Source organism: Kitasatospora sp. NPDC048407 (genome assembly GCF_043200475.1).
In the GTDB taxonomy this organism is placed as follows: Bacteria; Actinomycetota; Actinomycetes; order Streptomycetales; family Streptomycetaceae; genus Kitasatospora.
The window spans coordinates 419,908-528,203 of record NZ_JBICXW010000002.1; the positions used below are offsets into that span (position 1 = coordinate 419,908).

The window sequence follows — 108,296 nt, forward strand, 5'->3', positions numbered from 1 at the left end:
GCGCATGGAGCCTCCAGGGCGAATGATCGCGATCAGACGGATCCGAGGAGGCTACTGCTCGGTACACCCCCAGGAACAGGGGTGTGCACGTACGTGATCTTCCGGGGCAAGGGGGTTCAGCCCGGGAACGCGTAGACCGTGGTGGCGTGCGCGACCGGGTCGTCCGGGGCGTCCGGCGTGGTGAGGGTGATCTCGGCGAACGCGATCCGGCGGCCCAGCTTGGTCAGCCGCGCCGTGACCAGCAGATCGGTGTCACGCGCCGCACGCTGGAAGGTGATCGACTGCTGGACGGTGGTCATCGGAGCGAACCCGCCCAGCGCCGAGGACACGGCGACGACCGTCGCCGTGTCGGCCGCCGCCATCATCGCCTGCCCCGACAGCCCGCCGCCGTCCCGGGCCAACTGGTCGGACCACGGCAGCCGCAGCACCGCGTGCCGCGTCCCCGTCTCCACCACGGAGAGCCCCAGGGCCCGCACCCACGGTGCGAATCGCTCGGCGAGGATCAGGTCGCCCTCGGCGGGCTCCAAGGGGTTCTTACCGGCTTCGGCAGCCTTCGGCGGGGTCGTCATGGCGTGATCGTAGGAGCTGCCGGTGACGCGGCGCCATACCCCGGACGCGGAGTGTCCACCGGTCGTGGGCAACCCCGCGGCGAGGCATGGTGGTGGGGTGGGAGTGCGGCGGAGTCTGGCGGAACTGCGGAGCGAGTGGCGCGCCGAACACCTGCTGGTGCTGCTGCCGATCAGCCTGATCGTGCTGATCTCCGTCATCGACATCTCGATCTCCCCGAACATCCACCTCGGCCCGCTGCTGGTGGTCGCCCCCGCCATCACCGCCTCGTTCGCCGGCACCCGGATGACCGCCCTGATCGGCGCGCTCGCACTGATCGCCCTGATCCTCATCGCCGCCTTGCACGGCGGCCTGTTCACCGCCAACCACCAGGCCCAGATCGGCGCGCTCGCCCTGGTCACCGTCGTCGTCGTCGCCTTCCGCCGGGCCCGCGAACGCCACGGACGCGAACTCACCCGGGTCCGTACCGTCTCCGACGCCGTCCAGCGCGTCCTGATGCGCCCGCTGCCCGAACAGGCCGGACCGCTGCGGATCGCCACCCGGTACCTCGCCGCCGACGACGAAGCGAACGTCGGCGGCGACCTGTACGCGGCCGTCCGCACCCCGCACGCCACCCGCCTGCTGATCGGCGACGTCCGCGGCAAGGGACTCGACGCCGTCGGCGACGCCGCCGCACTGCTCGGCGCCTTCCGCGAGCTCGCTCACCTGCACCAGGACCCGGCACAGCTGGCCGACGCGCTGGAGACCTCCTACCAGCGCCACCTCGCCGAGGTCGCCGACGCCGGCCACGACGTCCGGGAGAACTTCGCCACCGCGCTCGTGCTCGACCTGCCCGACGACCGCCCCGTGATCCGGCTCGCCGACTGCGGACACCCGCCGCCCCTGCTGCTCACCCCCGGCCACGCCCACCTGCTCCCGCTGCACCGGAGCGGCCCCCCGCTGGGCATGGGCGACCTCGCCCCCGCCGACCGCCGCACCGAGGAGTTCGCCTTCCCGCCCGGCAGCACCCTGCTGCTCTACACCGACGGCGTCACCGAGGCCCGCAACCACGAGGCCGTCTTCTACCCCCTGCCCGCCCGCGCCGCCCACCTCGCCCCGGAACCCATCACACCCACGGACTTCCTCGACCGCCTCCGCCGTGACCTGCTGGCCTACGTCGGGGGACGGCTGATGGACGACGCGGCGATGGTGGCGGTCGGGCGGGAGGGCTGACGGGGGCTACTCGTTCTGCCGGGTCTGCTCGAGCGCGCGGAGCAGGACTTCGGCGAGGTGCAACGGCCGGGCGGACGGCTCCAGTTGGGTGAGCTGGGTGCGGCAGCTGAGGCCGTCCGCGAGCAGCAGCGTGCCCGGCTCGGCGGCGCGGACGGCGGGCAGCAGGGCGCGTTCGGCGGCGGCCACCGACACCTCGTAGTGGCCGCGCTCGAAACCGAAAGCCCCGGCCAATCCGCAGCAGCCGGCGTCGAGTTGACGGTTTGTGAGACCGAGCATGGCGGTGAGGCGCTGGTCGGCGTCGGTGCCCAGGACGGCGTGCTGGTGGCAGTGCACCTGGGTCATCGCCGTGCCGCCCAGCCGCGGCAGGGCGACCTCGTTCTCGTCCAGGAATTCGGCCAAGGTGCGGACCCGGGAGGGGAGTTCGGGGCCATCGAGGAGTTTCGGCCAGTCGCCGCGCAGGGTGGCGGTGCAGGACGGCTCCAGGCCCACCACCGGGAGGCCGGGCGGCAGTTGGCGCTGGGAGTGGCGGATCACCCGGCGCGCCGCGCGGAGTTGGCCGCTGGCGATCAGCGTGAGCCCGCAGCACACCGGCCCGGCCGGCAGCTGCACCCGGAAGCCGAGCCGCTCCAGCACCTGCACGGCGGCCATCGCCGGTGCGGGGGCCAGGAGTTCGGACATCGAGTCGGGCCACAGCAGCACCGCAGGTGCGGCCGGGTCGGCCGGGTGGGCGGCGCGGTAGCTGCGGAACCAGGAGGAGAAACGGCGCTCCGGGAGGGCGGGGAGCGAGCGCCGGGGGTCGATGCCGCCGAGGCGCTTGAGCAGGGCGCCGCTGAACCGGCCGCGCAGGGCGGCGTTCGCGGCGCGCGGCGCGAGATGGGCCAGGCGGAGCCACAGCGGCAGCAGGCCGAACGAGTAGTGGGCGGCCGGACGGGGCCTGAACCGGTAGTGGTGGTACAGGAATTCGGACCGGTAGGTGGCCATGTCCACCTGCACCGGGCAGTCGCTCGCGCAGCCCTTGCAGCCCAGGCAGAGATCGAGCGCCTCCCGGACCTCCGGCGAGCGCCAGCCGTCGGTGACCAGTTCGCCGCGCAGCATCTCGCCGAGCAGCCGGGCCCGGCCCCGGGTGGAGTGCCGTTCCTCTCCCGTCACCATGTAACTCGGGCACATCACCCCGCTGTTGGTGTCCACGCACTTTCCGACGCCGACGCAGCGGTGGACGGCGTTCAGCAGACTGCCGGCGTCCTGCGGGTAGGCCAGGGTGAGTGGCAACTCCCTTCCGGGGAAGCGCAGATCGGCGTCCAGCGGGCGCGGGTCGACCAGCAGGCCGGGGTTGAGCAGGCCGTCCGGGTCCCAGATCTGCTTGAACCGGGCGAACAGGTCGATCACCTGCGGCGGGAACATCCGAGGCAGCAGCTCGGCCCGGGCCTGCCCGTCGCCGTGCTCGCCGGAGAGTGAACCACCGTGCGCCACCACCAGATCCGCCGCCTCGGTGAGGAACTCCCGCATCACCTGCGGCCGTTCACGCACCGGGAAGTCCAGGCGCAGGTGCACGCAGCCCTCGCCGAAATGCCCGTACGGCACCCCGCGCAGCCCGTGACGCTTCAGCAGGGCCCGCAACTGTCGCAGGTAGGAGCCGAGTTGCTCGACCGGGACGGCCGAATCCTCCCAGCCAGGCCACGCCGCCCCACCCGGTCGGCCGTCCGGCCCCGGAGGCAGCCGGGTGACGATGCCGGCGCCGGCCTCCCGGATCGACCACAGTGCACGCTGCTCGGCCGGGTCGGTGACCAGCGCGACCGTCGCGGTGCGCTCCCGCCGTACGGCGTCGGCGAGTTGACGCGCCCGGTCGGTGGCCTCGGCGGCCGTGGCGCCGCCCGTCTCCAGGAACAGCCAGCACGCACCGTCGGGCAGCCGGTCCAGCACCGGCGGGCGCGGCCCCGCCGCGAGCAGCGCGGCGACCAGGTCGGCGGCCATGCCCTCGCAGGTCAACGGTTCGAGCGGCAGCAGCGCGGGCACCGCGTCGGCGGCGGCCGTCTCGTCCCGGTAACCCGCCACCACCAGTGCGCGGTAAGGCGGTTCGGGCACCAGCCGGACGGTGGCGCCGAGCAGCAGGGCGCACGTCCCCTCGGTGCCGGTGACGGCCCGCACCAGGTCGAAGCCGCGCTCCGGGAGCAGCGCGTCCAGCGGATAGCCCGAACCGCGACGCGGCAGCACTGGCATGGCGCGGCGCAGCAGCGCCAGATTGTCGGCGGCCAGGGCCTGCAACTCCCGGTGCAGACGGCCGAGTCGGCCCGGCGCGGCGGCCAGGGCGGCCCGTGCGGCCGGTGGCAGCGGGCCGGTGACGGTCAGTTCGGTGCCGTCGGCGAGCAGCAGGTCCAGGCTGTGCAGGTTGTCGGAGGTGCGGCCCCAGGCCAGCGAGTGCGAGCCACAGGCGTCGTTGCCGATCATCCCGCCCAGCGTGCACCGGCTGTGGGTGGACGGATCCGGCCCGAACCGCAGCCCGAACGGCCTTGCTGCGCGCTGGAGTTCGTCCAGTACCGTGCCCGGTTCGACCCGCGCGGTGCGGGCCTCCGGATCGACCGCCAAAACCTTGCCGAGATGCCGCCGAAAGTCCAGCACCACCGCGCCGGGCCCGATCGCCTGCCCCCCGATACTCGTCCCCGACCCGCGCGCCACCACCGGCACCCCGAACTCCCGGCACACCGCGAGCGCCGCCCGCACATCGTCCGCATCGGCCGGCTTCACCACCCCACGCGGCACCTGCCGGTAGTTGGACGCGTCCTGCCCGTACACGGCCCGCTCCGCAGCGTCGAAGCGGACCTCACCACGGACGGCGGCAGCGAGAGCACGGGCGAGATCGGAGACCATCCGCCGATCATCCCAGCCGGGGGCGTCCGGCCCCGGTCGCGGGCCCGCGACCGGCGGGTCGGAGCTCGACGGGCAGTCGCGGTTCCGTGCTGTGTCCGGCCGACGGCTACCTTGGCGGGCATGGAAACCGAACATCCCCTGGTCCGTGACGTCTTCCCCGAACTCGTGGACGAACTCGCGGCGCTGCTGGAGCAGGACGGCGAACCCGAACTGGCCGCCGGCGCACGGGAACTGCGCCTGGTCGCACTGTGCGAGTGCGAGGACACCTCCTGCCAGAGCTTCCGCACCGCCCTGCACCCGGCCGGACAGCCGTACGGCCCGGGCCACCGCTGCCTCGAACTGCCCGCCGAGGAGGGCATGGCCGTCCTGGACGTGGTGGACGACCGGATCATGTACGTCGAGCTGATCGACCACCCCCCGCTGCGGGACGCGCGTACGCACCACGCCACGCGAGCATGAAGATCGGATCATCACGAGTCGCGAACCGGACCCGGCCGCCCTCTCGCTTGAGCCGGTGAACGGTCAACTACCGGTGGTTTGCGCCGATTCGGAGACCGGGCTTGCCTGCTTGGGGATGGTGGCCACGACCGGTTCGGTGGGCTGCGGCCCGGATGCGGCGGGTGTGGTCGGTGGAGTCGAGGCCGTAGGCGAAGTCGGGGCGGTGGGCTGGATCTTGTCGTCGCGTTCGTCGTCGCCGGCGCCGTCGCGGGTGGTGAGGACGGTGTCGAAGATCTCGCGGAGCTTGTCGGTGGCCTGCTTGGAGAACAGGCCGCACAGGCCGGCGATGCCGGCGAAGCCGTACGGGTTGGTGGCGGTGCCGTCGGTGCCGTTGGCGAACAGGCCGCCGCGCAGCAGGAAGTAGACCAGCAGGGCGAGTGCGCCGCCGATCGCGGTGCGCAGCAGGTACCAGGGCAGCCAGCTGGGCAGGAGTTGGCGGTTGCCCGCGTAGGTGGCGAAGGACGTCGCGGCGTGCACGAAGCTGCCGAGCCCGCTGGCGGCCAGGACGGCGATCAGCATCGCGGTGTTGGACGTCAGGTGCCAGGGGCCGAGGCCGAGCACCGCCCAGGTCGCGGGGACCTCGGACGGGGCGCGTTCGGCGGTCAGGGTGGTGAGCGGCGTCCAGACGCTGATCAGGGCGGCCACGCAGACGAATGCCTCGGCCAGCAGCAGTACGCCGAGCAGCAGCACGGCCCAGCCGGCCATCTGCTGCTGGGGCGGGAGTTGGCCGACCGGCCCCGGAGTGGGGCCGCCGTCGGCGGCGGAGAACGGGTCCGCGGTGGGATCGGCCGACGGGGAGACAGGGGAGGTCATCGAGAGTTCGCCTTCCGGTCCGGTGATGCACGGAGGTGCACGGGGTGCACGGGGTGCACGGAGGTGGCGCGGCAGAGGTTGGCGCGGGGAGGGACTCTACCGTCCGCCCGGGGCCGACGGTTCGTCAGGACCGCTTGGTCCAGGCCAACCGCGTGCTCGTCAGGAGGTTGCCCGACGGATCGTCAGGGCACGCGGCCCGGGCGGAAGATTTCCGAAATCCCTGCCGCGAGCCGACGTACGCCGTCCCCACTCCCGGCGCGTGTTCGCGCGAGGGCGCGCTCAGCGGCGCACGCCCCTGGGGCCTGCGGGGGCGCGCTCAGCGGCGCACGTGCCTCGGGCCTGCGAGGGCGCGCTCAGCGACGCACGCCCGCCAGGCGGGAGAACTTGGCGACCTCGAAGGTGGCGTACGAATTCGACGCCAGCAGCGAGAACTTGATGCCCTCGCGGCCGTCCGGGCGCTTGTAGCCGTCCGGGAGGAAGCGCTTGTAGTGCTCGGCGGCGCGCTGGAAGAACTGCGGGCGCTCGGTGCGGGTCAGGGCCCCCGGCAGGTCGAAGACGAACAGGTAGTGGCGGATCATCCGGGTGAACAGGTGGGTGCGCACCTCGGGGTTGACCGGCGGGGCCTCCTCGGGCTGCGCGTCCAGCAGCTCGAAGGTGCCCTCGTAGCGGTCGAACAGGTCGAAGTGGCTTGCTCCTTCGCCGCCCGCCGGGTGCAGGGTGTGGCGGCGGCGGATGGTGACGCACTCGCGGTTGAGCACCGCGATCCGGGAGGCGGCCAGCAGCGTGCGGTGCACCGCCGGGACCTCCTCGTAGAACCCGTCGGGGAAGGTCGGGGCGGTGGCGGTGCGCACCAGCCGGTCCCAGATCAGCGGTGGGGCGCCGAAGAATTCGGGGTGCTCGGCGGGGGTGAACACGTCGGGGCCGGCGGCGTCCAGCAGTTCGGCCGCGTTGCCCGGCCACACCTTGCCCCGGTACTCGCGGTTGTGGCCGAACAGCAGCAGATCGACCTCACCGGTCTCGGTGAGCCGGGCGTCCATCGCCTCGAACGCGTCCGCCGGCAGCAGGTGGTCGGCGTCCAGGAACAGCAGGTAGTCGCCGCGCGCGTGTGCCGCGCCCGCCATCCGGGCCCGTCCGATGCCGGGCTCCGTGTCCAGCCGCAGCACCCGAACCCGGGCGTCGCGCAGCTCGTACGCCTCCAGCAGCCGCTCCTCCGGGCAGTGCGGGGAGGGCGTCTGGACCACGATGATCTCGAACTCGCGGAAGGACTGTGCGAGCAGGGAGTCGAGGCACTCCTTCAGTTGTTCCTGCTCGTCGTAAGCGGGGAGCACGACGGTGATCAGTGGTGGGGCCATGGGCGGGAGGCTAGGGGCGGGGACAGCCTCAGGCAAAGGTCGGAAGCCGCTCTAAAGCGGCTATTCCGGACAGCAGTCATGGGAAGTTCGCTGAATCTTCACCAAACGAACACGAGCGTGCGATGAAATGTCCGGATAGAGGGCGGAACGCCGTGACTTGCTGACGTATCGTCAGATGTACGCATGGTGGTGGAGCTGCGCACACACCGTGCCGAATGTCCCTCCGGGGCAAGGACCAACGGCCCTCAGTACCAGTTGTGAGCCTGCCAGAACGCCCACGCCGCACACGGGCTGCCATAGGTCTGGTTCATGTACTGCAGGCCCCACTTGATCTGGGTCGCCGGGTTGTCCCGCCAGTCCGCGCCCGCCGACGCCATCTTCGAACCCGGCAGCGCCTGCATCAGCCCGTACGCACCCGAGGACGGGTTGGTCGCGTGCACGTTCCAGCCGCTCTCGCGCTCCACGATGTTGTTGAAGCACTGCAACTGCCCCGCCGGCACGAGTTGCGCCGCGATCTGCTGCGGCGTCCCGCTCAGCGCCTTGGCGACGGCCGACGCGGACACCGGCGCGGACGCGGACGCGGACGCCGATGCCGACGCCGACGGGGTGGCGGACGGCTTGCTGCTCGCCAGCGCCTGGCGCTGCTGTGACCGGGACGCCGCCTCGGCGTCCGCCCTGGCCTTCGCCTCGGCGCTCGCACTGGCACTCGCACTGGCCTCCGCTTCCGCCTTGGCCTTCGCGTCCGCCTCGGCCTGCGCGGACGCACTGGCGCTCGCGCTCGCCTCCGCCTCGGCCCGCGCCTGCGTGGACGCGGCGTCCGGCGAGGGGAGGGCGTCCGTCGCGAGCTGCTCGACGCTCGCCGGCCGGGCCGCCGCGTCGGCCGGGGCCGAGTGCTGCGGCAGGGCGATCGCCAGGGCGGCGGCACCCGCGACCGCGATGGTCGCCACACCCGCCACCATCGAGTGGCGGTTGCGACGGAGCGTCCGCGAAAGGCGGGACGGGCGGCGGTGCGGGCGGCGGTGCGGCATGGCGATCTCTTCTTGTACGGGCCGGACGGCCGGTGGGACACGGCGGCCCGCCGACCGGCACGCACGGCACCGGCCCCGCACCGTGGAACACGGCGCGGCGCGGCAATCGGACGAACGTGGCAGCGGGATGGTGGCCGGAGCGGCCGGGCTGCCCGGCGGACGGGGGACATTCTTGGCAGATCACGCAGAGTGGCTCAAAAGCCCCGGCAACTATGCCTCGTAGTAGCGGATCGGTCGGAGGGGAGGTGGTCGGGCGGGCTTCGGCGGCTCCGGGTCGGGCTTGGTCCGCACCATCGGCCGGTGGCCACCGGAATGCCTCTGACCTGCGAAATTGCGGTAAGCTTCGGCGGGTGGACGGGAAGGCGATGTGGCCGTCCGCGAGGCTGGTTCGCGCACCGACTATTGAGAGTCGTAGAAGCCCGCCACGATGTGGGAGGGCTCACAGGAACCGAACGCGCACCGGCACGCCCCGCACCCGGACGAACACGCCCGGTCGAACGGAACGGCACCCCGGTCACAGCCCGCGATCACCGAGCCCCGATACTTGCCCGCATGGTGATCGCGGTGGTGGGGCTGGTGGCAGTGCTCGGCCTGTTCGGGGCGGCGCACTGGTACGTGTGGCGACGACTGGTTCGCGACGTCTCCCGCCCCGGCAGCCGCTACCGGCGCGCAGGCACCGTGCTCGCCGTCCTGCTGCCCGTGCTCTCCCTGCTGGCCCTGGTCGGCGGCCGGGCCTTCCCGCTTGCCGTGGAACGCTGGTTCGCCTGGCCCGGCTACCTCTGGATGGCCGTTCTCCTCTACCTCCTGCTCGCCCTGGGGGCCGGCGAACTGCTGCGCCCCCTGCTGCTCCGGCTTCCGCGTCGCCGCGAGAGTGAGCCGGCGGTGGCTGTCGAGCCCGTGGCGGTCTCTGCCGCGGCGGTGACGGTTTCTGCGGAGGCGGCGGGGCCCGCAGGGCCTGCTGCTGGGCCGGCGGAGCCCGAAGAGTCCGCGGCGGGGCCTGCTGGGGCGGGGAAGGCGGTGGAGCCCTCGCGGCGGCTGTTCGTGTCCCGGGTGGTGGCCGGGGCGGCCGCCGGAGTCGCCGTCGGCGTGGTGGGCAACGGCGCGTACGGGGTGCTGCGCGGGCCGCAGGTGAAGCGCGTGACGGTGCCGCTGGCGAAACTGCCGCGCGCCGCGCACGGCTACCGGATCGCCGTGGTCAGCGACATCCACCTCGGCCCGATCCTCGGCCGCGCACACACCCGGCGGATCGTCGACACCATCAACGCCACCCAGCCCGACCTGATCACCGTGGTCGGCGACCTGGTCGACGGCACCGTCCCCGAACTCGGCCCCGCCGCCCGCCCGTTGGCCGACCTGCGGGCCAAGGGCGGCGCGTACTTCGTCACCGGCAACCACGAGTACTTCTCGGGCGCCGCGCCCTGGGTCGACTTCGTCCGCGAACTCGGCGTCCACCCGCTGGAGAACGCCCGCGTCGAGCTGCCCTGGTTCGACCTCGCCGGGGTCAACGACATCGCCGGCACCTCACAGGGCCAAGGCCCGGACTACGCACGGGCGTTGGGCGACCGCGACCGCGGCCGGGCGGCCGTCCTGATGGCCCACCAGCCGGTGACCGTCCACGACAGCGTCCGCCACGGCGTCGACCTCCAGCTCTCCGGCCACACCCACGGCGGCCAGCTCTGGCCCGGCAACTACCTTGCCGAACTGGCCAATCCGACCGTGGCCGGCCTGGAACGGTACGGCGACACCCAGCTCTACGTCACCCGCGGCGCGGGCGCCTGGGGCCCGCCGGTCCGGGTCGGCGCACCGTCCGACATCACGGTGGTCACACTCGCCTCGCTCCAGGCCTGAGGCCGCTCCAACTGACCCGACCCCGCCGGGACATGGCGCGAGGCGGCCGGGTGTAGGCAGCCCGACGCCGCACCCGGCCGCCGACGCAGGCTACCTGGCCTCGAAGTCGGGCCAGGCCACCGCCGTTTCGACATCGACGCCGTAGTCCACACCGGGGACGTCCCAGCCGTACAGCGCGCGGAACTGGCCGTAGAACCACGCCGCGCCGCCCGGCTCCCCGGCCAGCGCGGCGGCCGGATCGGCCCACAGCTCGCGCACCCGCTCCTGCACCTTCTCGTCCAACTCCCAGCCGTCCAGCCGGATCCGGCCCCGCTCGTCCAGCACCAGCGGCTTCTCGCCGGTCAGCTGCGACCACAGGTCGACGGCCTGGTCGGCGGTGCTGCGCCAACCGTCCGCACCGAGAACGTTGCGCAGCAGCGAGGTGTACAGGGCGATGGACGGAATCGCCGTGGACGCCTGCGTGACGGCGGCACCGGCGACCACGGTGAACGCCCGGCCCGCGCCATCGGCGAGAACACCGTCGGCCAGGGTGCGCGCGGTCGCCTCCAGGTGCTCCTTGGCGGCGCCGATGGTGCCCCGCCGATAGACGGGGGCAGTGATGTCGGAGCCGACGTAGGACAGCGCCACCGTGGTGAACCCGCTGCCGAGCAGCCGACGTTCGGCCAGCGCCTCGACCCACAGCCGCCAGTCCTCGCCGCCCATCACCTGCACCGTGGCACGCTGCTCCTCCTCACTCGCCGCGGTGAGCTGCACGCTGCCGACCGTCGCCACCTCGTCCGGGAACACCAGGGACGCGGCCTCGTACGCTTCGCCGATCGGCTTGATGACGGAGTGGTGCACCTCGCCCGTCACCGGATCGGTGCGACGCGGTGCGGCAAGGCTGTAGACCAGATGGTCGACCGGGCCGAACCGCTCCGCGATCAGATCGAGCGCCCGCTCCTTGGCGGCCGCGGAGAACGCGTCGGCGTTGACGAAGACGAAATCCGCGTCGGCGCCCAACTCCGCGGTGGCCGCCGTGCGGTACCAACCGGCCGTCGCCGTACGGCGCTCGGTCGGCGCGCCCTCGAAGGCGACGCCGACACCGCGGATGCCGTGACGCCGCAGGCCCGCCAGCAGAATCGACATGCCGTACCCGGCGCTCGAGCCGAGCAGCAGCACCACCGGGGCGCGGCCCTCGGGAGTGCGCGCCGGGATCGACTCCCAGGTGCGCTTCACGACCTCGGCGCAACCCGCCGGGTGGGAGTTGACGATCAGATAGCCGCGCTGCTTCGGGGTGATCTGCTGGAGGGTCACTCGGGGGTCCGTTCCGGTGGGGTGGCCGATCTCCTGGTCCGGGACGGCCACGGTCAGCTGCTGCGCCAGGTGCACGACGGGCCCGTGCAGCGCGAGACTGCCGAGGTCGTACGCCTCCGTTTCCGGGGAGCGTATCGGGGCCGCTGCCCGCCGCCCGTGCGAGCGTGCCACGGAGGATCGGTGCGGCGCTTGTGGGTGCCGCTATTGCGAGGACGCGCCTTCGTGAGCTATCGGACGGATACCGGGGTCGGGTGGCGCCAGAGGTCCGCCCCGACCGCCGCTGCTCACGGGTGCATGCGCGCGCCCTTGAGCACCTTGTCCACGGCGTTGCGCGGCCCGTGCAGCGCCAGCCCCACCAGATCGAGCGCCCCCGTCGGCACCGCTCGCACCGCCGCCCGGTTGTCCCGGTCGTTGCCGGTGCCGAACAGCTCCGCCGTGAACACCGCCACCGGCAACGAGCGTCGACGGCCACCCCCGACCACCGTGGCCACCACCCTCGGCTTCCACGACCAGCTCCACCTCACCCGCCACTTCCGCCGCATCCTCGGGACCACTCCTGGTCGGTATGTGCGTCGGGGGTGGTAGGGGGGAGGTGGTTGCGCTGCGCGCGGCTGTGTGGGGGGAGTTGGGTGGGTGCCACCGCGGGCTGGTTCGTGGGGCGCTCGGCCGGCCGTCAGTGGGCGTGGCGGGCGACCAGGGATCGCATGGAGGTCAGGAAGCCTTCCACGGCGGCGAGTTCGGCGGGGGAGAGGCCGTCGACCAGGGCGACGGTGTCGGCGATCAACGGGCCGAAGAAGGTCTCGCCGAGGGTGACGGCCTGCTCGGTGACTTCGAGGAGGACGCGGCGGCGGTCGTGGGGGTCACGGGTGCGGCGGAGGTGGCCGTGGCGTTCGAGGCGGTCGAGGACGGCGGTGGTGCCGGCCGAGTTGAGGCGGAGTTCGCGGCCGAGCAGGCCGGGCGTCGCGGGGGTGCCGGCGCGGGCGGCGTCGAGGAGGGCGATCAGGGCGCGCAGGTCGGTGGGGTGGAGGTTGTTGCGCTGGGCGAAGGCGGCGGCTAGCAGGTCCAGTTCGACGGTGAGGGCGCGGAGTTGATGCACCGTCCGGAGTCCGTGCTGGTCGGTCATGGGGTGCGGCCTTTCGGCGGGGGTGGGTTCCTGGGTGGAGATGCGGGTGCATAGTATCTCGCCGAGCGAGACACTTGCTCAGCGAGACAACTCTGCCCGTGGAGGCTGCCGCCATGGCGTTCGACCGTTCCGCCTTCCTGTCCGCGTACGACACCCTGCTGGGCCGCTGGCCCGTCCCGGTCGAGACGATCGACGTCGAGACGCCGTACGGCATCACCCGGGTCAACGCCGCCGGACCGGCCGGCGGTCCGCCGCTGGTGCTGCTCCACGGGGGTGGTGCCACGGCGGCGAGCTGGTGGGCCAACGTCGGCGAACTCGCCCGCACGGCAATGGTGTTCGCGGTGGACCGGATCGGCGACGCGGGCCGCTCCGCGAGCAGCGGGCGGCAGCCGGTGCGCCGCGTCGAGGACCTGCACGGCTGGCTGGACGCGGTGCTGGACGGGCTCGGGCTGGACCACGTCGACCTGTGCGGGCACTCCTACGGCGGGTGGATCGCGCTGAGCCACGCGCTGCGCCGTCCCGAACGGGTCGACCGCCTCGCGCTGCTCGACCCCACCGGCTACTCGCTCCGCTATCTCCTGCACGCGGCGCCCATGCTGGCCCGGCCCGGCGAAGCCCGCGCCCGGACGTTTCTGGCCTGGGAGACCGGCGGCGTCCCGCTCGACCCGGACTGGGCCCGCCTCTACGGCCTCGCCGCGACCTTCCCCGCCGCCCGCCCCGTCACCGGCCGCCGCCCCACCCCGGAAACGCTCAGGACCCTCCGCGCCCGCTGCCTGCTGCTGGTCGCCGCGAACAGCCGCTGCCACGACCCGCGCACCCTCACCGCCCGGGCCGGACGGCTGCTCCCGCAGGCCGAGATCCGCACCCTCGACGGTGTCTCCCACCACGCCCTGCCGTACACCCGGGCGGAGCGGGTGAACGCCGAGCTGACGCGTTTTCTGCGGCGGTGAGGGTCACCAGCCGGTGCGCAGGCGGTAGGACGGGGTGAGGTCGCGGACCTCGGCGGAGCGGACCACCTCGCGGCCGAGGACGGGCCGCAGGTGCTTGTCGAGCAGGCGCAGCACCTCCTCGGACAGCCGCGCCTTCAGCCCCTCCGGCCGTCCCGGCAGCAGTCCGATGGCGATGTGCACGAAGGCGGTCAACTGGCCGTCCGCGTCGCCCACCCAGGTCTCGGCGGCCTGACGGAAGAAGGTCTTGCACACGCCCCGGGAGGACACCCGGTCGCGGACCAGGGGGTGCAGCTCGCGGACGAATCCGGGGCGGTCGAAGGAGTCGGCCAGCTGTGGTGAGTAGTCGACGGTGATGTGGGGCATTGGCGGACCTTCTTCGCGCAGATGCTGATGCTTGGCTTCTACATCTGCCATCTAAGCCCCGCCCCGCTCGGGTCCCGCGTCCGGGTCCCACATGCTGGACAGGCGGCGTCGAAAAAGATCAGTCGGCGGCGGGAGGCGTGTCGCGGACGCCGAGGCGCAGGTGTTCCACGTGGTAGAGCGCCTGGTCGAGCAGTTCGGCGACGTGGTTGTCGTACAGCGCGTAGACGATCGAGCGGCCGTGGCGCTCGCCGGTGACCAGCCCGAGGTTGCGCAGCAGTCGCAGTTGGTGCGAGCAGGCGGAGGCCTCCAGGCCGACCGCTTCGGCGAGGTCGCCCACCGAGCAGGGGCCTTCCTGGAGGCGGGCCAGGATGTGCAGGCGGGAGGGGGTGGCCAGGGCCTGGAGGGTGGCCGCGACATCGGCCGTTCCGACGGCGTCCAGGCGTTCGCGGGTGGTGGCGCTGCTGGCGGTGTCGATTCCGTGGCCCATGACGTCATCATACCGGTGACACCTGAAGACCTGTTCAGGTGTTCCGGTATGGTGGAGGAGTCCTCCCCGCCCCGCGAAGGGTTGCCCCGCCATGTCTTCCGTCCTGGACCGGCGGCCCGCGCCGCCCACCGCCGAACCCCGCCCGGCCCCGCCGAAACGGCGCACCCGCGTCCTCGCGCTGCCCGAGGCCCGGTGGGCGCTCGCCGCACTGCTGCTGTTCCTGGTCGCTCTCCCGCTGGACCTGGCCGGCGCCCCCGCCTGGACGTGGGGCCCGCTGTACGCCCTCGCGTACGCCACCGGCGGCTGGGAGCCCGGCTGGGCAGGGCTTCAGGCGCTGAAGGAGAAGACACTCGACGTCGACCTGCTGATGATCGTCGCGGCGCTCGGCGCGGCAGCGGTCGGACAGGTGCTGGACGGCGCGCTGCTGATCGTCATCTTCGCCACCTCCGGCGCGCTCGAGGCGATCGCCACCGCCCGCACCGCCGACTCGGTGCGCGGCCTGCTCGACCTGGCCCCCGCCACCGCCACCCGCCTCACCGGCGCCGGCGAGGAGACCGTCCGGGTCGAGCAACTGGCCGTCGGCGACACCGTGTTGATCCGGCCCGGCGAACGGATCGGCGCGGACGGCCGGGTCCTGGACGGCACCAGCGAGGTCGACCAGGCCACCATCACCGGCGAGCCACTGCCGGTCGCCAAGCGCAGCGGCGACGAGGTGTTCGCCGGCACCCTGAACGGCACCGGCGCAGTGCGGGTACGCGTCGAACGCGACGCCGCCGACACCGTGATCGCCCGGATCGTCGCCATGGTCGAGGAAGCCTCCGAGACCAAGGCCCCCACCCAACTGTTCATCGAGAAGGTCGAACAGCGGTACTCGCTCGGCATGGTGGCCGCCACCCTGGCCGTGTTCGCCGTCCCGCTCGCCCTCGGCTCCGCGTTCACCGACGCACTGCTGCGCGCCATGACCTTCATGATCGTCGCCTCGCCGTGCGCGGTGGTCCTCGCCACCATGCCGCCCCTGCTGTCCGCGATCGCCAACTCCGGTCGCCACGGCGTCCTGGTCAAGTCCGCCGTCGTGATGGAACGCCTCGGCCAGATCGACACCGTCGCCCTCGACAAGACCGGCACCCTCACCGAAGGCACCCCCCGCGTCACCGACATCCGCCCGCAGGCCGACTCCGGCCTGACCGAGAACCAACTGCTCGCCCTCGCCGCCGCCGCCGAACACCCCAGCGAACACCCGCTCGCCCGCGCCGTCGTCGACGCCGCCCGCAGCCGCCGGCTCACCCCGGCCACCGCCGCGGACTTCAGCTCCACGCCCGGCGTCGGCGTCACCGCCACCGTCGACGGACACACCGTCACCGTCCACGCCCCCGACCACGACTGCCCGGCCACCGGCGCAGCCGTCGCCGAACTCGAGGACGCCGGGCGCACCGCCGTCGTGGTCGCCACCGACGGCACCCCCGTCGGCGTCCTCGGCATCGCCGACCGGCTGCGCCCCGACGCCGCCGCCACCGTCCGCGCCCTGACGGCGCTGACCGGCACCACCCCCGCGCTGCTCACCGGCGACAACCCGCGCGCCGCCCGGCAGTTGGCCGCGGAGGCCGGCCTCGGCGAAGTCCGGGCCCGCCTGCTGCCGCAGGACAAGGCCGCCGCCGTCAAGGAGTGGGAGACGGCCGGGCGGAAGGTGCTCGTGGTCGGCGACGGCGTGAACGACGCGCCCGCGCTGGCCGCCGCGCACACCGGCATCGCGATGGGCCGGGCCGGATCCGACCTCGCCCTGGAGACCGCCGACGCGGTGATCGTCCGCGACGAACTCGCCACCGTCCCGGCCGTGGTGGCGCTCTCCCGCCGGGCCCGCGCGCTGGTGGTGCAGAACCTCGCCATCGCGGCGACGTTCATCACCGTCCTGGTGGTGTGGGACCTGGTCGCCACCCTCCCGCTGCCGCTCGGCGTCCTCGGCCACGAAGGCTCCACCGTCCTGGTCGGCCTCAACGGCCTGCGCCTGCTGCGCGAATCCGCCTGGACCGAGGCCCGACGGGCGGGGAGCACCGCATGAGCCGCCGCACCGAGACCGAGTCCCGCTGCACCGTCACGGTCTGCCGCGGCTGCTGCTGCGGCACCACCGCGAAAGTCCCCCGCCTGGACCACGAGGCCCAGCTCGTCGACCTGCGCACCTCGCTGGCCGGCATCGCCATGATCCGGCGCACCGACTGCCTCGACGCCTGCGAGCGGGCCAACGTCATCGTCGTCCAGCCCTCCGCCGAGGGCCGCCGGGCGGGCGGACGCCCGGTCTGGCTCGGCCAGGTCAACGACCGCGACGCCGCCGCCGACATCACCGCCTGGGTCGCCGCCGGAGGCCCCGGCCTGGCCGAACCGCCGGACATCCTCGACCTGTACGCCTTCCAGCCCTCCCGCCGAGTGCGCGCCGAACTGGAAGGCAAGTAGTCCTACGGCCGCGACAAGGGCCAGTCAAAGGCGCAGCACATCAGCGCGCGAAATCCGGGTGCTGCCATTGGCCCGGTCGGAGCGGGGAGTGTAGGAATGGGCGTATGACCCGGTTTCGGGCAGCACCCGGCGGACAGCGCGCGGCGGGCCGGACCTCCGCGCGCCGGACGTCCACGAGCCCCCGCTCCGGCCCGCCGGCCCCGGTGACCATCGCGCAGACCGGACGGCACGGATGACCGACGACACGCCCCGGCACGCGGACCCCGGACCGGCCGTCGTCCGCGAAGGCCTGCTGCTGATCGACGCCGACCGGCGCCTGCTGTACGCCAACGACGAGGCCCGCCGGCTGCTCGACCTGCCCACCGACTGCGAGAGCCGCCCCCTGCGCACCCTCGGCCTGCAGGACGAACTGATCGCCCTGCTGGACGGCGGAGCCGACCTCACCGACACGCCGATCACCGCGCACGGCCGCACCCTCGCCCTCGACCTGCGCCACACCGATCGGGCCGGCGGCCCGGCCTGCCTGCTCGCCACCCTGCGCGACACCACCGTCGCCGACCCCGACACCGCCCGCCGCCGCCTCGAACTGCTCTACCGGGCCGGCGGCTCCATCGGCACCACACTCGACATCACCCGCACCTGCCAGGAACTCGCCGCCGCACTCGTCCCCGCCTTCGCCGACTACGCCTGCGTCGACCTCTGCGAAGGCGTCCTCGACGGCGGCGAACCCCGCCCCGGCCGGCGCGGGGCGATGCACCGGGTCGCACTCACCGGAATCACCGCCCGGCCCCCGCTGCTCCCCCCGGGCTCGTCCGTGCCCGTCGTCCCCGACACCCCGCGCGCCCGCGCCGTCGCCACCGCCCGCTCGGTGGTCGAACCCGACCTGTCCGCGGCGCTCGACGTCTGGGACGAAGTCCGCCCCGGCGCCGTCGACGCCATGCGCGACGAGCAGGTGCACACCCTGATCGCGGCGCCGCTCAACGTCGGCGACACCATGCTCGGCGTCGCCACCTTCTGGCGCGCCCGCCCCCGCCCCGCCTTCGACGAGGAGGACGGCACCCTCGCCGAGGAGCTCACCGCCCGCGCCGCCGTCCTGGTCGACAACGCCCGCCGCTACACCCGCGAACACACCATGGCCGTCGCACTCCAGCACAGCCTGCTCCCCGCCGAACTGCCCGAACAGCAGGCCCTGGAAGTCGCCTCCCGCTACCTGCCCGCACAGGCCGGCGTCGGCGGCGACTGGTTCGACGTGATCCCGCTGTCCGGAGCCCGGGTCGCCCTGGTGGTCGGCGACGTGGTCGGCCACGGCGTGCACGCCGCCGCCACCATGGGACGGCTGCGCACCGCCGTGCACACCTTCTCCTCGCTCGACCTGGCCCCCGAGGAACTGCTCGGCCACCTCGACGCCCTGGTCAACCGCCTCGACCAGGAGAACCCCCGCCCCGACGGCGGCGAACGCCCGATCACCGGCGCGACCTGCCTGTACGCCGTCTACGACCCCGTCACCCGACGCTGCACCTTCGCCCGCGCCGGACACCTGCCGCCCGCGGTGGTGCTCCCCGACGGGCACGTGGACATCCCCGACCTGCCCGGCGGGCCCCCGCTCGGCATCGGCGGACTGCCCTACGAGACCGCCGAGTTGGAACTCCCCGAAGGCAGCCGGCTGGTGCTGTACACCGACGGCCTGGTGGAATCCCGCGCGCACGACCTCGACCACGGCATGAAACTGCTCCGTGCCGCGCTCGCCCACCCCGGCCGCGGCCCCCGGGAGACCTGCGACGACCTGCTCGACGCGCTGCTGCCCGCCAACCCGGCCGACGACATCGCCCTGCTGGTGGCCCGCACCCGGGCGCTCCCCGCCGACCACGTCGCCGACTGGGACGTCCCCGCCGACCCGGCCGCCGTCGCCCGGGTACGGGCCGCCGTCACCCGACGGCTCGACGACTGGGGCCTGACCGAGCAGGCGTTCGCCGCCGAACTCGTGCTCAGCGAACTGATCACCAACGCGATCCGGCACGCCAGCGGGCCGATCCGGGTCCGGCTGCTGCGCGACCGCGCCCTGATCTGCGAGGTCTGGGACGGCTCCGCGACCTCCCCGCACCTGCGGCACGCCACCGACACCGACGAGGGCGGGCGCGGCCTGTTCCTGGTCGCCCAGCTCGCCGAGCGCTGGGGCACCCGCTACCCCGCCAGCGGCAAGGTCATCTGGGCCGAACTGCCGATCGGCACGCCGCCCGGCGGGGCACCGGACGGTACGTTCGGCGGGGTGGAGCCGTCGTTCACTCCTCGCACAGCTGCTTGAACAGCTCCAGATCTGTCCGCACCGCCTCCTCCACCGCCTTGCTCTGCGCGAACCCGCGCGGACCACCGACGGCGTCCTTCAGCTCCTCCGGGTCGTACTCAAGGCGCACCTGCACCTGGGTGTGCGCGGCGTCCAGCGGGCGCAGCGCGAAGGTGCCGCGCAGCGGCGGGCCGTCCACGGTCTCCCAGCTCATCACCCGGCCCCGGCCGTGGTCGGTCAGCTCCGCGTCCACATGGTGCCGCTCGCCGCCGATCTCCACCTCCAGATCCGCGTGCCGCCGCCCCCGCGCGCTGGCGTGCACCACTCCGCCGACGAACTCCGGATACTCCGCCACCCGGTGCAACTGCGACCACGCCGTCCCCACCGGGGCGGTCACCTCGATCTGCTCCTCCAACGTCCGCATCGCGCGCACCTCCGCATCCTCGACGCTCCCCTCCAGACTGACAGGGGACAGGGACGCCTGCCGAGCGCGGACAGCACACCGCCCCCGGCGGGCGGGAACCCGTCGGGGGCGGTGCGCTCTCGTCAGTCCTGCGGGAAGGTGCCCTCGAACGCGGCGGCCAGGCGCAGGTACGGCACCGCTTCGGCGTGGCGGCCCTGGCGCTCCAGGACGCGGCCGAGGACGAGGTGCGCGTAGTGCTCCACCGGGTCCAGCTCGATCACCTTGCGCAGCTGCTCCTCCGCGCGGCGCAGCTGGGCCGAGTGGTAGTACGACCGGGCCAGCAGCAGGCGCGGGCCGACCTGCTCCGGGGCCTCCTCGACCAGCTCGGCGAGGATCCGCGCGGCGTCCGCGTACGCCTTGGAGTCGAAGAACAGCTGGGCGCGCACCCAGCGCTCGGCGACCGTCCCCTCGTGGAGCGCCGCCTGCCCGGTGGACAGGCCCGTGGTCTGCTGGCGGAAGTCGGTGGTCATTGCCGTGCTCCTTGCCGTTCCGGTTCCTCTGCCGGGCCTCCGTGGCCCGACGGGTGGTTGAACGTTCACCTATCGGCCCCTATTCCAGGAGCGACTCAGGCGTTTTCCGCCAGGTCCAGCAGCCCCAGCATGAACGACACCGGCAGCGCCGGATTCGCCGCAGCCGCGGCCGGGTGCGCATCCGCCTCCAGCAGCGCCAGCAGCGCGTCCAGCGGCAGCCGCGGATCGCCCGCCGCCGCCCGCGCCACCGTCAGGTCCGGATCCTCCGCCAGCCGCGCCAGCACCTCCGGCGCCAGCTCCGGATCGCGCAGCGCCGCCAGCCGCAGCGCCGGCTCCGGCCGCTCCGCCCACCGCGCGAGCCCCGGCGCCGCGAACCGCTCCAGGGCCGGCAGCGAGGACGGGCCCAGCAGCTCCGCGTACACCGACCGCAGCAACTCGCCCGGCGCGTCCGCGCAGTGCTCCGCCAGCGCGAGCCGCACCGCCGGCTCCGGGTCCTGTGCCAGCAGCGCGACCACCTCGCCCGGAAGACGCTCCAGCGCCGCCACCGCGCGCCGCACCAGCGGATGCCCCGAGCGGGCCAGCCGCAGCAACTCCGCCGGATCGTCGGCCCTTTCGGCCACCCAGGGCAGCTCGGGCGGCGCCGCGTCCGGCACCTGGTAGTCCACCGCGGAGCGCTGCTGCTCCGTCAGGTCCGAACGCAGCGACACCGTGAGGCGCACCGCCGTGTCCGGGTCGGCCGCCAGGGTCAGCGCCAGGTCCGTCGGCAGCTGCGGATTGCCCGCCGCCGCCCGGCGGATCCGCGGGTTGTCGTCCAGCACCAGCCACTCGCCGAGCGCGCGTTCCAGGGCGGCCCCCGCCGCCGTCCGCTCCCGGCGCACCGGGTCGCTCTCCGCGATGTACCCCGCCAGCGTCACCGGCAGCGGCCGGTCCACCCGCAGCGCGCGCTGCACCGCCGCCCGCACCGCCGGATCGCGGTCCGCGCGCAGCGCCGTCCGTACCCGGGCCGGCAGTTGGGCCCAGCTGTCCGCCGCCACCGCCGCGGCCCGCACCAGTGACGAACCGTCCTGCGCGAGGCGCACCAGCAGCTCCTCCGGCAGGCCCGCGCAGCCCGGCACCCGGCGGCGGGTGTCCGGATCGCGGTCGGCCGCCAGCGCCACCAGCGTCCGCTCCGGCAGTGGCACCGAGTGCGCCGCCGACGTCGCGGCCCGGCGCACCCGGCGCTCGCCGTCCCCGGCCAGCGCCGCCAGCACCACCGGCGACAGCCCCGGACGCTCCGCCAGCGCCGCCCGGACCCGCCAGTGCGGGTGCCGCAGCGCCGCCTCCACCACGCGGTCGGGCAACTCCGGCCGGCGGGCCGGCCAGGTCGAGTCGCCGCCGTCGGCGATGTCGTCCAGCAGCCGGACCAGCACCTCGGCCGGGGCCGCCGGATTGGCCGCCAGACCGGCGCGCCACTCCCTTCCCGGCGGTGGGCCGGACAACGGTCGCCAGACGGTGGCCGGCTGATGGGCGCTCAGATCGAGCACGTGTAGTACCTCCCCCGGAACGGCAAACGTCACCGACCCTACCCGCGTGGTGGCGCTCCGTGCACGGGATCGGGCCACGCCCACACCCTCGGATCGCGGGGTGTGGGAAGTGTGTGCGCCCTGCGGACCGTCGGGGTGGGGGTGCCCCGTGCGGCCGGGTTTGGTGGCACTCGGTGCCAGGAGTGGCGTGGAGCTGGCGGTTCGTCAGGTGCGGGGGACCAGGCGGAAGGTGAGCACCCGGCCGCCCTCCTCGCTGGTCACCAGCTGCACCCGGGCCCCGATCGGCACCGCGCCCGGCAGCCCGCCGAGCACCGAGGCCTGCACGGTGAAGCCCTCGTCCAGCACGATCAGGTACGGGCGCCCCAGGTGCGGGCCGCGGCGGATCGGACGCAGCAGGCGCTGCACCGTCCCCTGCCCGGACGCCACCGCCGGCTCCAGGTCCGCCGACCCGCACACCGGGCACAGCAGGCAGGTCACCGCACTGGCCGAGTGGCACCAGCGGCAGCGGCGGTAGCGCAACTCGGTCTCGGCGACCGGGAGTTCGGGCTGTGGCCGGAAGGCGGACGGGGCGAAGTCCGGGTCGAACAGGTCTGGGGTGGGGGTGGTCGTCGCGGTCGGGGCCGTCGTCGGCGCGGCCGGGGCGAGAGTGAGGGTCATCATGGCCGTCTCCTTGCTGAGCCGGTGTGCGCCGCCGTACCGCCACCCGGGCGTGCGGGCGTGCGGTCGGGGCGGTCTGCCAGAAGGAAGGTATGGCACTCAGTGCCCCGTGTAAAGGTACCGAGTGCCAGGCGGGTAATCGGATCATCCGCGTGGCGAATGGGGCCTGTGAGGACGGCCGGGGGAGTGGCCGCCGGGCCCGGTCACGGCTCCAGGGCCGCCTCGACGCCCTGCACCACCCGCCACATCGGGGTACCCCGGCGGGCCACCATGACGACCACCTCCTCATCCTGCGACTCCGCCCGCCCCTCGGCCGCGCCGTCGCCCCAGGTGTCGATCACCAACTGCAGCGCCTCGTCCACCGCCGCGCCCACATCGCCCTCGCCGCCCGAACGCAGCCAGGCCCGCAGCGCATAGTTGTGCGCCGCCACCACCGCCGCCGCGATCACGTCCGCGCGCAGCGCGCCGTCCGCGCGGGCCGCGTACCGGGTGCGCAGATGGCCCGCCAGGGTGCGCTCGTAGCGCCACACCACGGAGAGCTCGTGGGTGCGCAAGTTCGGGACCTTCTTGGTCAGTTGGTAGCGCCCCACGGAGAACGCCGGGTTCCCCGCGTACATCCGCAGCACCAGCCGGGCCGCGTCGCAGACCTGCTCCACCGGGTCGCCCGAAGGATCCGCCTGCTCGAGGAACGCCGTCATGTCCGCCAGGCAGCCGTCGTGGTCCGGGAAGACCACCGCCTCCTTCGACGGGAAGTACCGGAAGAACGACCGCCGGCCGACCCCCGCGAGCGAGACGATGTCGTCGACCGTGGTCTGCTCGAAGCCCCGCTCCGAGAACAGCTCGAACGCCGCCTCCACCAGGGCGTCCCGCATCGTCGGCCGGGTCGCCGTGGTTCCGCCCTGCTCATGCACCTCGCTCATACCCCGGACGGTAGCACCGACCCGGAGGAGAAGGCTGGGCGAGGCGATACTCAGTGTGCATAATCGGGGGTACTGAGTGCCATCACCGAGGAGACTGCCATGACCCAGGACTTCGACCTCTACCGGCTGAGCGAGGAGCACGACATGCTCCGCGAGGCGGTGCGTTCGCTGGCGGAGGCGAAGATCGCCCCGTTCGCGGCGGCGGTGGACGAGGAGGGGCGGTTCCCTTCGGAGGCCCTCGAGGCGCTGCAGGCGAACGATCTGCACGCGGTGCACGTGCCGGAGGAGTACGGCGGCGCGGGTGCGGACGCGCTGGCGACGGTGATCGTGATCGAGGAGGTGGCGCGGGTGTGTGCCTCTTCGTCGCTGATTCCGGCGGTGAACAAGCTGGGTTCGCTGCCGGTGCAGCTGTCCGGTTCGGAGGAGCTGAAGGCGAAGTACCTGGGGGCGCTGGCCCGCGGTGAGGGCATGTTCTCGTACTGCCTGTCGGAGCCGGAGGCGGGTTCGGACGCGGCCGGCATGAAGACCCGGGCGGTGCGGGACGGTGACTTCTGGGTGCTCAACGGTGTGAAGCGGTGGATCACCAACGCGGGTGTGTCGGAGTTCTACACGGTGATGGCCGTGACCGACCCCTCGCTGCGGTCGAAGGGCATCTCGGCGTTCGTGGTGGAGAAGGGCGACGAGGGTGTGTCGTTCGGCGCGCCGGAGAAGAAGCTTGGCATCAAGGGTTCGCCGACGCGTGAGGTGTACTTCGACAACGTGCGGATCCCGGCGGACCGGATGATCGGCGCGGAGGGCACGGGTTTCGCGACGGCGATGCGGACGCTGGACCACACCCGGGTGACGATCGCCGCGCAGGCGCTGGGCATCGCGCAGGGCGCGCTGGACTACGCGAAGGGCTACGTGAAGGAGCGCAAGCAGTTCGGGAAGGCGATCGCGGAGTTCCAGGGCGTCCAGTTCATGCTGGCGGACATGGCGATGAAGCTGGAGGCGGCGCGGCAGCTGACGTACGCGGCGGCGGCGAAGTCGCAGCGCGGTGACGGCGATCTGACGTTCTTCGGGGCGTCGGCGAAGTGCTTCGCTTCGGACGTGGCGATGGAGGTCACGACGGACGCGGTGCAGCTGCTGGGCGGGTACGGGTACACGCGGGACTACCCGGTGGAGCGGATGATGCGCGACGCGAAGATCACCCAGATCTACGAGGGCACCAACCAGGTCCAGCGCATCGTCATGGCCCGCAACCTGCCGTAACGGCAGCCCCGGCCCCCTCAGGCGCCCGTCCACCGGGTCGCTTCCACGTGCAGCTCACCTGCCCGTGGCGCGACCCGGCCGGCGGGCGCCTTCTGTTTTGCTCCAGGCCGGGGTGGTTCGTCGGCGTTGACGGGTTCGGGTCTGACGTCGGGTCATGGGGTGTGGTGGGGGTGGGCGGGGCTCTCTCGGGTGGGGTTTCGCGGCCGGCAGGGTGAACGCGTCCGGCTAGTGGGTCAGTAAAGGTATTTGACAGATTTTCAGACGAGATGCCCGATTGTATGGTCGCGGTGAGTAGCCACTCGTGTGTGTTGCGTGCGTGAATCGCGGGCTTGCCGCCCAGGTCGCCACCCTCACCGTTACCCCGTGTGACACCGGACCGCCCGATCGGAAGGATTCGTCATGAGACGCCGTCGACCTCCCTGCGAACGCCCGCCCGGACGCTATGGGCCGGCGGCGATCCGCGGCCGCGCCGTGAGGGCCTTGCTGCCCCTCGTCGTCGCGCTCGCCATGGCGCCGGCATCCTTCGCCTGGCCCGCCGCGGCGCACTCGCCGGTGGCCGTGCACACCGTCGCCGGTGACGACCGGGCGGTCGAGGCCCCGGTGCCGGTGACGCTGAGCAAGACCGGAACCGACGTCGCCACCGGGAGCACGACCCAGACCGAGCACGGCGGCACCGTCCGCTGGGTGGTCTCCAAGACCAATCCGGCCGGCGTCCCGGTCGACGCCACGATCACCGACGTGATCCAGGGCGGACCGGGCACCGTCCCGCAGCAGCAGACCTACGTACCCGGCTCGCTCCAGGTGCCGCCCGGCTACAGCAGGCAGTGGTCCACCGACGGCGGCGCGAGCTTCGCCGCCACCGACCAGGGCACCGCGACCAACGTCGTCCAGGCCCACAACCCCGATCTCGCGTCGCCCGCGACCGGCGTGGTGGTGCAGATCCCGCCGCCGTTCACCCCGGTCAACACGGCCACCGGCGGCGACGGCTTCACGCCCATCCTGTACACCGCCACGATCAACGGTGTCTCCACACCCGAGATCTGGAACATCTACCACCACGGCTTCGCCAATCCGGAAAGCGTGGTCTGTACCGACCTGCTCACCAACGGCCCCTGTCCGGCCCCGGACGGATCCCCCGCCAGCTGGCCCCAGGCACTGAATTCCTCGCAGCCCGGAGCGACCACCGGTGACCTCGGCAGCACCCGCACCCCGACCTACGTGCAGATCGGCTCCAAGCTTTACTACGCAGCGATCAGCCGGGAAACGTCCGCACTGATCGGCGTCGGCTGCATCGACCTCCAGGCGCAGGCCAGTTGCCGCTTCACGCCGCTGCAGACCGGCGAAGGGCTGGTGATCGGCGGTGTCGTCCAGGCACCGAACCAGCACCTCTACGCGGTCTCCGGCACCGGCGAGATCCTCTGCTACGACGCCACCGCCAACGCCCCCTGCGGAACCTTCGACATCGGCCTGCCTCCCAACGAGGGCCAGGTCTCCTTCAGCGGCGACTACGCCGGCATCATGCGGACCATCGAAGGAAAGATCTACGTCACCGACAACCAACTGGCCCCGCTGCCAACGGTGATGTCCTGCTTCGACCCGTCCACGAACGCCGCGTGCGCCGGCTGGCCCACCCCCAAGGTCGTGGCCACCCCGACCACCGACGAACCCGCCCGGGCCGACAACGTCTTCGAGATGTACGACGCGGCGGGCACCGTCACCGGCGTCTGCACGATCGTCGGCGGCTTCTACCAGGCAGTCAACCCGCCCGTCGGCACCGTCGAGTGCTTCGACCTGACCGGCAACCCCATCGCCGCGCCCCCCGGCCTCAGCGCCCTGGTCAGTACCAACCTCGCACTGGGCGAGGCCAACTTCCAGGTGCCGCTCACCATCACCGCCCCCAACGGGCACCTGGAGACCGAGTTCCCGTTCTGGATCTACCGGGGCATCACGCCGACCCTCAACAGCACCTCGTACTGCTACGACTGGAACATCCAGGGCCCCTGCGCCCAGTACGGTGCCGACGGCGTCCTCGACGGCCCGCCCAACGTCAACGGCGGCAACACCAGCCCGTACGGCTACGCCTACGACGGCCAGTGCAAGTACGGACTCGGTGACACCGGCTACCTGTTCTCGCTCGACCCCGTCACCGGCGCCTCGCCCTGCCAGAAGACCAGGGCGCAGAGCACCATCAACCCCGCCGACTTCTACTGCGACGGGGCCTCCGGGCATGTCCAGTCCTACGGGACGGTCAAGCTCTTCGGCATCGATCCGAGCGTCATCGACTTCACCCAGTCCTCGGTGACCGTACTGGCGGCGGACGGCAGCACCGTCGGCACCTTCCCGTTCAACCCCGCGACCGAAACAGCGGACATTTCCTCCGTCCCGGTCGCCGACTCACCGATCCAGGTTATCGCCAACCTCACCCTGAACGGCGGCGAGACCTTCCCCGCCAACGTGCGGATGGAGGTCACCTTCGTCGGCGACGCGCCCCAGATCTGCTTCGAGACCACCGTGGCGAAGGACTGCACCGTCACCTCCGTCTCCAACCAGGCCAGCGCCGTCACCAACGGCCAGCCGCCCACCTTCTCCAACACCGTCACCCTCCAGGTGCCCGCCGGTCCCGAGTGCACCGCGGACCTGACCGTCCTCAAGGAGGTCTGCACCGCCAACAACGCCACCGACTGCGGCCCGGGCGGCCCAGGCCCATGGGCCAGTACCACCACCCTTCCCCCCGGAGGCACCGCCTACTGGCGCATCACCGCCACCAACGTGGGCCCCACCGACATCACCGGCATCACCCTCGATGACCCCGTGACCCCCTCCTGTGCCGCGAACGCCGGCACCTTCGACCTACCCGTCGGCACCAGCCATCAGATCTTCTGCAACCTCCCCGGCATCACCCAACCCACCACCAACACCGTCACCGCCAGCTTCACCGGCCCCGACGGCAGCACGTTCATCACACCGCCCTCGGAGGCGACCGCCGATGTGGCGGGTGTCGGGGCGCTGGAGATCCAGAAGACGCCCGACGCTTCGGGCCCGTTCCGCCTGGATGACAAGATCCCCTACACGTACACCGTGACGAACACGGGTACGGCGCTCGTCCACGACATCACGGTGACGGACAACCTGATCGCGCCGGTGATCTGTGACCTGACGACACTGAACCCGGGCCAGAGCACGCTCTGCCACGGTTCGTACGTCGTCACGGCGGCGGACGTGCAGGCCGGGCACGTGACGAACACCGCTCAGGCGAACGGCACGGATGCGAATGGCGTGGACGTGCACAGCCCGCCGGTCGATGTGACCGTTCCGGTGGTGGGCACCGCGGAACTGGCCATCCAGAAGACGGCGGACTCCGCCGGCCCGTTCCACGTGGGCGACACCGTCACCTACACGTACACCATCACCAACCTGGGCACTGCGACGGTGCACAACCTGGCTGTCACGGACGACCACGTCGCCTCGGTGACCTGTAACACGACGGTGCTGAGTCCCGGTGAGAGCACGCTCTGCCACGGTTCGTATGTCGTGACGGCGGCGGATGTGTCGGTCGGTCATGTGACGAACACGGCTCACGCCGAGGGTAGGGATCCTGAGGGTCAGCCGGTGGTGAGTCCTCCTGGTGAGGCGACTGTTCCGGTGGTGGGTATCGCGGAGCTGGCCATTGAGAAGGTGGCGGACTCTGCTGGCCCGTTCCATGTGGGTGAGACGGTTTCCTACACGTACACGGTGACCAACACCGGTACGGCGACGGTGCACAACCTGACCGTTACGGACGACCACGTCGCTGTGGTGACCTGTGGCACGACGACGCTGAACCCCGGTCAGAGCACGCTGTGCCACGGTTCGTATGTCGTGACGGCGGCGGATGTGTCGGCCGGGCATGTGACGAACACGGCTCACGCCGAGGGTACGGACCCTGAGGGCGGGACGGTGCTGAGCCCGCCCGCCGAGGTGACTGTCCCCGTTCTGGGTGAGGCGCTGCTGACGATTCAGAAGGCTGCGGACAGTGCCGGCCCGTTCCACGTGGGCGACACCGTCGAGTACACGTACACGGTGACCAACACCGGTACGGCGACGGTGCACAACCTGACTGTGACGGACGACCACATCGCGGACGTGGACTGTGACACGACGACGCTGAACCCCGGTGAGAGCACGTTCTGCCACGGTTCGTACGTGATCACGGCGGCGGATGTTCTGGCCGGGCATGTGACCAACACGGCTGTCGCGCACGGCACGGACCCCGAGGGCCAGCCGGTGCAGAGTCCTCCCGGTGAGGCCACGATCAACATCGCGGGTGACGCGGTGCTGACGATCCAGAAGGTGGCGGACAGCGCCGGCCCGTTCCACGTCGGTGACACGGTCAAATACACGTACACCGTCACCAACGCGGGCACCGCTCCCGTGCACGACCTGGACGTGAGTGACGATCGCATCTCGCCGGTGACGTGCGACAGGAACACGCTGCCCGCCGGTGACAGCACCCTCTGCCACGGTAGTTACGTCATCACGGCGGCGGACGTGCAGGCCGGGCACGTGACCAACACGGCGGTCGCGAGCGGCCTCGACCCGGAGAACGAGCCGGTGGTGAGCCCGCCTGCCGAGGCGACTGTTCCGGTGGTGGGCGAGGCCGAGTTGGTCATTGAGAAGGTGGCTGATTCGGCTGGTCCGTTCCATGTGGGTGAGACCGTCAACTACACGTACACGGTGACCAACATTGGTACGGCGGTGGTGCACAACCTGACTGTCGCGGACGACCACGTCGCTGTGGTGACGTGTGGCGCGACGACGTTGAACCCGGGTGCGAGCACGCTCTGCCACGGTTCGTACGTCGTTACGGCGGCGGATGTTGCGGCTGGTCATGTGACGAACACTGCTCACGCGGAAGGCACCGACCCCGAGGGTCAGACGGTGCTGAGCCCGCCTGCCGAGGCGACTGTTCCGGCGGTGGGCGAGGCCGAGTTGGCCATTGAGAAGGTGGCTGATTCGGCTGGTCCGTTCCATGTGGGTGAGACCGTCAATTACACGTACACGGTGACCAACACTGGTACGGCGGCGGTGCACAACCTGACTGTCGCGGACGACCACGTCGCTGTGGTGACGTGTGGCGCGACGATGTTGAACCCGGGTGCGAGCACGCTCTGCCACGGTTCGTACGTCGTTACGGCGGCGGATGTTGCGGCTGGTCATGTGACGAACACGGCTCACGCGAACGGTACCGATCCCGAGGGTGAGCCGGTGGTGAGTCCCCCTGGTGAGGCAACGGTGACGGTGGTGGGCGAGGCGGTGCTGTCGATCGAGAAGACGGCGGACAGCGCCGGCCCGTTCCATGTGGGTGACACGGTGCAGTACACGTACACCGTGACCAACACGGGTACGGCGGTCGTGCACAACGTGACGGTCGTGGACGACCGCGTCGCCTCGGTGACGTGTGATGCGACGACGTTGAACCCTGGTCAGAGCACGCTGTGCCACGGCAGTTACGTGATCACTGCCGCGGATGTTGCGGCTGGTCATGTGACGAACACGGCTCACGCGAACGGTACCGATCCCGAGGGTGAGCCGGTGGTGAGTCCCCCTGGTGAGGCAACGGTGACGGTGGTGGGCGAGGCGGTGCTGTCGATCGAGAAGACGGCGGACAGCGCCGGCCCGTTCCACGTCGGTGACACGGTGCACTACACCTACACCGTGACCAACACGGGTACGGCGGTTGTTCACAATGTCACGGTCGCGGACGACCACGTCGCCTCGGTGACGTGTGATGCGACGACGTTGAACCCTGGTCAGAGCACGCTGTGCCACGGCAGTTACGTGATCACCGCCGCGGATGCTGAGGCGGGCCACGTGACCAACACGGCTCACGCGAACGGCACCGACCCCGAGGGCCGGCCGGTGGTGAGCCCGCCCGGGGAGGCTACGGTCACGGTGGTGGGCGAGGCGCAGATGTCGATCGTGAAGAAGTCCGACAGCGCCGGCCCGTTCCATGTGGGTGACACGGTGCACTACACCTACACCGTCACCAACACGGGCACGGTCGTCCTGCACAACGTGACCGTCTCGGACGACCATGTCGCGTCGGTGGCGTGTGACGCGACGACGTTGAACCCTGGTGCGAGCACGCTGTGCCACGGCACGTATGTGATCACCGCGGCGGATGCGGCGGCGGGTCATGTGATGAATGTGGCGCATGCGAGTGGCATCGACCCCAGTGGTGACTCGGTGGAGTCTCCGCCGGGTGAGGTGGATGTTCCGGTGGTGGGCGAGGCCCGGTTGTCCATCGTGAAGAAGGCCGATGGTGCTGGTCCGTTCCGTGCCGGCGACGTGGTGCAGTACACGTACACGGTGACGAACACGGGTGCCGTGGCTGTGCATGATGTCGCGGTGTCGGATGACCATGTCGCATCGGTGACCTGCGATGCGACCACGCTGAACCCGGGTCAGAGCACGGTGTGCCATGGCTCGTACACGATTACCGAGGAGGACGTCGAGGCGGGACATGTGACGAACAAGGCGACCGCGAACGGTACGGATCCGGAGGGGCATCCGGTGGTGAGTCCGCCGGGTGAGGCGACGGTGGAGACCGTTTCGGGTGCGTCGTCGCTGTCGATCGTGAAGGAGTCCGACGTGTCGGGGTCCGCGAAGGTGGGTGACACGATCACGTACACGTACACGGTGACGAACACCGGGTCGACGGTGCTGACGGACGTCTCCGTCAGCGACGACCGGGTGTCCCCGGTGGTGTGCGAGTCGACCACGCTGGAGCCGGGCCAGAGCACGACCTGCCGCGGCACCTACGTGGTGACCGGCGAGGACGCGAAGGCCGGTCATGTCACGAACATCGCGACGGCTTCGGCCCGCGACCCGCAGGGGCAGCTGGTGGAGTCCCGGCCGGTGTCGTTGTGCGTGACGGTGTCGGAGTGCCCGGAGAAGGAGAAGGGCGAGGGCTGTGTGAAGGTGCCGCGTCCGGGTGGTCCTTCGAAGCCGCCGCACGCCGGCGGGGGTCACCTGCCGGACACGGGTTCGCCCGCGGGTCTCGCGGCTGCGGGTCTGGCCGGTGGCGGGCTGCTGACGCTGGGCGGTGTGCTGCTGTACCGGGCACGTCGTCGTTCGGACGCGGACCGGTTCGTGGGGTAGTACCCGCGCCTTCGCCGCTCGTCCGGTGAAGGTGAAGGGGACCGCCTCCGGGGCTTTCGGGCTTCGGGGGCGGTCCCCTGCTGTTACCGGCGGACCGTAAGGGGGCGGTGGCTTCCCGGGGCCGGGTTCAGGCCCAACCGGCCGGGAGCGCCGGAGGGTTGACCGGATTGCGGCGGTCAGTGACCGAACGGCCCGCGTCGCGTCGTGGACGGTTCGCCGCCGGCACCCGCTGAACAACTGGGTTCCCGGCCTGGGCAGTTGTCGGCCGGACCGGGAGTGCGGGCGCTCAGGCGGGGACGGGCTCCGGCGTCCGGTCGTGGGTCCGGGGTGTCCGTTCGTCGCGGGTGGTTGCTGCGGCCACCGCGCAGGCCACCAGGGCGAGTGCTGCCGCCGCGAGCGGGAACCAGCGTCCGCCCAGCAGGCCGATGGCTGCCGAGCCGGCCACGCCGCCGGCTGCCGTGCCCAGGTACAGGGCGCTGCTGTTGAGCGAGATCAGCAGCGGCGCGCTGTTCGGGTCGATCGAGGCCAGGCGGTGCGGCAGAGCCACCGAGACCGCCCATCCCGCGAGCGGCACCACCAGGGCGTACCCGAGCGCCCCCGGCATCGAGCGCCCCAGCCACGGGAGCGCCGAGAACGCTGCCGCCGCTGCCGCCGAGCCGGTCAGCAGCACCCGGCGCACTCCGACGCGGTCCACCAGGCGGCCGCCCAGCCAGCTGCCGGCCACCGACATGACGCCGCAGGTCAGCAGGATCACGCTCAGCCGGGCGCCGTCGCCGCCGGTGGCGCCCGAGACGGCGGTGGCGAGGTAGATGTAGACGCTCTGGAAGGCGAGGAAGAACACCAGCGTGGTGGCCGCGGCGCCGAGCACCCGGGGTCGGCCCAGCGGCGCGAGGCGTGCCCGCAGGGTGGGGGCGGCGAGGGGGGAGGGCAGGTCGCGCAGCAGGAGGGCCAGGCCCGCGAGCGCGGCCAGGCCCAGGGCGGTGACCAGCCACATCGTCAGCCGCCAGTCGGCGCGTCCGACCCAGGTGCCGAGCGGCACGCCCAGCGCGGTGGCCACTGTCATCCCGCCGAGCACGGTGGCCAGCGCCCGTCCGCGCCGCTCGGGGGCGACCAGGGTGGTGGCCACCGCGTTGGCGGTCGGCGTGTAGAGGGCGGCGCCGGCCGCAGCCAGCACCCGGGTGGCCAGCAGCAGCCCGTACGTGGGTGCGAGCGCGCTGAGTGCGTTGGCCGCGCTGAAGATCGCGAGCGCAGTCAGCAGCAGGCGCCGGCGCGGCCAGCGGGCGGTGAGGGTGGCCAGCACCGGGGCCAGCAGCGCGTAGCCGAGCGCGAAGACGGTGACCAGTTGGCCGGCGGCCGGCACCGAGACCTTCAGGTCGGCGGAGACCGGGCCGAGGATGCCGGCCACCACCATCGAGTCGGTACCCACGGCGAAGGTGCCGAGGGCGAGCAGGAGCAGACGTATGGGCACAGGAAAGCCCCCCGGGGCGCAGGAAACGGTTCGTCGTAAAACGGGTCGTCGTACGGGCGGCAGGGCTGTCGCAGCTCTGTTGGATGAGGATGCAACAGTTTGACGCTCGCCAAACATTCGAGGATGGGTGGATGATTGTCAAACTGTCCCGATCCCGCCCCGCCCCGGCCTCGGCCCCGAGGAGCACGTGCCACCATGAGCGACACCGAGCGGCTTCCCCAGCCCGCCCTCGCCGACATCGACCTCGTCACCGTGCTGCATGCCCTCGGCGACCCCGTCCGCATGACCCTGCTGCTCAGCTACGCGGACGGCGCCGAACACTCCTGCGACCCGCGCGGTCTCGGCCTGGAGCACCTGCACAAGTCGACCGTCTCCCATCACATGCGCGTCCTGCGCGAAGCCGGCGTCACCACCACCCGGGTGGCCGGCCGCAACCGGTTCGTCAGCCTGCGCCGCGCCGACCTCGACTTCCGTTTCCCTGGCCTGCTCGACGCGCTCCTCGCGGCTGCGGCTGCCTAGGGTCTGTCCGTTTTGCCGGAGTTGACGGAGGGTCTGAGCGTGGCCCCAGTCACATCCGAGGGGGGTGGGGCAGGCTTGCTGGGGGTGAACTGGCTTGGCGGGTGGGGAGGTTGGCCGAAAGGTGCAGGGTGGTGGGGTGGGGCGGGGTGAGGGGGATCTCGACCCCGGGTGATGGGCGACATAAGGTATGCCTTAGCTTACTGAGCGGCGCCGGGGTTCAGGCCTCGGGAGCCGCAGAGTCCGCCGTACCCTCGTCCTTGGAGTGAGCATGCCCGCCCGCCGTACGACTGCCGCGACTTTCCTCGTTCTCGCTGTGGCGGGTGCCGCGTTGGTGGGGTGTTCGAAGAAGGACGACGGGAAGGTTTCGGCGGACGGCAGCGGGCCGGTGCAGGTGACGGCGACGGACAGCAAGTGCGAGCTGTCGAAGACGACGTTTCCGGCGGGGCACGTCGAGCTGGCGGTGGCGAACAAGGGGAGCAAGACCACCGAGGTGTACGTGTACGCCGAGGGGGACAAGATCGTCACCGAGCGGGAGAACATCGGCCCGGGCACCAAGGTGAACATCAACGCCGAGATCAAGGCCGGTACCTACGAGGTGGCGTGCAAGCCGGGTATGGCCGGTGACGGTATTCGGCAGAAGATCACCGTGACGGCGGCCGGCGGGGCTCCGGTGAAGACGGACGACCGGCTGACGCAGGCGGTCGCGGACTACCGGAAGTACGCGCAGGAGCAGGCGGACGCGACCATCCCGGTGGTGGAGCAGTTCGCGGCGGCGATCACCGCGGGCGATGTGGAGAAGGCGAAGTCGCTGTACGCGCCGTCGCGGGTGGGCTGGGAGCGGACCGAGCCGGTGGCGGAGAGCTTCGGTGACATCGACCCGAAGACCGACGTCCGGGAGGACGCGCTGGCGGACGGCGCGCAGTGGACCGGTTGGCACCGCCTGGAGAAGGCGCTGTGGGTGGACGGCAAGATCGGCGACGAGGAGAAGACCCTCGCCACCCAGCTGGTCACCGACCTGAAGGACTGGCAGAAGCGCGTCCCGAGCGCGGAGATCACCCCGACCGGCATGGCGAACGGAGCCAAGGAGCTGCTGGACGAGGTGTCCAAGAACAAGATCACCGGCGAGGAGGAGCGCTACAGCCACACCGACCTGTCGGACTTCGTCGCCAACGTCGAGGGTGCCCGCCAGGCCTATGAGCTGCTGAAGCCGGTCGCCGCCGAGAACGACCCGAGCCTGTCGAAGACCCTGGACGCCGAGTTCGAGAAGATCGCCGACCTGCTGGCCAAGTACCGCCAGGCCGACGGCACTTACACCTCGTACGACAAGGTGACGGAGGGCGAGCGCAAGACCTTCACCGACGCGGTGAACGCGCTGAGCGAGCCGCTGTCGAAGCTGGCCGCCGCTGTCGTGGTCAAGTAGCCGACGCGGCCGGCGTCGGCGAAGTAAGGGCAGCGTAAGCTAAGTCCCTGTCAGTGGATCGGCCGGTCGGTGGACCAGCAGGTCAGCAGGGCTTTCGAGCAGGTCACGTGCGAGAGGGAACGTCAGAGATGGACGCCGAGAACGAGCAGCAGGCGGCTCCCGCCGAGGCCGGTGGGGCACAGCAGGGTGCCGGGCTCAGCCGACGGGCCGTCATCGGCTGGGCCGGTGCGGGTGTCGCGATCGGCGCGGCGGGGGTGGGCACGGTGGCCGCCGCCACGCGGAGTGCCGACAGCCCGGCCGCCGCGCCGCAGAACCAGGACGTGCCGTTCTGGGGCGAGCACCAGTCGGGGATCTCGACCCCCGTGCAGGACCGGCTGCACTTCGCCGCGTTCGACGTGATCACCGAGGACCGTGACGCGCTGGTCAAGATGCTCAAGGAGTGGACGAAGGCGGCCGCCTCGATCACCGGTGGCCGCGAGGTCGGCGGCGGTGCGGTCGGCGTGGTGCCGCAGTCGCCGCCGGACGACACCGGTGAGGCGCTCGGCCTGCCGGCGTCCCGGCTGACGCTGACCATCGGTTTCGGGTCGACGCTGTTCGAGAAGGACGGCCAGGACCGGTTCGGCCTGAAGGCGAAGCGGCCCGAGGCGCTGGTGGAGCTGCCGAAGTTCAAGGGCGACCGGCTGGAGGCGAACCGCAGCGGCGGTGACATCTGCATCCAGGCGTGCGCGGACGACCCGCAGGTCGCGGTGCACGCGATCCGCAACCTGGCCCGGATAGGCATGGGCGTGGTGAACGTCCGGTGGTCGCAGCTCGGCTTCGGCAAGACCTCGTCGACCACGCCCGACAGCCAGACCCCGCGCAACCTGATGGGCTTCAAGGACGGCACCCACAACGTCGCCGGGACGGACGCGGACTCGCTCGCCAAGCACGTGTGGGTGGCGCCCGGCGACGGCCAGGACTGGATGACCGGCGGCTCGTACCTGGTGGCCCGGCGGATCCGGATGACCATCGAGACCTGGGACCGCGCCTCGCTGCAGGACCAGGAGGACACCTTCGGCCGCACCAAGATCGAAGGCGCCCCGTACGGCAAGCAGAAGGAACGCGACGCGCCCGACCTGTCCGCGATGCCCGCCACCTCGCACGTGCGGCTCGCCCACCCGGACAGCAACGACGGGCTGATGATCCTGCGCCGGGGCTACTCGTTCACGGACGGCACCGACGGTCTCGGCCGCCTCGACGCCGGCCTGTTCTTCCTGGCGTACCAGCGCGACACCCGCAAGGCGTTCGTGCCGCTGCAGACCAAGCTGGCGGCCAGCGACAAGCTGAACGAGTACATCACGCACGTCGGATCCGCCCACTTCGCCTGCCCGCCCGGGGTCCGCAAGCCCGGCGAGTGGTGGGGCCAGACCCTGTTCGGCTGACCCCCGCCCCCTTCACCCTCACTCCCCACACGAGGAGAACCGCCGTGTTCGCCAACTACCTGATCGGCCTTCGAGAAGGCCTCGAAGCCAGCCTGGTGGTCTGCATCCTGATCGCCTACCTGGTCAAGACCGGCCGCAAGGACCGGCTCGGCCCGGTCTGGATGGGCGTCGGCAGTGCCGTCGCGCTGTCCATGGCCTTCGGTGCGGTGCTGCAGTTCGGCTCCGACCAGCTGTCCTTCAAGGCGCAGGAGGCGCTCGGCGGCAGCCTGTCGATCCTCGCCGTCGGTCTGGTCACCTGGATGGTGTTCTGGATGAAGCGCACCGCCCGGCACCTGAAGAGCGAGCTGCACGGCAAGCTGGACGCCGCGCTCGCGATGGGCACCGTCGCCCTGGTCGTCACCTCCTTCCTGGCCGTCGGCCGGGAGGGCCTGGAGACCGCGCTGTTCATCTGGACCGCCGTCCAGTCCACCGGCGACGGCTGGAGCCCGCTGGCCGGCGCGATCCTCGGCCTGCTCACCTCGGCCTTGCTGGGCTGGTTCTTCTACCGCGGCGCGCTCAAGATCAACCTGGCGAAGTTCTTCACCTGGACCGGCGGCATGCTGGTCGTGGTCGCGGCGGGCGTCCTCGCCTACGGCGTGCACGACCTGCAGGAGGCCGGCTGGATCCCCGGCCTGCACGAGCTGGCGTTCGACATCTCTTCGACGATTCCGGCCGACAGCTGGTACGGCACCCTGCTGAAGGGTGTGTTCAACTTCCAGCCGGACCCGACGGTGATCCAGGTCGTGATCTGGCTGATGTACCTGGTGCCGACGCTGTACTTCTTCTTCCGCAAGCCGAAGGCGAGCGCTTCCGCGCCGAAGCCCGCCGCGCCGGTGGGGGCGAAGACCGCCTGACGGAGGATCTCAGCAACGAACCGCCCGGGTGCCGCAGTTGATGCGGCAGCCGGGCGGTTCGGCGTTGCAGGGGGTGTTAGTAGCTGGAGAAGATCGACGCCCAGTTCTGGCTGGTCGAGCTCGCGTTGGCGGTGTTGGCGGTGACCGCCTGGCCGGCGGTGGCGTTGCCGTCCAGGGAGAAGCCGGTGGCCGGGTTGATCAGGGTGTAGGTGCCGGAGGAGTTCTGGGTGACCGTCCAACGCTGGCTGGCGCCACCGAGGTTGAGGGCCGTCAGGGAGATCTGGCCGCCGGCGGTGGTCGGCGCGGTCAGGTACAGCGGGATCGGGCAGCTGTCGAAGATCTGCACGGTGCCGTCGCCGTTGGAGACGAACTTCCAGCGCTGCGAGGCCATGCTGTTGTTCGCTGTGGCGAACACGGCCACCGTCGGGAGGACGTTGGTGCAGGTGCCGTTGCGCTGGAGGGCGACGCCGCCGCCGTTGGTGAGCTGGTGGTAGCCGTTGTCACCGACGATGGTGGGGCCGTAGTTGATGGAACTGGCGTCCAGTGCGGTCAGCGCCGAGCCGGTGGTGGAGAGCGGCGGCGCGGCTGTCGGGCGGACGTTCCTGAAGTAGTCGGAGAACGTCGCGGGGGTGTGCGAGCTCAGCGTGGCGATGGTGCGGTCCCAGCTGCCGTCCACCGTGTTCCACAGCTGGAGCAGCGCGGCGTCCACGTTGCCCTGCACCTGGTCGCCGGTCTGCCAGCCGGCGGCGGCGGTGAACGGGTAGGACGAGCCGTTCGACCAGACGTAGCGGTTGTCGCCCTCGAGGTAGGCGGCCAGCGAGTCGGCGAAGGCCTCGGTCCAGGAGCAGGTGGCGGAGGACGTGAGCTGGATGTAGTGCGGGTTGCAGTTGGTGACGGCCGGGAAGTTGCCGTTGTACAGGCGCTGCTGGAAGAAGTGCCCCGTCTCGTGCAGCACGGTGTGCTCGGAGTCCGGGTCGGCGTCGGCCAGGTGCAGGGTGTTCGACAGGTCGTACCACGCGCCGTCGGTGGAGCCCGTGTACCACTGCTCCGTCAGCATGGTGCAGGTGGCGGCGTTGGTCTCGGCGGCGGTCCAGCACGGGGAGGTGGAGTTGACCCGGCGCGACCAGAGCATGTTGACGGTGTCGAAGGCGTGCCAGGCGCGCTGCGCGGTGGTCGGCTTGACGGTGCCGAGGGCGACGCCGGCCGATATGTTCGACTGGGTCGGGGTGTTGAAGGTGTAGACCGTGCCGGTGTTGTCGGCGGTCCGCCACACGTGGTTGTTCTGGGTGGCGAAGTGCACGTACAGGTGGTCCATCGCGGTCGTGGTGACCGGGGTGTAGCAGAGGTTGAACGAGCCGTCGGCGGCACCGGTCAGCTGGGTGTCGGTGTTCAGCTTGTGGTCGGTGTCGGTCGACTTCTCCCGGCCCCACAGCTCGACCGAGGCGTTGCGGGCGGCCTTGGTCAGGGTCGGCTTGGACGTGCCCGCCTCGGCGGACTGGTAGTCGTACTGGAGGTTGCCGCTCATGCAGATCGGCGACGCGGCGGAGGCGGCGGTCGCGGTGAGCGGGACGATGGCGCCCGCCGCGAGCAGGGCCGGCACCAGGAGGCGGAGCGCGGTGGTGGTGCGCTGAGACATGGACGTCCTTCCAGACGATGCCCGGAGCGCGGGAGGGCGGTCCGGGTGCAGCGGGGCCGGGGGAGAACCCGGCCCGGCGAGGGACGTCTCGTAGCGTGACGAGGCGTCAGCAGGCCGTGAGCCATCGTCGTGTCCGTGACACGCTGCCCACCAGGGGCGCGCGGAATCATATATTCCGTTTGTTTACCTGATGCGTGCGCGGGGCACAGTGTGGTTATCGCATGCGCCCTCTGCTTGGGTTGACGCGCCGTCAGGCCGAGGGCCAGGTGCTCAGCGCGAAGTCGACGAGGCGGTCCAACTGTTCGGCCGGGGTGCCGTCGGCGGCGCGGACCGCGAGGCCGTGGGTGAGGGTGGTCAGGTAGTCGGCGAGCACGGCCGGATCGGTGCCGGGTGCGAACTCGCCGGCCTCGGCGGCCAGTTCGAGGCGCGCGCAGAGCGCGGCGCGCGCCCCCGCGCGGCGGGCGACGGTGTCGGCGCGGACGGCGGCGGAGCCCTCGCCGGTGGCCAGTGCGCCGTGCACCAGCAGGCAGCCCGGGCCCTCCTCGCGAGTCACCACCGCGACGGTGCCGCGCAGCAGGTGCTCGGCGACGGCCCGGCCGGTGGGCTCGTCGAGGGCCTCGCGTACGTGCCGGGCCGGGCCGCGGTGGTAGTGGTCGAGGCACTGGCGGAACAGCGCCTCCTTGTTGCCGTACGCGGCGTACAGGCTCGGGCGGTTGATGCCCATGGCGGCCGTCAGGTCGGACAGCGCGGTGCCCTCGTAGCCGTGCCGCCAGAACACCCGCATGGCGCGCTCCAGCCGGTCCTCGATGTCGAAGGTGCGCGGACGGCCCGTCATGTCGGCCTGCCTTTCGTCGAGTTCGGTCCGAGTTCTGTACCGATCGATATGGTAGCGTCCTGGATCTGTACCGAACGGTACGGATTATCGGAGGGGAATCCACCATGACTCTCACCACTGCCACCTTCGCGCCCGACGTGCTGGCCGGCCGCACCGCGCTGGTCACCGGCGGCTCGCGCGGCATCGGCGCCGCCACCGCGCTGGCGCTGGCCGCCGCCGGGGCGGACGTGGCGATCAGCCACAGCGGTTCGGCGCCGCGCGCGGAGGCCGTGGTCCGGGAGATCGAGGCGCTCGGGCGGCGGGCCGCCGCGTACAAGGCCGACCAGGCCGACCCGGCGCAGGTCGCCGAGCTGGTCGGCGCCGTCGCGGCGGACTTCGGGCGGCTGGACATCCTGGTCAACAACGCGGGCGTGATCGCCACCGGCCGGGTCGACGAGCCGGTCGACGAGGAGGCGCTGGCCCGGCAGTACGCGATCAACGTGGGCGGGGTCGCGGCCGCGATCCGGGCTGCCGCGCCGGTGCTGGGCGAGGGCGGACGGATCATCACCATCGGCTCCTACCTGGCGATTCGCCCGACCCGGCCCGGCATCGCCGACTACGCGGCCGGCAAGGCCGCCGTCACCGCGTACAACCGGGCCGCGGCGTTGGAGCTGGCCCCGCGCGGGATCACCGTCAACGTGGTGCAGTCCGGCTCCGTGAACACCGAGATGAACCCGGCGGACGGCCCGAGCGCCGACGCCCAGCGCGCGCTGAACGCGCTCGGTCGCTACGGCCGGCCCGAGGAGCTCGCCGCCACCGTGGTGTTCCTGGCCACCCCGGCCGCCGCGTTCATCACCGGCAGCGTGCTGGCCGTGGACGGCGGATTCTTCGCCTGACGTGGGGAGTTGACGGCCTGCGGGGGGAGGGGGGGAGGGCGACTGCGCCGGATCGTCCCGGCCCGAGGGCATCCCGGCGGGGAGCGGGCGGATTTCGGGCGGCCTCGGGTCGTTCCGCTTTCGGGGTCAAGTGGGCTCGGGGCGAGGGTGGTTGGCTGGGCGGGGGAGGGGGCTTTCCCGGCGGGGGCGGTGGGCGGTTTCCGGGTGGGGCGGGGTGGGAGTGGGTCCTCGGGTCGTTCCGCCTTCGGGGTCAAGTGGGCTCGGGGCGAGGGTGGTTGGCCGGGCGGGGGAGGGGGCTTCCCCGGCGGGGGCGGTGGGCGGTTCCCGGGTGGGGCGGGGTGGGAGTGGGTCCTCGGGTCGTTCCGCCTTCGGGGTCAAGTGGGCTCGGTGTGAGGGTGGTTGGGAGGGGTTTTCCCGGCGGCGGGTATCGGGTGGATTCCGGGGTGGCGCGGGGCGGGGTGGGAGTGGGCCCTCGGGGCGTTCCGCCTTCGGCGTCAAGTGGGCTCGGGGCGAGGGTGGTTGGGAGGGGTTTTCCCGGCGGCGGGTATCGGGTGGATTCCGGGGTGGCGCGGGAAGAGGGCCCGGGGCGTTCCGCCCTTGGCGTCAACGAGGGTGGAGCGTCAGGGGAGTTGGCCCGGGGGGAGGGTGTTGATGCCGGCGGTCAGGAAGGACATGGCGGCGTCGAGGTGGGCCTCGGTGGGGCGGAGGTAGAGCTCGCAGACGACGGCGGCGGCGGTGGCGGCGACCATGCGGGGGCCGAAGTCGTCGGGGGCGTCGCCGCGTTCGGCGGCGAAGATCCGGGCGCCCTCCTGGATGGCCTCGGTCAGGCGGCTGTTGGCGACGGCGCGCAGTTGGGGGTTGCGGTCGAGCATCGCTTCCCAGAGTGCGTCGAGTTCGCTGTCGGCGGGGTTCTCGGCGAGGTCGGTGCGCAGCCAGTGCTCGAGTGCTTCCAGCGTGGTGGTGCCGGGTTCGCGGTGGTTGAGGGTGTGGCTGAGGCGGTCGGTGAACTCGGCGATGTGGGAGGTGGCCAGGTCGAGCTTGGTCGGGAAGTAGAGGGTGACGGTCCGTGCGGACACCTCGGCCCGGTCGGCGATGTCGGCGATGGTGGTCGCCTCGAAGCCGCGTTCCGCGAACAGTTGGTAGGCCGCTCGCAGGATCGCCTCCCGGCGGCGGGCCTTGCCGCGTTCCCTCGCACCCTCGGTCATGCGGGCCATGCTAACCCAGTCTTTACCAGTGGCGGTAATTTTGCAGTCGGATGCAAAGTTACCTTAGGGTGCAAAAATCCACTGGTTCTGAGCACGAGGGGGCGCGATGGCGTCGGTCCTGTACACCTGGGGACGATGGGCGGTACGCCGCCGAGGCCGGGTGATCGGCCTGTGGCTGCTGCTGCTCGCGACCATCGGCGCCCTCGGCACCACCTTCGCCGGGCCCGTCAGCAACGAGTTCACCGTTCCCGGCATCGAGTCCCAGCAGGCCCAGGACCTGCTGGAACGTCAACTGCCGGAGTCCGCCGGCGGCACCGCCCGCCTGGTCGTCGCCGCGCCCGCCGGGCAGAGCCTGGACACGCCCGCCGCCAAGGCCGCACTTCAGGAGGGTCTGCACCGGGCGGCCGGGATACCCGGTGTGGTGCACGTCGCCGACCCGTTCGAGAGCCGCACCGTCTCGCCGGACCTGCGGATCGCGTTCGCCGACGTGCAGTTCGCGCAGTCCGCGAGCAGCGTTCCGCAGAGTGCCAAGGACGCGCTGAACGACGTCGCCGTGCCGCTGCGCGAGGCCGGGCTCCAGGCCGAGTTCGGCGGCACCGTGATGGCGCCGGACATCGAGGTCGGCGGCCCGGCCGAGGCGATCGGCGTGCTGGTCGCGTTCGTGGTGCTCGCCGTCGCGCTCGGTTCGCTGGTCGCCGCCGGACTCCCGCTGCTGACCGCCCTGGTCGGCGTCGGCATCGGTGTGTTGGGGGCTCAAATCCTGGCCAACGTGGTCGAGATGACCAACACCGCGACCGTGCTCGCGCTGATGATCGGCCTCGCCGTCGGCATCGACTACGCGCTGTTCATCATCGCCCGGCACCGCGAGCAACTCGCCGATCCCGACAGCGAGATCGAGGAGTCGGCGGCCCGCGCCACCGCCACCGCCGGCAGCGCCGTGGTGTTCGCCGGCGCCACCGTGATCATCGCGCTGGCCGCGCTCGCCGTCACCGGCATCCCGTTCCTGACCGTGATGGGCCTGGCCGCCGCCGCCACCGTGCTGCTCGCCGTGCTGGTCGCCGTCACTCTGGTGCCGGCGCTGCTCGGCCTGCTCGGCGAGCGTCTGCGGCCCCGGGGGAAGGTGAAGGCCGCTCCGCAGGGAGGCACTTGGTCGGCGGCGTGGGCGCGCATCGTCACCCGCAAGCCGCTGCTGGTGCTGCTGGCCGGCGTGGTCGGGCTGCTCGCCCTCGCGCTGCCCGCCCGCGACCTGCGGCTCGGCCTGCCCGGCAACGCCTCGCAGCCCGCCGCCAGCACCCAGCACAAGAGCTACGACCTGCTCAGCGAGGGCTTCGGCCCCGGCTTCAACGCCACCCTGGCCGCCGTGGTCGACGCCACCGGCATCCCCGCCGAGCGCCGCGAAGCCGCGCTCGCCGAGCTGCACGCCACGCTCTCCGCGGACCCGGGTGTCGCCGCCGTCGGCATGCCGGTGGCGAGCGCGGACGGCAGCACCGTCGCCGTGCCCGTCGTCCCCCGCACCGGGCCGGACGACCAGGCCACCAGCGACCTGGTGGACCGGCTGCGCGCCCACAAGGCCGAGGTCGCCGCGACCGGCGGCACGCTGTACATCGCCGGCGCGACCGCCGCCGCGATCGACGTGTCCGGCAAACTCGCCGACGCGCTGCCGCTGTTCGTCGGCCTGATCGTGATCCTCGCGCTGGCTCTGCTGACCGTCGCGTTCCGCTCGGTGCTGGTGCCGCTCAAGGCGGTGCTCGGGTTCCTGCTGTCGGTGGGCGCCGCGCTCGGCATCACCGTGTGGGTGTTCCAGGACGGCCACCTGAACGGCCTGCTCGACATCCCGTCCGCCGCGCCCGTCACGAGCTTCCTGCCGGTGCTGCTCATCGGCGTGCTGTTCGGGCTCGCGATGGACTACGAGGTGTTCCTGGTCAGCCGGATGCGCGAGCACCACCAGCACACCGGCGACGCCGCCGGGGCCGTCACGCAGGGCGTCGCCAGCAGCGGGCGGGTGGTCACCGCCGCCGCGCTGATCATGGTCGCGGTGTTCGGCGGGTTCGTGTTCAACCACGACCCGATCATCAAGTCGATCGGATTCGCGCTCGCCGTCGGTGTGTTCATCGACGCGTTCGTGGTCCGGATGACCCTGGTGCCCGCCGTGATGGCCCTGCTCGGCCGTCGAGCCTGGCAGTTGCCGCGCTGGCTCGACCGGATCACCCCGGACGTGGACCTGGAGGGGGCGAGCCTGCCCGCCGCCCCGGAGCGGTCGGAGCGCGTCGCCGAGCGGGTCTGACGGGACGGAACGCGGGCCGGGCCCGGGAGTTGCTCGCGACTCCCGGGCCCGGTTCATGGCTGCTCGGGGTCAGCAGGGGACCACGGCGTTGACGGTGACCGGGGACGGGCCCCAGCCGAACTTGCTGACGCCGAAGGTGCCGCTGACGGTGGAACCGCACGCGACGGTGGCGGTCGGGCCGTTGACGGTGACCGTGCTCGCGAGGAAGTTCACGTTCTGCGCGATGGAGCCGAGCGAGGCGCCGCCGACGACCTGGCCGGAGAGCGTGGTGGAGAGCGTCTGGGGCTGCGGCGGGAAGTCGGGGGTGGGCGGGCCGGCCAGGGCGACACGGCCGAGGAACTGGACGCTGTCACCGGTGATCGCGGCGCAGACCTGGGTCATCAGCCCGGACTGGAGCGACCACGGGCTGCAGGTCTCCGTGGTCGTGGTCACGGCGGTGGTGGCGGCCTGGGCGGGAGCGGTCATCAGGGCGCCGGCGGTGGCCACGCCTGCGGCGAGCAGGGTCAGCCCCTTCATCGAAGGTCGGTTCATCGCGAGTTCTCCTCCATGTGGTGGTGCCCAGCTGGGGGCACGTGTTAATGACCTGTCACATGTGAAATGTCACAGGCGCAGGACTTAAGTTGCCACAGGTTCGAATGCCCGACGAGGCTTTTGGGGAGGAAATGAGGTGCTCGGCCGGAAAATGACCATGGATGGCTAGATTGCATGGTGATTGCCGACGATTGGTGAAGTCTTGGTGCAGCTTCCCCCGGGAACCTTGCCGACCGTTCGGACAAGGTTCCCGGGGGATGGCAGAGCCGGCCGCTCTCCGCTACGCCGGGCCGTACACGACGTGCACGGTGCCGCGGGCGAACGCCGTGCTGGAGAGCAGCTTCAGCTCGATCGGCTCGGCGATCCCGTCGAACAGGCGCATGCCGTTGCCGCGGGCCACCGGGTGGATGAACAGGTGCAGTTCGTCGATCAGGCCGGCCGCCAGCAGCCGGCGGACCACGGAGACCGAGCCGGACATGCCGATCGTCCCGCCCTCCTCCTGCTTGAGCGCGCGGACGCCCTCGATCAGGTCGCCCTTCAACTGCTCGGAGTTGCGCCAGGTGAGGTCGAGGTCCTGGTGCGAGACCACGACCTTGCGCATGTCGCCCAGCGACTTCGCGAAGCCCGCGTCCTCACCGCCCGCCGCCTCCCGCTCCGGCCAGGCGCCCGCGAAGATGTCGTAGGTGGTGCGGCCCAGCAGCAGGGTCTCGGACCCCCCGACCTGTGCGCCGACCGCCGCGCCCACCTCGTCGTCGAAGTACGGCAGGTGCCACTGCTCCGGGCTGCCCACCACGCCGTCGGCGGAGATGAACAGGCCTGCGGTGATCTTCCTCATGGTTCGGTGCTCCTTGCTCGGTAGGGAGGGTGGGTCATTCGGCGGCGGACGCCGGGCCGTACACGACGTGCATGGTGCCGCCGGCGAACGCCGTGCTGGAGAGCAGCTTCAGCTCGATCGGGTCGGCGCTTTCGTCGAACAGGCGCATGCCGTTGCCTCGGGCCACCGGGTGGATGAACAGGTGGAGTTCGTCCAGCAGGCCGGCCGCCAGCAGCCGGCGGACCACGGAGACCGAGCCGGACATGCCGATCGGGCCGCCCTCCTCCTGCTTCAGCGCCCGGACGCCCTCGATCAGGTCGCCCTTCAGCTGCTCGGAGTTGCGCCAGGTGAAGGAGAGGTCCTGGTGCGAGACCACGATCTTGCGGGTGTCGCCGATCGCCTTCGCCATCTCGGCCTCGTCGCCGCCCGCCTCCTCGACGGCCGGCCACGTGCCCGCGAACACGTCGTAGGTGGTGCGGCCCATCAGCACGGTGTCCGACGCGCCCAGCAGCGCGCCGACCGCCGCGCCCAACTCGGCGTCGAAGTACTTGAAGTGCCACTGCTCGGGGCTCTCCACGACGCCGTCGGCGGAGATGAACAGACCGGCGGTGATCTTCCTCATGGGGTGGTGCTCCTTGCTCGTTCCTGGTGTGCGTTGCTCGCTTACAACCGGTCAGACGGAGCCCGCGCACCGGACTCATCGGTCCCGGCGAGAAAATCTGAAGAACTTTTTTTGATTCGAGGGCTCGCCCCACCGATGAGTCCGCGGCCGCCGACCGGTCAGCACCGGCATGAGCCTTGATGACACCGTCGAGTTCGACGTACCACCCCACCACGCCGCCCACCCCGCACTGGAGGAGCAGTACACCGCGCTGCTGGACGCCCACCAACCGCCCGTACTGGTCGCCCTGCTGGTCGGAAACGTACTGCGGCCCGCCCCCGGCGACCTCCAACGCCTCTGCAGGCTCGGAGTACTCGCACGGCGGGCGGGCCACCAGGTGGTACTGCGCGGGGTCGGCCCCCGGTTGAGAATCGTGCTCGACCTCACCGGGCTGGCCGACACCCTCCACGAGGGCTGACGGGATGTCAGCCGCGCGGGTCCTCCGTCAACCGCATCGGCAGACCCCACAGCGGGAACAGCCGATCCACGTCCATGTAATTGGTCATCATGGCGATCCGGCCGTCCACGATCTCCAACACCATGATGCCCCACGGCGTCCAGCCGTTGCCGTCCTCCGCCACCCGGTACTGCGCGAAGGCCGGCGAACCGTTCGCCTCCACCGGCAGCATCCGCGAGTTCACGCAACCGCGGCCCGGGCCCTGCCACCACACCTCGAGCTCCGCGAGGCCCTGCAGCCACATCCGGAACGGCGGCATGTTCAGCACCGCGTCCTCGTGCAGCAGCCGCTTCAACCCCTCGATGTCGAAGGACTCGAACGCCTGCACATAGCGGGCCAGCAGCGCACGCTGCGCCTCGTCCAGCGGCTTGAACGTCTCACCCGCAGACCCCGCGCCGTCCGCCAGCGTCGCCCGGGCCCGCTGCAGCGCGCTGTTCACCGACGCCACCGACGTCTCCAGCAACTCCGCCGTCTCCGCCGCCGACCAGGCCAGCACCTCGCGCAGGATCAGCACCGCCCGCTGCCGGGCCGGCAGCTTCTGCAAGGCCGAGACAAACGCCAACCGGATCGACTCCCGGCCCAGCGCCACCTCCGCCGGATCACCCGCCAGCACCCGGCCGTCCGGCACCGGACCCACCCAGATGTTCTCCTCCAACTGCGTCAGATCCGGCGCCCCCGCCGAACACGGCGACGTCAGATCCATCGGACGCGCCCGCCGCTGCGCCGCCGGACCCATGTCCAGGCACACATTGGTGGCGATCCGGTACAGCCACGTCCGCAGCGCCGCCCGGCCCTCGAACCCGGCGAACTTCGACCAGGCGCGGACCATCGTCTCCTGCACCGCGTCCTCGGCCTCGAAGGCCGACCCCAGCATGCGGTAGCAGTACGCCGTCAACTCGCGGCGGAACGGCTCCAGCTGCTCCGCAACCCCATCACGATCCATGATCATTGACACGCCGGACACCCTAGTACGAGGCTCCGACAATCGAGCCGCTGCGGGACCATGCCCGGGTGGAACTCGAGGCGAACAGAGGCGAACTGACGGGCTGTTGCCACCGGAGGACCGGCTCCTTCCAGGACGCCGAGGACCTCGTCCAGGACACCCTCGAGCAGGTCGGGCCGATGCTCTATGCCCGCTACCGGCGCGGCTGACGAGCGATGGGGGAGTGGGCCGGGTGTGGTGCGAAACCGCACCCGGCCCGGCGGGACGGCAGGTACAGTCCGAGGCGCTCACGCGTTTGATCAAACTCAGTACAACTGACCTGCCGGAGGCCGATCCTGATGGACACTCAGCGCTGCCCGTACCGTCTCGACACCGTCGGAACCGACCTGCCCGCCGAAGCCGTCGCCCTGCGCGCCCTCGGGCCCGCCACCCCCGTCGAACTCCCCGGCGGCATCCCCGCCTGGTCCGTCACCGACCCCGCCCTGATCAAGCGCCTGCTCACCGACCCGCGGGTCTCCAAGGACGCCCAACAGCACTGGCCCGCCTACATCGACGGCGAGATAGCCGAGGACTGGCCGCTGCGGATGTGGATCGACGTCCGCAACGCGCTCACCGCCTACGGACCCGAACACGGCCGGCTGCGCCGCCTGATCAGCCCCGCGTTCACCGCGCGGCGGATCCGCGTCCTCACCCCCGAGATCGAACGCATCACCGCCGAACTCCTCGACCGCCTCGCCGACCGGCCGCAGGACCAGATCGTCGACCTGCGGGGCGAATTCACCTGGGTGCTGCCGCTGATGGTGGTCAACACCCTGCTCGGCGTCCCCGAAGACCTGCACGATGCATTCCGCGCCTGCATCGGCCGCATCTTCGACACCGACGCCACCCCCGAGGAAGCCGTCCGCAACGGCGAGGCCGTCTACCTCCAACTCGCCAACCTGGTCGAGGCCAAGCGACGCACCCCCGGCGAGGACGTCACCAGCGCGCTCATCCAGGCCCACGACGAGGAGACCGGCACCGGCCTCACCGAACGCGAACTCCTCGACAGCCTGCTGCTGTTGATCGGCGCAGGCCACGAGACCACCGTCAACCTGCTCGGCAGCGCGATCGTCGCGCTCGCCGCTGATGCCGAACAGCTCGACGCCGTCCGAAAGGACCCGGCCCGCTGGGCCGACGTGGTGGAGGAGACGCTGCGCCTGCGGCCGCCGGTCTCCAGCATCCTGCCGCGGTTCGCCGTCGAGGAGCTGCACGACGAGGCGACGGGCATCACCTTCGCGCGCGGCGACATGCTGGTCATCAACTTCACCGCCGGCGGCCGCGACGCTGCTCTGCACGGCCCTGACGCCGACGGTTTCGACCACACCCGGGAATCGCGCCGCGAACACCTCTCCTTCGGACACGGCACCCACTACTGCCTCGGCGCCGAACTCGCCCGCCTGGAGGCCCGGATCGCGCTTGCCGCGCTCTTCGACCGGTTCCCGCAGTTGGCTCTCGCCACGGCGGAGGTCAAGCCGCTGGAGTCGTTCATCTCCGACGGGCCGCGCGAGCTGCCGGTCCGGCTGCACGGCTGACCCCGCTGACCCCGCTGACCCCCGTCCTGTCGACCTGCGGGGGTGAGGGGTCTGCCGAACTGCGGGGGTGGGGAGTCCGTGGCAGCCTGGCAACTGCCCGAATCCCCTACTGATCGCAGGGAGTAACCATGGGTATGAGCGACAAGTTCAAGGACAAGGCCCAGCAGGCTGCGGAGCAGGCCAAGCAGCGGATGAGTCAGAAGCCCCAGCAGGGCGACGACCAGCAGAAGGCCGCCGACCAGCCGCAGGACCAGCAGAACATGGACGACCGGCAGGACGACCAGCAGCAGTGACGGCTCGTGCATCAACTCCCGGCGCGGCTTCCGTGCCGGGAGTTGTGCTGTCGCCGGCCGGGGTCTGGCCGGTGGCATCGGTCCGGAGTAATTTAGTTCACATCAGCTAATTATCATCTGGCTTCCAGGGGTGGGGCAGGAGATGGCCGACGTGACCGAGGGAACGGGCAGGCTGGGCCGGATCGGCGTTGAGCACCCGCGGTACAAGTGGATCGCGCTGTCGAACACCACGCTCGGGATGCTGATCGCCACCATCAACTCCTCGATCGTGCTGATCTCGCTGCCCGCGATCTTCAACGGCATCCACCTGGACCCGCTCCAGCCCGGAAACGTCAGCTACCTGCTGTGGATGCTGATGGGCTACATGCTGGTCACCGCCGTGCTGGTGGTGACGCTCGGGCGGCTCGGGGACATCTGGGGGAGGGTGCGGATCTACAACGCGGGATTCCTGATCTTCACCTTGACCTCCGTGGTGCTCTCGCTCGACCCGATGAACGGCGGCGGCGGTGCGCTCTGGCTGATCGGCTGGCGGGTGGTCCAGGCCGTCGGCGGCGCGATGCTGATGGCCAACTCGGCGGCGATCATCACGGACGCGTTCCCCGCCCGGCAGCGCGGCATGGCGCTGGGCGTCAACATGGTGGCCGCGATCGCCGGTTCGTTCGTCGGACTGGTGCTGGGCGGCCTGCTCGCCGAGTGGAACTGGCGGTCGATCTTCTGGGTCAACGTCCCGATCGGCATCATCGGCACCGTCTGGGCCTACCGCTCCCTGCACGAGACCGGAATCCGCCGACCCGGCCGGATCGACTGGTGGGGAAACATCACCTTCGCCGTCGGCCTGACCGCGCTGCTCGCCGCGATCACCTACGGCATCCAACCGTACGGCGGCCACACCATGGGCTGGACCAACCCGTGGGTGCTCGCCGGGCTGATCGGCGGAACGGCCACGCTGGTCGCGTTCTGCGTGATCGAGACCAAGGCCGCCGAACCGATGTTCCCGCTGCGCCTGTTCCGCGACCCGGTGTTCGCCGGCGGCAACCTGGCCACCCTGCTCGGCTCCATCGCCCGCGGCGGCCTCCAATTCATGCTGATCGTCTGGCTCCAGGGCATCTGGCTGCCGCTGCACGGCTACGACTACGCCGACACCCCGCTCTGGGCCGGCATCTACCTCGTCCCGCTGACCATCGGATTTCTCGCCGCCGGCCCGATCGCCGGCCACCTCTCCGACCGTTTCGGCGCCCGCCTGTTCGCCGCCGGGGGGTTGGTGGTGATGGCCGCCTCGTTCGCCGGACTGCTGCTCCTGCCCACCGACTTCGGATACCTCTGGTTCGCGCTCCTGGTGTTCCTGAACGGGCTCGGCGGCGGCCTCTTCGCTGCTCCCAACACCGCGCTGGTGATGTCCAGCGTCCCCGCCGCCGACCGGGGCGCCGCCTCCGGCATGCGGGCCACCTTCCAGAACGCCGGCATGGTGCTGTCCATCGGCGTGTTCTTCTCGCTGATGGTGGCCGGCCTGGCCGGCTCCCTGCCCGGAACCCTGGCCAACGGTCTCACCGCCCAGGGCGTCTCCCCGGCGGACGCCCACGCGGTGGCCGGACTGCCGCCCGTCGGCACGCTGTTCGCGGCGTTCCTCGGCTACAACCCGATCCGCGAACTGCTCGGCCCGCACGTGCTGTCCACGCTTCCGGCCTCCAACGCGCAGACCCTGACCGGACGCGAGTTCTTCCCGCACCTGATCTCCGGGCCGTTCCACGACGGGCTGATGGTGGTGTTCTCGCTGGCCATCGCGATGTCGCTGGTCGCCGCCGTCGCCTCGCTGCTGCGGGAGCGGGTCGCGGTCGTCGACCCGGCGGTCGATCCGGCGGCCGATTCGGCCGTGGCGCCGGATGTTTCGCCGTGAACTCCGGGGTAGAGTACGGGAGTTCGGCGGAGGGCGGGAGTTCGGCAGTGGAGAGCGGGCTCGACCCGGCGGACCTGGTGCGGCTGCGGCTCGTCGTCGCCCGGCTGCACCGGCAGCTCGCGCAGGCGTCCGGACGGCAGGACTTCACGTTCGCACAACTCTCCGCGCTGGCCCGGATCGAGGCGCACGGCCCGATCCGGCTCGGCGAACTCGCCACCCGCGAACGCGTCGCCGCCCCCTCGATGACCCGCACCGTCGCCCCCCTGGTCGCCTCCGGCCTGGTCACCCGTCTCCCCGACCCGGACGACCGCCGCTCCGCGCTGGTCGAACTCTCCACCGAGGGCGTCGAGTTGCTCGCCGAGATCCGCCAACGCCGCTCCGAGCTGCTGGCCCGCCGCACCGCCGAACTCGACGCGAGGGAGCGCGCCGTGCTGCTGGAGGCGCTGCCGGTGCTGGAGCGGCTGGTGGCGTTCGAGGACTGACTCTGTTTGGGGGCTCCGGGCTTTCGGGGCCCGGGGCGTGCGGGGGTTGACGATCCGTCAGTAGCGCCGGACCGGTTGGGGCACGAAGCGGTGCAGGAGCAACGTCGGGCCGAATCGCCAGTGGCGCACCAGCAGGCCCAGGATCGCGGTCATCACCATCACGCCCAGCCAGGCCAGGAAGGCGTGGATCCGCCAGATGTGGTCGTCGTTCGGCCGGTACACCGTCCCGCGGAGGTCCTCGCCGGCCGTCCGCTCGCCGAGGCGATGCACCCCCAGATCGTCGTCCGCGACCTGGAGGTAGGCCAGTTCCTGCCCGGTGTCGTCCGGGACGAAATAACCGACGACGTCGCACGGGTTGCCCCGGGCGCCGCAATTGTGCGGCGCCTCCTTCGTCACCGTGAAGAACCCCGGTCGGCCGGCCCCGGTCGCCACCTGCCAACCCGTTCGGCCCTGGACGGTCTCCACCACCGTGAAGGCGGCCGTGACCAGCAGCGCGCACAGCAGGAACCCCGAAACCCGACGCACCCACCACGCCTTCACGCCCGCTCTGAAGGTCTCGCCGACCATGCTGCGCCCCCAACTCCACGTTGTCGGAGGGTCATGGTGGCACGGCGTACGGGCGGTCGGAGAGGGGGGTTGGGTGCGGTGCGGTTCGGTCGACTTGAGCCGCATGTCCGTGGCGGGATTCTCTGATGACCGGTCTGGGAGGCTGCGTTGCCGATAGCCTCGCTGCCGTGGTCAAGAGCGAAGGCGCAGAGCTGGTCGGCGGCGATCTCGAGGAGCAGGGCTGGGCCTTCACCAGGTCCTGGGTGGAGCGGAGACTCGCCGCCGGGGAACGGATCGAAGCTGTCGCGCGCCTGCGTGGCGGCTGGACCTCGGAGATGCGCCGACTGAGCATCAGCGGACCGGAAGGCCGGCGTGCTCTGGTGCTGCGGTCGTTCGTCAAGCCGTTCTTTCTCCAGCACGCGGACGGCCTGTTGTCGCGTGAGGCCGCGATCCTCCGCCTGCTCGACGGCACGGACGTCCCAGCGGCAGTGCTCGTGGACGCGGACCCGACGGCGACCTCCTGCGACCACCCGTCACTGCTGATGTCGCTGCTGCCGGGAACCGTCAGCGTGGACGACCAGGGCGCCGAGCACCGTGCCGACCTGTTGGCCGCGCAGTTGCTGCGCATCCACCAGGTCGAGGTCCCGCCGGAGACGAGGCCGCGCGCCTGGCAGGCATGGACCTCCACGGATCGGGTGCGGTTGCCCGAATCGACGGCACGACCGGACCTCTGGCAGCAGGCCGTCGACGTCATCCGGCAGGAACCGCCGGCCCACCGGCCGTGCTTCCTGCACCGGGACTTCCACCCGGGCAACGTCCTGTTCGAGGGGGCCGGCGACGATGCCCGGATCAGCGGTGTCGTCGACTGGGTGGAGACCTCGTGGGGCCCGGCCGACCTGGACGTCGCCCACTGCTCGACAGCCCTGGCCCTGCTCCACGGCGTCCCGCTGGGCATGAGCTTCGCGGACCGGTACGTCGCCGCGGGCGGACAGCTCGACGAGGACCCGGCGGCGCATCTCTACTGGCGCCTGATCGACGCCCTGGCCTTTGCCCCGGACGCCGAGAAGGTCGCCGTCCCCTGGCGAGAACTCGGCCGCGCGGATCTGACTCCCGCGCTGCTGGCCGGCAGGTTGGAGGAGTACATCCTGGCTCTCGTCGAGCGCTACTCGTAGTTCCTGGCCCCCGGGCGACTTGGGCGCCTTGAGGCGAGAAGGCTCGGACGTCCGGGGCGAACTACGGCAGCCCCTCGGCGAGGTGTGGCCGCACGCCGTACCCGCCCGTCCGGTGAGACCGGCGGGCGGGACGGCGGGGCAGCGCTCACCAGCGTTGCGGCGTCGCTGCGCCCCGGCAAGCCCGTTGGTGGTGAATGGCCGGGCGAGCGCCGGCCTGGCCGGGGATGTTCGGCCGCCTGCCCGAAAGAGCCCCCGGGGTAGGGCACTTGTGCGGTGATGCGGTGCGGGCTTGACGCCGCTCACCGGAGCACGGAGGCCGCATCGTCGCTCTGCGCCCGGTAGACGGTCACGATCGAGGCGACAGCGTCGACTTCGAGCGGCCCGGTGATCCGCAACCAGACCAGCTCGGGCAGGTCCCCGGAGCGGTCGAGCCGGCCGACCGCGTCGGCGGGCCAGGGCGACGGCAGCTTCGGCAGATGGACGAGGGAGATCCCGTAGATGAAGGAAGGGGTCGCTTCGGGTTCCCACGGGCGGACCGAGTGGAGACCGGACAGTGAGATCACCACATCGGGCTGCTGGGGTCCCTCACGCAGCCACACGTCCAGTGTGTTGTCCTTGCGGTTGGCGTTGGACTCGTCCAACGAGATGCGGTCGAGGAAGTAGTTGGCGCAGGACTCCAGTGCCAGCGCCGCATTGGTGCAACGGTTCTTGAAGGCGTCGGTTGCCCGGTGTTCGTCGGTCACGGCATGAGACTAGGCTCCGCCGGATCGCGCCAGCACCCGTTCGGAGCGCGATCCCGGCCGAGTCCGGACGGGCCGGGGGCGGCTCCGCGTCGCCTTCACCGGCGTCGACGGCCTGCTTGCCGTGGTGAACCAGCTGTGGGACCGCCTCCAGGTCTGGTTCTGACGGCCCCTTCGTCTCCCGGCGTGGAATGCTGGGCCGATGAGGCTGATCGACAACGACGGGCATGGTGTCGAACTGGGCGTTGTGGGCTACCAGTTCCCCGATGCGGTTGACCCGCGGCAGCGGCAGAGCTGGCTGGTCGTAGAAGGGGCGGCCCACTGTCCGCAGGGGACGTGGTCGTTCCGCTGGCAGGCGCTGACCGCCGACGACGCCGTCGAGTTGGCGCGATGGCTCGGCCGGGCAGGCGTCCGGCCCTCCGGCCCTGGGCAGGCGGGTGGAAGCCAGTTGGGCTTCACTGAGCCGAACTTGACCTTTGCCGTCAGCTGGGCCGATGAGGGTCTGGTCGAGCTGCGCGTCGGCCTGGATCTCGAGTTCTCGCCTCCCTGGCAGCGCCGGGCCCGTCCGGGCGAGCCGTTCGTGGTCGCGTGCCGGCTGACGGCCGAGTCGGTGTTGCAGGCGGCGGCAGAGTGGGCGGCCGAGATCGAGCCCTGGCCGCCTGCGGCTGACGCCAGCGTGTGGTGAGGTCAGGTGGCCGGGCCTGGGTGGCTCGGTGAATCCGGCCGCTGTCCTCGAGCGGTGAGACCGGGGGCGTGCTGCCCGAGCCGATCGAACTCCTTTGAGACAGAGGTGTGTGGGGGCGCCCGGTCAGAGCGTCTGGGCGGCGATGCCGGCCAGGACGATTTCCAGGCCTGCCTCGAACTCTGCGACGGGCGTGGGGTGTTCGGCCTGCAGGATCACCTCCGCGAGTAGGGGGCGGCTGTCCGCGTCGAGTACCCGGCGCAGGCACGGGGACATTGCCTCGCGCCACTGCTCCTGAGGCGGCCCTCGGTTCGGTCTGCCTGGCGTTGGGACAGTTCGGTGTGCAGGGCGCCCACCAGGTAGGAGTGGAAGGCGGCGGCGGCCCGGCGGAGTTCGGTGGGGCGGCCGGTGAGGTTGGGGGCGGTGTTCAGGACGGAGAGTCTGGCCTCCAGTGCGGCGAAGGTGTTGGGGCCCAGGTGGGGGCTGCCGCCGAGGAGTTCGGGGAACCACTCGTGGCGGAGGGCGGCCCGCCTGGTCAGGGCGGCGATCACGCGCAGGCCCGCCTGCCAGTCCTGTGGCCGGTGGCCGGGGGTGGGGGAGGGCGGGACGATCTCGGCGTAGACCGCGTCCGCGAGGAGGTCGAGCCGCTCGTCCTTGGTGTCCGCGTACCCGTACAGCCGCATCGGGCTGACTTCCAGCGCCGCTGCCACCCGGCGGATCGAGACGCCCTCCAGGCCGTCCGCGTCCGCGAGTTCCAGTGCCGCGCCGACGATCAGTTCGCGGCTGAGGGGGTGCGGGGTTCGTCGGGCCGGGGGTTCGGGGCGTTCCCAGATGCTCACCCCGGCGATCCGGGGAGGGCGTTGCGCGTCTACGAGTCCGAGATGTTCGCCCGCACCGCCGAGGTCGCCGCCGAGTCCGACCGGGTGATGGCGCTGGTCCACTCGCCGGCCGGGGCCCGGGGTGTGGTCGCGTTCTTCAACGGTGAGGGAACGAGCGGCGAGGGCGTGGCGGGCGAGTAGGGCGCTTCTTCGCGGGGGCTGTCGGGTGGGTTGGGTGGGTCAGCGGACGAGGAACCAGCTCTGGTACGGGTTGTTGCGGTTGCAGCCCTCCTCGTGGAAGAGGTAGGGGCTGTTGTTGCCGTTGTCCAGGCAGGAGCGGACGGCGAAGTTGAAGAACTGGGTACCGATCGCGCCCTGGGTCATCGCCCAGATCTGGAAAGGGTCCTGGCTGTTGCAGGACTTCATCTGGACGACGGAGGAGCTCATCGCCCGGATGCAGCGCCCGCTGCTGTCGTTGCGGATCTGGACGTTGGGGTATCCGGTGTCGGGCGCGGCGGAAGCGATCTTCCAACGGAGGTTGGCCGCGCTGGTGCTGTAGGTGGTCGAGCTCAACTCGTAGCTGCCGTACACGCTTCCGAGGTGGTGATCGATGAACTTGCTGCTGCCGATGACGATGTTGTCGACGTTCACATAGGCGTGGGCCGTGCCGGAGCCGGCGACCAGGGAGACCAGCACAGCCGCCGTACCGAGCGCGGCCGTAACACGCAGCTTCATGCTCCGACCCTCCGTGGGGGATGGGGGTCTTGACCTGCCTCCAAGCTACCGGCGGGCCCCTGGCCCGCGGCAGCGGCGGGTGGTGCGCGGACGGAGTGTTCGGTGAGGGCGGAGCGCCCCCTCCGGCGCGGAGTGAGGGGGCGCGGTCTGGAATCCTGTGGGTATGAGCACACTTTCGAGCACGCCGCCGGACGGACTGCCCCGCTACCGCGTCCTGACCGGGCCGGACGACGCCGCTTTCTGCCACCGGGTCAGCGAAGCGCTCGCGCTGGGCTACGAGTTGCACGAGGGGCCCGCCGTCACGTTCGACGGCGAGCGGGTCATCGTGGCTCAGGCGGTGGTGTGGCCGAAGAGGTAGCGGGAGGGACTTCAGCCGGCGGGGCGCAGTCGGCAGGAGTGGATCAGGTAGGGGCCGAGCAGGCCTTCGCGGTCGCCGTTCTTGAGGGCGATGGCGCGGCCGGTCAGTTCGGCGGCGTCCGTGCGGAGTTCCAGTCCGAACGACGGGCTGTTCACCCGGGCGTCCGTGGTGGGGAGTTGAAGGTCGGCGATGAGGCGCACGTCCCACAGGTTGGAGGCGATCGCCGGGACGGTAGCCGGGGGGAGGTCGGCGAGGCGGACGCGGATCTGGCGGTCGGCCAGGGCGTCCAGGTGCAGCGGGACTTCGCCGTCGGGGGTGTCGATGTGGCCGGTCCAGCTGCCCGGGGGCAGGGTCAGCTCGGTGTCCTGTTCGGTGACGGGGGCCAGGTGGGCCGGGTCGAACTCGGGGGCCAGGGCGTCCATCAGGTGGCGGACCACGGCGTCGCGGGCGGCCTTGTTCGTGCTGTTGGTCAGGACGGCGAGCGAGAGTTCGCGGTCGGGCAGGTCGATCATCATGGCGGCGACGCCGCCCATGCCGCCGCCGTGGCTGCTGATCAGCGAGCCGTTCTCGCGCTGGACGATCCGGCCGAGACCGTAACCGAGACGGTCGGTGATGGGCAGCGCGTCGAGCACGGCGGCCGCGGTGGCCGGCCGGAGCAGCCGCGCGGAGCGGCGGGCGAACAGCGCGATGTCACCGGCCGTGGCCCAACCCGCCCCGGCGGCCGGGACGCTGGTGTGGCAGCCGGGGTAGCTGCGGCCGTCGGGGGTGTAGCGCTGCGCGACGGGCGCGGCGGCGGGCGGGAGGTCGGCCAGCTCGAAGGAGGACAGGCCGAGCGGTTCGGCGATCTGCTCGCGCAGGTAGGTGCGCAGGGGCTGGCCGGTGGCCTGCTCCAGGAGGCGGCCGAGTGCCTGGTAGCCGTGGTTGGAGTACTCGAAGTCGCTGCCCGGCTCGCGGACTTGGCGCCGGTAGAAGGCGGGGTCGATCGGTGACGGCTCCTCGCCGTAGTAGAAGTCGTAGTACGCCGGGAACCCGCCCCGGTGCTGCAACAGCTGACGCGGCGTCGGCACCGTCGCCCACGGGTACTCGCCGGGCAGCGGTGCGTCGAGGTCGATCAGCCCGCGATCGGCCGCCAGGCACACGGCGATGGCCGTGAACGACTTGGTGATCGACGCCAGCCCGTAGACGGTCTCCGGGGCGGCGGCGACGTCCGCCGCGACGTCCGCCAGCCCGTAGGCCCGCGCGAACACGATCTCGTCGCCCTGCGCCACAGCCACGCTCGCCGACGGGCAGCCGTGCGCCGCAAGCGTCTTCTCGCAGAACCCGTCCAGTCCGTCCAGCACGCCAAGCTTGTCCAGCACGTTCATGCCTCCCCTTGATCGCTCCTGTTCGGATCGTAGCCGTCCGACTTCGAACGGCCTTGACCGGCCCGCCCGTTCGGCACCGGACGGGCTCCGCCACAGGGGCCGCCGGGCCTATCGGATGGGCGTGGCGCGGAGGGCGACCTCGAGTTCGAAGCGGGCGTCGGGGGAGGCGAGGGACGGGCCGAAGAGACGGTGGACGCGGTGGAGGCGCTGGCGGGCGGTCTGGGGGTGGATGCCGAGGCGGGCGGCGACCTGGGGGGCGGTGCCGCGGCCGGTCTGGAGCCAGGCCAGGAGGGTGGCGGCGAGGCGTTCGCGTTGCTTGGGGGTGAGGGGCGCGAGCGGGGCCAGGCGGCGTTCGGCGATCAGGCGGACCAGGGCCGGGTCGGTGAGCAGCAGCAGGTCGGAGAAGCGCTCGCGGCAGTCCACCGGCTGATCCGGGGCCTGCGGGAGGGAGGCGCGGACCAGCCGGGCCCAGCGCAGCGACTGCGCCGCCAGGGCGGGCGGCACCGGCGGGCCGATCACCGCTCCGCGTCCGTGCAGCGCCGCGGCAACTCGCGGGTCGGCGAGGGTCGTTGCCGGGTCGGGCAGCAGCAGGTGCGGCTGCGGGCCGTCCAGGTTGACCAGGACGTGCTCGGGCAGCCGTCCGCCGCCGGCGGGCCGGGCGCCGAACGCGGCGACGCGGGCGAGGGGTTGACGGGCGGTGGGGAGCGGAGCGGGGGAGCGCGGGTCGAGCGACACCCCGGCGAGCAGCGCGGGCAGCGGCCAGTCCGCGGACTGCGCGGCGGCGGCGAGTTCGGCGGGCTCGGCGCCCGACAGCAGGAGGTCGAGCAGTCGGTGCCGGGCCCGGCCGAGTGCGCCGGCGCGGTCGGTGCGGGCGTCCATGTAGCCCTGGACGCTGGCCGCCGCGACCTCGTCGATGTGCGCGAACACCGCCTCGGCCAGCGTGACCAGCTGCTCCGGGCCGAGACCGCGGCGGCGGGCCACCCGGGCGTACCGGCGCCAGGCGATCCGGGCGCCGAGCCGGAACGCCGCCTGCAGGGCGTCCAGGCTGCGGCCCTCGGCGAGTTCGCCCCGGCCGAGCGAGCGGTACACCCGCACCTGCCGCAGGCCGGGGGCGGGCAGCCCGGCGACCCGGTCGACGAACTCGGCGAGCGCCGTCTCCACGCCCTGCTGGATTCCGGCGCCGAATTGGCCGGAGAGCGGGCGGGCGAATTCCGGGACGGCGGACCTGATCTCCCGGATGATCTCGGACGCCAAGGATTGCTGCTCCGCCCTGAGTTCGGCCGACAAATCGCGCGGAAGCCCCTCCCACGGCCCAGCCAATTCCGATCCTCCAGGTAGCGATAATCCGTTCCACCGGAGTCCCCGCGAATCCGACGGTGGTCGGGGACAGGGGGAGTATGCGGCGGCGCAACCCGGGGGTCAATAGGTTCGGCGCAGGCATGCGGGCCCCGCCCGGGAGGCCCGACGGGCGGAAACGCTCACCGGGTTGACAGCTCCGCTGGAGGGGGAAGCCAATTCCTGGCACCCGAGGATGGCCTTTTCCGGTTCTGCGGGCCATGAGTTGACGGAGTGTCAGATGCGAAGTCGTTCGAGGTCGATCGTGGGCGGTGGAATTCCGGGCCGGGAGGAAAGCGGGGGGCGTGACGGAAAACGGGGGAAAGCGCGGTGTTTACGGACCGGCCGGCCGCCCGCTGAAGGGCGTCAGGCCGCAGCTGCCGTTCCGGAGCGGAGCCCGGGCGCCAGCAGCAGGGTGACGGTCCGGGAGGATGCCGCCAGCATGGCGATCGCCGTCGCGGGCGAGGTGCGTTCGGCCACCGTGCCGGCCAGGGCGGCGCCGACGCTGCGCGTGGCGAGCAGGCCCGAGCCGCGCAACCCGAAGGCGTGGCCGCCGAGTTCGTCCGGGGTCAGCTGCATCAGGCGGTCCTGGAAGATCAGGCCGGTCGCGTAGCCGAGCGCGGCGACTGTGACGGCGGCGAGCAGTACGGGCAGCGGCGGGTGCAGGGCGAGCAGCAGGAACGGCGCGGCGAGCAGCAGGCACAGCGGGACGCCGAGCCGGTCCTGCCACTGCCGGGAGACGAAGCGGCCGACGGCGATGTCCCCGGCCGGCATGCCGACCGCGAACAGCAGGCCGGCCTCCTTCGGCGCGTAGGGGGCGTAGCGGGACTCGCAGCCGACGACCCAGCCCGTTTGGTACCCAGAGCGCCAGGAAGACCGTCCGCAGGGGCCGCGAGGCGCTGGGCCGGCTGCTCGGTCCGGCCCGGGCGGACGTCCTGGTGCTGCTCGGCGCCCCGAAGACCACCACCCAGCTGGTCGCTCTGACCGGGCAGGGCCTGGGGTCGGTGGGCCGGCGCCTGAAGGTGCTGTTTGACGCCGGGCCGGTGCAGCGCCGGCGTGCCGGGCGGTCGGTGCTCTACTTCCGCACCGACGCCGGTGAGGTCCTGGTTCGGGTGCAGCCGGAGACCCGCTGACGGAGCGCCGGGCGGCGCTGTGGCCTCCGGGGCGGGTGGTTCGCGGTCAACCTGAGTTGCCGCGCGTCCCCCGAATGGCAAACCGGACGGAGGCAGTCCCAATCCTCGCGGGGGCAAGATTCACCTGATCGGGTGCACCATCGGCCTCGGGGGCAGTGCTGGGAGTGGCAAAGATCTACTGTTCGGGAGGCAGTGGGCGGCCCGGTGACCCGAAGGCCCTCCGACACCCTCAGCCATCCCCTCGTTACCTTGCCAAGACCCCAACACACCCACGGATCTGACGTAGCGTCAGCTCACGTGGCGAGACGAAGGAGAGCCCGGCCCGATGTCCGTGGACAGCAGCCCGGAGACTCAGCAGGCGCAGCGCCAGCAGACCAGCCTCACCACCGCCGCCGCACGCAACCTGGCGACCACCACCAAGTCCGCACCGCAGATGCAGGAGATCACCTCCCGCTGGCTGCTGCGGATGCTGCCCTGGGTGCAGACCTCCGGCGGTACCTACCGGGTCAACCGCCGTCTGACCTACACGGTCGGCGACGGCCGGATCGAGTTCATCCAGACTGGCGGCGATGTCCGGGTCATCCCCCGGGAGCTCGGTGAACTCGCCCTGCTGCGCGGCTTCGAGGACGACGACGTGCTGTCCGCGATCGCCGACCGCTGCGTGCAGCGCGACTTCCGGGCCGGGGAGACCCTCGCCGAGCGCGGCACCCCGTCCGACAAGATCCACCTGATCGCGCACGGCAAGATCAACCAGATCTCCACCGGCAAGTACGGCGACGACGCGGTCATCGGCGTCCTCGGCGACGGCGACCGGTTCGGCGAGAACGCCCTGCTGGACGCCGACGCCAGCTGGGACTACACCGCCACCGCCAAGACCTCCGGCACCCTGCTCACCCTCACCCGGTCCGACTTCGAGTCGGTGCTCGCGCAGTCCGAGAGCCTGCAGGCCCACATCCGGGACTTCGCCAGCCTCCCGCTGCAGCGGCAGAACGAGCTCGGCGAGGCCGAGATCGCGATGTCCGCAGGCCACGAGGGCGAGCACCTGCTGCCCACCGCGTTCGTGGACTACGAGCTCAAGCCGCGCGAGTACGAGCTGTCCATCGCGCAGACCGTGCTCCGGGTCCACTCCCGCGTCGCGGACCTCTACAACCAGCCGATGAACCAGATCGAGCAGCAGCTCAAGCTCACCGTCGAGGCGCTCCGCGAGCGCCAGGAGCACGAGCTGATCAACAACCGCGAGTTCGGTCTGCTCTCCAACTGCGCCTTCGACCAGCGCATCCAGACCCACTCCGGCCCCGCCACCCCCGACGACCTGGACGAACTGCTCAGCCGCCGCCGCGACTCCGAGTTCTTCCTGGCCCATCCCAAGACCATCGCCGCGCTCGGCCGCGAGTTCAACTCGCGCGGCCTGTACCCCGACACGGTCGACATGCAGGGCCACAAGGTGCCGGCCTGGCGCGGCGTCCCGATCCTGCCCTGCAACAAGATCCCGATCACCCCGGAGAACACCAGCTCCATCCTGGTGCTGCGCACCGGCGAGGACAACCAGGGCGTCATCGGCCTGCACCAGACCGGCATCCCCGACGAGTTCCAGCCCAGCCTGTCGGTCCGCTTCATGGGCATCGACGAGAAGGCTGTCATCAACTACCTGGTCACCGCGTACTACTCCGCGGCCATCCTGGTGCCCGACGCGCTCGGCGTGCTCGAGAACGTGGAGATCGCCGTCCGCTGAGGCAAGGCCGAGAGCTGTCACGAGGAAGACCAAGGGTGAACCGTCGGAGGCCGTAACCAAGCGGCGGTCCGCCCAGTTGAGGGTGCGTCGGATTGATCACGCTGTTCCGTTTCTGCGCGGAACGGCACCGGTCCTCCGGTGCACCCTCGACTGCGCTCCGGCCCCGGCCGGGGCCAGTTCGACGGTCCACAGCCACCCGTCCGCAGCCACCCGTCCACAGCCACAGGAAGGTTGGACCACGCCCATGCACACGCCCAGGCAGCGGAACGACCGGCCGCCCGCGAGCGGCGGGAACGCGGCGGAGACCTTACCCACCCGGACCAGACGCCGGGCGGCCCGGGCGGCGGGAGTCCGGACGGCCGGGGCGCTCGCCGGGGTCGTCGTGGTGTGCGCGGTGCTCACCGGCGCCACCCAGGCCGGCACGCAGGCCGGTACGCAGGCCGGTACGCAGGCCGCCACGACGGTGAGCGAACGGGGGGACGGGGGCGAGGGGCGGTGGCTGGAGATCTGCGTCCACGTGCACACCTCCGTCGACGCCGCAGGGGCGCACGTCGAGGTGGATGCCGAGGGCGGGGCCGACGTCCAGCTCCCGACGGCCGGATTGCAGGGGGGCCAGGGGGGCCACGGGGGCCACGGGGGCCACGGGGGCGGTGGCGGGCACGGCCACGGCGGGGGAGACGATCAGGACGGCGACGGGGACGGGCACGGGCACCACTGCCACCCGCGGCCGACGCCCACGCCGACGCCAACTCCCAAGCCCAGCCCGACAGTCGAACCAAGCCCGTCGCCGAAGCCAACGCCGAAGCCAACGCCGACGCCGGTGCCGACACCGCCGAAGCCCGCGCCGCCGCGGCCCGCGCCCACCCGCAGTGCCGCGCCGATCGCGCCCGCGCCGCCCACCCCCGAACCGGCGACGCCCGCCCCTGCCCCCGCGCCGACGTCGTCCGTCCATCTGCCGCCGCCGGTGGTGCACGCCGAACCGCCCAAGCGCCACGGCGCCCCCACCACCACCCGCATGCTGGTGGTCACCATCCCCGCCGTCCTCGCCGCGGCGGCGCTGCGCCCGAGCGGGAAGTCCCGGGCCCGAGGCCGTTCCTGACGAGCCGTCAAGTTCCTTTCATTTCAGCCGAGTTGTTGACGTTGACCCAAGCAACAGGAGAGGACCTGTCATGTCCGAATGGGTGGCGCTCGCCATCGCGATGGCCGGGGCCTGCCTGGTCGTCGTCGCGGTCATGCTGGTGAGGCACCGCAAGACCGACCTGCACGCCGACACCTCGGAGACGCCCGACGTCATCGAGTACATCACCATGATGATCGGCGTCGTGTACGCCATCGTGCTGGGCCTGGCGATCGCCGGCGTCTGGGAGACCCGGTCGTCCGCGCAGGACGACGTGCAGCGCGAGGCACAGTCGCTGCACGAAGTCAGCGCCCGGGCCGAGGTGTTCCCCGCCGACTACCGGGCGACGGTCGTCAAGGACGTCGACGCCTACGTGTCGTTCGTGGTGAACACCGAGTGGCACCACATGCGCACCGACGGGGAACTCTCCCCGGAGGGAACCGAGTTGCTCGCCAAGCTGCGCACCGACGTGGCCTCCCGGGCCCCGCAGAACGACATCGAGGCGCAGGCGTACCAGGCGATGATGGACAAGATCGCCATCGCCGACGAGACCCGCAACTCCCGTGGTGGCAACACCGGTCCGACCATGCCCGGCGTGGTCTGGTTCGGCCTGATCGTCGGCGCCCTGGTCACCGTCGGCATGCTGTTCGCGCTCCAGATCCGGCGCTCCGGGCGGGAGTTGGTGCTGGCCGGCACGTTCAGCGCGCTGATCGGCTTCCTGCTGTTCCTGATCTGGGACTTCGACGACCCGTTCGGGCGCGGCATGTCGGTCACCACGCAACCGTTCCTGGACCTTTTCCCGTCCCTCAACCAGTAGCCGGAGCGGCGGAGATGACGGACATCCGCGCGCCCCGGTCCGGTTCGCGCATTACGCTGGGCACGGCCGCCCCCGAGGGGACGGGCGGCCCGAACGGGGAGGTCGCGCGGCGGGCCGCCATGGGCGGTGCGGGCGCGGCGGTACAACGTGCAACGGGGAGACACGGCATGGGGGCGCAGGACGCGGAGGGGCGGCGCTGCGGCGATTCGCCCGCGGCGGGGACAGGGACGGACCCGGTGAAGACGGGCTCGGAGGGGTCAGTTCCGGAGGCTTCAGTTTCGGAGGCGGTTTCGGGAACGGCGGTTTCGGAGGCGGTTTCGGGAACGGCGGTTTCGGAGGCGGCGGTTTCGGAGGCGACGGTTTCGGGAGCGGCGGTTTCGGGGCACGGCCCGGTGCAGGCCGTGGCCGGGAGCAAGTACGCGCGGGTGGAGCGGGAGCGGCGCTTCCTGCTCGCCCGGGTCCCGGCGCCGGGCGCGGTCACCTGCGCCCGGCTGATCACCGACCGGTACGTGGACGGCACCCGTCTGCGGCTGCGTCACGTCGAGCGGATCGACACCGGAGAGTGCGCGCACAAGCTCACCCAGAAGATCCCGGCGCCGCCGGGTACGACCGGCCCGGTGCAGGGCCTGATCACCAACCTGTACCTGTCGGGGGAGGAGTACTCCGTGCTGCTGGACAGCCTGCCCGGCCGGGAGTTGACCAAGACCCGGCTGAGCGTCCCGCCGCTGGGCATCGACGTCTTCGACGGCCGGCTGCTCGGACTGGTGCTGGCGGAGGCCGAGTTCGAGACCACCGAGGACGCAGAAACGTTCGTGCCCCCGGCGAACTGTCTTGCGGAAGTCACCGACGACCCGCGCTTCACCGGCGGCTCGCTGGCCCGCGCCGAACGGGCCCAGCTGCGCGGCTGGCTGGCGGACTACGGGCTGGTACTGGCTTGACGGGTCGGGCCGATTTGCCGCTGGTCGAAGTGAATTGACGGGTATTCGGACAGCGGACCGTTGTGCGAAATTCAATTTCGTGCCCGGTCCCGGGGGCGCGTACGGTCCGATTCATGGACTGGAACTTCAAGTCGGCCGAAGAAATCGCCGCTGCCCTGCGCGCCGGTGAGGTGACCTCGGTGGAGCTGACCGACGAGGCGATCGCCCGCATCGAGCGGGACGACAAGACGATCAACGCGATCTGCGTGCCGGACTTCGACCGCGCCCGGGCCGCCGCGCGCGACGCCGACCAGGCACGCGCCCGCGGCGAGGACCGGCCGCTGCTCGGCATCCCGGTGACGGTCAAGGAGTGCTACGACATCGCCGGGCTGCCCACCACCTGGGGCCTGCCGCCGCACCGGGACTTCGTGCCGGCCGAGGACGCCCTCCAGGTGTCGCGGCTCAAGGCCGCGGGCGCGGTGGTGCTCGGCAAGACCAACGTGCCCCCCGGGCTGCAGGACATCCAGAGCTTCAACGAGATCTACGGCACCACCAACAACCCCTGGAACCACGGCCGTACTTCGGGCGGATCCTCCGGCGGATCGGCGGCAGCCCTGGCGTCCGGCTTCGGCGCGCTGTCCATCGGCTCCGACCTCGGTGGCTCGTTGCGCACCCCCGCGCATTTCTGCGGTGTCTACGCGCACAAACCGACACTCGGGCTTCTGCCGAGCCGCGGCATGGTTCCGCCGCCCGGGCCGGCCCTGCCGTCCGAGCACGACCTCGCCGTCGTCGGCCCGATGGCGCGAACCGCCCGTGACCTCACGCTGCTGCTCGACGTCATGGCCGGGCCGGACCCGCTGACGCACGGTGTGGCCTACCAGTTGGCGCTGCCGCCCGCGCGCCACGACCGGATCGGCGACTTCCGGGTCCTGGTCGTCGAGGAGCACCCGTACATTCCGACCGGCTCCGCCGTGCGGGCGGGCCTGAACCGGGTGGCAGACGCGCTCGTCGCAGGCGGCGCCCGCGTCGACCGGCACAGTCCGCTGCTGCCCGACCTCGCCGAAGCCGCCCGGATCTACCGGCAGCTCCTGTTCGCAGGCACCATCGCACGCTTCCCCGTCGAAGCGCGTGAGCACATCCAGGCCCGCGCCGCCGGGCTGGCGGCGGACGACCAGAGCCTCGACGCGGCGGGGCTGCGCGGCATGGTGCTCAGCCACAGCGACTGGATGGGAGTGAACTTCCGCCGCGAGCTCCACCGCCACGGCTGGCGGCAGCTCTTCGCCGAGTACGACACCGTGGTGTGCCCGATCACGCCCACGCCCGCGTTCCCGCACGACCACAACCCCGACCCGCTCCAGCGCCGGCTCGACATCGACGGCGCCGAGTACCCGTACTTCGACCAGCTCGTCTGGGCCGGCGTGGCCACCATGCCCGGCCTGCCCGCCACCGCCGTCCCGACGGGACCGTCACCCGAGGGCCTGCCGGTCGGCGTGCAGATCATCGGACCGATGTTCGAGGACCGCACCCCGCTGCGGCTGGCCGAACTGCTGGAACGGGAGATCGGCGGCTTCCGGGCACCGAGGTGAGCCGTCGGTCCCGGAGCTTTTGAGCGGCCCGAATATACAGTTCGCCGCTACATCCGGCCGCCGGGAACCTAGGGTGACCCCCATGAGTGAAGACCCGGAGGTGAGTGAAGACCCGGAGGCCGCACCGTCCGCCGTGCAGGCCTCGCAGCAGGTGCGGTCGGTGATCGGCCGCCTGCGCCGGCGCATCCGGGCCGCCGCCGGAACGGGCGACCTGACGCTCACCCAGGCCTCCGCCATGGGACGGCTGCTCGACGACGACGGCCAGGGCCTGACCACCAGCGACCTGGCCGTCGCCGAGGGCATGCGCCACCAGTCGATGGCCACCACCATCGCCGCCCTCACCGCCCAGGGCCTGGTGGAACGCCGCCGCGACCCCGACGACGGCCGCCGGATGCTCATCGTGCTCACCCCCGAGGGCCGCCGCCGCGCCGAGGACGGCCGACGGGCCCGCAGCGAATGGCTCGCCGCCGAACTCCAGACCAAGTGCACCGAAGCGGAACGGCAGACGGTGATCGCGGCCATGGCCGTCCTGGAACGGCTCGGTCACGACTGACAGCTCGTTCGCGTCACTTGACGGGACGATGCGTCGGGGGAGACTTGGGGCACCGTGCCTTTGAAGGAGTTGTGATGCAGGTAGCCGTGGTCACCTTCGACGGATTCAACGAACTCGACAGCTTCGTTGCCTCCGCCATCATCAACCGCTGCCGCAAGGACGGCCTGGAGGCCTTCATCACCACCCCGACGCCGCAGGTCACCTCCATGAACGGCGTGGAGGTGACCGGACAGCGCCCGATGGAATTCGTCACCGAAGCCGACGTCGTCCTGATCGGCAGCGGCGTGAAAACGCGCGACGTGGTCGCCGACGACCGGCTGATCTCGCGGCTCCCGCTCGACCCCGCCCGGCAGTTGATCGGCGCACAGTGCTCCGGCGCGCTGGTGCTCGCCCGGCTCGGACTGCTGAACGACATGCCCGCCTGCACGGACGTCACCACCCGGCCCTTCGTCGAAGCGCGCGGCGTGACCGTCCTGGACGCGCCGTTCCACGCCGAGGGCAACATCGCCACCGCGGGCGGCTGCCTGGCATCCCAGTACCTCGCCACCTGGGTCATCACCCGCGCACTCGGCACCGACGCCGCGCGCGGCGCCATCGGCTACGTGGCCCCGGCCGGCGAACAGCAGGAGACGGTCGAACGGGCTCTCCGCGCCGTCCGCGCGGGCGAGGCCGTACGGGGCTGACGCCGGCCCGATTCCTACTGCTCGCGCAGCCCGCCGGTGACGGCGAGGCCGTCCATGTAGTCGCGGGCGTGAACGATCAGCCCGTCGCGGACCCGCAGCACCAGCAGCCCCGGGATGGCGAACTCGCCGCGCCCACCCGCGATTTCACCCCGCACCGTCTGCTCGGCCACCAGCACCTCCGGATCGGTCGACAGATGCACGCCCGTCTCCTCGATCCCCGTCGGCCGCGCCGGAGTCCCCGACCACGCCGCCTTGTACCCCGCCCGGATCTCCTCCCGCCCCTCGAGCCGCGCCGGAAAGCCCGGGAACCGGAACGGGAACTCGTGCACCCCGTCCGGCGCATACAGCTCCGCCAACGCATCGGCATCCAGCCGGAGCATCGCCCGCTGGTAGCGGGCCAGTACGTCCAGGAGCGGCGAATCGGTCATGGCGGTACCCCCAAAGGTGTCGTTCGTGATGGATTGACTCGGAGCCTACGCCCGATTGACGAACCGTCAGCCGAGAACCTGACAGCTCCCGCGCAAGTCCGCTGTCAGCACCGTTGTTGCTCCGCCCGCTGGCGCGGCACCCCGGGAGTTGCCTGCTCTGCCCGGCCCGCCCGAAGCGCTCGGTCGGCGTTTGAAAGACTCACCTCATGTGGCGCGAACTGATTCTTGAGATGGCACCGAACGCCGAGCTCGGTGCGCCGGCCGATGAGGCCTCCCTGATTGCGGTCGAGCAGGTCCTGGGCCAGCACCTGCCGGAGGATCTCGCGACTTTGCTGCGAGAGTGCAACGGAGTGTCCCGCAACGGTCTCGACACGATCTGGAGCGCCGAACAAATCGCGAAAGGCAATGCCGAATTCCGCGAAACCCCGGGCTTCGCCGGCCTCTACATGCCCTTCGAGCCGCTGATGTTCTTCGGGGACAACGCCTCCGACCAGTTCGCCTTCATCCGCACGCCCGAGCGGGACGAGGTCTTCGTCTGGGACCACGAGACGGACAGCCGGTACATGGCGACAGCAAGCCTGCGGCAGTACCTCGAGCGGGCTCTGCGCGAGAGCGGAGACTGGTACCGCTAGACACACGACGGTCGCAGGCGTCAGTTGCCGGTGCTGCCGTTCGGCCAGGTGAGGCCGCGGGTGAAGTGGGTCAGTACGGTCAGGACCACGAGGCCGGACGTGATGCCGGCGAGGGTCATGACCGTGGACGGGGAGGTGCGGTCCACGATGCTGCCGCCGGCCAGTGCGCCGAGCGAGATGGTGGCCTGGAACGAGGCGGTGAAGAGCACCGACGCCGCCTCGGGTACGTTCGGGGCCGCCTTGGCGAACCAGGTCTGCGAGGACACGGGCACCGCCCCGTAGGCGACACCCCACACGAACAACAGGCTCACCGCGCCGGCCTTCGAGCCGCCCAGCACCGGCAGCAGCAGAGTGGCCCCGGCGAGCAGGGCCGCCGCCGCGCCGAAACCGGTGCGGGGGCGCCGGGCGACCAGGGCGCCGCCGAGGAAGTTGCCGAGGATGCCCGCGGCTCCGTAGACCAGCAGGAAGACGGTGATCAGTGCCGGCCCCGCATGCGTGACCTGTTCGAGGAACGGCGTCACATAGGTGTACGCCCCGAAGTGGGCCAGCACGATGAGCATGGTCAGCAGCAGCGCGAAGCGGACGTTCACGCTGCGGAACAGGCCGCCCAGCACCCGTAGCCGGGTGGCCCCGGCCGGCGGCAGGGGCGGCACGACCACCAGCAGCAGGACGAACACGCCGGCCGACAGCGCGCCCATGACGGCGAACGCCGCACGCCAGCCCGCCACGTCGCCGATGAACGTGCCGACCGGCACCCCGAGGACGGACCCCAGCGGGACGGCCGAGAAGATCACCGAGACGGCGCGGCCGACGCGGTCCGCAGGCACCAGCCGATCGGCGACCCCGGCCGCGATCGACCAGAAGCCGCCGATGGTGACGCCCACCAAGACCCGTGAGACCACCACCAGTTCGAAGCTGGGCGCGACAACCGCCAGTCCGTTCGCCAGGGCCAGCAGGAGCATGAACGCCCCCAGCATCGCCCGGCGGTCGATGCGGGCGGTGGCTGCGGTGACCAGCGGCGCCGAGACCGCGGCGAGCAGGCCGGGCATGGTCATCATCAGCCCCGCCACCCCGTCCGAGACCGCGAAGTCGGACCCGATCGAGGTGAGCAGGCCGATCGGCAGGATCTCGGTCGTGACGATCGAAAAGATCCCCAACATGACCGCCACCACGGACAGCCACCCGACCACGGGAGATCGGGCCAGCCGGTTGGCCGTGCGGAGGCGTGAAGCAGCGGAGGTGGCCATGAATTCCGTCCTGTACCGGATCGTTCGATGTCCGGCCAGTTCAGCAGGGCCCCCGGGTGGAGGCTGGCGGCTTTCCGTCATCACCGTTACGGGGGACGGGGGACGGGGCGGGCCCGGCGGGAAAGCCGAGGTGATTGGCCGCCGGTGGGGCGGTTGGGCGAGGATGGGCGAGTGGACCTGCCCAGAGTGATGCCGGAGATCGCGGCGGAGAACGGATTCCGACTGCGGCGTTGGGAGTTGACGGACCGGGCGTTGCTGCGCGAGGCCGCCACCGACCCGTACATTCCGCTGATCACCACCGTGCCCGCGCCCTACTCCGACGCGGAGGCCGACGCGTTCGTGCAACGGCAGTGGCGGCGTACCGAGATCGGCACCGGCTACCCGTTCGTCATCGAGGACCCCGACGGGCGGGCCGTCGGGAACGTCGGCCTGTGGGTCGGCGAACTGCCGCTGCGCGGCAGTGCCACCGCCGGCTACTGGGTGCCGGGGAGCGGCCGGGGCCGGGGCGTCGCGCTCGTCGGGCTGAAAGCCGTCACGGACTGGGCGTTCGGCGAACTCGCCGTCCCGCGCGTCGAGTTGTACGTGGAGCCGTGGAACACCGGCTCGCTGCGCACCGCCGAACGGGCCGGCTACCGGCGCGAGACGCTGGTGCCCGCGCACCAGGAGGTCGGCGGCGAACCGCGCGACATGTGGCGCTTCGCGCTCCCGTAGCACCAGCACCAGCACCAGCACCGGCACCACGGAGACCCGGTGCCTCGGCAGGTCGAGCGGTGGTGCGCCGTGCCGTGTGTGTTCGCCGAGCGAAGTCTGCCGGGTCGTTCCGGCCCTGTTTGTCCACGCGCGCCCACGGAATTTTCCCCTCTGCGCACAGATCACCGGTCGAACTGGCCTGGGGTTGCGGGAGGTTCGCGGTGCGGCCCAAGATCGAATGGTCCAGCGGCATCGGGGCCGGTGGCGGAGAGAGGCATGCAATGCGGACTGACGAGGCAGCCAGGGTGGTGATCGTCGGGGGGTCTTTCGCGGGCCTCGCGGCGGCGCACGAGTTGCGGGGTACGGGTGCCGAGGTGGCGGTGTACGAGCGTTCGGGCGGCCGAATGGCGACCCGCGGCGCCGGGATCGTCATGCAACCGGAGGTGGAGGCGCTGCTGGCCAAGCTGGGCAGCTCCGCGCGAGAGGTCAGCGTCGAGTTGACGGAGCGCCAGTGGCTGCACCGCCGGGGCAGGCCCACCCGTTACGAGGCCCCGCAGTTGATGAGCGCGTGGGACGTCCTCCACCGCACGCTGCGCGTGCCCCTCGACGAGGTCTGCTACCGGATGGACAGCGCACTGCGGCACGTCCGGGTGGAGGACGGCAAGGTCACGGCCGAGTTCGCGGACGGATACACGACGCAGGGGCACTTCCTGGTGGGCGCCGACGGAATCGGCTCGACGACCCGCCGGCTGTTCGACCCCTCCTCCCGCTCCAGGTACGCGGGGTACGTGTCCTGGCGAGGCCTGGAACCGGAGTCCGCGCTGCCCGGCGAGCTGCTGGAACTGCTGGCCGGCAGGTTCACCTTCTTCGGCGCGGACGGCCTGCAGATGCTGTGCTACCTCGTCCCGGGCCCGAACGGCGAACGCACCGAGGGGTCCAGGCGGGTCAACTGGGTCTGCCACATGACCGTTCCGGAGACCGAACTGCCCAGGCTGCTGGCGAGCCGCTCGGGCAAGGCGTACTCGACCTTCCTGCCGCCCGGTGAACTGCTGCCGCAGATCGAGGCCGAGCTGGCGGCCACGGCGGAGCAGGTGATGCCGGCGCCGTTCGCGCAGTTGGTCAGGCTGTCCAAGGTCTTCATGCAGCCGATCTTCGACCTCGCACCCCACCGGATGGTCGCCGACCACGCCGCGCTGATCGGCGACGCCGCCGGCACGGTGCGCCCCCACACCGCCTCGGGAGCCGCCAAGGCGGTCGGTGACGCCGCCTCGCTCGCGACTGCCCTGCGCGGATGGGTACCGGGCCGGGGCCTGCCGCACGAGCGGCTCGCGGGCTGGGAGCGCGAGCGGCTGACCCACCTGGCCGCCCTCTCGCAGGCAGGGGTCTCCTTGGCCGCCCGGTCGTCGCTGGGCACGCCGACCGCCCGCCGCTACTTCGCCTCCACCTGACCGCCCTCGGCTTCCCGGCCGGAACGGAGGCCGACCGCAGGGCCGGCCGGGTCGCTGCCGGCGCGCAGCGATCCGACTGGCAGCGCGCACCAGGGAATGTCCCGGCGCGTGCCTGCACCGGGGGAGACGGCGAGACCTCGCGTTGCTCTCGCTGCGTCGTCGGAACTCTGAGCCCCGGCAGGCGAGTTACTCGGCGACGGTGTACCGGTAGACCGTCGAGTCCCTGGTCCGGAACCCGGCCCGCTCGTAGAGGCGGTTCGCCGCTCCCCGCGACGGACGGGACGTCAGATCGACGGTCCGGGCGCCCGCGTCCTTCGCCAGCCGCACGGCCTCGTCGGTCAGTGCGGCACCGACGCCGTGTCCGCGGGCGGCGGCATCGACCACCACATCCTCGATCCGGGCCCGCAGACCGGACGGCAGCGGCGACACGACCAGCGTCAGCACACCCACGATCACCCCGTCGAGCCGGGCCACCAGCAGCGTGTTCGAGTCGCAGGTCACCAGGCGGGCGACCGCGTCATGGTCCAACGGCGCGGCTGTAGTGGACAGTTGGGGGAGCAGGCGGGCGAATGCGGTCACCAGTTCGTCATTCGCCTCGCGGGCGATCGCGATGTCGGTACTCATGGGCCGAGACCATAGTGGGAAGAGCCGGGAGCAAGCGGGATCGCGGCGGTAGCGGCAGCGGATCGAATGCGACGGGAGACGGGCGTGGCGGACGGCGGGAGCCTGGCCGAGGAGGCTCGGGAGCGGCTGCGGTCGGGGGCGGAACCGGCCGTGGTGTGCGGCGAGTTGGCCGCACGGACGGTGCGGTGGTGGGACGCGGCAGTGGCGGTCGGCCTGGCGATGGGGATCCCGGAGACAGAGTTGCGGCGGCGTTTGCGGAGCCATCCGGACGTGGCGCAGAGCCAGTTCCGGGTCGGTGAGGGGGCGTTGTACGGCGAACTGCTGGAGACGGTCGGCGTGTTCGACATCCACCGGCAACTCGACGCGCGGGAACTGGCGGTCGCGGAACGGCTGCGGGCCGCGGTGGCTGCCATGGGAGGTTTGGGGAGCGGGCACGCGCTCGGGCTCTCGCGCCGGTTCGCGAAGGGCGAGTTGGACTCGGTCCTGCGCTCGCTCGCGCGCTTCGGCCCGCGTACCGGGCGGGGCCGGCCGGTGGAGTTCTGGGAAGCCCTGGTGGCGGCCGGCGAACTGCTCGTCGAACTGGCGGACGGGGACGAGGCGCGGGCCGCGGTGGCGCAGGTCCTCGACGAGTGCCGCCTGAAGTCGACCTCCTGCGAGCCGCACGGCAGTTGAGCCTGTCGAACCGGGCCACCACCGCGTCTGCCGGCGGGCCCGTGCCGTCCCCGCAGGCGGGTGTCCTCGGCGAAAACCGGGCGCGGGCCGGGGCGTGCAGCGCGTGTTGACCGGTGGGGACGGTGGTGTCGTGGCTACCGTGGGGGCGATGAACGAGCAGGTGGAGGACATCGCGGCGCAGTTGCGTGCGCTGGGCGAGGCCAGGGACCGGTTGCAGGGGCTGCTGTCGGCGGTGCTGGCCATCGGGGGTGACCTGGATCTGCCGACGGTGCTGCACCGGATCGTCACCACGGCGATGGAACTGGCCGGCGCGCGGTACGGCGCGCTCGGGATTCTCGCGCCGTCCGGGGACCGGCTGGAGCAGTTCGTGACGGCCGGGCTGTCGCCGGAGGAACGCGCGGATCTGGCCGGGGTCGACTTCCCGCGCGGACGCGGGGTGCTCGGGCACCTCATCCGGCACCCCGAACCGTTGCGGGTGACGGACATCGCCGCGCATCCGGCGTCGGTCGGCTTCCCGCCGGGCCACCCGCCGATGCGGACGCTGCTCGGCGTGGCGATCACCGTCCGAGGGGCGATCTACGGCGACCTGTACCTGTCCGAACGCCGGGACGGGCGGCCGTTCGACCAGGCCGACGAGGAGGTGGTGCACGCACTCGCGGGCGCGGCGGGCATCGCCATCGAGAACGCCCGCCTGTTCGGGTACATGCGGGACAGCGCCGCGCAGTTCCAGCGGATGCTGCTGCCCACACTGCCGGACCTGTCGCCGTTCACCGGGGCCGCCGCGTACCGCACCGCCGCCGACCCGGCCGGCGTCGGCGGGGACTGGTACGACGCCGTCATCCTGCCCGACCACGCATGCGCGGCCGTCATCGGCGACGTCGTCGGCCACGACCTGAACGCCGCGGCCGCCATGGCCCAGGCCCGCAACATGCTGCGCGCACTGCTGTACGACCGCCGCAGCCCGCCCAGTTCGGTGCTGACCCAGCTCGACCGCACCGTCGAGGCCATCACCGACCTGCCCGTCACCACCGCCTGCCTGGCCCGGATCGAACCCGCCGCCGGGGACGGCTGGACCATGCGCTGGAGCACCGCCGGGCACCCGCCGCCACTCGTCCTCGGGCCGGACGGGCGCACCTGGTACCTGGAAGGCGAACCCGGCATCCCGATCGGCGTCGACCCCACCCTGCACCGCCCCGACCACACCCACCCGCTCCCCAGCGGCGCCACCGTCCTGTTCTTCACCGACGGCCTGGTCGAACGCCCCGACCGCGACATCGACGAGGGCCTCGCCGCCCTCGCCACCCTCGCCGCCGCACACGCCGACCTTCCACTCGACGAACTGGTCCACCTCCTCGCGGACCTGCACCCCGGCGACGGCCACGACGACATGGCCGTCCTGGCCATCCGCACCCCGCCCCGGGCCTGAGCCGTGAGCCGGTCGCGGCCGCTGCGCCAACCTGCCGGGTACGGCCGCAGGCTTGGCGCTCCGGCCGGGGCGCTCACGCTCTGACCGAAGGGCGTCGGGTGCGTTCGGGTAGCGTGGGCCGGTATGCGAACTGAACTGGTGGGGACGGCATTTCGGGCCGAGGCCGGGGCGCTCGGGGCAGCGATGGCCGGGCTGCGGGACGCGGACTGGGCGCGGGCCACGCGGTGCAAGCCGTGGACGGTGGTCGAGCTGCTGGCGCACGTCCGGGTCGCGATCGGGCGGGTGGAGGCGATGGTGGCGGCGCCCGAACCGGAGCGGGCCGAGGTGACGGCGGTGGGCTACTACCGCCCGGACGAGCGCTTCGACGCGGCCACCAACAGCGCGCGGATCGCGCTCGCCCGCGACACGGCCGGCGGCACCGAGCCGGTCGGCGAGTTCGAACGGACCTGGCGGGGCGTGGCGGACCGGTTCGAGGCCGAATCCGCGACGCGAGTGGTACGGACCCGGCACGGCGACCCGATGCTGCTCACCGAGTTCATGATCACCCGAGTGGTCGAACTCGCCGTCCACGGCCTCGACCTGGCCGACGCGCTCGACCGCCCGGCCTGGCTGACGAACCAGGCCTCGGACGTCCTGGAAGACCTACTGCTCACGGACGCCGACGGTCCGTCCGTCCGCAAGGCGCTCGGCTGGGACCGGGCAACACTGCTGCGCAAAGCCACCGGCCGTGCCGAGCTGGACGCCGCCGAGCGGGCCGAGGTGAAGCGCGCCGGGATCACCTGGCTGACGCTCGGCTGAGAGCGAGCAGTTGGGCACGGCCTCCCGGGCGGCGGTGGTCCGGGAGGCCGTGTCGCGGTGGTGGTTACGCCCCGAGGGCCTCCCCGTGCGGCCACTGGACGGCGGGCAGGAGGGACTGGCGCACGGCCCACAGGGCCTTGCGTTCGGTATGCATGAGGATGGGGTGGCTTTCAGGGCTGGGCGGGAGCGCTCAGCGGCCGGCGCGTAGGCCGGAGCGGGCCCCCGCGGGTCGGCGGGTGCACACGAGGGCGCGATGCATCGCCCCGCTGGGGGCCGCGAGGTCGGTCGCGCGACAGGTCGGCTGTCAGGGCCTGCCAGGCCCCGATGCGTGGCATCCGCTAAAAGTCCATGCGGTGATCGTGATCGAGGCCACGCCCCGACGGCAACTCAATTTCCGTTGGCCGCACGATCGTTCGGGCAGTGAGAAATATGCTGAGCGGATGATCGACTCGAACAGCAAGCCTGTCGAACTGGTGATCTTCGACTGCGACGGCGTCCTGGTGGACAGCGAGCGGATCGCGGTACGCGTTCAGCAGGAGGTCGGCGCGCAGCTCGGCTGGCCGCTCACCGAGGCCGAGGTGGTGCGGCACTTCATCGGACGCTCGCACGCCGCCGGCTGGCAGGTGGTCGTCGAGCGCCTCGGCAAGACCGTCGCCGCCGAGTGGGAGCAGCGCTTCGAACAGCGGCACCGCGAGCTGGTGGACACCGAACTGGAGCCGGTGGACGGCATCGTGGAGGCACTCGCCGCGCTCGGCCTGCCGTCCTGCGTCGCCTCCAGCGGGACGCACGACAAGATGCGGCACACCCTCGGCCGGACCGGCCTGTACGAGCACTTCGAGGGACGGATCTTCAGCGCCACCGAGGTGGAACGCGGAAAGCCCGCCCCCGACCTGTTCCTGCACGCCGCGCAGCGGATGGGCTTCGCCCCGGAGGTGTGCGCCGTGGTCGAGGACAGCGGCCCCGGCACCCGGGCCGCCCGCGCCGCAGGCATGCGCTGCTTCGGCTACACCGGCGGACCCACCGGCGCGGACGCGCTCACCGGCCCGGGCACCGTACTCTTCTCCGACATGCGGCAGCTGCCCGCACTGCTGCGCGTCACCACCGGCTGACGCCCCGCACCTGCCCGCACCGCTGCGCGTCACCACCGGCTGACACCCCGTCCGCACCACCGAAGGGAATCCCCATGGCGCAGGTCGAACTTCCTCCCGGCCACACCGCACGGCCGATCGATCCGGCCACCGACCTCCCCGCCGTCCGGGACCTCGTCCACACCTGCGAACGCGCCCTCGACGGCACGGCCACCACCGACGCCGGCGCGCTCGCCGCCGTGTTCGCCCGCCCCGGACTCGACCCGGCCACCGACACCCTGCTGGTGCACGCCCCCGACGGGCGACTCGCCGGCTGGGCCTGGACGGACCGGCGCACCGACGCCGACGTGCACCCCGACCACCGCGGCCGCGGCATCGGCACCGCACTGCTGCGCTGGATCGAACAGCGGGCCCGCGAACGCGGCACCGCCGAACTCGCCCACGTCGTCCCCGACCGCGACACGGCCGCCACCGCCCTGCTGCACGCCCACGGCTTCCGCCCCGCCGTCACCAGCTGGCTGCTCGCCATCGACCTCGACGACCTGCCCGAGCAGCTGCCGCCCGCACTCGAGGGCATCACCGTCCGCCCCTTCCGGGCCGGCGATCCGGCGGACGAGCAGGCCACGCACCGGCTCATCGAGGACGCCTTCGACGAATGGCAGCAGCGCCGCAAGGACTTCGACGAATGGGCCGCCCACACCGTGCGCCGCCCCAGCTTCGCCGCCGACCGCTCCCCGCTCGCCTTCGCCGCCAACGGCCAGTTGGTCGGCGCCGCCCTCGCCCTCGACCTGCCCGACACCGGCGAGGGCTACGTGGAGAACGTCGCCGTCCACGGCGGCCACCGCCACCGCGGCATCGCCCGCCACCTGCTGCGCCACACCTTCCGCGCCTGCCGCGCCGCCGGCCTGCGCAGCTGCACCCTGTGGACGCACTCCGGGACCGGCGCGCTCGACCTCTACCTGAAGGTCGGCATGACGGTCCGGCACAGTTCCACGGTGCTGAAGAAGACCCTTCAGTAGTCCAGCAGAGCCAGCAGGCGGGCGGCCTGCCGCTCGGTGGTGCCCGGCGGGTTGCGGGCCGCCGTCGCCGGGTCGGTGGCCAGGAACACCAGCCACAGCAGGGCGAACAGGCGCCGGCACTCGAGCAGCCGGGCCTGCTCGGCGGGAGAGAGCGTGAACCGGCCGAGGAACGCCGCCGCGTCCAGGTCGGTGTCCACCCACGCCGAGAGGTGCTCGACCAACTCGGCGAGCTCGTACGGGCGGTCGCTGCGCCCCGAGTCCTCGAAATCGACCAGCCGGACGTCGGCGCCGTCCCAGAGGAAGTTGGCCAGGTTCCCGTCCGCCTGCCCGAGCACCGGCGCCCACGGTGCTGACAACGAGGCCTCCGCGCCCGCCAGCCAGCGCAGCCCGGCCACCACTGCCGGCAGTGCCGGCAGCGAGGGCAGCGCCGCGCGGCGGCGGATCGCGGCCACCGAGTCGCCGACGTACCAGCGGCGCTCCGGGAGTGCGGCCACCTCCTCGGGCGGGACGGCGTGCAGCAGACGGTCGGTGGCGAGGGCCAGGGCGTCCAGGTGCGCGGTCGTCAACTCGGTGCCGCGCAACGGGAGTCCGGGCAGCCTGGACATGGTGACGGTGCGCCCGTCCAGCGACAGCGGGCGCGGCGCCAGACCCGGCGCGTACCGGTCGAGCAGGGTGAGCGCCCGCCACTCGCGGTCCGGGTCGCCGTCCGCGTCCGGGCGGAAACGCTTGCGGACGGTGTCGGGGAGGAACTCGACACCGTGGGTGGTCCACGCGGTGGTCATGGCGTCAGCTTTCGGTACCGGTGGGAAAGCGGCGTCGGGGGTCGGTGTGCGTCACTAGGCTAGGGGGAGCAGCACACGGACAACGAGGGGCGGCAACGACATGGTGGGGACCGAACTGGCCGAACTGGCGGCCTCCGGGGCGACGGCGCTGGTCGGCGCGGTGGCCACCGACCTGTGGGGGCAGGTGCGCGACCGGGTCGGCCGGCTGCTCACCCGCGGCCGGGAGAGCCGGGTGGAGGACGCCCGGATGGAACTCGCCTACGCCGAGGTCCTCGACGCCGAGGAGAACGGCCTGCCCGCGGTCCGCGAGAACGTCCGGCAGGACTGGGAACAGCGGCTGCTCACCGTCCTGCGCGAGGACCCGACCGCCGTCGCCGAACTGCGCGCCCTGCTCGACGAGATCGCCCCGCAGGGCGCCGGGCCGCGCATCGAGGTGACCACCATCCACAACGAGATCACCGCCGACGTGCACGGCATCGCCCTGCAGATCGGCCGGGTCGAGACCAGCAACGTGACGGTGCGGCAGCCGGGCGATCAGCAGTCCCGGTGACCTCGACGGCCGTCGCGGCAAGTGCTGTTGCGGGGGCTGCCGTACCGAGGCTGAACGTCACATCGAGCCACCGTCAGTGCCGGACCCCGCAGGATCACTGCGCCCGGGTGTCGAGTGCGGCCAGCAGTTCGGGCCCCGACCAGGACGGCGGGGTCGGCGCGGACTCGGCCTCCCGGACCAGCTCCAGCAGCCGCCGGTTCGCGGGCGCCGCCAGCCCGTGCCGGGCGGCGAGGGCCAGCACCTCGCCCTGGAGTTCGTCGACCTCGGTGCGGCGGCCACGCTGCAGGTCCTCCCACATCGAGGACCGGGCCTGCGCGTCCACCCGCAGACTCGCCGCCGCGAGCCGCCGGAACAGCCCGTCCGGCAGCCTCAGTACGGCGGGCATCCACGACGCCGGAACCGGACCGAGCCGGGCCGGCACCAGCCCCGCCGCCCGCAACGCCGCCAGACCCTCACGCTGACACCGCGCCAGCACCAACCGGTACGGCCTGCTGCCGAGTTGCTCGCGGAGCGGCCGCCCGGACAGCGCGTTCACCGCGTTGTTCAGGTTGAGCAGCAACTTCGCCGCCTGCACCTGCGGCATGTCGCCACGCAACTCCACCGGCAGCCCGGCCGCCTCCGAGACGGCGGCGAACCGCTCTGCGGTGTCGGCGCGTTCGAGCATCAGGCGGCCGTCGGTGCCCTGGTGGAACGCGCCCGGCCCGGTGCGGACCACGTTGAACGGAACCATCCCGGCCAGCACCCGGCGCCCCGGAAGACCCTCGGCGAGCAGCCGGGCGTTGTGCAGCCCGTTCTGGAAACTGATCACGGTGCTCCGCTCGTCCAGGTGCGGGGCGAGCTCACGGGCGGCCTCGGCGGTGTCCGACGACTTGACGGTCACCAGCACGTAGTCGGCCCCGGCAGCGGCCGAGGCGTCCACCGCGGTACCCGGCCGGGCCCGCAGCCGACGGTCGCCCGGCCCGGTCAACGTCAGCCCCACACGGTCGAGTTCGGCCATCGCCGCCGGACGCCCGATCAGCGTCACCTCGGCGACGGCCGACAGCGCCCCACCGAGACGGCAGCCGACGCTGCCCGCCCCGAACACGACGATCCGCAGCGGGGAAGCGGAACGGTCCTCGGACACCGGGATCTCCTTCGTCGGACGGCAACGGCCCCGAGGTTACCGCCCGGTCGCCTGCCCGTCAGTGCAGGTGCCGCTGGGTAAAGTGCTGGCAGCCGGGGTTCTCACCGGGCGAAGATGCAGCCATGCGTCATCCCAACACGGAGGTTATGACGATGGACCAGGGCCGCGGGCCGAGGACCGACCAGGACAGTGGCATCGAGGACGTGACGCTCCTCGTCCTGGAATGGCTGGGCGAGCAGGGCGTGAACGCGATGATCAGGGTGGACGCCGAGCGGGTGGCCGACAACGCACCGGCGTGGACGTTCGCCGCAAGCGGGGGTCCCCTGGAGCACGGCATCCGGGCGGACGGGAGGACGGTGCAGCACTGCATGTCGGCGGCCCTGGCCCGGCTGCGCGAGGCCGGGCTGCCGGTTCCGTTCTGATCTCCTTGTCGAACGGATCGACGGTCCGTCAGTGCCCGGACGGGCCGTCGGGCTCGGTGTGGCGGGTGGCGAGGAGGGCGGCGAGGTCGTCGTCGGGTGGGCCGCCGGCGTAGTGGCGGAGGTCGCGGCGGAGGTTGTGGAGGACGGTGGGGGAGGGGTCGGTGGTCCAGCGGGCGAGGCGGTCGGGGAGGGGGTAGAACTCGCCGTGGCGGTCGCGGGTTTCGGAGACGCCGTCGGTGTAGAGGAGGACGCGGTCGCCGGGGCCGAAGGGGACGGTCGCGGAGCGGTAGTCGGAGGCGACCAGGGCGGACAGGTTGAGTGGCGGCAGGGGGACCTCGGGTTCGAGGAGGCGGACGCCGTGGGGCTGGATCAGGACGGGTGGCGGGTGGCCGCAGTTGAGGAGGCGGGCCTCGGGGCGGTCGTCGGGGATCTCCAACAGGACGGCGGTGGCGAAGCGTTCGGCGGCGTCGGGTGAGGATGCCCGCTCGGCGTAGCGGTGCAGGCCGGTCTCCAGGCGGCTGGCGAGGGCGGGGAGGTCCTTGGAGTCGTAGGCGGCTTCGCGGAACGAGCCGAGCAGTGCGGCCGCCATCTCGACGGCGGGGAGGCCCTTGCCCTGGACGTCGCCGAGGATGATCCGCACCCCGAAGGGGGTTCGTACGGCCTCGTAGAAGTCGCCGCCGATCTGGGCCTGTTCGGCGGCGGCCGCGTAGTAGAGGGCGAGGTCGACGCTGTTGATCCGGTCGGGCAGTGGACGCAGCACCACCTCCTGGGCGGTCTGCGCGACCGAGCGGACCATCGCCAGGTCCCGTTCGCGGTGCACCCGTTGGGCGGCGGTGTACGCGGCGGCCAGGGTGACGGTGATGGTCGCGGCGATCACCGAGGCGCCGGCCGCGCCGACACTGTGGTCGCGGATCAGGGCCAGCACCACTTCGGTGAGCACGGCGAGGCCGCCGATGGCGAGTGTCCCGGCGGGGCCCCAGCTGGCGGCGGCGAGCGCGGGGGCGGCCACCACGAAACGGTCGTAGCGCTGGCCGGCGGGGGTTTCGCTGTCGGCGGCCGCCGCGAGGGCGATCAGCAGGAACGGGGACAGGCGGGTGAGGGCGGTCAGGACCGGTCGCGGCCGCGAAGGATCCGACTTGTCGGTGATCGTGGGCATGGCCTGGTGAACGCTACCCGGGCGGCGCGCCCGGGTGTGGGAGGCGCGGGCGGGCGGCACCGGCCAAATGATCAACGCGGCGCGGAGCGAATGAGTGGCTCAACGGCCGCCGCCACGCCGGACCGTGGGCGGACCCGGTCGGATGATCGGCGCGGCGCGGAGCCGATGAGTGCCTCAATGTTCGCCGCCACCATGCCAGTCGGCCCCTCGGTGGTGCGCCGGGCCATGGGCGGCCACCTGGTCCGCGCCGATGATTCACGCCAAACGTGCTCGGCCACCCCCCACTCAAGGCAGATGAGCACACGGCGAGAGCGGAGCCCCCACATGGCAGGACACTTCGGCAAGGGACGGATCGGACACTGGGTAAAGGCACTGCTCGCTGGAGCGGTACTGACCGCAGGTGTGCTGACCGGCGCCCCGCAGGCCTCGGCGGCGGCGCTCGGCCAGGTCACCGGGTTCGGCAGCAACCCGGGGAACCTGGCGATGTACAGCTACGTCCCGAGCGGGCTGGCCACCGGCAAGCCGCTGGTGGTGGCGTTGCACGGCTGTACCCAGACCGCCAACGACTACTACGGCAACTCGGGTTGGGCGCAGCTCGCCGACCGCTGGGGCTTCGCGGTGGTGTTCCCGCAGACCAACTCGACCAACAACATGCTGTCCTGCTTCTCCTGGTTCGACAGCTCCAAGGACACCCGGGGCAAGGGCGAGGCGCTGTCGGTCAAGCAGATGGTGGACAAGGCGGTGGCGCTGTACGGCAGTGACCCGTCGCGGGTGTACGTGACGGGCCTGTCGGCGGGCGCGGGCATGGCGGCCGATCTGCTGGCCGACTACCCGGACGTGTTCGCGGGCGGTTCGATCGCCTCCGGTCTGCCCGCGCAGTGCGCGACGACGCAGTCCGCCGCGTCCGGCTGTCAGAACTCCAGCCAGAATCTGACGCCCGCCCAGTGGGGCGACAAGGTGCGGGCGTCGAACCCGGGTTGGGCCGGGCCGTGGCCGCGGGTGGCGATCTGGCACGGCAGTTCGGACACCACCGTGGCGCCGGTCAACGCCACCGAGCTGCGTGACCAGTGGACCAATGTGTGGGGCATCCCGCAGACCGCGTCCGCGACCCGGTCGCTGCCCGGCGGCACCACGTTGAGCGTGTACGACGACAGCGCCGGGAAGCCGGCGGTGCAGCTGTACAGCGTGTCGGGGATGGGCCACGGTCTGCCGGTCAGTCCGGGCAGCGGCACCGCCAACTGCGGCCAGGCCGGCGCCTACTTCCTGAACACCATCTGCTCGTCGTACTACACCGGTCTGTTCTGGGGTCTGGACGGCAGCGGCAACAACGGTCAGCTGCCCGCACCGGGCGGCCTGAGCGTCACCGGCACCACGGACACCACCGCCTCGTTGAGCTGGAACGCGGTACCGGGCGCGGCGTCCTACACCGTGTACCGGGGCGGCGCGCAGGTCGGCACCAGCGCCGGCACCACCTACACCGACACCGGGCTGACCGCGGGCACCGGGTACGCCTGGACGGTCGCGGCGGTGGACGCCAACGGGGCGGTGGGAGCGGCGAGTTCGGCCGTGACGGGGACCACCACCGGCAGTGTGTTCACGCCCAAGTGCTACACCGACAACAACTACAACCAGGTCTCGGCGGGCCGCGCCCACCAGAGCGGCGGGTACGCATATGCGAACGGCTCCAACCAGAACATGGGGCTGTGGAACCTGTTCGTGGTTCACACCTTGAAGGAGACCTCGGCCGGGTATTTCGTGCTCGCGGACTCCGGCTGCACCGCCTGAACCCGTCCGGACAAGCTCTGACCAGCAGTGATGTGGGCCCTGCCGGATTTGCCCGCGGGGCCCACCAGAGTGTCAGGGGGGCAACAAGACGTCTGACAGATTGAATGATTGTCCTACGTCAACGGGGCGGCCAGACTCGTGCACCTCAGACATCCGAGCCGACACCCGATTGCCAAGGTGAAAATGACCGCCATCCCCGTGGCCCCGCCGGAGACCCGGTGGGCAACGCCCAAGCGCGTGAGCCTGGTTCCCCTGGTCGCCCTGATCTTCTTCAGCGTCTCCGGCGGCGCCTACGGCATCGAGCCGCTGTTCTCGACGTCGGGGCCCGGCATGGGAATCCTGCTGATCCTGATCGCCCCGTTGATCTACAGCGTTCCGCATGCCCTGGTCTGCGCCGAACTCGGCACTGCCATCCCCGTCGAGGGCGGCTACTACCACTGGGTCAAGCGCGGCCTCGGCCGGTTCTGGGCCTTCCAGCAGGGCGTACTGGCCTGGGTGTGCAGTTTCGTCGACATGGCGCTGTACCCGGTCATGTTCACTTCGTACCTGTCGAGCCTGATCAGCGCGGTCGCCCCCGGCGAGCACGTGCTGTTCGAGATCGTCGGGCTGAAGATCGACCTGAACTGGGTGATCTGCGTCGGCGTCATCGTGATCTTCACGCTGCTGAACCTGATGGGCGCGGGCTGGGTCGGCGACTCCTCGGTGCTGTTCGCGATCATCTGCCTCACCCCGATGCTGATCCTCACCGCGATCGGCGGCTACCACCTGCTGACCGAGGGCATCAACCCGGTCACCCCACTGACCGCCGAACAGGGCCAGTCCACCTGGAACGCCTTCGGCTCCGGCCTGTTCATCGTGATGTGGAACTACTCCGGCTGGGACTCGGTCTCCACCGTGGCCGGCGAGATGGAGAACCCGAAGAAGCACCTGCCCAAGGCGCTGTTCTGGGCCGTCCTGCTGATCGTCGTCGGCTACCTGCTGCCCTCGGTGGCCGCCCTCGCGGTCGGCGCGGACGGCGACAACGGCTGGACGAACTGGAAGGACGGCTCGTTCTCCGACATCGCCGGCCAACTGGCCGGCCCCTGGCTCCAGTACACCGTCACCATCGGCGGCCTGTTCGCCTCGGTCGCGATGTTCTCCGCGCTGCTCGCCTCCTACTCGCGCCTCCCGTCCGCCCTCTCGCAGGACGGCTATCTGCCCAGGTGGGTATCCAAGGAGAGCAAGCGCTACAAGATGCCGATCGCGTCGATCATCGGATCGTCCGTCATCTACGCGCTGTTCTGCTTCTCCAGCTTCAGCAAGCTGGTGATCTTCGACGTCTTCCTCACCAACCTCGGCATCCTGCTGGAGGTCGCGGCCCTGATCGCGCTGCGGATCCGCGAGCCCGAGCTGGAGCGCCCCTACAAGATCCCCGGCGGCTGGTGGAGCGTCGGCCTGATCACCGTCTGCCTGACCTCGATCAGCGTCTGGGCCGCCATCGAGCAGTACAACGAGGAGGGCAGCAAGGCCGTCAAGCTCTGCCTGATCGTGGTCGGCATCTCGCTGGTGCTCTTCCCGCTGCTGTCGCTGCGCAAGGCCGCCAAGGAGTCCGCCGCGCTCGACCGGGCCGCCGCCGCGAACGGGTCGGTGCACGGCGACGCCTACGGGCTGTCAGGGTCGCAGTGGGACCCGGCACACAGTGACAAGGCCGCCACCGGCACCGGAACGGGTAGCGTCGAGGCATGATCAACAGCTTCGCCCTGCACGTCCCGGACGTTGAGCTGGAACCCGAGCCGCTCGATGCCGAGCAGATCGTCTCCGGCACCCCCGAGGTCACCGGCAAGGTGGTCTGGGAGTCCGCCGACGGCCGCCAGATCCGCGGGATCTGGCAGATCACGCCCGGCGTGGTCACCGACACCGAGGCCGACGAGATGTTCGTCGTCCTCAGCGGCCGGGCCACCGTCGCCTTCGAGGACGGCCCCGTCCTGGAGGTCGGCCCCGGGGACCTCGCGGTGCTGCGCGAAGGCGACCGCACCACCTGGACCGTCCACGAGACGCTCCGCAAGGTCTACACCATCAACCTCGGCCCGGAGGCGGCCGGGGACGAGGACCGATAACCGCCGCGAACGGCACAGCAGCCAGCCCGGCCGCCCCCACGGCCGGGCCGGCCACCCTCCCAAGGCAAGGAACCGAGAACATGGACCCCGTACACGCCCTGCGGGACGCCAAGCCCACCCCGTTCTGGCTGGAGGACCCCGGTCGTCCGCAGGCCAACTCGGCGCTCACCGGAGACGTCCGCTGCGACCTGCTGGTCGTCGGCGGCGGCTACAGCGGCCTGTGGACCGCGCTGATCGCCAAGGAACGCGACCCCGGCTGTGACGTGGTCCTGATCGAGGGCCAGGAGATCGCCTGGGCCGCCTCCGGCCGCAACGGCGGCTTCTGCGCCGCCAGCCTCACCCACGGCCTCGGCAACGGCCACGAGCGCTGGCCGGACGAACTCGCCGCCCTCGAACAGCTCGGCGCCCGCAACCTGCAGTCCATCGAGGACGCCATCACCACGTACGGCATCGACTGCGACTGGGAGCGCACCGGCGAACTCGACGTCGCCACCGAGCCGCACCAGGTCGAGGAACTCGCCGAGCTGTACGAACTCGCCAAGCAGTACGGCGACTACGAGCTGCTGGACGCCGACGCGATCCGCGCCCAGGTCAACTCGCCGACCTACCTCGGCGCGCTGTGGGACAAGGACGGCGTGGGCATGGTCCACCCCGCCAAGCTCGCCTGGGGCCTGAAGCAGGCCTGCGAGAGCCTCGGCGTCCGGATCTTCGAGCACACCAGGGCCACCGACATCGCCGAGTCCGGCTCCGGCATGGCCGTGCGCACCCCCTACGGCCGGGTGTTCGCCCGCCAGGTCGCGCTCGGCACCAACGTGTTCCCCTCGCTGATCAAGCGGATCCGCCCCTACACCGTGCCGGTGTACGACTACGCGCTGATGACCGAGCCGCTCAGCGACGAGCAGCTGGCCTCGATCGGCTGGCAGGGCCGGCAGGGCATCGGCGACAGCGCCAACCAGTTCCACTACTACCGGCTGTCCGCCGACAACCGGATCCTGTGGGGCGGCTACGACGCCATCTACCACTACGGCGCCAAGGTCCGCAACGAGTACGACCACCGGCCGCAGACCTACCGGACCCTCGCCCGGCACTTCTTCGAGACCTTCCCGCAGCTCGAGGGGCTCCGGTTCACCAACGCCTGGGGCGGCGCGATCGACACCTGCACCCGGTTCTCCGCGTTCTTCGACACCGCCTACCACGGCAAGGTCGCGCTCGCCGCGGGCTTCACCGGCCTCGGCGTCGGCGCGACCCGGTTCGGCGCCGAGGTGATGCTCGACCTGCTGGCCCGCAAGAACACCGAGCTCACCACGCTGGAGATGGTCCGCCGCAAGCCGCTGCCGTTCCCGCCCGAGCCCGTCCGCTGGGCCGGCATCGGCATCACCAAGTGGTCGCTGGACCGCGCCGACCGCAACGGCGGCCGCCGCAACCTGTGGCTGAAGACCATGGACACCCTGGGCCTCGGCTTCGACAGCTGACACCTGTTCGTTCCGCCGGCCGTCCCTCGGAGGGACGGCCGGCGGTCGCTTGTCAGTCCGGGACGCTCTCGCCCGCCGCGTGGGCGGCCTCGCGCGCGGCCTGCTCGACCCGGGCGTGGTGGGCCGGCCACCAGTCGGGGGAGACGTCGGGGAGGACGGCGTCCCCCGGGCGCAGTCCCGTCGAGCCGTCGAGGAGTTCACGGACCACGTCGGCCTGGCCGGTGTGGCGCTGGGTCTCGGCGACCAGGTGGAGCAGGATCCGGCCGAGCGTGAGGTGGTGGCGCGGCGGCCAGGGGACCTGGCCGAGGGCGTCCAGCGGCAGGTCGTCGATGGTCGCGTCCGAATGCGCCCAGACCCGGCGGTACTCGGCGATCAGCTCCTCGCGGCTCTCGTCCGGGCGGGCCCACAGATCGTCGTTGGCGTCGGCGGCGCCCGCCACCCACAGGCCCGGCCCGCCGTCGAAGGGACGGCCGAAGGTCTCGCCGAAGTAGACCGCCTCCGCGCCCGTCAGATGCTTCACCACCCCGAGCAGGTTCGTGCCCGACGGCGTCACCGGGCGGCGCACGTCGTACTCCGACAGGCCCTCGAGTTTCCACAGCAGCGCGTCCCGGGCGTCCTGCAGGTACAGCTTCAGATCCCGCTTCACGGCGGCGAGTTGATCGGGCGGGTTCGAGTCGTCGATGGTCGTCATGGCCGGAGTGTGGTCAAGGCCGGAATCGGATCGCAAAGGGTTTTCACACTCCGGTAACGTTCCCGGCATGGCCGTTGATCAAGAACTCGTCGATGCCGCAATCGAATTGACCCGCCGCCGGTTCCCCGGACAGGAATGGGCCGGCGCCGCGGCGCTGCGGCTGGACGACGGCACCGTGCTGACCAGCACCGCGCCCGAGCCGCCCAACAACGCGGTGCGGCTGTGCCACGAGACCGGGGCGATCTGCGAGGCGTACAAGCGCGACCGCAAGGTGGTGGCCTCGGTGTGCGTCACCTTCGCCGACGACGGCAGCGGGTTCTGGGTGCTCGCCCCGTGCGGCGTCTGCCAGGAGCGGCTGTTCGCGTACGGCCCCGACGTCGAGGTGGGCGTCCCCGTCCCCGAGGACCCGACCCGCTGGCGCACCCTGAAGCTGCGTGACGTCCAACCCCACTGGTTCGCCCGGGTGTTCCCCGACGAGGTGTGGACCTACCAGGAGCAGTAGCCGTCCTCAGTCGGTGATGGCGAAGACGAGGAGGCCCTCCAACTCCTCGTCGATCACCTCGACGTGCTCGACCACCGCCCGGGACGGGCCGTGCCGCATCCAGCCCACCATCGTCTCCACCGGCGCCTCGTCGCCCTCGAACACGGCCTCCACCCGCCCGTCCGGCAGGTTGCGCACCCAGCCGGCGATGCCCAACTGGGACGCCGCCTGCCGGCAGGAGTCGCGGAAGAACACGCCCTGCACCGTGCCCGAGACCAGCACCCGACGCCGGATCACCCGCACCCACCTCGCCCCGCTCGCCGCCGATACTGCCCGCAGGTATATCCCAGCCGGGGCGGCCCGCGGCGGCAGGCAGGGCCGGACCGGCCGTCAGTTGGTGGTGGCCGCCACCGGCCGCGGCGCGGCCGGGGCCGCGTCGTAGCCGTCGATGCTGCGGCTGAACGGGCGCCAGGCGAACAGCGTGAGCACCGCCATCACCGCCGCCGAGAACCAGAACGGCCCGGTCAGGCCGAACGCGCGGGCCAGCGGGCCGCCGAGCAGCGCGCCCAGCGCCGAACCGCCGACCGCCAGCGCCATGAAGACGCTCATCACCCGGCCGCGCAGCTCGTCCGGCACCGAGCGCTGCACCAGCGTCCGGTCCACGTTCATCCAGACCGCGCCGTGCACGCCGAACATCCACAGCACCGCGCCCGCCACCCACGCCGAACCCGCCAGCGCCAGACCGACATGCGTCAGCGTCTCCAGCACCAGGCCGGTGCGCAGCAGCACCGAGGACGAGAACCGGGCCTGAAGCCGCGGCGCGATCGCCGCCCCCAGCAGGCCGCCCACCGCCCCGACCGACATCAGCGCGCCGTAGCCGAACGGGGACAGCCCCAGGTGCTCACGGGCGTACAGCACCATGATCGAGAACCCGGCGATCAGCGTCACGTTCATCAGGCACAGCGCGAGCGTCAGCGTCCGTACCGCCGGATTCGCCCACAGCCAGCGCACCGCCTCGCCGAACTGGCGGCGCACCGGCACCCGGGCGGCCGCCGGCGCCGACGGCTGCTTGCCCGGCACCGGCGGCAGCATCGAGATCAGCACGGCCGCGCCGGCGAAACTCAGCGCGTCGACCGTCATCGGCACACCGGCCGCCACCCCGAACAGCGCCGCGCCCAGCGGCGGGCCGCACAGCTTGTTGAGCACCGTATAGGCCCCGAACATCCGGGAGTTGGCGCGTGGCAGCTGCTCGGACGGGACGAGCGCGGGCAGCAGTACGGCGGACGCGTTGTCGCCCAGCGCCGCGCAGGCACCCAGCAGCAGACCCACCGCGTAGATCAGCGGCAGCGAGGCCACCCCCGCGAACACCGCGCCCGCCAGCACCGCCGTCAGCGCGGCCCGCGCCGCGTTCATCGCCACCGTCAGCCGCCGCCGGTCCACCCGGTCCACCAGCACGCCGCTCACCGGGGCCAGCAGCAGCCACGGCAGCTGCTGGACGAACACCGACAGGCCGACCAGCACCGGATCCCTGGTCAGCGACGTCACCAGCAGCGGGGCCGCCGCCGCGACGATCCCGTCCCCGAGCGTCGACACCGCCGACGCCGACCACAGCACCCCGAACGCCCGACCCAGCCCGCCGGTCCGCTTCATCCCGCTTCACCCCATGCCGCGTCCGATTTCCGGGAAACGTCCGACGCTAACGGCAGGGGCCGCCCGCGCGCACATGGTTTTCGGGCCGCGCGGGGACTACTGGCCGGTGCGGCCGTCGACGCGCTCGCGCAACAGGTCGGCGTGGCCGCAGTGGCGGGCGTACTCCTCGATGCGGTGCACCCACAGGGCGCGGACCGGGTCGTGGTCGCGGCCGATCCGGGCGCCCAAGTCCGGGAACTTCGCGAACTCGGCGTCGGTGTCGGCCTGTTCGCGCTCCAGGTCGGCGAACGCGCCGTCCACCACCGACCGCTCGGGCAGCGCACCCTCGAAGTCGCCGTCCGGATCGCCGTACAGCTTGGGCGCCGGCTCGCCCGGGGCGATCCAGTTGCGCCAGTCGCGCTCCACCTCGGCGAGATGCCGGATCAGGCCCAGCAGCGACATGGTGGACGGCGGGACGGAGCGGTGGGCGAGCTGCTCCGGCGACAGGCCCTCGCACTTCATCCGCAGCGTCAGCCGGTAGTTCGTCAAGTAGTCCTGGAACGTGGCCAGTTCGCCGTCCGGCGCCGATCCGTTCGTGTTGCGCGGATCGTCGTCCGGGTCCACCCACATGTCGGGGTACACGCCCGCCTTCGTCCAGCGCTCGGGAAGTTGCTCGCTCATCGTCCGGATGATTCCGGCCCGCCCGGCCGGCGGCAAACGATTTTCCGAGGAAGCGTGCCCTTCGCCCGGTACGCGGACGGCGGGGGTGCTCCACGGGCGGGGCCCGGTAGGATCGGTTGGCGCTGACAACGTTGACATACCGTCGGTGCACCTACTGACCCCCTCGTTGTGGAGCACCCCCATGCCCCTGGCGCTCGTCGCCCTCGCCATCACCGCGTTCGCCATCGGCACCACCGAGTTCGCCGCCATGGGACTGCTCCCGCAGATCGCCCACAGCCTGGACGTCTCCATCCCGCAGGCCGGGTGGCTGATCTCGACGTACGCGGCCGGCGTGGTGATCGGCGCCCCGCTGCTCACCGCCCGCACCGCCGGACTGCCCCGCAAGGCCGTCCTGGTGGGCCTGGTCGCGCTGTTCACCGCGGGCAACCTGCTGTGCGCGCTCGCCCCGAACTTCGCCTTCCTCGCCGCCGCCCGGCTGATCACCGGCCTGCCGCACGGCGCGTTCTTCGGCGCGGGCGCCGTCGCCGCCGCCGAACTGGTCGCCCCGCACCTGCGGGCCCGCGCCATCTCGGTGATGTTCTCCGGCCTGACCGTCGCCAACATCGTCGGCGTCCCCGCCGCCACCCTGCTCGGCCAGCACCTCGGCTGGCGCGCCGCCATGCTCGTCGTGGTCGCCGTCGGCCTGCTCGGCACCGTCGCCATCGCCCGCCTCGTCCCGCAGCTGCCCGCCCACCCCGGCGCCGGACTGCGCAGCGAACTCTCCGCCTTCCGCAGCGGACAACTCTGGCTCGCCCTCGCCACCGTGGTCTTCGGCTGCGCCGGACTGTTCGCCTGCTACAGCTACATCACCCCCACCCTCACCGAGGTGGCCGGCTTCGCCGACTCCTCCGTCACCCTGATCCTCGCCCTGTTCGGCGTCGGCATGACCATCGGCAACGTCATCGGCGGCTACGCGGCCGACCGCGCGCTGCGCCCCGCCCTGTGCGGCGCGCTGCTCGCGATGTCCGGCGCGCTCGCGCTGTTCGCCGTCACCGCGCACGCCCGCTGGTCGGCCGCCCTGACGGTGGTGCTGATCGGCATGGCCGGGTTCGCGGTCGTCCCGACCGTGCAGACCCTGGTGATCGACAAGGCCCGCAAGGCGCCCACACTGGCCTCCGCGACCGTCCAGGGCGCGTTCAACGTGGCCAACGGGCAGGGCGCGTACTTCGGCGGACTCGCGCTCTCGGCCGGCCTCGGCTGGACGTCGCCGACGCTGGTCGGGGCCGGGCTGGCGATGATCGGCTTCCTGATCGCCGTCGGGTCGTGGATCGCCGACCGGCGGGCGCCGGTGGTGGTCGGCGACCAGCCGGTGGCGGCCGAGCAGGTGGGTGCGACGCTTTGACGGGGGTCATCGGGGGCTGGCGGTACGATCACCGGATTTCCGCGCCGGCGGCGCGGAGGTGACCGTTCCGCGCACCTGAGGAGCCCCCGATGCCCAGCACCGCCAGCACCGCCAGCGCCGCCGTCCGAGGCCGGGTCGGCGTCATGCTGCCCCGCGACCTGCCCGCCCACGACCTGATCCCGTACGCGCGCCGGGCGGAACAGCTGGGCTTCGACGAACTGTGGGTGGTCGAGGACCTCGGCTGGCGGGGCGGCGTCGCCCAGGCCGCCACCGCACTGGCCGTGACCGACCGGATCACCGTCGGCATCGGCATCATGCCCGCCGGCGCCCGCAACGTCTGCTTCGCCGCCATGGAACTCGCCACCCTCGCCCAGCTCCACCCGGGCCGGGTGACCGCCGGCATCGGCCACGGCATGCCCGGCTGGATGCGCGGCGCCGGCGCCTGGCCCGCCAGCCCCCTCACCCTGCTCAAGGAGTACGCGACCGCGCTGCGCACCCTGCTGCGCGGCGAGCCCGGCCCCGCAGGCGGACGCTACGTGCGGTGCGAGGGCGTCCAGTTGACGGAACTCCCGGACGTGGTGCCGCCCGTCGTCCTCGGCGTGCGCGGCCCCAAGTCGCAGGCCGCAGCGGGCGAAGTCGCCGACGGGCTGCTGCTGGCCGAACCCGCCACCCCCGCGTACATCGCGAGTTCACGCCTCCACCTCGGCCCCGAGGCCACCGTCGTCACCTACGACGCCGCCGCGGTCGACGAGGACGAGAGCGCCGCGCTCGACCAGGTCCGGCCCGGCCTGGCCGCGATCGGCGAACCCGACTGGGCCGCCCACCTCGACCCCCTCCCGTTCGCCGCCGACCTCCGCACCCACCGCGCGGCCAGCCCCGACGGCGCCGAGTTCGCCCGCACCCTCCCCGCCGAGTGGGTCCGCACCCTCGCCATCGCGGGCACGGCCGCGCAGGCGCGTCAGGCCATCGCGGCCCGCCACGCGGCCGGCGCCACGACCGTCGTCCTCGCACCGGTCGGCGCCGACGCGTTGGGCTCGCTGGAGTCGCTGGCGCGGGTGCTGCCGGCTGCCGTGAGGGGATACTGAGGGGCATGGAACTGCGTGGGGGCAAGGTCGTACTGCGGTCGGTGGCCGTCGGGGACGAGGAAGTCCTCGACAGGATCGTGCGGGAGCCGGAAGTCGCCGCGTGGTGGTCGCCCCCGGACGACTTCGCGGGCATGCTCGCCGTCGTCCTCGACGGCGAGGTCATCGGAGCGATCCAGTTCGCGGAAGAAACCGACCCCGAGTACCGGCACGCCGGCCTCGACATCTTCCTGACGGCCGGCCACCACGGCAAGGGAATCGGCACCGACGCCGTCCGCACCCTCGCCCGCTGGCTGGTCCACGAACGCGGCCACCACCGGCTGACCATCGACCCCGCCGCGGCCAACACCGCGGCCATCCGCAGCTACGCCAAGGTCGGCTTCAAACCCGTCGGAATCATGCGGGCCTACTGGCGCGACCACCGGACGGGCACCTGGCAGGACGGACTGCTGATGGACCTGCTCGCGGAGGAGCTGACCTGACCTGCCTGCGCCGGTCGCGGCGCAGCGTCGGTCTTCGTCGGTCTTCGTCGGTCTTCAAAGCGAGGTCGACGGCGTGCCGGCGGAAGCGTCCGTCAGCGTCCCGGGGGACGGGCCGGGCCGTTTGCCGAGGAGCGTCAGCGCCGTGAGCAGGGCGAGTGTGGCGACGATCGCGGCTGCGCCGAATGCGGACTGCGGGCCGCCGAGCGGTGCCCGACTGCCGGCTGGGGCGATGCCGGTGCAGAGGGCGGTGCCGAGGGCGAAGGAGGTGTCGGCGGAGGGCGGCGGCGACGCCCGGGGCGGGGCCGGTGGCGCTGGTCAGTGCGGCGATCTGCGCGCAGACCGTGGCCGTGCCCGTGCCCGCGCCGAACAGGAGCAGTGCGGCCGCGAGCAGGCCGGGAGAGCTGTCGGCGGGTGTGCGGGTGAGGAGCAGGCAGGCGACACCGAGCAGGGCGGTGCCGAGGGCGAAGGAGGTGTCGGCGAGGGCGGTGGCGACGCCCGGGGCGGGGCCGGTGGCGCTGGTCAGTGCGGCAATCTGAGCGCAGACCGTGGCGGCGCCCGTGCCCGCGCCGAACAGGAGCAGTGCGGCCGCGAGCAGACCGGGGGAGCTGTCGGCGGGTGTGCGGGTGAGGAGCAGACAGGCGGCACTGAGCAGGGCGGTGCCGGCGGCAGCCGCCCGTCGTGGGCCGAGGCGGGGCAGGATCCCGGCTCAGCAGGGCGCCTGCGGCCGCCGTCACGGTCATCACCGCTGTCATCAGCCCGAATTGGGCCGCCGATCGGCCGAGTACCCGCTGCGAGCAGGCCGGGGGAGCTGTCGGCGGGTGTGCGGGTGAGGAGCAGGCAGGCGGCACCGAGCAGGGCGGTGCCGGCGGCGGCCACCCGCCGTGGGCCGAGGCGGGGCAGGATCCGCCGGCTCAGCAGGGCGCCTGCGGCCGCCGTCACGGTCATCACCGCTGTCATCAGCCCGAATTGGGCCGCCGATCGGCCGAGTGCCTGCTGCAGGTAGGCGGTGAGGGTGACGAGCATGCCGTCGACGGTCATGCCGGCGAGGAGCAGGAGGAGGTTGCCGCCGATCAGCCCGCGTGAGCGCAGGGAGCGCAGGACCGCAGGGGGACGAGTGGGGACGGCGATCGGCGTTCGATCCGGACGAAGAGGCCGATCAGCGCACCCGGGAGACGACCAGGGCCTGGACGGACGGGGCGAGCCCGCACGCAAGCGAGGCCAGGACCCGCAGCGCTATTGCGGCGAGGAACATCCGCCGACGGCCCAGCAGATCCGCCGTGCGGCCGCACAGCGGCAGTAGTCCGCCGAAGGCCAGGGCCTGGACCGTCACGGTCCACTGGACGGCGGGGCCGCGCAGGCCGAGGTGGTGCCCGGTTGCGGGCAGGGCGGTGAGCAGGCTGGTGCCGTCGAGGACGGTCAGGGAGAGCGCCGCGCCCAGCGGCATCAGCACCCGCCAACGGCCTTGCTGGGCACGGACGTTCGTGGTTGTCACCGTTGCGCGGTGCTGCGCAGGACTTCGGCGGCGAGGGCGTCGAGCCAGGTGCCGGTGCCCTGTTCGCGCCAGCTCGGCTGCTCGTGGCCGTCGAGGAAGGTGCCCTGTTCGGTGAGCAGCAGACGGGTGCCGCCGTCCTCGGGGTGGAACTGGACCGTCGTCAGGGAGACCGTCGCGAGCGTCCCGTTCTCGGAGAGGGCGGAGGTGTAGACGATGCGCTCGTCCTGGACGATGTCGCGGTACCAGGACTCGAAGGTCAGCGCCGCTCCGGTGTCGGAGCGGCCGCGGTTGACCTCGCGGCCGCCGACGCGGAAGTCGAGTGCGTGCTCGGCGTCCGGGCCGGCGAACCAGCGGGCCTTGGCCTCCGGGGCGGCCCAGGCGGCGAACACCGCCGCCGGCGGGGCCGGGTAGAGACGTTCGAGGGTGAACGTGGCGTGGGTGACCAGGCGGTCGGTCATGGTGTGCTCCCTTGATTTGGGCTGTCGCGCTGTGCGGACAGGTGGTCGCCGAGGCGGTCGAGACGGTGTTCCCAAACGGTGCGCTGCGCCGTGATCCAGCCCTCGGCCGCACGCAGCACGGCCGGCTCCAGGCGGCAGGTACGCACCCGCCCGACCTTCTCGGACCGGACCAGCCCGCACGCCTCCAGCACCTGGAGATGCTGCATCACTGCCGGCAACGACATGGCAAGCGGCCGCGCCAACTCGCTGACGGAGGCGGGCCCGCGGACCAGCCGCTCGACGACGGCGCGGCGGGTGGTGTCCGCGAGTGCCTGGAACACCCGGTCCAACGAACCAGAATGGTTAAGCATGTACTTCACTATTCTCCGCAGGGAGCGATTGGTCAAGTACTTGCTTAACCATTCGGGCGGCGTGCACTTCCTCGCCCGAGGGGTTGGGCGGCGCGGCGCGCGTGGCGGGTTCGGGCGTTGGCGCTCCACTTTCGGAACGGTGGGGGTGGGCTCTTGGGTAAAGCCCTTGTCCCGTAGGCCGATTGCTGGTCCTACGGCACACCCGTCGAACGGGCCCGGTCCGTTCTCAAGGCCCACTGGCGGTCCCAGGCGGACTGGACGCCCGAGGACTGGAGGCTGCCCCTGGTGGTCTTCGACGGCGGCCGGCCGGTCGGCGTCCAGGCGCTTAACGCCACGGACTTCGCGATCCGCCGCGAGGTCCTGTCCGGCTCCTGGCTGGGCATCGAGCACCATGGCCGCGGTCTGGGCACCGAGGCCCGGATCGCCATGCTGCACTTCGCCTTCGACGGCCTGGCCGCCGAGTCGGCGATCTCCGGCTCGTTCACCGACAACGCCGCCTCCGTCGCGATCTCCCGCAAGCTCGGCTACCTCGAACGCGACAACCGCCGCGGCGAACTCGCCCTCACCCAGCGCTTCCGCCTGGACCACGCCGACTGGCAGCCCACCCGCCGCTCCGACATCGAGCTGACCGGCCTCGCCCGCTGCGCCGAACTCTTTCGGAGTCAAAGGGGGAGACTGAGGAACTGCCCGTCCCGGCAAGAAGTTTGGAGGAATGACAGCCGGGACGGACGACGGAGCGGTGATGCTGCCCTACCTGATCACGCTGGCGGTGCTGGCCGGCGTACTGACCCTGCTCGGCCTGGCCGGGCAGGCGCTGCGGCGGCACCGCGGAGCCGCCGCAGCGGTCGGCGGAATGCTGGCCGCGTACGAGGAGGCGGTGCGCGGCACCTCGTACGCGGCGCACGCCGAACTGCTCGCCGAGGCCGACCGGAAGGCGCCCGTCGAGGTGCCCGGCGGCCGGTTCGAGGGCCGGGCGCTGCTCTCGGACCGCGCGGCCCGCCCCGCGCGGGGGCGGTGGAGGACCGTCAGGGCCTGGTGGCAGCGGGGCTGATCACCACGTTGAGGTGCTTCATGATCGGCTGATCGCTCTGGCTGCTGTAGTCGCCCAGCGCGCACAGCACGTTCATCTCCGGCATGTACCCGGCCGCGCAGCCGCGCGGCAGGTCGTACGGGACGGCCAGGTAGCCGTGCAGCGAACGGGTCGAACCGTCGCGCGCGGTGGCCGTGATGTCGACCGGGTCGAGCTCGGCGAGCCGGCGTTCGCGCATGTCCTGACGGTTCATGAAGACCAGCGTGCGCAGGTTCTTGACGCCCCGGTAGCGGTCGTTGTCCGAGTAGATGGTGGTGTTCCACTGGTCGTGCGAACGCATGGTGCCCAGCACCAGCGTCCCCGGCTTCGGCAGCACGTCCGGCAGCGGCGCCGTGGAGAACTCCGCCTTCCCCGACGGGGTGAGGAACACCAGTTCACGGGCCGGCTGCTTGATGCGGAAACCCAGCGGCAACCGCACCCGACGGTTGAAGTCCTCGAAACCGTCCAGCACCTTCGCCATGGTGTCGCGGATCCGGTCGTAGTCCTCCACGTACCACTCCCACGGCGTCGCACTGTCCGGCAGCGCTGCCCGCGCGATACCCGCGATGATGGCCGGCTCGGACAGCAACTGCGCCGACGCCGGGCGCTTCCGCATGCCCACCGACAGGTGCACCATGCTCATCGAGTCCTCCACCGAGGTGGCCTGCACCCCGCCGCGCTGCCGGTCCTGCTCGGTGCGGCCCAGACACGGCAGGATCAGCGCCCGCCGCCCGTGCACCAGATGGCTGCGGTTCAGCTTCGTCGCCACCTGCACCGTCAACTCGCACTTGCGTAGCGCCCGGTGGGTGAACTCGGTGTCCGGCGCGGCCATCGCGAAGTTGCCGCCCATCCCGACGAACACCGTCACCTCGCCGCGCGCCATCGCCCCGATCACCCCCACCGTGTCCAGCCCGTGCTCGCGCGGCGGCTCGAACCCGCACACCTTCCCCAACCGGTCCAGGAACGCGGGCGCCGGACGGTGGTCGATCCCGCAGGTCCGGTTGCCCTGCACATTCGAATGCCCGCGCACCGGCGACGGACCCGCCCCCTCCCGGCCCAGATTCCCGCGCAGCAGCAGCACATTGACGATCTCCCGGACGGTGTCCACCCCGTGCTCGTGCTGCGTCACCCCCAGACACCAGGAGAAGATCGACCGGTCCGCCTCCCGGTACACCCGCGCCGCCTCCAGCAACTGCGCCCGGCTCAGCCCGCTCTGCCGCTCCAGCTCCTCCCACGGCGTGCGCTCGCACAACTCCCGGTACGCGGCGAACCCCGTGGTGTGCCGCTCGACGAACTCCTCGTCCAGCGCCCGCGGATCGTGCCCCGCCTGCTCCAGCAGCGCCTTAGCGATCGCCCGCAGCAGCGCGAAGTCCCCGCCGATCCGCACCTGCAGGTTGAGCGTGCTGGTCGCCGTCGCCCGCAGCAGCGCCATGTCCAGGAACTCGTGCGGCACGATGGTCCGGGTCGCCGCCGCCTCCACCAGCGGATTGACGTGCACCACCCGCGCGCCCCGCCGGTGCGCGTCCGCCAGCGCGGTCAGCATCCGCGGCGCGTTCGACGCCGCGTTCACGCCGAGGATGAACAGCGCGTCCGCCACCTCCCAGTCCTTCAGGTCGGCCGTTCCCTTCCCGGTGCCGAGCGAGGCCGTCAACGCCCGGCCGGATGCCTCGTGACACATGTTCGAACAGTCCGGCAGATTGTTGGTGCCCAGCTCACGGGCCAGCAACTGGTACAGGAACGTCGCCTCGTTGCCGAGGCGCCCCGAGGTGTAGAACGCCGCCCGATTCGGATCGTCCAGCCCGCGCAGCACCCCGCCGACCAGTTCGAAAGCCTGCTGCCAGGAGATCGGCAGGTACCTGTCCGTCTCCGCGTCGTACACCATCGGCTCGGTCAGCCGGCCCTGGTCCTCCAACGCGAAATCGCTCCACCCCGACAGCTCGGCCACGGTGTGCGCCGCGAAGAACTCCCGCCCCACCCGCTTGCCCGTCATCTCCCAGGTGACGTGCTTGATGCCGTTCTCGCAGATGTCCAGATGCAGGCCCTTGTAGTCGTCCGGCCACGCACACCCCGGGCAGTCGAACCCGCCGTTCTCGTGATTCATCCGCAGCACCGCCCGCGGCCCGTCCACCCACTCACCCGTCCGCGCCAGCACCCGCGCCACCGACTTCGCCGCGCCCCACCCCGCGGCGGGGTGGCGGTACGGCTTCACCTCCGGCTCCTGCTGCTCCTTCGGCTGCGGCTCCTCGGTTGCGGTCACGGCGGCACTCCCATCTCTGCGGCTGGCAACGACCTTCCGGATCCTGCCGCCGCCACCGCTTCGGCCGGCACCGCCCACGCCCACCCGCCGCGGCGAACCACACGGGCGGACGTGGGGCTCACCGGCCGGCCGTCACCAGCCCGCCGGCGGCTGGACCAGCTCCGGGCCGCCGCGGTGCCAGGTCGGGAGGTAGTCCTCCGGCGGGTGTTTGGGATTGCCGGAACGCCCGTACTGCCGACCGAATCTGAGTACGCTCGCGAGCATGTCCTCCGCCGCGCTGTCCTTCGGTGTCGCTGCCCGCCTGTACGACTCGATCCGGCCCACCTACCCCGTCCGGGCCGTCGCCCGGGCCGTCGGTGCCGAGCCGGTGCGCGTCCTGGACCTGGGGGCCGGTACCGGGCTGCTGGCCGGTGTGTTGCGTGCGGCCGGTCACGAGGTGATCGCGGTCGAGCCCGACGAGCAGATGCGTGCCGTGGCCGCCGAACGCCTCCCGGGCACGCGGGTGCTCGCCGGCAGCGCCGAGGACATTCCGTTGCCGGACGAGTCCGTCGACGCGGTCGTGGTCGGGCAGGCGTACCACTGGTTCACTCCGCAGGACGCCCTGCCGCAGATTCACCGGGTGCTGCGCAAGGGCGGCGTCTTCGCCCCGATGTGGAACATCCGTGACGACCGGACGCCGTGGGTGGCCGCGCTCTCCGGCATCGTCGGCAACGAGGGATACGGCCTGGAAGGTGCCTGGCAGTACGGGCCGGTGACGCCGTGGTTCACCGAACCCGAACGCGGCCTGATCGAGCACACCGTGACCGTCCCGACGGACCGACTGGTCGACCTGGTGCGGTCCCGCTCCTCGTACCTGACCGCCGACGCCGCCCAACAGGCCCGCCTGGACCGGGAGATCGGCGAGTTGGCCGCCACCGACCCGGCGCTGGCCGGCCGCGACAGTGTCGAGATGCCCTACCGGACCTGCGTCTACCGGATGCGACGGACCTGATTCCCGGCCGGAGCCCTGGGGGCCGGGCGGACTCACATCCGGGATCTCAGCACGTCGACCTCGCAGCCCGGCGCGAAGGGGTCGAAGCCGTGCTCGGCCAGCCAGCGGACCACCAGCAGGCTTCGCAGCGACCACCACGCGTGGATCACGTCGCGGTCGACGTCGGTGCCATAGCCGGCGATGACGTCGGCGAGGTGTTCCTCGTGTCCGAGGGTGAAGGTGGCGAGGTCGTACAGGGCATCGCCCGAGCCGGCCTCGGACCAGTCGATGATGCCCGTGACCTCGTCACCGTCGAGGAAGACGTGCGCGACTTGCAGGTCGCCGTGGGTGAAAGCCGGGGTCCATGGGCGGAGTGCGGCCTCGGCGACCTGGCGGTTGCGGGTGACCAGGTCGGCGGGCAGGAAGCCGTTCGCCACGAGCAGCTCGCACTCGGCGTCAAGTTCCGCCGCCAGCACGGCGATGCTCCGCCCGGCCCGCCCGAGTCGGGACGGCAGCGGTGCGTCATGCAGCTTCCGGATGGCAGCGCCCGCCGCGGCCCACGCCGCCGGCGATCCGGTCGACGGCCCGCCGAGGCGGCCGAGCGTCGTCCCCGGGAGAGCGGCCATCGCGAGCACGGGCGGTTGGTACCACAGGACTTCCGGGGTCGGGACCGGCGCGAGAGACATCGTCTCGACCTCGGCACCGAGGCGCGCGCCGTCGGCGTCCACCTTCAGGAACACGTCGCCGACGCGCAGAGTCGCACGCTCGGAATGGGCGACGACGACTTCGACTTCATCCATGGGCGCCCAGTATCCCGGCGACGGCCGCCGGCGTCGCCGGGTTTGTCACGTGCGGCGATGCGGCCGTGCCCGGAGGTTCTCACGTCCCGCCGACAGGCAGGCAGGACCTGGCGACGAGCTCCCGGCTGCCGGTGCCGTCAGCGGGCCCGGGCCCGGGGGCGGAAGGCCGGGTAGCCGAGGATGACGAGCTGTTCGGCCGGGTTGAGCGCGTACGGAACGCGGAGGCCCGTCGGTTCGAAGCCCAGGCGGGCGTAGAAGGACTGGGCGCGGGCGTTGGACTCGTGGACTCCCAGGGTCAGTCGGGTGACGTCGATGTGGTTCTCGGCGAAGGCTGTGGCGGCCGCCACGAGGGCCGCGGCCGGGCCTTCCGGGCCGCGGTGGGCCGGGGTGACATAGACGCCGTGGACGTGGGCCGTTTCCGGGACGTCCGGGAGCGGGGCGGCGCCCGCCATGCCGATGAAGGCACCCGAGGGCGCGGACGGGTCGAGGGCGACGAACAGGGCGGCGGAAGGGGAGGTCGCCGCCTCCGTCGCCAGCGCCTGCCAGTCCGCGTCGGGGAGGGCCGCGGTCGCGGCGTGGGTGACGCTGAACGCCGTTGGCGAGTCCTCGAGGGCCTCCAGGCGCAGCGCGCGGAGCGAGGGCCAATCCTCCGGGGTGATACGGCGGACGAGGTGGCGGGCGGGTGTCGGCGAACTCATGGGGCGATCTTCCCGCACCGGGTGTTCTCCTCCGGCGGCGGGGCGGTTCGACCACGAGGAGCACGAGGAGCACGAGAAGGACGAGAAGCACGAGAAGGACGAACTCGCGGCCCGTAGGCTCGTTCCGTGGTGTCAGCGGAGGGCGGGCGAGAGGTCGAGGCGTTCCATTCGGGTCAGGCACCGGTCGATCTCGGTGGCCAATTTCGCGGCGGTCGTGGGGAATTCCTCGGGGCCGGTGGACAGCAGCTCGGTGACGTTGCCCTCGTCGTCCTCGACGGTGACCGACGCCAGCATGTCGGTGCCGGTGGTGGCGAAGCTGACGGCCAGTTGGGCGATCAGCGTCAGGCCGCCGGCCAGTTCGAGCGTCTGGCCGTCGAGGTAGCAGGCTTCGTCCGGGAGGTCCGAGTACTGCCAGGCCGGGCCCAGCGGTTCCCGTCCACGTGCCGTGCCGGCTTCCGCCCAGGTGCGGGCCAGCCTCTTCAGCCGGAAATGGGCGTCGCGGAGGGCAACTGCCGTGTGCCCGACGTCGTTCATCTGGTTCGCTCCTGCCGGTGGACGATGATCAGGGGCTCAGCGTAGAGCGAGCCCCTGACGGCCACGTCGCCGCAGGTCACCGGGCCGGTGCGGGCGAGCAAGTGGCGCTCGGGAAGGGCCTGTTGCAGCAGGAGTGCTCACCCGTCCCGGAAGTGCGCACCTGGCCATCAGGGGTGCTGGGGCCGCACAATCGGCAGGATGAAGCCGATGCCGAGCACGACCTCGACCGACTGGTACGGACTGGCCCGCGATCTCGACGGCACTCTGGTGCGGCCGGGGGACGAGGCGTACGGGGTGGCCCGGTTGCCGTACAACTCGCGGTTCGACGTTCATCCGCAGGCGGTGGTGTTCGCGCAGGGGGTCGAGGATGTGCGGCAGACGATCGCCTTCGCCCGCCGGTACGGGCTGCCGCTGGCGGCGCGCGCGGGCATGCACTGCTACGGGGGGTGGTCCACCAGCCCGGGCGTCACGCTCGACCTGAGCCGGATGAACGCGGTCACCACCGAGGGGTCTGCCGCCGACGGGACGGCCACGGTCGGCGCCGGGGCGCTGCTGATCGACGTGTACGACGCGCTGCTCGCCGAGAACCGGAGCATACCGGCGGGCAGTTGCCCGAGCGTCGGCATCGCGGGGCTGACGCTCGGCGGGGGGATCGGAATCGTCTGCCGCGCCTACGGGTTGACCTGCGACCGGCTGGTCTCCGCCCAGGTGGTGACCGCCGACGGCCGGGTCAGGGAGTGTTCGGCGGAGCGCGAGCCGGAGCTGTTCTGGGCGTTGCGCGGCGGAGGAGGCGGCAACTTCGGGGTCGTCACGGAGTTCACGTTCCGCACGCACCCCACGACCGAGGTCACCCGGGTCGGCCTGCGCTGGAGTTGGCGCGACGCGGCCCGGATCGTGGACGCCTGGCAGCGCTGGGCGCCGGGCCAGGCGGACGAGGTCTGGTCCTTCCTGCGGCTGTCCGTCGAGGAGACGGGCGAGTGCGTGGTGGAGTCGGGGATCTACGTCCTCGGCGAAGGGCCCGACGTGGCAGAGCAGTTGGTCGCCGCCGTCGGCATCCAGCCGCTCGAGCTGAGCAACGAGGTCCTCTCCTACCAGGAGATGATCATGTCGACGACGGGGATCCCGGGCAGCGTGACCCAACTCCGCCTGACCGGGCAGACACCGGACGCCGTGATCGACCGGCCACCGTTCGTCGCGACGTCCAACTTCTTCCCGGTCCTGCTGCCGCCCGCCGGCATCGACGCACTGGTCACCGCGGTCGAACGCCGTGCGGCGGACGGCGGTCCGGCCTACGTGCTGCTGGACAGCCTGCAGGGGGCCGTCGGACGGGTGGCTCCCGCCGACACCGCGTTCGTCCACCGCGACGCTCTCTTCTCGGCGCAGTACCACAGCGTCTTCGAGCCCGGCGCGCCGGCCGCCGCCCTGGACGCGGCAGCCCGCTGGCAGCAGGACCTGCGCCGCGCCATGCGCCCATGGGCCGGCGACCGCGCGTACGTCAACTACGCCGACCCGTACCTCGAGGACTTCGGGCACGCGTACTACGGGGCCAATCTCGCGCGGCTGGTCGCCGTCAAGGCCGCGTACGACCCGGACGGGTTCTTCGACTTCCCGCAGGCCGTCTGGCGGGGGTAGCTACGGCTTCAAGCGGTGGCCCGGACCGACCGGGCCACCGACTCGGCGGCCCCGCGGACCTCGGCTGCGTGGGCCGCGGGCGACTGGGCGGTGACGACCAGCCCGAGCGTGTCGGTGAGGGCGACCAGGTGGTGCCACTGACGCGACGCGGTGCCCTCGTGCTGATAGGCGAGCTCGACGGCCTCGAACGCGGCCTCGGTGCGGTGATCGACGAGAGTCTGACCAGGGGCGACGAACTGGGTGAGCGGCGGGATCCGATCGAGGCTGCGCGGGCCCTGGAGGTAGATCAGGGCGTCGGCCGGTCCGAAGAGGCAGAACGGCATGGAGGTGTCGCCGGCGGGCGGGGAGTCGATCGAGAAGCCTTCCGGCCACTCGACCGAGAACGGCGAGGTCTCGATCCGCCAGAGGTGCTCGTCGGGACCGGCGAGCACCTCGACGACCTCGGTCACCGACCGGGCGTTCGCCAACTCGATCGTCGGCTGCGCCGCAGGGCCGGTCACGACAGCGGTGTGGGCGGTCTGCCCTTCCCAGCGGGTCACCCGTACCGTGCCCGGCGCGTGGTCCGGACGCTCGAAGGTGTAGGGCCAGATCGGTGTCAGCGTCATGCCGAAACCGGTCAGCCGAGCGAAGACGTGGCCTATGTGCCCCTCCGAGGTGCAGAAAGTCCTCGTGATCGCAGGAGGCGGGGATCGGCCGGGCGGCGGGGACGGGCGAGCAGCCGTGTCATTGTGGTGACGGCAATCGCTGCCGGGTGGCAACGGGAGGAATCGGTCGTGCTGCTGTGGATCAACGGGCCGTTCGGGGGCGGGAAGACGCAGACCGCGCACAACCTGGCCCGCCGGCTGCCGGGAGCCGTCGTCTGCGACCCCGAACACCTCGGCTTCGGCCTGCACCGGATGCTGCCCCCGGCGCTGCGCGGCGACTTCCAGGACCTGGCCGCGTGGCGCACCGGGACCGTCGAGATGCTCGACCTCGCCGCGCGCCGTCACCCCGGCCCGCTGATCGTGCCGATGACCGTCACCGATCCGGAGTACTTCGCCGAGACCGTCGGCCGCCTGCGCGAACTCGGCCACGACGTAAGGCACTTCACCCTGCTCGCCGACCGCGCCACCGTGCTGCGCCGCCTCGCCGAACGCGAACCCGTGCACCACCTGCGGCGCCTCGCCCGGCTGCCCGCCCCGCCGCACGGGCAGAGCTTCGCCGTCCGCCGCCTCGACGACTGCCTCCACCGGCTCGTCGACCCCGCCTTCGCCACGCACCTGCGCACCGACCGGCTGACCGTCACCCAGGTCGCGGACCGCATCGCCGAACTCGCCGGGCTGCGCCCCGCCCCGGACACCGACACGGCGGTCCGGGCGACGCTGCGCCGGGCCGGCGTCAAGATCCGGCATCTGCGGGCCGGTTGAGAGGGCGCTGTTGAACTGCCGGTCGGGTGGCAGTAGTTCGCGCCGGTGTCGGCGGACGGGCGCGTCGCGGTTGACGCAACGGGGGCAGTGGCGTTGGTGGCCGGTGCAGGTCGTGAAGGCCGTCTCATGATCGCGGGTTTCACTGCCAACCCAGCTGCTTCGACCAGTCACCCCGGAAGCGATAGCCGCGGCCGTCACCGACCTCCTTCATTCCGCCGGGGACAACGTCCCCGTGGTCTGGATACTGCTCCGTCACCGCCGCCAGCAGGAACTCCAGGAAGCCGCCCTCGAACAGGTCCCATTCCCGCATCGAGTTGAACCCGGCAGCGACCGGCCACCGGTCCGGGTCCGGCCCCCGCATCAACCAGAAGAAGTGGTCGGCGTTCCCGTTGTTACCCCAGTTCAGAAGCCCGCCCTCGGCCGGGAACATCGGATACGGGCACTCGTCGTAGTCCCCGTCCAGGTAGGCCTGGCCCAGGGAGCCGCAGTACCCGTAGGAATCCGTCGTGAGGTAGAGGAATCCCTCGAAGCCGAGCGGCTGCGCGATCTCGAGGCCGGGCGCTGCCGATGGCGTGTAGATGTGCAGCTCGTCGCTGATGCTGACCCTCCCGTACCGGTCGGCGAACGCCCGGTAGTCCGCAGGCAGTTGGAAACCGAGCACCTCGGGCCCAAGCTCCCACGGCACCGGAACCACTCCGCCCGCAGGCGGCGGCCCGATCAGCGTGCCGAGCCGGTCCAGCATTTCCTCGATGTCCACGTCCACTCCCGTCAGCCGCTCGTTCCCGCCGGAGGCTATCCGCCAGCGGGGACACCGGAGGCGGGAGGCCGCACTTCTGACTGGCCGCAGAAGCAGCGGCGCTCAGGAGGGCGTTGAGGCGGTCGCGGTGCGCGCGCGGTGGCGGCGGACGGCGTCGCGGTTGGCGCAGCGGGGGGAGCAGTAGCGCTGGCGGCCGGTGCGGGAGGTGTCGGCGAAGGCCGTTGCGCATTCGGGGACCTCGCAGCGGCGGAGCCGGTGCATGCCGCGGCCGGCCAGGTGCAGGGCGGTGCCGACTGCGAAGAGGGTGAACAGGAGGGCGCCGAGCGGCTGTTCGGCGTCCCGGTAGTGCAGGTGCCAGCCGGTGTCGGCGTGGGAGGTCAGGCGAGGGTAGGCGGCGGCCTCGGCCAGCATGCGGTTGAGCAGGTCGGCGCGCTCCTGCTCCCCGCCGGCGTCGACGACCTTCTCCCAGGCGTCGAGTGCGGCCAGGGCGCGGCCGAGGTCGTCCGGTGCCACCGGGCGTTCCGGGGCGAGGCCGGCGGCGCGGCAGCGGTCCGCCAGTTCGTCCGCGCTCCCGGGGCGGCGGTTGGCCAGATCCGCGGCCAGGTTCACCGCGTCCTCGCCGTAAGGGTTGAGTTGCACAAGGGCATTACAACAGGGTGGGCGGCATGACACAACAGACCGCCGCACGTGCCGGATCCGCGCGCCGCAACCCGTTGCCCTATCGCTGGGTCGTGCTGGGCATCGCGACGTTCACCCAGGCCGCGTCCGGCTTCTTCGTGGGCGGGATCGGGGCGCTCGGAGTTCAGCTTCAGGGCGCACTGGACCTGAGTACGGCGCAGCTGGGCCTGCTGGTCTCGGCGGCCCAACTCGCGCCGCTGGTCGGCCTGTTGGTGGCAGGTGTGTTGCTGGACCGGTACGGCGAGCGGTGGGTGGTGGGGATCGGCGCCGGCGTGGTCGGGCTGGCGCTCGGGCTGGGGAGCCTGGCGTCCGGGTACCCGGCGCTGCTGGGCGCGCTGCTGGTGGTCGGTGCGGGGTACAGCACCGTCCAACCGGGCGGGAGCAAGTCGGTGGCGTCCTGGTTCGACGCGTCGCAGCGCGGCTTCGCCATGGGCGTTCGGCAGGCCGGGCTGCCGCTCGGGGCGGCGCTCGCCTCGGCCGTACTCCCGGTGGTGGCAAGGGAGTTCGGGTGGCGGGCGACCCTGGTGACGGGGTGCGGGGTCGCGCTGATCGGGGCCGGTCTCTTCATGGGCTGCTACCGGAGGCCGCCCGGGCCGGCCGGGCCGGTGGAACCGTCGCTCCCGCTGGCGGCGCAGCTGCGTGCGCGGTTGGGCATGCTGCGTGAACCGGCGATGGTGAAGATCATGCTGGCGGGGACCAGCCTGGTCTCGGTCCAGTGCGGGGTGGGCGTGCTGACAGTGCTGCACCTCCACCGGGAGGCGTCGCTCGGCGCCGGGCAGGCCGCCCTGGTGCTGGTGGCCGTGCAGGGCGCGGGAGTGGTGGGACGGGTCTGCCTGGCCGCGTGGAGCGACCGCAGCAGGTTCGGTCGGCATGCCGTGGTGCTGGTCTGCATGGTCGCCGTGGTCGTCGGGCTCGCTCTGCTGATGACGCCGGTCGGGGGTGCTCCGGTGGTCGCGTCCGGCGTCTTCGTCTGGCTCGGCTTCTTCGGCTTCGGCTGGTACGGCCCGTGGGTCGCCCACGTCACCGAGACGGCCCCGCCCGGCCGGACCGGCTTCGCCCTGGGCCTGGCCATGTCCGTCAACCAGCTCGCCATCATCACGGTGCCGCCCGTCCTCGGCCTGCTGGTCGACCTCACCGGCAGCTTCACCCCGGCCTGGGTGCTGCTGGCGCTGCTGACCGTCGCCGCTCTGTCCGTCACGGTCGGCGCGGAACTCCGCAGCCGGCGGCACGAATCGGGTAGCCCGCGCGTCCCCCGCCTCGGCTGAAACCCG

Annotated in this window: 107 protein-coding genes and 4 pseudogenes (1 of these 111 running past the window's edge); 58 read left to right on the forward strand and 53 right to left on the reverse strand. The window is 71.9% G+C overall.

What is annotated here, in order from left to right:
- Together ACGFWJ_RS07280 and ACGFWJ_RS07285 are read right to left on the reverse strand one after the other, a co-directional pair.
- Positions 1-6 carry the 5' portion of an SGNH/GDSL hydrolase family protein gene (locus ACGFWJ_RS07280; RefSeq protein WP_392946146.1) on the reverse strand. Its footprint begins 930 nt before the window's first position, so 6 of the gene's 936 nt are visible here — the first part of the coding sequence; its start codon is at positions 4-6; its stop codon lies off the left edge, out of view.
- A gap of 110 nt (positions 7-116) precedes the next feature.
- On the reverse strand, positions 117-569 hold the full coding sequence (locus ACGFWJ_RS07285; protein WP_387647897.1) for a PaaI family thioesterase: 453 nt from the start codon (positions 567-569) through the stop codon (positions 117-119).
- A 103-nt stretch (positions 570-672) separates the two neighbouring features.
- On the opposite strand from ACGFWJ_RS07285, the gene ACGFWJ_RS07290 reads away from it, so the two are divergent.
- Positions 673-1,779 (forward strand): PP2C family protein-serine/threonine phosphatase, encoded by a 1,107-nt coding sequence (locus ACGFWJ_RS07290; protein WP_392946149.1) that lies wholly within the window; start codon positions 673-675, stop codon positions 1,777-1,779.
- Positions 1,780-1,785: 6 nt separating this feature from the next.
- Here ACGFWJ_RS07290 and ACGFWJ_RS07295 read toward each other — a convergent pair whose 3' ends face one another.
- Positions 1,786-4,644 carry an FAD-binding and (Fe-S)-binding domain-containing protein gene (locus ACGFWJ_RS07295; RefSeq protein WP_392946151.1) on the reverse strand — a complete coding sequence of 953 codons (2,859 nt, stop codon included), beginning with the start codon at positions 4,642-4,644 and terminating at the stop codon, positions 1,786-1,788.
- Positions 4,645-4,764: 120 nt separating this feature from the next.
- Between ACGFWJ_RS07295 and ACGFWJ_RS07300 the strand changes: the two genes are divergently transcribed.
- Positions 4,765-5,103: a hypothetical protein gene (locus ACGFWJ_RS07300; RefSeq protein WP_392946153.1), complete on the forward strand. Its 339-nt coding sequence runs from the start codon at positions 4,765-4,767 to the stop codon at positions 5,101-5,103.
- Positions 5,104-5,166: 63 nt separating this feature from the next.
- Here the strand turns inward: ACGFWJ_RS07300 and ACGFWJ_RS07305 are convergent, their stop codons facing one another.
- The 3 genes from ACGFWJ_RS07305 to ACGFWJ_RS07315 all read right to left on the reverse strand — a co-directional run bounded on the left by ACGFWJ_RS07305 (position 5,167) and on the right by ACGFWJ_RS07315 (position 8,335).
- On the reverse strand, positions 5,167-5,955 hold the full coding sequence (locus ACGFWJ_RS07305) for a hypothetical protein (protein ID WP_392946154.1): 789 nt from the start codon (positions 5,953-5,955) through the stop codon (positions 5,167-5,169).
- Between the two features lie 353 nt (positions 5,956-6,308).
- Positions 6,309-7,307 carry a glycosyltransferase family 2 protein gene (locus tag ACGFWJ_RS07310; protein ID WP_392946156.1) on the reverse strand — a complete coding sequence of 333 codons (999 nt, stop codon included), beginning with the start codon at positions 7,305-7,307 and terminating at the stop codon, positions 6,309-6,311.
- 245 nt (positions 7,308-7,552) lie between these two features.
- A complete protein-coding gene (locus tag ACGFWJ_RS07315) occupies positions 7,553-8,335 on the reverse strand; it encodes a transglycosylase SLT domain-containing protein (RefSeq protein WP_392946158.1) in 783 nt (260 codons plus the stop codon).
- Positions 8,336-8,887: 552 nt separating this feature from the next.
- On the opposite strand from ACGFWJ_RS07315, the gene ACGFWJ_RS07320 reads away from it, so the two are divergent.
- On the forward strand, positions 8,888-10,183 hold the full coding sequence (locus ACGFWJ_RS07320) for a metallophosphoesterase (RefSeq protein ID WP_392946160.1): 1,296 nt from the start codon (positions 8,888-8,890) through the stop codon (positions 10,181-10,183).
- A gap of 90 nt (positions 10,184-10,273) precedes the next feature.
- Here ACGFWJ_RS07320 and ACGFWJ_RS07325 read toward each other — a convergent pair whose 3' ends face one another.
- Both ACGFWJ_RS07325 and ACGFWJ_RS07330 read right to left on the reverse strand, forming a co-directional pair.
- Positions 10,274-11,647 carry an enoyl-[acyl-carrier-protein] reductase FabV gene (locus ACGFWJ_RS07325; protein ID WP_392946162.1) on the reverse strand — a complete coding sequence of 458 codons (1,374 nt, stop codon included), beginning with the start codon at positions 11,645-11,647 and terminating at the stop codon, positions 10,274-10,276.
- A gap of 113 nt (positions 11,648-11,760) precedes the next feature.
- Positions 11,761-11,937 (reverse strand): annotated as a pseudogene (locus ACGFWJ_RS07330) (DUF2000 family protein); the annotation flags it as partial.
- A 31-nt stretch (positions 11,938-11,968) separates the two neighbouring features.
- On the opposite strand from ACGFWJ_RS07330, the pseudogene ACGFWJ_RS07335 reads away from it, so the two are divergent.
- Positions 11,969-12,061 (forward strand): annotated as a pseudogene (locus ACGFWJ_RS07335) (AraC family transcriptional regulator); the annotation flags it as partial.
- 88 nt (positions 12,062-12,149) lie between these two features.
- On the opposite strand, the gene ACGFWJ_RS07340 reads toward ACGFWJ_RS07335, so the two are convergent.
- A complete protein-coding gene (locus ACGFWJ_RS07340; RefSeq protein WP_392946164.1) occupies positions 12,150-12,599 on the reverse strand; it encodes a MarR family winged helix-turn-helix transcriptional regulator in 450 nt (149 codons plus the stop codon).
- A gap of 113 nt (positions 12,600-12,712) precedes the next feature.
- Between ACGFWJ_RS07340 and ACGFWJ_RS07345 the strand changes: the two genes are divergently transcribed.
- Positions 12,713-13,549, forward strand: coding sequence for an alpha/beta fold hydrolase (locus ACGFWJ_RS07345; protein ID WP_392946166.1), 837 nt, complete (start codon positions 12,713-12,715; stop codon positions 13,547-13,549).
- A 3-nt stretch (positions 13,550-13,552) separates the two neighbouring features.
- Here ACGFWJ_RS07345 and ACGFWJ_RS07350 read toward each other — a convergent pair whose 3' ends face one another.
- Together ACGFWJ_RS07350 and ACGFWJ_RS07355 are read right to left on the reverse strand one after the other, a co-directional pair.
- Positions 13,553-13,912: a 5-carboxymethyl-2-hydroxymuconate Delta-isomerase gene (locus ACGFWJ_RS07350; protein ID WP_387647868.1), complete on the reverse strand. Its 360-nt coding sequence runs from the start codon at positions 13,910-13,912 to the stop codon at positions 13,553-13,555.
- Between the two features lie 118 nt (positions 13,913-14,030).
- The gene (locus ACGFWJ_RS07355) at positions 14,031-14,399 is read right to left on the reverse strand and encodes an ArsR/SmtB family transcription factor (RefSeq protein WP_392946168.1); all 369 of its coding nucleotides are present in this window, start codon (positions 14,397-14,399) and stop codon (positions 14,031-14,033) included.
- 91 nt (positions 14,400-14,490) lie between these two features.
- On the opposite strand from ACGFWJ_RS07355, the gene ACGFWJ_RS07360 reads away from it, so the two are divergent.
- The 3 genes from ACGFWJ_RS07360 to ACGFWJ_RS07370 all read left to right on the forward strand — a co-directional run bounded on the left by ACGFWJ_RS07360 (position 14,491) and on the right by ACGFWJ_RS07370 (position 19,146).
- The gene (locus ACGFWJ_RS07360) at positions 14,491-16,455 is read left to right on the forward strand and encodes a heavy metal translocating P-type ATPase (protein ID WP_392946170.1); all 1,965 of its coding nucleotides are present in this window, start codon (positions 14,491-14,493) and stop codon (positions 16,453-16,455) included.
- Positions 16,452-16,844: a (2Fe-2S) ferredoxin domain-containing protein gene (locus tag ACGFWJ_RS07365; protein WP_387647861.1), complete on the forward strand. Its 393-nt coding sequence runs from the start codon at positions 16,452-16,454 to the stop codon at positions 16,842-16,844. The genes ACGFWJ_RS07360 and ACGFWJ_RS07365 overlap by 4 nt, the downstream gene beginning before the upstream one ends.
- A 232-nt stretch (positions 16,845-17,076) precedes the next feature.
- On the forward strand, positions 17,077-19,146 hold the full coding sequence (locus ACGFWJ_RS07370) for a SpoIIE family protein phosphatase (RefSeq protein ID WP_392946172.1): 2,070 nt from the start codon (positions 17,077-17,079) through the stop codon (positions 19,144-19,146).
- On the opposite strand, the gene ACGFWJ_RS07375 is transcribed toward ACGFWJ_RS07370, so the two are convergent.
- The 5 genes from ACGFWJ_RS07375 to ACGFWJ_RS07395 form a co-directional block, all read right to left on the reverse strand.
- Positions 19,124-19,549: an SRPBCC family protein gene (locus tag ACGFWJ_RS07375; protein WP_387647857.1), complete on the reverse strand. Its 426-nt coding sequence runs from the start codon at positions 19,547-19,549 to the stop codon at positions 19,124-19,126. The two genes, ACGFWJ_RS07370 and ACGFWJ_RS07375, sit on opposite strands and share 23 nt — an antisense overlap.
- Before the next feature lie 122 nt (positions 19,550-19,671).
- Positions 19,672-20,058 carry a tetratricopeptide repeat protein gene (locus ACGFWJ_RS07380; protein WP_392946174.1) on the reverse strand — a complete coding sequence of 129 codons (387 nt, stop codon included), beginning with the start codon at positions 20,056-20,058 and terminating at the stop codon, positions 19,672-19,674.
- Between the two features lie 95 nt (positions 20,059-20,153).
- Entirely contained in the window at positions 20,154-21,581 is a 1,428-nt protein-coding gene (locus tag ACGFWJ_RS07385; RefSeq protein ID WP_392946176.1) for a hypothetical protein, read from the reverse strand.
- Between the two features lie 204 nt (positions 21,582-21,785).
- On the reverse strand, positions 21,786-22,241 hold the full coding sequence (locus ACGFWJ_RS07390; protein ID WP_392946178.1) for a Zn-ribbon domain-containing OB-fold protein: 456 nt from the start codon (positions 22,239-22,241) through the stop codon (positions 21,786-21,788).
- A gap of 200 nt (positions 22,242-22,441) precedes the next feature.
- Positions 22,442-23,158, reverse strand: coding sequence for a TetR family transcriptional regulator (locus ACGFWJ_RS07395; RefSeq protein WP_392946180.1), 717 nt, complete (start codon positions 23,156-23,158; stop codon positions 22,442-22,444).
- A gap of 99 nt (positions 23,159-23,257) precedes the next feature.
- On the opposite strand from ACGFWJ_RS07395, the gene ACGFWJ_RS07400 reads away from it, so the two are divergent.
- Positions 23,258-24,409 (forward strand): acyl-CoA dehydrogenase family protein, encoded by a 1,152-nt coding sequence (locus ACGFWJ_RS07400; RefSeq protein WP_387862180.1) that lies wholly within the window; start codon positions 23,258-23,260, stop codon positions 24,407-24,409.
- Between the two features lie 480 nt (positions 24,410-24,889).
- Positions 24,890-31,549, forward strand: a complete 6,660-nt coding sequence (locus tag ACGFWJ_RS07405; RefSeq protein WP_392946182.1) for an LPXTG cell wall anchor domain-containing protein — start codon at positions 24,890-24,892, stop codon at positions 31,547-31,549.
- Between the two features lie 286 nt (positions 31,550-31,835).
- Here ACGFWJ_RS07405 and ACGFWJ_RS07410 read toward each other — a convergent pair whose 3' ends face one another.
- Positions 31,836-33,017, reverse strand: coding sequence for an MFS transporter (locus ACGFWJ_RS07410; RefSeq protein ID WP_392946184.1), 1,182 nt, complete (start codon positions 33,015-33,017; stop codon positions 31,836-31,838).
- Positions 33,018-33,212: 195 nt separating this feature from the next.
- On the opposite strand from ACGFWJ_RS07410, the gene ACGFWJ_RS07415 reads away from it, so the two are divergent.
- The 4 genes from ACGFWJ_RS07415 to efeU all read left to right on the forward strand — a co-directional run bounded on the left by ACGFWJ_RS07415 (position 33,213) and on the right by efeU (position 37,270).
- On the forward strand, positions 33,213-33,536 hold the full coding sequence (locus ACGFWJ_RS07415) for an ArsR/SmtB family transcription factor (protein WP_392946186.1): 324 nt from the start codon (positions 33,213-33,215) through the stop codon (positions 33,534-33,536).
- A gap of 268 nt (positions 33,537-33,804) precedes the next feature.
- Complete coding sequence (gene efeO / locus ACGFWJ_RS07420; RefSeq protein ID WP_392946507.1) at positions 33,805-34,956, forward strand: iron uptake system protein EfeO; 1,152 nt, start codon at positions 33,805-33,807, stop codon at positions 34,954-34,956.
- Positions 34,957-35,084: 128 nt separating this feature from the next.
- Complete coding sequence (gene efeB / locus ACGFWJ_RS07425) at positions 35,085-36,377, forward strand: iron uptake transporter deferrochelatase/peroxidase subunit (RefSeq protein WP_392946188.1); 1,293 nt, start codon at positions 35,085-35,087, stop codon at positions 36,375-36,377.
- A 44-nt stretch (positions 36,378-36,421) separates the two neighbouring features.
- Entirely contained in the window at positions 36,422-37,270 is an 849-nt protein-coding gene (gene efeU / locus ACGFWJ_RS07430) for an iron uptake transporter permease EfeU (RefSeq protein WP_392946190.1), read from the forward strand.
- Between the two features lie 76 nt (positions 37,271-37,346).
- On the opposite strand, the gene ACGFWJ_RS07435 is transcribed toward efeU, so the two are convergent.
- Together ACGFWJ_RS07435 and ACGFWJ_RS07440 are read right to left on the reverse strand one after the other, a co-directional pair.
- Positions 37,347-38,906, reverse strand: a complete 1,560-nt coding sequence (locus tag ACGFWJ_RS07435; protein ID WP_392946192.1) for an RICIN domain-containing protein — start codon at positions 38,904-38,906, stop codon at positions 37,347-37,349.
- Between the two features lie 250 nt (positions 38,907-39,156).
- Positions 39,157-39,741 (reverse strand): TetR/AcrR family transcriptional regulator, encoded by a 585-nt coding sequence (locus tag ACGFWJ_RS07440; protein ID WP_392946194.1) that lies wholly within the window; start codon positions 39,739-39,741, stop codon positions 39,157-39,159.
- A 104-nt stretch (positions 39,742-39,845) separates the two neighbouring features.
- Here ACGFWJ_RS07440 and ACGFWJ_RS07445 point away from each other — a divergent pair, with 104 nt between their 5' ends.
- Complete coding sequence (locus tag ACGFWJ_RS07445) at positions 39,846-40,616, forward strand: SDR family NAD(P)-dependent oxidoreductase (protein WP_392946196.1); 771 nt, start codon at positions 39,846-39,848, stop codon at positions 40,614-40,616.
- Positions 40,617-41,236: 620 nt separating this feature from the next.
- Here the strand turns inward: ACGFWJ_RS07445 and ACGFWJ_RS07450 are convergent.
- On the reverse strand, positions 41,237-41,821 hold the full coding sequence (locus ACGFWJ_RS07450) for a TetR/AcrR family transcriptional regulator (protein WP_392946198.1): 585 nt from the start codon (positions 41,819-41,821) through the stop codon (positions 41,237-41,239).
- 106 nt (positions 41,822-41,927) lie between these two features.
- Here ACGFWJ_RS07450 and ACGFWJ_RS07455 point away from each other — a divergent pair, with 106 nt between their 5' ends.
- On the forward strand, positions 41,928-44,105 hold the full coding sequence (locus ACGFWJ_RS07455) for an MMPL family transporter (RefSeq protein ID WP_392946200.1): 2,178 nt from the start codon (positions 41,928-41,930) through the stop codon (positions 44,103-44,105).
- Between the two features lie 69 nt (positions 44,106-44,174).
- On the opposite strand, the gene ACGFWJ_RS07460 is transcribed toward ACGFWJ_RS07455, so the two are convergent.
- From ACGFWJ_RS07460 to ACGFWJ_RS07470, 3 genes are all read right to left on the reverse strand, one after another.
- A complete protein-coding gene (locus ACGFWJ_RS07460; RefSeq protein ID WP_392946202.1) occupies positions 44,175-44,636 on the reverse strand; it encodes a hypothetical protein in 462 nt (153 codons plus the stop codon).
- 280 nt (positions 44,637-44,916) lie between these two features.
- Positions 44,917-45,471: a dihydrofolate reductase family protein gene (locus ACGFWJ_RS07465; protein ID WP_392946204.1), complete on the reverse strand. Its 555-nt coding sequence runs from the start codon at positions 45,469-45,471 to the stop codon at positions 44,917-44,919.
- A gap of 34 nt (positions 45,472-45,505) precedes the next feature.
- Positions 45,506-46,072 (reverse strand): dihydrofolate reductase family protein, encoded by a 567-nt coding sequence (locus ACGFWJ_RS07470; protein WP_392946206.1) that lies wholly within the window; start codon positions 46,070-46,072, stop codon positions 45,506-45,508.
- Positions 46,073-46,241: 169 nt separating this feature from the next.
- Here ACGFWJ_RS07470 and ACGFWJ_RS07475 point away from each other — a divergent pair, with 169 nt between their 5' ends.
- Positions 46,242-46,529, forward strand: a complete 288-nt coding sequence (locus tag ACGFWJ_RS07475) for a hypothetical protein (protein ID WP_387862209.1) — start codon at positions 46,242-46,244, stop codon at positions 46,527-46,529.
- A 7-nt stretch (positions 46,530-46,536) separates the two neighbouring features.
- Here ACGFWJ_RS07475 and ACGFWJ_RS07480 read toward each other — a convergent pair whose 3' ends face one another.
- Entirely contained in the window at positions 46,537-47,517 is a 981-nt protein-coding gene (locus ACGFWJ_RS07480; protein ID WP_392946510.1) for a sigma-70 family RNA polymerase sigma factor, read from the reverse strand.
- A 62-nt stretch (positions 47,518-47,579) separates the two neighbouring features.
- Here ACGFWJ_RS07480 and ACGFWJ_RS07485 point away from each other — a divergent pair, with 62 nt between their 5' ends.
- The 5 genes from ACGFWJ_RS07485 to ACGFWJ_RS07505 all read left to right on the forward strand — a co-directional run bounded on the left by ACGFWJ_RS07485 (position 47,580) and on the right by ACGFWJ_RS07505 (position 51,751).
- Entirely contained in the window at positions 47,580-47,720 is a 141-nt protein-coding gene (locus ACGFWJ_RS07485; protein WP_392946209.1) for a hypothetical protein, read from the forward strand.
- A gap of 129 nt (positions 47,721-47,849) precedes the next feature.
- Positions 47,850-49,082 carry a cytochrome P450 gene (locus ACGFWJ_RS07490; RefSeq protein ID WP_392946212.1) on the forward strand — a complete coding sequence of 411 codons (1,233 nt, stop codon included), beginning with the start codon at positions 47,850-47,852 and terminating at the stop codon, positions 49,080-49,082.
- Between the two features lie 134 nt (positions 49,083-49,216).
- Positions 49,217-49,375 carry a hypothetical protein gene (locus ACGFWJ_RS07495; RefSeq protein WP_387647800.1) on the forward strand — a complete coding sequence of 53 codons (159 nt, stop codon included), beginning with the start codon at positions 49,217-49,219 and terminating at the stop codon, positions 49,373-49,375.
- A gap of 142 nt (positions 49,376-49,517) precedes the next feature.
- Entirely contained in the window at positions 49,518-51,269 is a 1,752-nt protein-coding gene (locus tag ACGFWJ_RS07500) for an MFS transporter (RefSeq protein WP_392946215.1), read from the forward strand.
- Positions 51,266-51,751, forward strand: coding sequence for a MarR family winged helix-turn-helix transcriptional regulator (locus ACGFWJ_RS07505; protein WP_392946218.1), 486 nt, complete (start codon positions 51,266-51,268; stop codon positions 51,749-51,751). The genes ACGFWJ_RS07500 and ACGFWJ_RS07505 overlap by 4 nt, the downstream gene beginning before the upstream one ends.
- Positions 51,752-51,808: 57 nt before the next feature.
- Here the strand turns inward: ACGFWJ_RS07505 and ACGFWJ_RS07510 are convergent, their stop codons facing one another.
- Positions 51,809-52,318, reverse strand: a complete 510-nt coding sequence (locus ACGFWJ_RS07510) for a hypothetical protein (RefSeq protein WP_392946221.1) — start codon at positions 52,316-52,318, stop codon at positions 51,809-51,811.
- A 167-nt stretch (positions 52,319-52,485) separates the two neighbouring features.
- Here ACGFWJ_RS07510 and ACGFWJ_RS07515 point away from each other — a divergent pair, with 167 nt between their 5' ends.
- A complete protein-coding gene (locus ACGFWJ_RS07515) occupies positions 52,486-53,469 on the forward strand; it encodes a phosphotransferase family protein (RefSeq protein WP_392946222.1) in 984 nt (327 codons plus the stop codon).
- A 299-nt stretch (positions 53,470-53,768) separates the two neighbouring features.
- Here the strand turns inward: ACGFWJ_RS07515 and ACGFWJ_RS07520 are convergent, their stop codons facing one another.
- Positions 53,769-54,212 (reverse strand): hypothetical protein, encoded by a 444-nt coding sequence (locus tag ACGFWJ_RS07520; protein ID WP_392946223.1) that lies wholly within the window; start codon positions 54,210-54,212, stop codon positions 53,769-53,771.
- A gap of 199 nt (positions 54,213-54,411) precedes the next feature.
- Here ACGFWJ_RS07520 and ACGFWJ_RS07525 point away from each other — a divergent pair, with 199 nt between their 5' ends.
- Positions 54,412-54,894, forward strand: a complete 483-nt coding sequence (locus ACGFWJ_RS07525) for a hypothetical protein (RefSeq protein ID WP_392946226.1) — start codon at positions 54,412-54,414, stop codon at positions 54,892-54,894.
- A gap of 212 nt (positions 54,895-55,106) precedes the next feature.
- On the opposite strand, the gene ACGFWJ_RS07530 is transcribed toward ACGFWJ_RS07525, so the two are convergent.
- On the reverse strand, positions 55,107-55,730 hold the full coding sequence (locus ACGFWJ_RS07530; protein WP_392946229.1) for a TetR/AcrR family transcriptional regulator: 624 nt from the start codon (positions 55,728-55,730) through the stop codon (positions 55,107-55,109).
- Positions 55,731-55,751: 21 nt separating this feature from the next.
- Between ACGFWJ_RS07530 and ACGFWJ_RS07535 the strand changes: the two genes are divergently transcribed.
- Positions 55,752-55,910, forward strand: coding sequence for a hypothetical protein (locus ACGFWJ_RS07535; protein WP_392946231.1), 159 nt, complete (start codon positions 55,752-55,754; stop codon positions 55,908-55,910).
- A gap of 39 nt (positions 55,911-55,949) precedes the next feature.
- On the opposite strand, the gene ACGFWJ_RS07540 is transcribed toward ACGFWJ_RS07535, so the two are convergent.
- Positions 55,950-56,444, reverse strand: coding sequence for a ricin-type beta-trefoil lectin domain protein (locus tag ACGFWJ_RS07540; protein ID WP_392946233.1), 495 nt, complete (start codon positions 56,442-56,444; stop codon positions 55,950-55,952).
- 163 nt (positions 56,445-56,607) lie between these two features.
- Here ACGFWJ_RS07540 and ACGFWJ_RS07545 point away from each other — a divergent pair, with 163 nt between their 5' ends.
- The gene (locus ACGFWJ_RS07545; protein WP_387647780.1) at positions 56,608-56,802 is read left to right on the forward strand and encodes a DUF1737 domain-containing protein; all 195 of its coding nucleotides are present in this window, start codon (positions 56,608-56,610) and stop codon (positions 56,800-56,802) included.
- Positions 56,803-56,813: 11 nt separating this feature from the next.
- On the opposite strand, the gene ACGFWJ_RS07550 is transcribed toward ACGFWJ_RS07545, so the two are convergent.
- From ACGFWJ_RS07550 to ACGFWJ_RS07560, 3 genes are all read right to left on the reverse strand, one after another.
- Positions 56,814-58,160 (reverse strand): serine hydrolase domain-containing protein, encoded by a 1,347-nt coding sequence (locus ACGFWJ_RS07550; protein WP_392946235.1) that lies wholly within the window; start codon positions 58,158-58,160, stop codon positions 56,814-56,816.
- 114 nt (positions 58,161-58,274) lie between these two features.
- Positions 58,275-59,420 (reverse strand): helix-turn-helix domain-containing protein, encoded by a 1,146-nt coding sequence (locus ACGFWJ_RS07555; protein WP_392946237.1) that lies wholly within the window; start codon positions 59,418-59,420, stop codon positions 58,275-58,277.
- 447 nt (positions 59,421-59,867) lie between these two features.
- Complete coding sequence (locus ACGFWJ_RS07560) at positions 59,868-60,275, reverse strand: hypothetical protein (protein WP_392946239.1); 408 nt, start codon at positions 60,273-60,275, stop codon at positions 59,868-59,870.
- Between the two features lie 119 nt (positions 60,276-60,394).
- Between ACGFWJ_RS07560 and ACGFWJ_RS07565 the strand changes: the two are divergent.
- A pseudogene (locus tag ACGFWJ_RS07565) lies at positions 60,395-60,634 on the forward strand (winged helix-turn-helix domain-containing protein); the annotation flags it as partial.
- A 325-nt stretch (positions 60,635-60,959) separates the two neighbouring features.
- A complete protein-coding gene (locus ACGFWJ_RS07570; protein WP_392946242.1) occupies positions 60,960-62,366 on the forward strand; it encodes a family 2B encapsulin nanocompartment shell protein in 1,407 nt (468 codons plus the stop codon).
- Between the two features lie 307 nt (positions 62,367-62,673).
- On the opposite strand, the gene ACGFWJ_RS07575 is transcribed toward ACGFWJ_RS07570, so the two are convergent.
- A complete protein-coding gene (locus ACGFWJ_RS07575) occupies positions 62,674-63,078 on the reverse strand; it encodes a hypothetical protein (RefSeq protein ID WP_392946245.1) in 405 nt (134 codons plus the stop codon).
- 108 nt (positions 63,079-63,186) lie between these two features.
- Here ACGFWJ_RS07575 and ACGFWJ_RS07580 point away from each other — a divergent pair, with 108 nt between their 5' ends.
- The 6 genes from ACGFWJ_RS07580 to ACGFWJ_RS07605 all read left to right on the forward strand — a co-directional run bounded on the left by ACGFWJ_RS07580 (position 63,187) and on the right by ACGFWJ_RS07605 (position 68,039).
- On the forward strand, positions 63,187-63,465 hold the full coding sequence (locus ACGFWJ_RS07580) for a hypothetical protein (RefSeq protein ID WP_392946248.1): 279 nt from the start codon (positions 63,187-63,189) through the stop codon (positions 63,463-63,465).
- A gap of 70 nt (positions 63,466-63,535) precedes the next feature.
- Positions 63,536-64,300, forward strand: a complete 765-nt coding sequence (locus tag ACGFWJ_RS07585) for a hypothetical protein (protein WP_392946251.1) — start codon at positions 63,536-63,538, stop codon at positions 64,298-64,300.
- 401 nt (positions 64,301-64,701) lie between these two features.
- Positions 64,702-65,238, forward strand: a complete 537-nt coding sequence (locus tag ACGFWJ_RS07590; protein ID WP_392946254.1) for a hypothetical protein — start codon at positions 64,702-64,704, stop codon at positions 65,236-65,238.
- Positions 65,239-65,351: 113 nt separating this feature from the next.
- Positions 65,352-66,803 carry an amidase gene (locus ACGFWJ_RS07595; protein WP_392946256.1) on the forward strand — a complete coding sequence of 484 codons (1,452 nt, stop codon included), beginning with the start codon at positions 65,352-65,354 and terminating at the stop codon, positions 66,801-66,803.
- 82 nt (positions 66,804-66,885) lie between these two features.
- Positions 66,886-67,356 carry a MarR family transcriptional regulator gene (locus tag ACGFWJ_RS07600; RefSeq protein WP_392946259.1) on the forward strand — a complete coding sequence of 157 codons (471 nt, stop codon included), beginning with the start codon at positions 66,886-66,888 and terminating at the stop codon, positions 67,354-67,356.
- 74 nt (positions 67,357-67,430) lie between these two features.
- Entirely contained in the window at positions 67,431-68,039 is a 609-nt protein-coding gene (locus ACGFWJ_RS07605) for a DJ-1/PfpI family protein (protein ID WP_392946262.1), read from the forward strand.
- Positions 68,040-68,053: 14 nt separating this feature from the next.
- Here the strand turns inward: ACGFWJ_RS07605 and ACGFWJ_RS07610 are convergent, their stop codons facing one another.
- Positions 68,054-68,467 (reverse strand): nuclear transport factor 2 family protein, encoded by a 414-nt coding sequence (locus ACGFWJ_RS07610; protein ID WP_392946265.1) that lies wholly within the window; start codon positions 68,465-68,467, stop codon positions 68,054-68,056.
- A 206-nt stretch (positions 68,468-68,673) separates the two neighbouring features.
- Between ACGFWJ_RS07610 and ACGFWJ_RS07615 the strand changes: the two genes are divergently transcribed.
- The gene (locus ACGFWJ_RS07615) at positions 68,674-69,099 is read left to right on the forward strand and encodes an SMI1/KNR4 family protein (protein WP_392946268.1); all 426 of its coding nucleotides are present in this window, start codon (positions 68,674-68,676) and stop codon (positions 69,097-69,099) included.
- 20 nt (positions 69,100-69,119) lie between these two features.
- Here ACGFWJ_RS07615 and ACGFWJ_RS07620 read toward each other — a convergent pair whose 3' ends face one another.
- A complete protein-coding gene (locus tag ACGFWJ_RS07620) occupies positions 69,120-70,346 on the reverse strand; it encodes an MFS transporter (RefSeq protein WP_392946271.1) in 1,227 nt (408 codons plus the stop codon).
- A 171-nt stretch (positions 70,347-70,517) separates the two neighbouring features.
- Here ACGFWJ_RS07620 and ACGFWJ_RS07625 point away from each other — a divergent pair, with 171 nt between their 5' ends.
- Together ACGFWJ_RS07625 and ACGFWJ_RS07630 are read left to right on the forward strand one after the other, a co-directional pair.
- Positions 70,518-71,057, forward strand: coding sequence for a GNAT family N-acetyltransferase (locus ACGFWJ_RS07625; protein WP_387647745.1), 540 nt, complete (start codon positions 70,518-70,520; stop codon positions 71,055-71,057).
- 260 nt (positions 71,058-71,317) lie between these two features.
- Positions 71,318-72,484 carry an FAD-dependent monooxygenase gene (locus tag ACGFWJ_RS07630; protein ID WP_392946274.1) on the forward strand — a complete coding sequence of 389 codons (1,167 nt, stop codon included), beginning with the start codon at positions 71,318-71,320 and terminating at the stop codon, positions 72,482-72,484.
- 186 nt (positions 72,485-72,670) lie between these two features.
- Here the strand turns inward: ACGFWJ_RS07630 and ACGFWJ_RS07635 are convergent, their stop codons facing one another.
- Positions 72,671-73,108 (reverse strand): GNAT family N-acetyltransferase, encoded by a 438-nt coding sequence (locus ACGFWJ_RS07635; RefSeq protein ID WP_392946276.1) that lies wholly within the window; start codon positions 73,106-73,108, stop codon positions 72,671-72,673.
- An 84-nt stretch (positions 73,109-73,192) separates the two neighbouring features.
- On the opposite strand from ACGFWJ_RS07635, the gene ACGFWJ_RS07640 reads away from it, so the two are divergent.
- The 5 genes from ACGFWJ_RS07640 (at position 73,193) to ACGFWJ_RS07660 (ending at position 78,111) form a co-directional block, all read left to right on the forward strand.
- Positions 73,193-73,780 (forward strand): hypothetical protein, encoded by a 588-nt coding sequence (locus ACGFWJ_RS07640; RefSeq protein ID WP_392946279.1) that lies wholly within the window; start codon positions 73,193-73,195, stop codon positions 73,778-73,780.
- 148 nt (positions 73,781-73,928) lie between these two features.
- Complete coding sequence (locus ACGFWJ_RS07645; RefSeq protein WP_392946282.1) at positions 73,929-75,206, forward strand: PP2C family protein-serine/threonine phosphatase; 1,278 nt, start codon at positions 73,929-73,931, stop codon at positions 75,204-75,206.
- A 123-nt stretch (positions 75,207-75,329) separates the two neighbouring features.
- Positions 75,330-76,004: a maleylpyruvate isomerase N-terminal domain-containing protein gene (locus ACGFWJ_RS07650; RefSeq protein ID WP_392946285.1), complete on the forward strand. Its 675-nt coding sequence runs from the start codon at positions 75,330-75,332 to the stop codon at positions 76,002-76,004.
- 440 nt (positions 76,005-76,444) lie between these two features.
- Positions 76,445-77,113: an HAD family hydrolase gene (locus ACGFWJ_RS07655; RefSeq protein ID WP_392946288.1), complete on the forward strand. Its 669-nt coding sequence runs from the start codon at positions 76,445-76,447 to the stop codon at positions 77,111-77,113.
- Positions 77,114-77,187: 74 nt separating this feature from the next.
- Positions 77,188-78,111: a GNAT family N-acetyltransferase gene (locus ACGFWJ_RS07660; RefSeq protein WP_392946291.1), complete on the forward strand. Its 924-nt coding sequence runs from the start codon at positions 77,188-77,190 to the stop codon at positions 78,109-78,111.
- Here ACGFWJ_RS07660 and ACGFWJ_RS07665 read toward each other — a convergent pair.
- Positions 78,105-78,893, reverse strand: a complete 789-nt coding sequence (locus tag ACGFWJ_RS07665; protein WP_392946294.1) for a phosphotransferase family protein — start codon at positions 78,891-78,893, stop codon at positions 78,105-78,107. The genes ACGFWJ_RS07660 and ACGFWJ_RS07665 overlap by 7 nt on opposite strands.
- A 100-nt stretch (positions 78,894-78,993) precedes the next feature.
- Here ACGFWJ_RS07665 and ACGFWJ_RS07670 point away from each other — a divergent pair, with 100 nt between their 5' ends.
- Complete coding sequence (locus ACGFWJ_RS07670; RefSeq protein ID WP_392946296.1) at positions 78,994-79,443, forward strand: hypothetical protein; 450 nt, start codon at positions 78,994-78,996, stop codon at positions 79,441-79,443.
- A 94-nt stretch (positions 79,444-79,537) separates the two neighbouring features.
- On the opposite strand, the gene ACGFWJ_RS07675 is transcribed toward ACGFWJ_RS07670, so the two are convergent.
- On the reverse strand, positions 79,538-80,566 hold the full coding sequence (locus tag ACGFWJ_RS07675) for a 2-dehydropantoate 2-reductase (protein ID WP_392946298.1): 1,029 nt from the start codon (positions 80,564-80,566) through the stop codon (positions 79,538-79,540).
- Between the two features lie 122 nt (positions 80,567-80,688).
- Here ACGFWJ_RS07675 and ACGFWJ_RS07680 point away from each other — a divergent pair, with 122 nt between their 5' ends.
- Complete coding sequence (locus ACGFWJ_RS07680) at positions 80,689-80,988, forward strand: hypothetical protein (protein ID WP_392946301.1); 300 nt, start codon at positions 80,689-80,691, stop codon at positions 80,986-80,988.
- A gap of 28 nt (positions 80,989-81,016) precedes the next feature.
- Here the strand turns inward: ACGFWJ_RS07680 and ACGFWJ_RS07685 are convergent, their stop codons facing one another.
- Complete coding sequence (locus ACGFWJ_RS07685) at positions 81,017-82,144, reverse strand: PP2C family protein-serine/threonine phosphatase (protein WP_392946304.1); 1,128 nt, start codon at positions 82,142-82,144, stop codon at positions 81,017-81,019.
- A 324-nt stretch (positions 82,145-82,468) separates the two neighbouring features.
- On the opposite strand from ACGFWJ_RS07685, the gene ACGFWJ_RS07690 reads away from it, so the two are divergent.
- The 4 genes from ACGFWJ_RS07690 to ACGFWJ_RS07705 all read left to right on the forward strand — a co-directional run bounded on the left by ACGFWJ_RS07690 (position 82,469) and on the right by ACGFWJ_RS07705 (position 87,497).
- Positions 82,469-83,929, forward strand: coding sequence for a PHB depolymerase family esterase (locus tag ACGFWJ_RS07690; protein ID WP_392946307.1), 1,461 nt, complete (start codon positions 82,469-82,471; stop codon positions 83,927-83,929).
- Positions 83,930-84,166: 237 nt separating this feature from the next.
- On the forward strand, positions 84,167-85,654 hold the full coding sequence (locus tag ACGFWJ_RS07695) for an APC family permease (RefSeq protein WP_392946310.1): 1,488 nt from the start codon (positions 84,167-84,169) through the stop codon (positions 85,652-85,654).
- Positions 85,651-86,025, forward strand: a complete 375-nt coding sequence (locus ACGFWJ_RS07700) for a cupin domain-containing protein (protein ID WP_387649612.1) — start codon at positions 85,651-85,653, stop codon at positions 86,023-86,025. The genes ACGFWJ_RS07695 and ACGFWJ_RS07700 overlap by 4 nt, the downstream gene beginning before the upstream one ends.
- Before the next feature lie 80 nt (positions 86,026-86,105).
- Entirely contained in the window at positions 86,106-87,497 is a 1,392-nt protein-coding gene (locus tag ACGFWJ_RS07705) for an NAD(P)/FAD-dependent oxidoreductase (RefSeq protein ID WP_392946313.1), read from the forward strand.
- A gap of 52 nt (positions 87,498-87,549) precedes the next feature.
- On the opposite strand, the gene ACGFWJ_RS07710 is transcribed toward ACGFWJ_RS07705, so the two are convergent.
- On the reverse strand, positions 87,550-88,188 hold the full coding sequence (locus ACGFWJ_RS07710; protein WP_387862286.1) for a DinB family protein: 639 nt from the start codon (positions 88,186-88,188) through the stop codon (positions 87,550-87,552).
- Positions 88,189-88,255: 67 nt separating this feature from the next.
- Between ACGFWJ_RS07710 and ACGFWJ_RS07715 the strand changes: the two genes are divergently transcribed.
- The gene (locus tag ACGFWJ_RS07715; RefSeq protein ID WP_392946315.1) at positions 88,256-88,690 is read left to right on the forward strand and encodes a cytidine deaminase; all 435 of its coding nucleotides are present in this window, start codon (positions 88,256-88,258) and stop codon (positions 88,688-88,690) included.
- Between the two features lie 6 nt (positions 88,691-88,696).
- Here the strand turns inward: ACGFWJ_RS07715 and ACGFWJ_RS07720 are convergent, their stop codons facing one another.
- From ACGFWJ_RS07720 to ACGFWJ_RS07730, 3 genes are all read right to left on the reverse strand, one after another.
- On the reverse strand, positions 88,697-88,966 hold the full coding sequence (locus ACGFWJ_RS07720; RefSeq protein WP_392946318.1) for an acylphosphatase: 270 nt from the start codon (positions 88,964-88,966) through the stop codon (positions 88,697-88,699).
- A gap of 93 nt (positions 88,967-89,059) precedes the next feature.
- Positions 89,060-90,319, reverse strand: a complete 1,260-nt coding sequence (locus ACGFWJ_RS07725; RefSeq protein WP_392946321.1) for an MFS transporter — start codon at positions 90,317-90,319, stop codon at positions 89,060-89,062.
- A gap of 96 nt (positions 90,320-90,415) precedes the next feature.
- On the reverse strand, positions 90,416-90,979 hold the full coding sequence (locus tag ACGFWJ_RS07730) for a DinB family protein (protein WP_387649597.1): 564 nt from the start codon (positions 90,977-90,979) through the stop codon (positions 90,416-90,418).
- A 181-nt stretch (positions 90,980-91,160) separates the two neighbouring features.
- Here ACGFWJ_RS07730 and ACGFWJ_RS07735 point away from each other — a divergent pair, with 181 nt between their 5' ends.
- The 3 genes from ACGFWJ_RS07735 (at position 91,161) to aac(6') (ending at position 93,924) form a co-directional block, all read left to right on the forward strand.
- On the forward strand, positions 91,161-92,360 hold the full coding sequence (locus tag ACGFWJ_RS07735) for an MFS transporter (protein WP_392946324.1): 1,200 nt from the start codon (positions 91,161-91,163) through the stop codon (positions 92,358-92,360).
- A gap of 89 nt (positions 92,361-92,449) precedes the next feature.
- The gene (locus ACGFWJ_RS07740) at positions 92,450-93,445 is read left to right on the forward strand and encodes an LLM class flavin-dependent oxidoreductase (RefSeq protein WP_392946327.1); all 996 of its coding nucleotides are present in this window, start codon (positions 92,450-92,452) and stop codon (positions 93,443-93,445) included.
- A gap of 5 nt (positions 93,446-93,450) precedes the next feature.
- The gene (aac(6'), locus tag ACGFWJ_RS07745; RefSeq protein WP_392946330.1) at positions 93,451-93,924 is read left to right on the forward strand and encodes an aminoglycoside 6'-N-acetyltransferase; all 474 of its coding nucleotides are present in this window, start codon (positions 93,451-93,453) and stop codon (positions 93,922-93,924) included.
- A gap of 519 nt (positions 93,925-94,443) precedes the next feature.
- Here the strand turns inward: aac(6') and ACGFWJ_RS07750 are convergent.
- Genes ACGFWJ_RS07750 through ACGFWJ_RS07765 form a run of 4 tightly spaced genes read right to left on the reverse strand, consistent with a single transcriptional unit; the run spans position 94,444 to position 96,224 of the window.
- Positions 94,444-95,136: an MFS transporter gene (locus ACGFWJ_RS07750; protein WP_392946333.1), complete on the reverse strand. Its 693-nt coding sequence runs from the start codon at positions 95,134-95,136 to the stop codon at positions 94,444-94,446.
- Positions 95,081-95,416: an MFS transporter gene (locus ACGFWJ_RS07755; protein WP_392946335.1), complete on the reverse strand. Its 336-nt coding sequence runs from the start codon at positions 95,414-95,416 to the stop codon at positions 95,081-95,083. The genes ACGFWJ_RS07750 and ACGFWJ_RS07755 overlap by 56 nt, the downstream gene beginning before the upstream one ends.
- Positions 95,413-95,874, reverse strand: a complete 462-nt coding sequence (locus ACGFWJ_RS07760; RefSeq protein ID WP_392946338.1) for an SRPBCC domain-containing protein — start codon at positions 95,872-95,874, stop codon at positions 95,413-95,415. The genes ACGFWJ_RS07755 and ACGFWJ_RS07760 overlap by 4 nt, the downstream gene beginning before the upstream one ends.
- Entirely contained in the window at positions 95,871-96,224 is a 354-nt protein-coding gene (locus ACGFWJ_RS07765; RefSeq protein ID WP_392946513.1) for an ArsR/SmtB family transcription factor, read from the reverse strand. Before ACGFWJ_RS07765 ends, ACGFWJ_RS07760 begins: the two co-directional genes overlap by 4 nt.
- A gap of 261 nt (positions 96,225-96,485) precedes the next feature.
- On the opposite strand from ACGFWJ_RS07765, the pseudogene ACGFWJ_RS07770 reads away from it, so the two are divergent.
- Positions 96,486-96,692 (forward strand): annotated as a pseudogene (locus ACGFWJ_RS07770) (GNAT family N-acetyltransferase); the annotation flags it as partial.
- 244 nt (positions 96,693-96,936) lie between these two features.
- Entirely contained in the window at positions 96,937-97,275 is a 339-nt protein-coding gene (locus tag ACGFWJ_RS07775) for a hypothetical protein (protein WP_392946341.1), read from the forward strand.
- Here ACGFWJ_RS07775 and ACGFWJ_RS07780 read toward each other — a convergent pair.
- Positions 97,250-99,550 (reverse strand): FdhF/YdeP family oxidoreductase, encoded by a 2,301-nt coding sequence (locus tag ACGFWJ_RS07780; RefSeq protein WP_392946344.1) that lies wholly within the window; start codon positions 99,548-99,550, stop codon positions 97,250-97,252. The genes ACGFWJ_RS07775 and ACGFWJ_RS07780 overlap by 26 nt on opposite strands.
- 262 nt (positions 99,551-99,812) lie before the next feature.
- Between ACGFWJ_RS07780 and ACGFWJ_RS07785 the strand changes: the two genes are divergently transcribed.
- Positions 99,813-100,541: a class I SAM-dependent methyltransferase gene (locus ACGFWJ_RS07785; protein ID WP_392946347.1), complete on the forward strand. Its 729-nt coding sequence runs from the start codon at positions 99,813-99,815 to the stop codon at positions 100,539-100,541.
- A gap of 32 nt (positions 100,542-100,573) precedes the next feature.
- Here ACGFWJ_RS07785 and ACGFWJ_RS07790 read toward each other — a convergent pair whose 3' ends face one another.
- The 3 genes from ACGFWJ_RS07790 to ACGFWJ_RS07800 form a co-directional block, all read right to left on the reverse strand.
- Positions 100,574-101,320, reverse strand: a complete 747-nt coding sequence (locus tag ACGFWJ_RS07790) for a phosphotransferase family protein (protein WP_392946349.1) — start codon at positions 101,318-101,320, stop codon at positions 100,574-100,576.
- A 137-nt stretch (positions 101,321-101,457) separates the two neighbouring features.
- On the reverse strand, positions 101,458-102,018 hold the full coding sequence (locus ACGFWJ_RS07795; RefSeq protein WP_392946351.1) for a GNAT family N-acetyltransferase: 561 nt from the start codon (positions 102,016-102,018) through the stop codon (positions 101,458-101,460).
- Between the two features lie 132 nt (positions 102,019-102,150).
- Positions 102,151-102,552 (reverse strand): hypothetical protein, encoded by a 402-nt coding sequence (locus ACGFWJ_RS07800; protein ID WP_392946352.1) that lies wholly within the window; start codon positions 102,550-102,552, stop codon positions 102,151-102,153.
- 207 nt (positions 102,553-102,759) lie between these two features.
- On the opposite strand from ACGFWJ_RS07800, the gene ACGFWJ_RS07805 reads away from it, so the two are divergent.
- A complete protein-coding gene (locus tag ACGFWJ_RS07805) occupies positions 102,760-104,184 on the forward strand; it encodes an FAD-binding oxidoreductase (RefSeq protein WP_392946355.1) in 1,425 nt (474 codons plus the stop codon).
- Between the two features lie 8 nt (positions 104,185-104,192).
- On the opposite strand, the gene ACGFWJ_RS07810 is transcribed toward ACGFWJ_RS07805, so the two are convergent.
- Positions 104,193-104,789: a hypothetical protein gene (locus ACGFWJ_RS07810; RefSeq protein ID WP_392946357.1), complete on the reverse strand. Its 597-nt coding sequence runs from the start codon at positions 104,787-104,789 to the stop codon at positions 104,193-104,195.
- A 168-nt stretch (positions 104,790-104,957) separates the two neighbouring features.
- Here ACGFWJ_RS07810 and ACGFWJ_RS07815 point away from each other — a divergent pair, with 168 nt between their 5' ends.
- Positions 104,958-105,590 (forward strand): AAA family ATPase, encoded by a 633-nt coding sequence (locus tag ACGFWJ_RS07815; RefSeq protein ID WP_392946360.1) that lies wholly within the window; start codon positions 104,958-104,960, stop codon positions 105,588-105,590.
- A gap of 139 nt (positions 105,591-105,729) precedes the next feature.
- On the opposite strand, the gene ACGFWJ_RS07820 is transcribed toward ACGFWJ_RS07815, so the two are convergent.
- Positions 105,730-106,347: a hypothetical protein gene (locus ACGFWJ_RS07820; protein ID WP_392946362.1), complete on the reverse strand. Its 618-nt coding sequence runs from the start codon at positions 106,345-106,347 to the stop codon at positions 105,730-105,732.
- 102 nt (positions 106,348-106,449) lie between these two features.
- On the reverse strand, positions 106,450-106,986 hold the full coding sequence (locus tag ACGFWJ_RS07825; protein ID WP_392946365.1) for a CGNR zinc finger domain-containing protein: 537 nt from the start codon (positions 106,984-106,986) through the stop codon (positions 106,450-106,452).
- Between the two features lie 26 nt (positions 106,987-107,012).
- On the opposite strand from ACGFWJ_RS07825, the gene ACGFWJ_RS07830 reads away from it, so the two are divergent.
- On the forward strand, positions 107,013-108,290 hold the full coding sequence (locus ACGFWJ_RS07830; protein WP_392946367.1) for an MFS transporter: 1,278 nt from the start codon (positions 107,013-107,015) through the stop codon (positions 108,288-108,290).
- The last annotated feature ends 6 nt before the right edge of the window (positions 108,291-108,296 follow it).

Bases quoted from the DNA above. Each gene is read 5' to 3' on its own strand.
- ACGFWJ_RS07375 (WP_387647857.1), bottom strand. From the start codon at position 19,549: ATGCGGACGTTGGAGGAGCAGATCGAGGTGACCGCCCCGGTGGGGACG.
- ACGFWJ_RS07445 (WP_392946196.1), top strand. From the start codon at position 39,846: ATGACTCTCACCACTGCCACCTTCGCGCCCGACGTGCTGGCCGGCCGC.
- ACGFWJ_RS07300 (WP_392946153.1), top strand. From the start codon at position 4,765: ATGGAAACCGAACATCCCCTGGTCCGTGACGTCTTCCCCGAACTCGTG.
- ACGFWJ_RS07615 (WP_392946268.1), top strand. From the start codon at position 68,674: ATGTGGCGCGAACTGATTCTTGAGATGGCACCGAACGCCGAGCTCGGT.
- ACGFWJ_RS07315 (WP_392946158.1), bottom strand. From the start codon at position 8,335: ATGCCGCACCGCCGCCCGCACCGCCGCCCGTCCCGCCTTTCGCGGACG.
- ACGFWJ_RS07630 (WP_392946274.1), top strand. From the start codon at position 71,318: ATGCGGACTGACGAGGCAGCCAGGGTGGTGATCGTCGGGGGGTCTTTC.
- ACGFWJ_RS07545 (WP_387647780.1), top strand. From the start codon at position 56,608: ATGAGCACACTTTCGAGCACGCCGCCGGACGGACTGCCCCGCTACCGC.
- ACGFWJ_RS07655 (WP_392946288.1), top strand. From the start codon at position 76,445: ATGATCGACTCGAACAGCAAGCCTGTCGAACTGGTGATCTTCGACTGC.
- ACGFWJ_RS07340 (WP_392946164.1), bottom strand. From the start codon at position 12,599: ATGACCGACCAGCACGGACTCCGGACGGTGCATCAACTCCGCGCCCTC.
- ACGFWJ_RS07370 (WP_392946172.1), top strand. From the start codon at position 17,077: ATGACCGACGACACGCCCCGGCACGCGGACCCCGGACCGGCCGTCGTC.
- ACGFWJ_RS07600 (WP_392946259.1), top strand. From the start codon at position 66,886: ATGAGTGAAGACCCGGAGGTGAGTGAAGACCCGGAGGCCGCACCGTCC.
- ACGFWJ_RS07795 (WP_392946351.1), bottom strand. From the start codon at position 102,018: ATGAGTTCGCCGACACCCGCCCGCCACCTCGTCCGCCGTATCACCCCG.
- ACGFWJ_RS07400 (WP_387862180.1), top strand. From the start codon at position 23,258: ATGACCCAGGACTTCGACCTCTACCGGCTGAGCGAGGAGCACGACATG.
- ACGFWJ_RS07305 (WP_392946154.1), bottom strand. From the start codon at position 5,955: ATGACCTCCCCTGTCTCCCCGTCGGCCGATCCCACCGCGGACCCGTTC.
- ACGFWJ_RS07735 (WP_392946324.1), top strand. From the start codon at position 91,161: ATGCCCCTGGCGCTCGTCGCCCTCGCCATCACCGCGTTCGCCATCGGC.
- ACGFWJ_RS07475 (WP_387862209.1), top strand. From the start codon at position 46,242: ATGAGCCTTGATGACACCGTCGAGTTCGACGTACCACCCCACCACGCC.
- ACGFWJ_RS07360 (WP_392946170.1), top strand. From the start codon at position 14,491: ATGTCTTCCGTCCTGGACCGGCGGCCCGCGCCGCCCACCGCCGAACCC.
- ACGFWJ_RS07690 (WP_392946307.1), top strand. From the start codon at position 82,469: ATGGCAGGACACTTCGGCAAGGGACGGATCGGACACTGGGTAAAGGCA.
- ACGFWJ_RS07435 (WP_392946192.1), bottom strand. From the start codon at position 38,906: ATGTCTCAGCGCACCACCACCGCGCTCCGCCTCCTGGTGCCGGCCCTG.
- ACGFWJ_RS07730 (WP_387649597.1), bottom strand. From the start codon at position 90,979: ATGAGCGAGCAACTTCCCGAGCGCTGGACGAAGGCGGGCGTGTACCCC.
- ACGFWJ_RS07365 (WP_387647861.1), top strand. From the start codon at position 16,452: ATGAGCCGCCGCACCGAGACCGAGTCCCGCTGCACCGTCACGGTCTGC.
- ACGFWJ_RS07495 (WP_387647800.1), top strand. From the start codon at position 49,217: ATGAGCGACAAGTTCAAGGACAAGGCCCAGCAGGCTGCGGAGCAGGCC.
- ACGFWJ_RS07510 (WP_392946221.1), bottom strand. From the start codon at position 52,318: ATGGTCGGCGAGACCTTCAGAGCGGGCGTGAAGGCGTGGTGGGTGCGT.
- efeB (WP_392946188.1), top strand. From the start codon at position 35,085: ATGGACGCCGAGAACGAGCAGCAGGCGGCTCCCGCCGAGGCCGGTGGG.
- ACGFWJ_RS07715 (WP_392946315.1), top strand. From the start codon at position 88,256: ATGGCCGTTGATCAAGAACTCGTCGATGCCGCAATCGAATTGACCCGC.
- ACGFWJ_RS07585 (WP_392946251.1), top strand. From the start codon at position 63,536: ATGTCCGAATGGGTGGCGCTCGCCATCGCGATGGCCGGGGCCTGCCTG.
- ACGFWJ_RS07760 (WP_392946338.1), bottom strand. From the start codon at position 95,874: ATGACCGACCGCCTGGTCACCCACGCCACGTTCACCCTCGAACGTCTC.
- ACGFWJ_RS07310 (WP_392946156.1), bottom strand. From the start codon at position 7,307: ATGGCCCCACCACTGATCACCGTCGTGCTCCCCGCTTACGACGAGCAG.
- ACGFWJ_RS07710 (WP_387862286.1), bottom strand. From the start codon at position 88,188: ATGACGACCATCGACGACTCGAACCCGCCCGATCAACTCGCCGCCGTG.
- ACGFWJ_RS07635 (WP_392946276.1), bottom strand. From the start codon at position 73,108: ATGAGTACCGACATCGCGATCGCCCGCGAGGCGAATGACGAACTGGTG.
- ACGFWJ_RS07450 (WP_392946198.1), bottom strand. From the start codon at position 41,821: ATGACCGAGGGTGCGAGGGAACGCGGCAAGGCCCGCCGCCGGGAGGCG.
- ACGFWJ_RS07685 (WP_392946304.1), bottom strand. From the start codon at position 82,144: ATGCCCACGATCACCGACAAGTCGGATCCTTCGCGGCCGCGACCGGTC.
- ACGFWJ_RS07345 (WP_392946166.1), top strand. From the start codon at position 12,713: ATGGCGTTCGACCGTTCCGCCTTCCTGTCCGCGTACGACACCCTGCTG.
- ACGFWJ_RS07320 (WP_392946160.1), top strand. From the start codon at position 8,888: ATGGTGATCGCGGTGGTGGGGCTGGTGGCAGTGCTCGGCCTGTTCGGG.
- ACGFWJ_RS07460 (WP_392946202.1), bottom strand. From the start codon at position 44,636: ATGAACCGACCTTCGATGAAGGGGCTGACCCTGCTCGCCGCAGGCGTG.
- ACGFWJ_RS07465 (WP_392946204.1), bottom strand. From the start codon at position 45,471: ATGAGGAAGATCACCGCAGGCCTGTTCATCTCCGCCGACGGCGTGGTG.
- ACGFWJ_RS07810 (WP_392946357.1), bottom strand. From the start codon at position 104,789: ATGACGCTGACACCGATCTGGCCCTACACCTTCGAGCGTCCGGACCAC.
- ACGFWJ_RS07650 (WP_392946285.1), top strand. From the start codon at position 75,330: ATGCGAACTGAACTGGTGGGGACGGCATTTCGGGCCGAGGCCGGGGCG.
- ACGFWJ_RS07350 (WP_387647868.1), bottom strand. From the start codon at position 13,912: ATGCCCCACATCACCGTCGACTACTCACCACAGCTGGCCGACTCCTTC.
- ACGFWJ_RS07800 (WP_392946352.1), bottom strand. From the start codon at position 102,552: ATGAACGACGTCGGGCACACGGCAGTTGCCCTCCGCGACGCCCATTTC.
- ACGFWJ_RS07605 (WP_392946262.1), top strand. From the start codon at position 67,431: ATGCAGGTAGCCGTGGTCACCTTCGACGGATTCAACGAACTCGACAGC.
- ACGFWJ_RS07645 (WP_392946282.1), top strand. From the start codon at position 73,929: ATGAACGAGCAGGTGGAGGACATCGCGGCGCAGTTGCGTGCGCTGGGC.
- ACGFWJ_RS07805 (WP_392946355.1), top strand. From the start codon at position 102,760: ATGCCGAGCACGACCTCGACCGACTGGTACGGACTGGCCCGCGATCTC.
- ACGFWJ_RS07395 (WP_392946180.1), bottom strand. From the start codon at position 23,158: ATGAGCGAGGTGCATGAGCAGGGCGGAACCACGGCGACCCGGCCGACG.
- ACGFWJ_RS07500 (WP_392946215.1), top strand. From the start codon at position 49,518: ATGGCCGACGTGACCGAGGGAACGGGCAGGCTGGGCCGGATCGGCGTT.
- ACGFWJ_RS07285 (WP_387647897.1), bottom strand. From the start codon at position 569: ATGACGACCCCGCCGAAGGCTGCCGAAGCCGGTAAGAACCCCTTGGAG.
- ACGFWJ_RS07670 (WP_392946296.1), top strand. From the start codon at position 78,994: ATGGTGGGGACCGAACTGGCCGAACTGGCGGCCTCCGGGGCGACGGCG.
- ACGFWJ_RS07525 (WP_392946226.1), top strand. From the start codon at position 54,412: ATGAGGCTGATCGACAACGACGGGCATGGTGTCGAACTGGGCGTTGTG.
- ACGFWJ_RS07705 (WP_392946313.1), top strand. From the start codon at position 86,106: ATGGACCCCGTACACGCCCTGCGGGACGCCAAGCCCACCCCGTTCTGG.
- ACGFWJ_RS07765 (WP_392946513.1), bottom strand. From the start codon at position 96,224: ATGCTTAACCATTCTGGTTCGTTGGACCGGGTGTTCCAGGCACTCGCG.
- ACGFWJ_RS07740 (WP_392946327.1), top strand. From the start codon at position 92,450: ATGCCCAGCACCGCCAGCACCGCCAGCGCCGCCGTCCGAGGCCGGGTC.
- ACGFWJ_RS07790 (WP_392946349.1), bottom strand. From the start codon at position 101,320: ATGGATGAAGTCGAAGTCGTCGTCGCCCATTCCGAGCGTGCGACTCTG.
- ACGFWJ_RS07660 (WP_392946291.1), top strand. From the start codon at position 77,188: ATGGCGCAGGTCGAACTTCCTCCCGGCCACACCGCACGGCCGATCGAT.
- ACGFWJ_RS07680 (WP_392946301.1), top strand. From the start codon at position 80,689: ATGCGTCATCCCAACACGGAGGTTATGACGATGGACCAGGGCCGCGGG.
- ACGFWJ_RS07595 (WP_392946256.1), top strand. From the start codon at position 65,352: ATGGACTGGAACTTCAAGTCGGCCGAAGAAATCGCCGCTGCCCTGCGC.
- ACGFWJ_RS07380 (WP_392946174.1), bottom strand. From the start codon at position 20,058: ATGACCACCGACTTCCGCCAGCAGACCACGGGCCTGTCCACCGGGCAG.
- ACGFWJ_RS07725 (WP_392946321.1), bottom strand. From the start codon at position 90,319: ATGAAGCGGACCGGCGGGCTGGGTCGGGCGTTCGGGGTGCTGTGGTCG.
- ACGFWJ_RS07390 (WP_392946178.1), bottom strand. From the start codon at position 22,241: ATGATGACCCTCACTCTCGCCCCGGCCGCGCCGACGACGGCCCCGACC.
- ACGFWJ_RS07355 (WP_392946168.1), bottom strand. From the start codon at position 14,399: ATGGGCCACGGAATCGACACCGCCAGCAGCGCCACCACCCGCGAACGC.
- ACGFWJ_RS07415 (WP_392946186.1), top strand. From the start codon at position 33,213: ATGAGCGACACCGAGCGGCTTCCCCAGCCCGCCCTCGCCGACATCGAC.
- ACGFWJ_RS07470 (WP_392946206.1), bottom strand. From the start codon at position 46,072: ATGAGGAAGATCACCGCCGGTCTGTTCATCTCCGCCGACGGCGTCGTG.
- ACGFWJ_RS07665 (WP_392946294.1), bottom strand. From the start codon at position 78,893: ATGACCACCGCGTGGACCACCCACGGTGTCGAGTTCCTCCCCGACACC.
- ACGFWJ_RS07560 (WP_392946239.1), bottom strand. From the start codon at position 60,275: ATGCCGGCCGGGGACATCGCCGTCGGCCGCTTCGTCTCCCGGCAGTGG.
- ACGFWJ_RS07455 (WP_392946200.1), top strand. From the start codon at position 41,928: ATGGCGTCGGTCCTGTACACCTGGGGACGATGGGCGGTACGCCGCCGA.
- ACGFWJ_RS07480 (WP_392946510.1), bottom strand. From the start codon at position 47,517: ATGATCATGGATCGTGATGGGGTTGCGGAGCAGCTGGAGCCGTTCCGC.
- efeO (WP_392946507.1), top strand. From the start codon at position 33,805: ATGCCCGCCCGCCGTACGACTGCCGCGACTTTCCTCGTTCTCGCTGTG.
- ACGFWJ_RS07620 (WP_392946271.1), bottom strand. From the start codon at position 70,346: ATGGCCACCTCCGCTGCTTCACGCCTCCGCACGGCCAACCGGCTGGCC.
- ACGFWJ_RS07775 (WP_392946341.1), top strand. From the start codon at position 96,937: ATGACAGCCGGGACGGACGACGGAGCGGTGATGCTGCCCTACCTGATC.
- ACGFWJ_RS07610 (WP_392946265.1), bottom strand. From the start codon at position 68,467: ATGACCGATTCGCCGCTCCTGGACGTACTGGCCCGCTACCAGCGGGCG.
- ACGFWJ_RS07490 (WP_392946212.1), top strand. From the start codon at position 47,850: ATGGACACTCAGCGCTGCCCGTACCGTCTCGACACCGTCGGAACCGAC.
- ACGFWJ_RS07440 (WP_392946194.1), bottom strand. From the start codon at position 39,741: ATGACGGGCCGTCCGCGCACCTTCGACATCGAGGACCGGCTGGAGCGC.
- ACGFWJ_RS07830 (WP_392946367.1), top strand. From the start codon at position 107,013: ATGACACAACAGACCGCCGCACGTGCCGGATCCGCGCGCCGCAACCCG.
- ACGFWJ_RS07570 (WP_392946242.1), top strand. From the start codon at position 60,960: ATGTCCGTGGACAGCAGCCCGGAGACTCAGCAGGCGCAGCGCCAGCAG.
- ACGFWJ_RS07700 (WP_387649612.1), top strand. From the start codon at position 85,651: ATGATCAACAGCTTCGCCCTGCACGTCCCGGACGTTGAGCTGGAACCC.
- ACGFWJ_RS07785 (WP_392946347.1), top strand. From the start codon at position 99,813: ATGTCCTCCGCCGCGCTGTCCTTCGGTGTCGCTGCCCGCCTGTACGAC.
- ACGFWJ_RS07540 (WP_392946233.1), bottom strand. From the start codon at position 56,444: ATGAAGCTGCGTGTTACGGCCGCGCTCGGTACGGCGGCTGTGCTGGTC.
- ACGFWJ_RS07295 (WP_392946151.1), bottom strand. From the start codon at position 4,644: ATGGTCTCCGATCTCGCCCGTGCTCTCGCTGCCGCCGTCCGTGGTGAG.